101 protein-coding genes, 1 tRNA gene and 2 pseudogenes (2 of these 104 running past the window's edge) are annotated in these 112,852 nt (G+C 64.4%); 34 read left to right on the top strand and 70 right to left on the bottom strand.

Annotation, left to right across the window (positions count from 1 at the left end; all coding sequences use genetic code 11):
- From AB7008_RS22550 to AB7008_RS22525, 6 genes are all read right to left on the bottom strand, one after another.
- Positions 1-677, bottom strand: partial view of an ABC transporter ATP-binding protein gene (locus AB7008_RS22550; protein ID WP_014496007.1) — the 5' portion only. 43 nt of this gene lie to the left of the window's left edge; only the first 677 of its 720 coding nucleotides appear in the window; its start codon is at positions 675-677; its stop codon lies off the left edge, out of view.
- The gene (locus AB7008_RS22545) at positions 674-1,441 is read right to left on the bottom strand and encodes an ABC transporter ATP-binding protein (protein ID WP_441259558.1); all 768 of its coding nucleotides are present in this window, start codon (positions 1,439-1,441) and stop codon (positions 674-676) included. Before AB7008_RS22545 ends, AB7008_RS22550 begins: the two co-directional genes overlap by 4 nt.
- Positions 1,431-2,402: a branched-chain amino acid ABC transporter permease gene (locus tag AB7008_RS22540; protein ID WP_028157733.1), complete on the bottom strand. Its 972-nt coding sequence runs from the start codon at positions 2,400-2,402 to the stop codon at positions 1,431-1,433. Before AB7008_RS22540 ends, AB7008_RS22545 begins: the two co-directional genes overlap by 11 nt.
- A gap of 13 nt (positions 2,403-2,415) precedes the next feature.
- Positions 2,416-3,279 (bottom strand): branched-chain amino acid ABC transporter permease, encoded by an 864-nt coding sequence (locus AB7008_RS22535; protein WP_028157734.1) that lies wholly within the window; start codon positions 3,277-3,279, stop codon positions 2,416-2,418.
- Between the two features lie 63 nt (positions 3,280-3,342).
- Positions 3,343-4,596, bottom strand: coding sequence for an ABC transporter substrate-binding protein (locus AB7008_RS22530; protein ID WP_028157735.1), 1,254 nt, complete (start codon positions 4,594-4,596; stop codon positions 3,343-3,345).
- 364 nt (positions 4,597-4,960) lie between these two features.
- Positions 4,961-5,323 carry a DUF1428 domain-containing protein gene (locus AB7008_RS22525; protein ID WP_304493899.1) on the bottom strand — a complete coding sequence of 121 codons (363 nt, stop codon included), beginning with the start codon at positions 5,321-5,323 and terminating at the stop codon, positions 4,961-4,963.
- 205 nt (positions 5,324-5,528) lie between these two features.
- On the opposite strand from AB7008_RS22525, the gene AB7008_RS22520 reads away from it, so the two are divergent.
- On the top strand, positions 5,529-7,352 hold the full coding sequence (locus tag AB7008_RS22520) for a caspase family protein (protein WP_304493898.1): 1,824 nt from the start codon (positions 5,529-5,531) through the stop codon (positions 7,350-7,352).
- A gap of 162 nt (positions 7,353-7,514) precedes the next feature.
- Here AB7008_RS22520 and AB7008_RS22515 read toward each other — a convergent pair.
- The 4 genes from AB7008_RS22515 to AB7008_RS22500 all read right to left on the bottom strand — a co-directional run bounded on the left by AB7008_RS22515 (position 7,515) and on the right by AB7008_RS22500 (position 10,024).
- Positions 7,515-7,588, bottom strand: a tRNA-Gln gene (locus tag AB7008_RS22515).
- 306 nt (positions 7,589-7,894) lie between these two features.
- Positions 7,895-9,283, bottom strand: a complete 1,389-nt coding sequence (locus AB7008_RS22510; RefSeq protein WP_441259557.1) for a DUF6056 family protein — start codon at positions 9,281-9,283, stop codon at positions 7,895-7,897.
- A gap of 142 nt (positions 9,284-9,425) precedes the next feature.
- A complete protein-coding gene (locus AB7008_RS22505; RefSeq protein WP_028157737.1) occupies positions 9,426-9,746 on the bottom strand; it encodes a hypothetical protein in 321 nt (106 codons plus the stop codon).
- Between the two features lie 101 nt (positions 9,747-9,847).
- Complete coding sequence (locus tag AB7008_RS22500; protein ID WP_304493896.1) at positions 9,848-10,024, bottom strand: hypothetical protein; 177 nt, start codon at positions 10,022-10,024, stop codon at positions 9,848-9,850.
- 414 nt (positions 10,025-10,438) lie between these two features.
- Here AB7008_RS22500 and AB7008_RS22495 point away from each other — a divergent pair, with 414 nt between their 5' ends.
- Entirely contained in the window at positions 10,439-10,831 is a 393-nt protein-coding gene (locus AB7008_RS22495) for a hypothetical protein (RefSeq protein ID WP_028157738.1), read from the top strand.
- Between the two features lie 12 nt (positions 10,832-10,843).
- On the opposite strand, the gene AB7008_RS22490 is transcribed toward AB7008_RS22495, so the two are convergent.
- Positions 10,844-12,745: a BTAD domain-containing putative transcriptional regulator gene (locus tag AB7008_RS22490; protein ID WP_441259556.1), complete on the bottom strand. Its 1,902-nt coding sequence runs from the start codon at positions 12,743-12,745 to the stop codon at positions 10,844-10,846.
- A gap of 243 nt (positions 12,746-12,988) precedes the next feature.
- On the bottom strand, positions 12,989-14,332 hold the full coding sequence (locus AB7008_RS22485; RefSeq protein WP_441259555.1) for a YcaO-like family protein: 1,344 nt from the start codon (positions 14,330-14,332) through the stop codon (positions 12,989-12,991).
- A 171-nt stretch (positions 14,333-14,503) separates the two neighbouring features.
- On the opposite strand from AB7008_RS22485, the gene AB7008_RS22480 reads away from it, so the two are divergent.
- Positions 14,504-15,007, top strand: a complete 504-nt coding sequence (locus tag AB7008_RS22480) for a hypothetical protein (RefSeq protein WP_304493893.1) — start codon at positions 14,504-14,506, stop codon at positions 15,005-15,007.
- An 85-nt stretch (positions 15,008-15,092) separates the two neighbouring features.
- Here AB7008_RS22480 and AB7008_RS22475 read toward each other — a convergent pair whose 3' ends face one another.
- Genes AB7008_RS22475 through AB7008_RS22450 form a run of 6 tightly spaced genes read right to left on the bottom strand, consistent with a single transcriptional unit; the run spans position 15,093 to position 21,797 of the window.
- Complete coding sequence (locus tag AB7008_RS22475) at positions 15,093-16,064, bottom strand: Bug family tripartite tricarboxylate transporter substrate binding protein (protein WP_441259554.1); 972 nt, start codon at positions 16,062-16,064, stop codon at positions 15,093-15,095.
- 58 nt (positions 16,065-16,122) lie between these two features.
- Entirely contained in the window at positions 16,123-17,253 is a 1,131-nt protein-coding gene (locus AB7008_RS22470) for an iron-containing alcohol dehydrogenase (protein ID WP_014496019.1), read from the bottom strand.
- Positions 17,254-17,266: 13 nt separating this feature from the next.
- Positions 17,267-18,304 (bottom strand): 4-hydroxythreonine-4-phosphate dehydrogenase PdxA, encoded by a 1,038-nt coding sequence (gene pdxA / locus AB7008_RS22465; protein WP_304493891.1) that lies wholly within the window; start codon positions 18,302-18,304, stop codon positions 17,267-17,269.
- Complete coding sequence (locus AB7008_RS22460; protein ID WP_441261231.1) at positions 18,301-19,407, bottom strand: four-carbon acid sugar kinase family protein; 1,107 nt, start codon at positions 19,405-19,407, stop codon at positions 18,301-18,303. The genes pdxA and AB7008_RS22460 overlap by 4 nt, the downstream gene beginning before the upstream one ends.
- A 2-nt stretch (positions 19,408-19,409) precedes the next feature.
- Positions 19,410-20,849, bottom strand: a complete 1,440-nt coding sequence (locus AB7008_RS22455; protein WP_441259553.1) for an FAD-binding oxidoreductase — start codon at positions 20,847-20,849, stop codon at positions 19,410-19,412.
- Positions 20,850-20,876: 27 nt separating this feature from the next.
- Entirely contained in the window at positions 20,877-21,797 is a 921-nt protein-coding gene (locus AB7008_RS22450) for a dihydrodipicolinate synthase family protein (RefSeq protein WP_028157746.1), read from the bottom strand.
- Positions 21,798-21,956: 159 nt separating this feature from the next.
- On the opposite strand from AB7008_RS22450, the gene AB7008_RS22445 reads away from it, so the two are divergent.
- Positions 21,957-22,742 carry an IclR family transcriptional regulator gene (locus tag AB7008_RS22445; protein ID WP_441259552.1) on the top strand — a complete coding sequence of 262 codons (786 nt, stop codon included), beginning with the start codon at positions 21,957-21,959 and terminating at the stop codon, positions 22,740-22,742.
- Between the two features lie 15 nt (positions 22,743-22,757).
- On the opposite strand, the gene rnz is transcribed toward AB7008_RS22445, so the two are convergent.
- The 5 genes from rnz to AB7008_RS22420 all read right to left on the bottom strand — a co-directional run bounded on the left by rnz (position 22,758) and on the right by AB7008_RS22420 (position 28,521).
- Positions 22,758-23,660 (bottom strand): ribonuclease Z, encoded by a 903-nt coding sequence (rnz, locus tag AB7008_RS22440; RefSeq protein ID WP_304493888.1) that lies wholly within the window; start codon positions 23,658-23,660, stop codon positions 22,758-22,760.
- Positions 23,661-23,726: 66 nt separating this feature from the next.
- Entirely contained in the window at positions 23,727-24,710 is a 984-nt protein-coding gene (locus tag AB7008_RS22435; RefSeq protein ID WP_014496026.1) for an antibiotic biosynthesis monooxygenase, read from the bottom strand.
- Positions 24,711-24,724: 14 nt separating this feature from the next.
- Positions 24,725-26,122 carry a guanine deaminase gene (gene guaD, locus AB7008_RS22430; RefSeq protein WP_304493887.1) on the bottom strand — a complete coding sequence of 466 codons (1,398 nt, stop codon included), beginning with the start codon at positions 26,120-26,122 and terminating at the stop codon, positions 24,725-24,727.
- 15 nt (positions 26,123-26,137) lie between these two features.
- Positions 26,138-27,355, bottom strand: a complete 1,218-nt coding sequence (locus AB7008_RS22425; RefSeq protein WP_248882796.1) for a multidrug effflux MFS transporter — start codon at positions 27,353-27,355, stop codon at positions 26,138-26,140.
- A gap of 392 nt (positions 27,356-27,747) precedes the next feature.
- On the bottom strand, positions 27,748-28,521 hold the full coding sequence (locus AB7008_RS22420) for an alpha/beta fold hydrolase (protein WP_441259551.1): 774 nt from the start codon (positions 28,519-28,521) through the stop codon (positions 27,748-27,750).
- Positions 28,522-28,677: 156 nt separating this feature from the next.
- Here AB7008_RS22420 and AB7008_RS22415 point away from each other — a divergent pair, with 156 nt between their 5' ends.
- The 4 genes from AB7008_RS22415 to AB7008_RS22400 all read left to right on the top strand — a co-directional run bounded on the left by AB7008_RS22415 (position 28,678) and on the right by AB7008_RS22400 (position 34,022).
- Entirely contained in the window at positions 28,678-29,328 is a 651-nt protein-coding gene (locus AB7008_RS22415; RefSeq protein WP_014496031.1) for a GntR family transcriptional regulator, read from the top strand.
- Positions 29,325-30,854 (top strand): aldehyde dehydrogenase, encoded by a 1,530-nt coding sequence (locus AB7008_RS22410; protein ID WP_304493884.1) that lies wholly within the window; start codon positions 29,325-29,327, stop codon positions 30,852-30,854. The genes AB7008_RS22415 and AB7008_RS22410 overlap by 4 nt, the downstream gene beginning before the upstream one ends.
- 77 nt (positions 30,855-30,931) lie before the next feature.
- A complete protein-coding gene (locus AB7008_RS22405) occupies positions 30,932-32,299 on the top strand; it encodes an MFS transporter (RefSeq protein ID WP_028157753.1) in 1,368 nt (455 codons plus the stop codon).
- 235 nt (positions 32,300-32,534) lie between these two features.
- Positions 32,535-34,022 carry an amidase gene (locus tag AB7008_RS22400; protein ID WP_304493883.1) on the top strand — a complete coding sequence of 496 codons (1,488 nt, stop codon included), beginning with the start codon at positions 32,535-32,537 and terminating at the stop codon, positions 34,020-34,022.
- A gap of 16 nt (positions 34,023-34,038) precedes the next feature.
- Here the strand turns inward: AB7008_RS22400 and AB7008_RS22395 are convergent, their stop codons facing one another.
- Positions 34,039-34,644: a TetR/AcrR family transcriptional regulator gene (locus tag AB7008_RS22395; protein ID WP_038955139.1), complete on the bottom strand. Its 606-nt coding sequence runs from the start codon at positions 34,642-34,644 to the stop codon at positions 34,039-34,041.
- 201 nt (positions 34,645-34,845) lie between these two features.
- Here AB7008_RS22395 and AB7008_RS22390 point away from each other — a divergent pair, with 201 nt between their 5' ends.
- Both AB7008_RS22390 and AB7008_RS22385 read left to right on the top strand, forming a co-directional pair.
- Complete coding sequence (locus AB7008_RS22390; RefSeq protein ID WP_248882786.1) at positions 34,846-36,090, top strand: efflux RND transporter periplasmic adaptor subunit; 1,245 nt, start codon at positions 34,846-34,848, stop codon at positions 36,088-36,090.
- A gap of 163 nt (positions 36,091-36,253) precedes the next feature.
- The gene (locus tag AB7008_RS22385; protein ID WP_441259550.1) at positions 36,254-39,457 is read left to right on the top strand and encodes an efflux RND transporter permease subunit; all 3,204 of its coding nucleotides are present in this window, start codon (positions 36,254-36,256) and stop codon (positions 39,455-39,457) included.
- On the opposite strand, the gene AB7008_RS22380 is transcribed toward AB7008_RS22385, so the two are convergent.
- The 15 genes and pseudogenes from AB7008_RS22380 to AB7008_RS22310 form a co-directional block, all read right to left on the bottom strand.
- Positions 39,454-40,182 carry a sulfite exporter TauE/SafE family protein gene (locus AB7008_RS22380; RefSeq protein WP_248882782.1) on the bottom strand — a complete coding sequence of 243 codons (729 nt, stop codon included), beginning with the start codon at positions 40,180-40,182 and terminating at the stop codon, positions 39,454-39,456. The two genes, AB7008_RS22385 and AB7008_RS22380, sit on opposite strands and share 4 nt — an antisense overlap.
- 193 nt (positions 40,183-40,375) lie before the next feature.
- Positions 40,376-40,633: a hypothetical protein gene (locus tag AB7008_RS22375; RefSeq protein WP_441259549.1), complete on the bottom strand. Its 258-nt coding sequence runs from the start codon at positions 40,631-40,633 to the stop codon at positions 40,376-40,378.
- Between the two features lie 231 nt (positions 40,634-40,864).
- Entirely contained in the window at positions 40,865-41,983 is a 1,119-nt protein-coding gene (locus AB7008_RS22370; RefSeq protein ID WP_441259548.1) for a helix-turn-helix transcriptional regulator, read from the bottom strand.
- Positions 41,984-42,091: 108 nt separating this feature from the next.
- A pseudogene (locus AB7008_RS22365) lies at positions 42,092-43,203 on the bottom strand (helix-turn-helix transcriptional regulator).
- Between the two features lie 144 nt (positions 43,204-43,347).
- A complete protein-coding gene (locus AB7008_RS22360; RefSeq protein WP_441259547.1) occupies positions 43,348-43,569 on the bottom strand; it encodes a hypothetical protein in 222 nt (73 codons plus the stop codon).
- Positions 43,550-43,798, bottom strand: coding sequence for a DUF6894 family protein (locus AB7008_RS22355; RefSeq protein ID WP_014496043.1), 249 nt, complete (start codon positions 43,796-43,798; stop codon positions 43,550-43,552). The genes AB7008_RS22360 and AB7008_RS22355 overlap by 20 nt, the downstream gene beginning before the upstream one ends.
- A gap of 135 nt (positions 43,799-43,933) precedes the next feature.
- On the bottom strand, positions 43,934-44,908 hold the full coding sequence (locus tag AB7008_RS22350; protein WP_248882773.1) for a helix-turn-helix transcriptional regulator: 975 nt from the start codon (positions 44,906-44,908) through the stop codon (positions 43,934-43,936).
- Positions 44,909-45,130: 222 nt separating this feature from the next.
- Positions 45,131-46,288 carry a helix-turn-helix transcriptional regulator gene (locus AB7008_RS22345; RefSeq protein WP_441261230.1) on the bottom strand — a complete coding sequence of 386 codons (1,158 nt, stop codon included), beginning with the start codon at positions 46,286-46,288 and terminating at the stop codon, positions 45,131-45,133.
- A gap of 289 nt (positions 46,289-46,577) precedes the next feature.
- The gene (locus AB7008_RS22340) at positions 46,578-47,090 is read right to left on the bottom strand and encodes a hypothetical protein (RefSeq protein ID WP_248882771.1); all 513 of its coding nucleotides are present in this window, start codon (positions 47,088-47,090) and stop codon (positions 46,578-46,580) included.
- 102 nt (positions 47,091-47,192) lie between these two features.
- Positions 47,193-47,639: a MaoC family dehydratase gene (locus AB7008_RS22335; protein ID WP_014496047.1), complete on the bottom strand. Its 447-nt coding sequence runs from the start codon at positions 47,637-47,639 to the stop codon at positions 47,193-47,195.
- Between the two features lie 388 nt (positions 47,640-48,027).
- Positions 48,028-48,450 carry a hypothetical protein gene (locus AB7008_RS22330; protein WP_039149899.1) on the bottom strand — a complete coding sequence of 141 codons (423 nt, stop codon included), beginning with the start codon at positions 48,448-48,450 and terminating at the stop codon, positions 48,028-48,030.
- Positions 48,451-48,462: 12 nt separating this feature from the next.
- Positions 48,463-48,684, bottom strand: a complete 222-nt coding sequence (locus AB7008_RS22325) for a hypothetical protein (RefSeq protein ID WP_014496049.1) — start codon at positions 48,682-48,684, stop codon at positions 48,463-48,465.
- A gap of 104 nt (positions 48,685-48,788) precedes the next feature.
- Positions 48,789-49,622, bottom strand: coding sequence for a lytic murein transglycosylase (locus AB7008_RS22320; protein ID WP_028159276.1), 834 nt, complete (start codon positions 49,620-49,622; stop codon positions 48,789-48,791).
- A gap of 109 nt (positions 49,623-49,731) precedes the next feature.
- Positions 49,732-50,538, bottom strand: a complete 807-nt coding sequence (locus AB7008_RS22315) for a shikimate dehydrogenase family protein (protein ID WP_248882769.1) — start codon at positions 50,536-50,538, stop codon at positions 49,732-49,734.
- Positions 50,535-52,397, bottom strand: coding sequence for a flavin-containing monooxygenase (locus tag AB7008_RS22310; RefSeq protein ID WP_441259546.1), 1,863 nt, complete (start codon positions 52,395-52,397; stop codon positions 50,535-50,537). The genes AB7008_RS22315 and AB7008_RS22310 overlap by 4 nt, the downstream gene beginning before the upstream one ends.
- Before the next feature lie 163 nt (positions 52,398-52,560).
- Between AB7008_RS22310 and AB7008_RS22305 the strand changes: the two genes are divergently transcribed.
- From AB7008_RS22305 to AB7008_RS22295, 3 genes are all read left to right on the top strand, one after another.
- Positions 52,561-54,186 (top strand): long-chain fatty acid--CoA ligase, encoded by a 1,626-nt coding sequence (locus AB7008_RS22305; protein WP_304493875.1) that lies wholly within the window; start codon positions 52,561-52,563, stop codon positions 54,184-54,186.
- A 91-nt stretch (positions 54,187-54,277) separates the two neighbouring features.
- The gene (locus AB7008_RS22300; protein ID WP_304493874.1) at positions 54,278-55,387 is read left to right on the top strand and encodes a glycoside hydrolase family 172 protein; all 1,110 of its coding nucleotides are present in this window, start codon (positions 54,278-54,280) and stop codon (positions 55,385-55,387) included.
- 19 nt (positions 55,388-55,406) lie between these two features.
- Complete coding sequence (locus AB7008_RS22295; protein ID WP_304493873.1) at positions 55,407-56,618, top strand: acyl-CoA dehydrogenase family protein; 1,212 nt, start codon at positions 55,407-55,409, stop codon at positions 56,616-56,618.
- A 717-nt stretch (positions 56,619-57,335) separates the two neighbouring features.
- Here AB7008_RS22295 and AB7008_RS22290 read toward each other — a convergent pair.
- Genes AB7008_RS22290 through AB7008_RS22275 form a run of 4 tightly spaced genes read right to left on the bottom strand, consistent with a single transcriptional unit; the run spans position 57,336 to position 60,928 of the window.
- Positions 57,336-58,202 (bottom strand): efflux RND transporter periplasmic adaptor subunit, encoded by an 867-nt coding sequence (locus tag AB7008_RS22290; protein WP_212482260.1) that lies wholly within the window; start codon positions 58,200-58,202, stop codon positions 57,336-57,338.
- Positions 58,199-58,405 carry a DUF1656 domain-containing protein gene (locus AB7008_RS22285; RefSeq protein ID WP_014496057.1) on the bottom strand — a complete coding sequence of 69 codons (207 nt, stop codon included), beginning with the start codon at positions 58,403-58,405 and terminating at the stop codon, positions 58,199-58,201. Before AB7008_RS22285 ends, AB7008_RS22290 begins: the two co-directional genes overlap by 4 nt.
- Positions 58,402-60,453: an FUSC family protein gene (locus tag AB7008_RS22280; protein ID WP_441259545.1), complete on the bottom strand. Its 2,052-nt coding sequence runs from the start codon at positions 60,451-60,453 to the stop codon at positions 58,402-58,404. Before AB7008_RS22280 ends, AB7008_RS22285 begins: the two co-directional genes overlap by 4 nt.
- Before the next feature lies 1 nt (position 60,454).
- On the bottom strand, positions 60,455-60,928 hold the full coding sequence (locus AB7008_RS22275) for a MarR family winged helix-turn-helix transcriptional regulator (protein ID WP_014496059.1): 474 nt from the start codon (positions 60,926-60,928) through the stop codon (positions 60,455-60,457).
- Positions 60,929-61,019: 91 nt separating this feature from the next.
- Between AB7008_RS22275 and AB7008_RS22270 the strand changes: the two genes are divergently transcribed.
- Positions 61,020-62,276 (top strand): MFS transporter, encoded by a 1,257-nt coding sequence (locus tag AB7008_RS22270; RefSeq protein ID WP_441259544.1) that lies wholly within the window; start codon positions 61,020-61,022, stop codon positions 62,274-62,276.
- A 10-nt stretch (positions 62,277-62,286) separates the two neighbouring features.
- Here AB7008_RS22270 and AB7008_RS22265 read toward each other — a convergent pair whose 3' ends face one another.
- Positions 62,287-63,195: an amino acid ABC transporter substrate-binding protein gene (locus AB7008_RS22265; protein WP_441259543.1), complete on the bottom strand. Its 909-nt coding sequence runs from the start codon at positions 63,193-63,195 to the stop codon at positions 62,287-62,289.
- A gap of 354 nt (positions 63,196-63,549) precedes the next feature.
- Here AB7008_RS22265 and AB7008_RS22260 point away from each other — a divergent pair, with 354 nt between their 5' ends.
- From AB7008_RS22260 to AB7008_RS22240, 5 genes are read left to right on the top strand one after another with little or no spacing between them, the layout of a single operon-like run.
- Complete coding sequence (locus AB7008_RS22260; RefSeq protein WP_304493868.1) at positions 63,550-64,344, top strand: ABC transporter ATP-binding protein; 795 nt, start codon at positions 63,550-63,552, stop codon at positions 64,342-64,344.
- Positions 64,341-65,084: an ABC transporter ATP-binding protein gene (locus AB7008_RS22255; RefSeq protein WP_028159289.1), complete on the top strand. Its 744-nt coding sequence runs from the start codon at positions 64,341-64,343 to the stop codon at positions 65,082-65,084. Before AB7008_RS22260 ends, AB7008_RS22255 begins: the two co-directional genes overlap by 4 nt.
- The gene (locus AB7008_RS22250; protein ID WP_441259542.1) at positions 65,081-65,935 is read left to right on the top strand and encodes a branched-chain amino acid ABC transporter permease; all 855 of its coding nucleotides are present in this window, start codon (positions 65,081-65,083) and stop codon (positions 65,933-65,935) included. Before AB7008_RS22255 ends, AB7008_RS22250 begins: the two co-directional genes overlap by 4 nt.
- A complete protein-coding gene (locus AB7008_RS22245; RefSeq protein WP_441259541.1) occupies positions 65,932-66,909 on the top strand; it encodes a branched-chain amino acid ABC transporter permease in 978 nt (325 codons plus the stop codon). The genes AB7008_RS22250 and AB7008_RS22245 overlap by 4 nt, the downstream gene beginning before the upstream one ends.
- A gap of 20 nt (positions 66,910-66,929) precedes the next feature.
- On the top strand, positions 66,930-68,069 hold the full coding sequence (locus tag AB7008_RS22240; RefSeq protein ID WP_041957648.1) for an ABC transporter substrate-binding protein: 1,140 nt from the start codon (positions 66,930-66,932) through the stop codon (positions 68,067-68,069).
- Between the two features lie 65 nt (positions 68,070-68,134).
- Here AB7008_RS22240 and AB7008_RS22235 read toward each other — a convergent pair whose 3' ends face one another.
- The 4 genes and pseudogenes from AB7008_RS22235 to AB7008_RS22220 all read right to left on the bottom strand — a co-directional run bounded on the left by AB7008_RS22235 (position 68,135) and on the right by AB7008_RS22220 (position 72,308).
- Complete coding sequence (locus AB7008_RS22235; protein ID WP_441259540.1) at positions 68,135-69,574, bottom strand: amidohydrolase family protein; 1,440 nt, start codon at positions 69,572-69,574, stop codon at positions 68,135-68,137.
- Positions 69,575-69,601: 27 nt separating this feature from the next.
- Positions 69,602-70,627 carry an ABC transporter substrate-binding protein gene (locus tag AB7008_RS22230; RefSeq protein ID WP_014496069.1) on the bottom strand — a complete coding sequence of 342 codons (1,026 nt, stop codon included), beginning with the start codon at positions 70,625-70,627 and terminating at the stop codon, positions 69,602-69,604.
- 40 nt (positions 70,628-70,667) lie between these two features.
- The gene (locus AB7008_RS22225) at positions 70,668-71,444 is read right to left on the bottom strand and encodes an ABC transporter permease (protein ID WP_304493862.1); all 777 of its coding nucleotides are present in this window, start codon (positions 71,442-71,444) and stop codon (positions 70,668-70,670) included.
- Positions 71,444-72,308 (bottom strand): annotated as a pseudogene (locus AB7008_RS22220) (ABC transporter ATP-binding protein). Before AB7008_RS22220 ends, AB7008_RS22225 begins: the two are co-directional and overlap by 1 nt.
- A gap of 191 nt (positions 72,309-72,499) precedes the next feature.
- Here AB7008_RS22220 and AB7008_RS22215 point away from each other — a divergent pair.
- Positions 72,500-73,255, top strand: coding sequence for a GntR family transcriptional regulator (locus tag AB7008_RS22215; protein WP_441259539.1), 756 nt, complete (start codon positions 72,500-72,502; stop codon positions 73,253-73,255).
- Between the two features lie 85 nt (positions 73,256-73,340).
- Here AB7008_RS22215 and AB7008_RS22210 read toward each other — a convergent pair whose 3' ends face one another.
- Positions 73,341-73,757: a nuclear transport factor 2 family protein gene (locus AB7008_RS22210; protein WP_304493859.1), complete on the bottom strand. Its 417-nt coding sequence runs from the start codon at positions 73,755-73,757 to the stop codon at positions 73,341-73,343.
- 148 nt (positions 73,758-73,905) lie between these two features.
- Between AB7008_RS22210 and AB7008_RS22205 the strand changes: the two genes are divergently transcribed.
- From AB7008_RS22205 to AB7008_RS22195, 3 genes are all read left to right on the top strand, one after another.
- Positions 73,906-75,144, top strand: coding sequence for an amidohydrolase family protein (locus tag AB7008_RS22205; protein ID WP_441259538.1), 1,239 nt, complete (start codon positions 73,906-73,908; stop codon positions 75,142-75,144).
- A 73-nt stretch (positions 75,145-75,217) separates the two neighbouring features.
- On the top strand, positions 75,218-76,423 hold the full coding sequence (locus AB7008_RS22200; protein ID WP_304493857.1) for an amidohydrolase family protein: 1,206 nt from the start codon (positions 75,218-75,220) through the stop codon (positions 76,421-76,423).
- 152 nt (positions 76,424-76,575) lie between these two features.
- Entirely contained in the window at positions 76,576-76,887 is a 312-nt protein-coding gene (locus tag AB7008_RS22195) for a hypothetical protein (protein ID WP_028159300.1), read from the top strand.
- Positions 76,888-76,905: 18 nt separating this feature from the next.
- On the opposite strand, the gene AB7008_RS22190 is transcribed toward AB7008_RS22195, so the two are convergent.
- From AB7008_RS22190 to AB7008_RS22160, 7 genes are all read right to left on the bottom strand, one after another.
- A complete protein-coding gene (locus AB7008_RS22190; protein ID WP_304493856.1) occupies positions 76,906-77,823 on the bottom strand; it encodes an NAD(P)-dependent oxidoreductase in 918 nt (305 codons plus the stop codon).
- The gene (locus AB7008_RS22185) at positions 77,823-78,692 is read right to left on the bottom strand and encodes a hypothetical protein (protein WP_304493855.1); all 870 of its coding nucleotides are present in this window, start codon (positions 78,690-78,692) and stop codon (positions 77,823-77,825) included. Before AB7008_RS22185 ends, AB7008_RS22190 begins: the two co-directional genes overlap by 1 nt.
- 27 nt (positions 78,693-78,719) lie before the next feature.
- Entirely contained in the window at positions 78,720-79,403 is a 684-nt protein-coding gene (locus AB7008_RS22180; protein ID WP_304493854.1) for a 4-carboxy-4-hydroxy-2-oxoadipate aldolase/oxaloacetate decarboxylase, read from the bottom strand.
- Complete coding sequence (locus AB7008_RS22175; protein ID WP_027517331.1) at positions 79,400-80,113, bottom strand: PIG-L deacetylase family protein; 714 nt, start codon at positions 80,111-80,113, stop codon at positions 79,400-79,402. Before AB7008_RS22175 ends, AB7008_RS22180 begins: the two co-directional genes overlap by 4 nt.
- A 66-nt stretch (positions 80,114-80,179) precedes the next feature.
- Positions 80,180-81,481, bottom strand: a complete 1,302-nt coding sequence (gene dctA / locus AB7008_RS22170) for a C4-dicarboxylate transporter DctA (protein WP_441259537.1) — start codon at positions 81,479-81,481, stop codon at positions 80,180-80,182.
- Positions 81,478-82,362 (bottom strand): amidohydrolase family protein, encoded by an 885-nt coding sequence (locus tag AB7008_RS22165; protein WP_304493852.1) that lies wholly within the window; start codon positions 82,360-82,362, stop codon positions 81,478-81,480. The genes dctA and AB7008_RS22165 overlap by 4 nt, the downstream gene beginning before the upstream one ends.
- Positions 82,363-82,392: 30 nt before the next feature.
- Entirely contained in the window at positions 82,393-83,103 is a 711-nt protein-coding gene (locus AB7008_RS22160; protein WP_248882740.1) for a TetR/AcrR family transcriptional regulator, read from the bottom strand.
- Positions 83,104-83,217: 114 nt separating this feature from the next.
- Here AB7008_RS22160 and AB7008_RS22155 point away from each other — a divergent pair, with 114 nt between their 5' ends.
- From AB7008_RS22155 to AB7008_RS22145, 3 genes are all read left to right on the top strand, one after another.
- Positions 83,218-84,195 carry a tripartite tricarboxylate transporter substrate binding protein gene (locus tag AB7008_RS22155; protein ID WP_028159308.1) on the top strand — a complete coding sequence of 326 codons (978 nt, stop codon included), beginning with the start codon at positions 83,218-83,220 and terminating at the stop codon, positions 84,193-84,195.
- A 10-nt stretch (positions 84,196-84,205) separates the two neighbouring features.
- On the top strand, positions 84,206-85,006 hold the full coding sequence (locus tag AB7008_RS22150; RefSeq protein WP_441259536.1) for an ABC transporter substrate-binding protein: 801 nt from the start codon (positions 84,206-84,208) through the stop codon (positions 85,004-85,006).
- A 92-nt stretch (positions 85,007-85,098) separates the two neighbouring features.
- Entirely contained in the window at positions 85,099-86,349 is a 1,251-nt protein-coding gene (locus AB7008_RS22145; RefSeq protein WP_441259535.1) for a DUF763 domain-containing protein, read from the top strand.
- Here AB7008_RS22145 and AB7008_RS22140 read toward each other — a convergent pair.
- From AB7008_RS22140 to AB7008_RS22130, 3 genes are all read right to left on the bottom strand, one after another.
- The gene (locus AB7008_RS22140; RefSeq protein ID WP_304493850.1) at positions 86,250-87,557 is read right to left on the bottom strand and encodes a cytochrome P450 family protein; all 1,308 of its coding nucleotides are present in this window, start codon (positions 87,555-87,557) and stop codon (positions 86,250-86,252) included. The two genes, AB7008_RS22145 and AB7008_RS22140, sit on opposite strands and share 100 nt — an antisense overlap.
- An 89-nt stretch (positions 87,558-87,646) precedes the next feature.
- Entirely contained in the window at positions 87,647-87,973 is a 327-nt protein-coding gene (locus tag AB7008_RS22135; protein WP_014496088.1) for a hypothetical protein, read from the bottom strand.
- A gap of 106 nt (positions 87,974-88,079) precedes the next feature.
- Complete coding sequence (locus AB7008_RS22130) at positions 88,080-88,853, bottom strand: ferredoxin--NADP reductase (protein WP_304493849.1); 774 nt, start codon at positions 88,851-88,853, stop codon at positions 88,080-88,082.
- Positions 88,854-89,012: 159 nt separating this feature from the next.
- Between AB7008_RS22130 and AB7008_RS22125 the strand changes: the two genes are divergently transcribed.
- A complete protein-coding gene (locus tag AB7008_RS22125) occupies positions 89,013-90,209 on the top strand; it encodes an amidohydrolase family protein (RefSeq protein WP_038932039.1) in 1,197 nt (398 codons plus the stop codon).
- Between the two features lie 125 nt (positions 90,210-90,334).
- Positions 90,335-91,024: a hypothetical protein gene (locus AB7008_RS22120; RefSeq protein ID WP_304493848.1), complete on the top strand. Its 690-nt coding sequence runs from the start codon at positions 90,335-90,337 to the stop codon at positions 91,022-91,024.
- A 4-nt stretch (positions 91,025-91,028) separates the two neighbouring features.
- On the opposite strand, the gene AB7008_RS22115 is transcribed toward AB7008_RS22120, so the two are convergent.
- The 9 genes from AB7008_RS22115 to AB7008_RS22075 all read right to left on the bottom strand — a co-directional run bounded on the left by AB7008_RS22115 (position 91,029) and on the right by AB7008_RS22075 (position 99,698).
- The gene (locus AB7008_RS22115) at positions 91,029-91,400 is read right to left on the bottom strand and encodes a hypothetical protein (RefSeq protein WP_441259534.1); all 372 of its coding nucleotides are present in this window, start codon (positions 91,398-91,400) and stop codon (positions 91,029-91,031) included.
- A gap of 43 nt (positions 91,401-91,443) precedes the next feature.
- On the bottom strand, positions 91,444-91,899 hold the full coding sequence (locus tag AB7008_RS22110; RefSeq protein ID WP_014496093.1) for a MarR family winged helix-turn-helix transcriptional regulator: 456 nt from the start codon (positions 91,897-91,899) through the stop codon (positions 91,444-91,446).
- 14 nt (positions 91,900-91,913) lie between these two features.
- Positions 91,914-92,618 (bottom strand): ABC transporter ATP-binding protein, encoded by a 705-nt coding sequence (locus AB7008_RS22105; protein WP_014496094.1) that lies wholly within the window; start codon positions 92,616-92,618, stop codon positions 91,914-91,916.
- Complete coding sequence (locus AB7008_RS22100) at positions 92,615-93,406, bottom strand: ABC transporter ATP-binding protein (protein WP_248882728.1); 792 nt, start codon at positions 93,404-93,406, stop codon at positions 92,615-92,617. Before AB7008_RS22100 ends, AB7008_RS22105 begins: the two co-directional genes overlap by 4 nt.
- Positions 93,403-95,292, bottom strand: a complete 1,890-nt coding sequence (locus AB7008_RS22095) for an ABC transporter permease (protein WP_028159316.1) — start codon at positions 95,290-95,292, stop codon at positions 93,403-93,405. The genes AB7008_RS22100 and AB7008_RS22095 overlap by 4 nt, the downstream gene beginning before the upstream one ends.
- Before the next feature lie 172 nt (positions 95,293-95,464).
- A complete protein-coding gene (locus tag AB7008_RS22090; RefSeq protein WP_304493845.1) occupies positions 95,465-96,667 on the bottom strand; it encodes an ABC transporter substrate-binding protein in 1,203 nt (400 codons plus the stop codon).
- An 80-nt stretch (positions 96,668-96,747) separates the two neighbouring features.
- On the bottom strand, positions 96,748-97,332 hold the full coding sequence (locus AB7008_RS22085; RefSeq protein WP_304493844.1) for an amino acid synthesis family protein: 585 nt from the start codon (positions 97,330-97,332) through the stop codon (positions 96,748-96,750).
- Positions 97,333-97,347: 15 nt separating this feature from the next.
- Positions 97,348-98,244 (bottom strand): UPF0280 family protein, encoded by an 897-nt coding sequence (locus AB7008_RS22080; RefSeq protein ID WP_304493843.1) that lies wholly within the window; start codon positions 98,242-98,244, stop codon positions 97,348-97,350.
- Positions 98,241-99,698 carry a 6-hydroxynicotinate reductase gene (locus AB7008_RS22075; protein WP_304493842.1) on the bottom strand — a complete coding sequence of 486 codons (1,458 nt, stop codon included), beginning with the start codon at positions 99,696-99,698 and terminating at the stop codon, positions 98,241-98,243. The genes AB7008_RS22080 and AB7008_RS22075 overlap by 4 nt, the downstream gene beginning before the upstream one ends.
- A gap of 249 nt (positions 99,699-99,947) precedes the next feature.
- Here AB7008_RS22075 and AB7008_RS22070 point away from each other — a divergent pair, with 249 nt between their 5' ends.
- Positions 99,948-100,430 (top strand): (2Fe-2S)-binding protein, encoded by a 483-nt coding sequence (locus AB7008_RS22070; RefSeq protein ID WP_304493840.1) that lies wholly within the window; start codon positions 99,948-99,950, stop codon positions 100,428-100,430.
- Positions 100,430-103,957 (top strand): molybdopterin cofactor-binding domain-containing protein, encoded by a 3,528-nt coding sequence (locus AB7008_RS22065; protein ID WP_441259533.1) that lies wholly within the window; start codon positions 100,430-100,432, stop codon positions 103,955-103,957. Before AB7008_RS22070 ends, AB7008_RS22065 begins: the two co-directional genes overlap by 1 nt.
- A 54-nt stretch (positions 103,958-104,011) precedes the next feature.
- On the opposite strand, the gene AB7008_RS22060 is transcribed toward AB7008_RS22065, so the two are convergent.
- Positions 104,012-104,980, bottom strand: a complete 969-nt coding sequence (locus AB7008_RS22060) for a catechol 2,3-dioxygenase (protein WP_028159322.1) — start codon at positions 104,978-104,980, stop codon at positions 104,012-104,014.
- Between the two features lie 364 nt (positions 104,981-105,344).
- A complete protein-coding gene (locus AB7008_RS22055; RefSeq protein WP_244464117.1) occupies positions 105,345-105,563 on the bottom strand; it encodes a hypothetical protein in 219 nt (72 codons plus the stop codon).
- On the opposite strand from AB7008_RS22055, the gene AB7008_RS22050 reads away from it, so the two are divergent.
- The 4 genes from AB7008_RS22050 to AB7008_RS22035 all read left to right on the top strand — a co-directional run.
- Complete coding sequence (locus AB7008_RS22050; RefSeq protein ID WP_441259532.1) at positions 105,562-107,151, top strand: ATP-binding protein; 1,590 nt, start codon at positions 105,562-105,564, stop codon at positions 107,149-107,151. The genes AB7008_RS22055 and AB7008_RS22050 overlap by 2 nt on opposite strands.
- 242 nt (positions 107,152-107,393) lie before the next feature.
- Positions 107,394-110,294 carry an ATP-binding protein gene (locus AB7008_RS22045; RefSeq protein ID WP_441259531.1) on the top strand — a complete coding sequence of 967 codons (2,901 nt, stop codon included), beginning with the start codon at positions 107,394-107,396 and terminating at the stop codon, positions 110,292-110,294.
- 274 nt (positions 110,295-110,568) lie between these two features.
- Entirely contained in the window at positions 110,569-112,347 is a 1,779-nt protein-coding gene (locus AB7008_RS22040; RefSeq protein WP_441259530.1) for a di-heme-cytochrome C peroxidase, read from the top strand.
- A 114-nt stretch (positions 112,348-112,461) separates the two neighbouring features.
- Positions 112,462-112,852, top strand: partial view of a peroxidase-related enzyme gene (locus tag AB7008_RS22035; RefSeq protein WP_038932049.1) — the 5' portion only. It continues 191 nt past the right edge of the window; the window shows 391 of its 582 coding nt (coding positions 1-391); it begins with the start codon at positions 112,462-112,464; the stop codon falls past the right edge of the window.

The raw sequence follows: 112,852 nt of genomic DNA, 5'->3' as shown, positions 1-112,852 counted from the left end.
GCGAGCGCCGCGGCCGTGCCGGACAGCACGCTCTTGCCGACCTGGAGCACGGTCGCGAAGTCCGAGACTTCCAGCGCCAGCTCGATCGACTGCTCGGCAAGCAGGATGGTCAGACCCTCGCGATGCAGGCGGCCGAAGGTCTCGTACATGGATTCGACCACTGCCGGCGCGAGGCCGAGCGACGGTTCGTCCAGCATCAACAGCTTCGGATCGCTCATCAGCGCGCGGCCGACCGCGAGCATCTGCCGCTCGCCGCCGGACATGGTGCCGGCGCGCTGGTTGCGGCGCTCCTTCAGGCGCGGGAAGATCTCGTAGACGCGCTCCAGCAAATTGGCCTGGCGCGACTTGTCGTGCAGCGGCGTCGCGCCGAGCATGAGGTTGTTCTCGACGCTCTGCTGCACGAACAGGCGCCAGCCTTCCGGCGACAGCGCCAGCCCCTTGCGCACGATCGCAAAGGCCTTTTGGCCGGCGATGTCCTCGCCGCGAAAGCTGATCGATCCGGAATGCACGGGAATGAGACCCGCGATTGCGTTCAGCGTCGTGGTCTTGCCGCCGCCATTGGAGCCGAGCAGCGCGACGACGCTGCCTTCCGGCACCTCCAGCGAGACGTCGGAGACGCCGATGAGGTCGCCATAGCGCACCTCGAGGTGCTCGATCCGAAGGAGCGCGCCGCTCATAGGTCCGGCCCGCCCATCAGCTCGACCGGCGTATGGCCGGCCGCGGCCTTCGCCGCGCGTTTGCCGAGATAGGCTTCGATCACCGCCGGGTTGGAGGTGACCTCGCGCGGCGAGCCGCGGGCGATCTCCTTGCCCTGGTGAAACACCATCACGCGGCTCGCCAGCGACATGATCACTTCCATGATGTGCTCGACGATGACGAGCGTGATGCCGGAGCGGTGGATGTCGCGGACGAGATCGATGGCGAGCCTCACCTCGTGGGCGTTGAGCCCGGCCATGGCCTCGTCGAGCAGCAGCACCTTCGGCTCGGTCGCCAGTGCGCGGGCGATCTCCAGCCGCTTGCGGCCGGGCGTGCCGAGCGAGCGCGCCGGTGCATCCGCAAGCCTGCTCATGCCGACGCGCTCCAGCACCGCGCGCGCCCTGGCCTCGGCCTCGTGGCGATGCGAGGTGCGCAGGAAGGCACCGATCATGACGTTCTCGAGCACCGTCATGCCTTCAAAGGTCTGCGGCACCTGGAAGGTGCGGGCAAGCCCGAGCCCGGCGCGCTGCTCCGGCGCGAAGTCGGTGATGTCGGTCCCCTCGAACAGCACGCGGCCCGAGGTGGTCTTGAGATCGCCGGTGAGGCAATTGAAGAAGGTGGATTTGCCGGCGCCGTTCGGGCCGATCAGGCCGAGAATATCGCCCTGCTCCAGCGTGACGGACGCGTCGTCCACCGCCTTGAAGCTGCCGAACGCCTTCGTGATCCCGCGCGCCTCAAGGAGCATGGCCGGCTCCCTTATCCGCGCCGGGCTTGCGTCGCCCCGTGAACAGGCTTAGCAGGCCGCCGGGCTGGAAGCGCGCGATCAGCACGATGATCGCGCCATAGACCACGAAGGTGAGGCCCGCACCCTTACCGCCAAGCCAGCTGTTGGAGATCTCCTCCAGCGGTACGAGGATCGCGGCTCCCACCAGCGGGCCGAACAGCAGCCCCGCCCCGCCCAGCGCCGCCATGATCAGGATCTTGACCGAGATCAGGATGCCGAGCCCGGACTCGGGATCGACGAAGCCGAACATCATCGCATAGAGCGCGCCGGCAACGCTCGTCAGCGCCGCGCTCAGCATGTAGGCGTAGAGCTTGGTCCGGCTCGCAGGCGCGCCGAGCGAGCGCGCAGCGCGCTCGGAATCCTTGATCGCGCGCAGATAGAATCCCATGCGGCTGTTGGTCATCCACCAGGTGACGAGCAGCGTGATCACGAGGACGACCAGGAAGAGGTAGTAGTACGGCAGCGACGACAGGAACGAGAGATCGAAGACGTTGCGCGGGACCGTTGGACCCGAAAGACCCACGGCCGCACCCAGCCATTCGGTGTTGGTCACGATCAGCCGCATGGTCTCGGCGACCGCGATGGTCGCCATGCTGAAATAGTGGCCCGACAGCCGCAGCGTCGGCACGCCGATCACCGCGGCAAGCCCCACCGCCAGCACGATGCCGCCGGGGATGCCGAACAGCGGCGACAACCCGAACTTGGCGTAAGACCCCATCGCGGCATAGGCGCCGCAGCCGAAGAACACGACATGGCCGACCGAGACCTGGCCGGCATAGCCACCGACGATGTTCCACGCCGACGCGGCGATGGCATAGAGCAGCACCAGAGCGCCCAAGCGCTGCTGGAACGGCGAGGACAGCAGCAACGGATAGGCAATTGCCAGTGCTGCGACGATCGAGAGCCAGATCAAGCGCCGCATTGCAGCTTTCTCATCAGAGCTTGCCCATCAGGCCTTGCGGCCGGAACCAAAGGAAGAACAGGAACAGGACATAGACGACGATGTCCTTGTAGACCGCACCGATCAGATAGCCGGAGAGCGACTCGATCACGCCGATCAACAGGCCCGCGACGAGCGCGCCGGGCACGCTGCCGAAACCGCCGAGGGACACCGTGACGAAGGCGACGATGCCGAGCGTCTCGCCGACCGTCGGCACGATGTAGAAGAAGTTCGCGATCAGCGCGCCGGCAAGGCCGGTGGCACCGGCCGCGATGGCCCAGGCGATCGCCTGCATGGTATCGGGCCTGATGCCCATGAGCTGGGCCGCAGTCTGATCCTCCGCCACCGCCAGCATTTTTGAACCAAGCGATGTGCGCGTCAGGAGCAGGTGGAGACCGAATGTCACCAGCAGCGCGACAACACCGGCAAGCAGCCGCGAGGCTTCGATGCGCAGGCCCGCAAACGCATAGGTGCCGCCGACGATATTCGACGGCATCGACAGGAAGTTGGCGCCGAACCACCAGAACACGGAATAGCGCAGCAGCAGCGCGAGCCCGAACGTGCCGAGGATCTGCGCCAGCATCGGCCCCTTCATGATGTCGCGGATCAGGGCGAAATAGACCACGACCCCGACGGTCGCGAGCACCAGTGTCGCCAGCGGCGCGCCGAGGATGGGCCCTCCCCCCATCAGCGTGTAGACGACATAGGCGACGTACATGCCGAGCATGACGAAGTCGCCATGCGCGAAATTGACGATGTTCATCATGCCCCACACCAGCGTGAGGCCGGAGGAAAACAGGGCGTAGACGGCACCGAGCAGAAGCCCGCCGGCAATCACCTGCACGAGAACAAAGGACATGAGCTGCGTTGCTCTGATCAGATCATTTTGGGAAAGGCGGGACGCGCGGTCCCGCCGTCAATCTCACCAGCCCTTGTAGGGCAGCACCGGCGCCTTCTCGGCATTGGCTTTCGGCCACACCGAGACATAGTTCTCGCCATCCTGAAGCTGGATGATGGCGCCGGACGCGAGGACATTCTGGCCCTTGTCGTCGAACTTCACGCCCTTGTAGCCGATCATGAGCTGCTCGGGCTTCAGGTCCGTCGCCTTCAGCGCGGCCTGGATCTTGGCCGGGTCAGTCGAGCCGGCGCGGTCGATGGCATCGGCCAGCACGAAGAAGCCCTGCATCTGCCGGGCGACCGTGTCGTCCATCTCCTCGCCGCTCTTCTTCTTGTACATGTCGGCGATGATGGCGGACGCGGAGCCCGGCGGTCCCACGACCCAGGACGAGCGGTTGAAGACGCCTTGCGAGATCTTGCCGACCGCCTTGGTGAAGGATGGATCGGAGTAGCCGGCATCGTCAGCCAGCAGCACGGCCGGCTTGTAGTCGAGCGACTGCATGGTCTTGGCGAACAGGATCGCATCCGACGTGTAGCTGATCATGATGACGACGTCGGGCTTCTTGTCCTTGAGCTGGAGCACCTGGCCCTGCAGGTCGGTCGCATTGACGGGATAGGCGACGTCGAGCGCGATCGGCTGGCCCTTTTCCTTGAAGGCGCCGGCGATCGTGTTGGCGACCGAGGTGCCGTATTCGGTGTTGTCATGGACTATCGCGACGCTGTCGGTCTTGGCACCCTGCGCCTTGATGTCGGCGAGGAAGTCGACATAGATCTTGGCGAAATCGGTCGCGATCGGCGTGGTGCGGAAGAACCATTTGAAGCCGCGCTCGGTCAGATTGGCGGCGACCGATTCCGAGTTCAGGAAGGGAACGCCGTATTTCTCGGCGATCGCGCTCGAAGTCAGCGTGACACCGGACTGGTAGGAGCCGAACACGGCCGCCACCTTGTCTTCCGTGATCAGGCGCAGCGCCTGGTTCTGGCCCGTCGCCGGGTTGCCCTGGTTGTCGGCGAACACAGCCTCGATCTTGGCGCCGCCGAGGCCGGCAAGGCCGGCGTTCTTCGCCAGCGGCAGATTGCCAAGCTCAGGATGGGCGTTGTTGATGATGTCCATGGCGACTTCAAGCGCCGCCTTGGCGTGCGCACCGATCGAGGCGGTGCCGCCGGACATCGGCATGATGACGCCGATCTTGATGACCTTGTCCTGGGCCTGCGCGCCGGAGCCCAGCGCAAGGAACATCGCGGCTGCGCAAAACAGCCCGGTGACGTACTTGAAATTCATCAAATCAGACCTCCCAAAGGGTTTCCCCGTCCAAGCTATTTTGGAAGCTGCAGGCTAAGCGCCCGCTTCCGTTTGTTTATGCCTGGTGGATCTAGGATGGCATGCCAGCCGGACACCGGCAAGGTGAAACGGACTTGCGCGATGCTGCATGGGAGGTAGCGAACGCGCCGGCGCGGGCGGCGTTCAAATCCGGCGTCGCCCGGCGCGAACGCGGTAACCCGAACGGCGGACGTCATTGCGATCTGCGGGGGTGGGTTAACGCTGCGACTTCGCCAAGCGCGGTCAGTTGGCGTAACCCACCCCCGTGAGTCTCCGCGAACGCAGAGGCGGTGGGGTGAGGCCCAACCCACCCCGCGAAACGCCGTCAGCCGACGACGTCACTCGCCCGCAGCAACGTCGTGAAGCCGCCATAGATCATGCGCTTGCCGTCGAAGGGCATGTCGGCGCCCTTGAGCCGTTCATCGGCCATCACCTTCTTGTTGACGGCGTCGCGGGTCTCCCGGTCACGGTAGACAATCCAGGAGAACACCACGACCTCGTCCTCCTTCGCGATCACCGCGCGCGGAAACGAGGTCAACTCGCCATAGGGCACGTCGTCGCCCATGCACTCGACGTAATCGAGCGCGCCGTGTTCCATCCACACCGCGCAGGCCCTTCGCGCCAGCGCCTTGTAGGCCTCGATCTTGTCCTTCGGCACGGCCAGCACGAAACCATCGACGTAGGGCATCACGGGATCTCCTTTGGGTTGCCTGCTCCAAGGACGAAGCGGCGCACGGCGATCCGACACGTCATCGCACCCGCAAGGTGAGGCAAACTGTCGCGAGGATTTCGTGCGTTACTTCACATTTGAAGCTCGCCGCGCCGTGACATCATCCCGGACGCTTGCGCTCGAACATTGGCTACTTCAGATTGCAGCCGAGAAGGCAGCTTTCATGAGCACCCGCCTGTCATTGCTTTGTGTCCACGGCGTTGGTCACGCGGAGATCGACGCCGAGTTTCGAAAGTCATGGTCCGAGGCGATCATACGCGCCGTCCAGTCTGTCGATCAGAGCCTCAACCCGGCCATCGACTTCCTTTCGTATGACGACCTGTTCGACAAGAGCCCGCCCAACCTCGTCACCTACGGCATCGCGCTGGCGAAACTGCTGGCGAGCGCGACCGTCCACGGGATCGGTGATCTGCTCGCGGGCACACGCGGCCTCGATGACGTACCAACCCTGATCAGATGGACCGCGGGTATGATCGCCCAGTGGTCGGTAGATGAGCAGCTGCAGGCCGCGCTGCGCGGCGCAGTCCTCGACAAGCTGAAGAGCGGCAACTACGACGTTGTCCTGGCCCACAGCCTCGGCTCGCTGATCTGCTACGACACGTTCGTGCGCAACCCCGCTGCGATCAGGGACAAGGTCTTCGTCACGTTCGGCTCGCAGATCGGCAACCCCGCGGTGCGCGACATCTTCGCAGGCCGCATTCAGGACCTTCCCTGCCGGAAATGGTACCATCTGTTCAACAGGGAAGATCGCGTTCTCACCTATCCGCTCGAGATCGCCGCAGACAATTTTCAGCAGGTACTGACACCGTTCGATGTCCCCAACGATCTCCTGAATCACAACGCGACCTGGTACCTGTCGCGCCCCGAGACCGTCGCCACCGTCTGGCACGACGTGGTCCCGGTGCCGGCGTCACGCTCCATCGTCAGCGCCGCGCGGGGGATTGCCCGCATTGACACCCGGCCGACCCGCCGCGCCCTGCTGATCGGCATCAACGACTATCCCAAGCCCGCGGACAGGCTCGAAGGATGCGTCAACGACGTATTCCTCATGAGCTCGGTGCTGCAGGAAAGCGGCTTCAAGCCGGACGAAATACGCGTCGTGCTCAATGAGCGGGCGACGGCGCAGGGCATCATGGAAAGGCTTCACTGGCTGCTCGAGGGCGTCCGCGACGGCGACCAGCGTATGCTGTTCTACTCGGGCCATGGCGCCCAGATTCCCAGGTACAACCCGAGTGGCGCACCGGATAGCGTCGACGAGTGCCTGGTCCCCTATGATTTCGACTGGACGCCCGAGCACGCGATTCTCGACCGCCAGTTCTGCCAGCTCTACTCGCAACTTCCATACGACTGCTATTTCGTCGCCATGCTCGACTGCTGCCATTCCGGCGGCATGACACGTGACGGCGGTCCGCGCATCCGCGGCCTGACGCCGCCCGACGATATCCGCCACCGGGCGCTGCGGTGGGTGGCAAGCGAAGGCATGTGGGTGCCGCGTGAGTTCCCTCCCCTGAACGAGAGCCTGAGCAAGAGCAAGAACGGCGCCGACTATCTCGGCGACAACGGCGCCACGGAGCGGCTCGGGCGCAGCATGGCGCTCCGCACCCAGCCCGACAAGGAATACAACAAGACGCGGGCCGAGCTCGGGCATCACGGTCCTTATCTGCCGATTCTCCTCGAGGCCTGCCAGGAGCAGGAGCTATCCTATGAATATCGTGACGGCGTCACGTCGTATGGCGCCTACACGTTCTGCATGGCGAAGGTGCTGCGCGAACAACGAGACCGTGGCGCCAATCCGTCGTTCCAGGAGCTGAGCGAACTCGTCACGGCCAAACTCCGTCGCCTCAAATACAACCAGACGCCCAATCTCGTCGGCGCCAAGAAGCGCGTCAGCACGAAAATTCCATGGGGCGCGGCAGATGCAGGTCGCGGCCAGCGGCGGACACCGAAAAAGCGTGCCGCCAAAACGGGCCGGAAGAAGCGCCGCTAATCGTTTCGCCTTGCATCGCCGCGCTGCGCATCGCGGGCGCCATGAGTCCGGCCAACGCGCCGGGGCCGCACCGACGAAAGGGGAGGCCTGCCGACAGCACGTCAGGATCGCGACGCGGGCCCGATTCAGAGCAGGTTATGATCTGGGTAAATCGCCCGGAACTGGCTGGGGAACCTGGATTCGAACCAAGACAAACAGAGTCAGAGTCTGTTGTGCTACCGTTACACCATTCCCCACCGAAGTGCTTGATATCACAAGACTTTCTTCGGAAGCTTTGCAAGCTGCGGCAAAAGTTTTGCAAATCAGCCGCGCGCTGGCGCTCATATAGCCGCGCCGGCGTTCGGGGTCTAGCCCCTCTGTGAGCATCGTAGCTTGTTCTCGCTGCGTTCGTACCGTGGAAACGCGGTCACGTCCGCCCGCACACGGCGCCGCTCCGGCAATCTGCACCGGGAGACCCATGATGCGCGCGCTCAACGCCGGCACGCCGCAGCCGGCGATCGCCCGAACGAAGCGCGGGAGGGTTTACGGGCTGATCCGCGGACTTAATCGCCCAAGACCACGGATCGCTTGCCATAGAATTCGCCGACGCAATCATTCGGCAGCCTGCCCGGATTTTTGGTTAGCTCAGCATCCATCAGCAAGGACGGCTTGACTGATCTCCTGGGGACGACAACGTCCAGGTCCTTGGTCGAGCGAAGAAGTTGATGCCTCTGGACACTCTCGCTCCAGAAGGTCGCGAATTGCGACTCCTCGGCGCGGACGTATCCCAGCGCGACACTATCGAAGAGCAAGAAAGAAAGAAGCCCGCAGGCCACCAGGGCCGTCATGCGAACATGGGCGTTATGGCTCAGGGAGGGAAGGAAGCGGGCAGCTAGGGCGACGACGCACCCCGCTCCGGCAAGAAGAAAAACCACCACCTCGTTCCGCGCTCGCATCGCGAGATCCTCGGCCGTCGCAAAATAGGCAATGACATAAGCAGCGTAGACGCCAGCGAGCACCGCTGCCACGAGCCCGACGATCAAGACCAGCAGCCGCGCTGCGGGCCTCGGTTGCGAAGGCACCACGAACACCGAAAACAACGCCACGAAACCGAGCCAGGCCCACGTCGCAGATTCGGTGTAGTGCCGAACCAGCTCGAGCCACAGATAGTACAACCCCATAGAGAAGGAAGCGGCGATCTTTCCCCCCTCCGGATATTCCGCCATCCGGACCGCATTCCCCGGTGACAAAAGCAGGATCGCAAGTCCGATGAAGGTCGCCGCCAGCATCGCTGCATGGCCCGCCAGTTGCGGGCAAGGATGGTAGAACGCGCGATATAGGGCCGAACCGGCGACGAGGGCCACGATCCAAAATGGCGTGAACTCGTTGGCCAGAGCACCCAGGAAGCCAATTGCGGAGAGAACGACGATTTGGCCGGTCGAGAGCACGGTTTCGTTCGCTGCGGACCGCACCAGCTCGACGAGGATGATGATCACGAAGAGCGCGGGAACCATGTAGGACGCGCTGCCCGAGATCCAGTAAAGCATCTCCCGCAGACTGATCGCCAGAACGAAGCTCGCCGCGCAGAGCATTGCCCCCGCCAAAAATCTCTCTGGCCACGACAGGCCGGTCCACATTCGACCGGCCCAATAAACGCTGACTGCCAAGAAGACGGCCATGCCGCAAATGAGTACGACCGGATAGACGACCACGTAATCGACGCCCGTCACCTTGCTGGCAACGGCGGGGGCGGCGATCGCCACAAGCGAGGTCAGCCGGCCGATCTGGTGCAAATAATAGGATTTGACCATTCCGACGAGCCCCATGCTGTTGACGCGGTTCATCACGCAATAATCGTCGGATTCGGGCATCGCATAGAGCGCGATGGATGCGAGCCAGAGCAGAATGAAGAGAGCGACAGAAGCGGCCACGACAGGCATCACGTCCGGCATGCGGCTTCCGAGGCGCACAGGAAATCCCCCAAATCAACAGAGCAAAGCGGCAGCAACGTGAGAGCGAACAGCCCCGAGCGCAACCCTCGTTATGCAACGTGGCCCAGAAGATCACAGGTTCCGCAGGCAAACAATTGAAAGGCTAGTTCGAGCCGCAGACTCGAACCACGATCTCAGCCTTGCCGTTCGCGATCATCACCTGGCCGTATTCGTCCTGCGGCGGGCTCTCTTCGTAGCGGAGCGGGATCGTGGTGATCGCTTCCTGCACTTCGCCGCCCGGCCGCTGCGTGTTCACGTCGAGAATCAGGATCTTCGGATTGATCCCCTGCGGCGAGCGCCTGGTCAGCCGGGCCTGCCAGCCATCGGTCGGGACCCTCACGTCGCCGACCATCACCAGCTTGGGCGGCGCGCCCGGCGCCCGGTCGATCCAGGCCTTGAAGGTGTTTCTCAGCAGGACAGTCATGACACGTCTCTCCTTTGCCAAGCTGCGAATTGTCCGCCCTCGTCGCGACCTGCGGCGCCGACCTTTCGCCTATCAAATCGGCGCAACGTGACGGACAGATATCAGGCCCCGCCAAACCACCCGTTCACCGCCTCCCCCTCCGACCGGGCTTTCAAGTCCCGGCTGCCACCTTGCACCTTCTTCACCCCGCCGATGGCGCGAACGCATTGGCCGGCCATGCCCAGCAAGCCACAGAGCAGCAAATAGTAGATCCATTCGGCGCTCGTCGTGTGCGTCATGCTGCTCTCCCGCAGTTGTCTCTTGCGACGGAGAACGGGTCGATCGGTTTCCGGCCGACCCTGCCTTGGCGGCGGAGGAAGCATAGGCTTGCAAGGCGAAGCTGATCGTGAATGGCGCGTGAATTCGGCTGTCGAGAGGCGTCTCAACGGGTCAAGCGGATCTGTGTTTCTCCCTCGCGCGCCGATGCAACCGGTTTCCCCGCCCGCGAACGACGATTCACGTTCAAATCACGTTGCCAAACTAGGATCACCGTCGACGTTGGGAAGTCTGCGATCGGCCGGCACGGTCCACCGCTACAGGGCCGGCCGAGACCGCTCCGTTCGCCGCCAATTTCGATGACCTGAAGGAAGCCGATCTGACCTTTTTTCGAACGGCCGGCAGTGCCGCCGGCGGAAAGCCAAGGGAGACCGCAAATGAAATTCGAGATGTTCGACGTCGAAAACTATGACAAATGGGGCGACCTCGTGAAAAAATGGGCGCGCGACCGGTCGTCGCGCCCGACCACCATCGCCGAATTCCAGGACCAGCTCCTGAAGGCCGACGTCATGGCGAAATATCCCCGGAAATTCACCGACCTTGTCTTCATCGAGACGTCATACGATGACGGCAAGCTGCTGATCAAACTGCCGCCGGCCGAGCTGCTCAATGAGGCCGAAAAGGAGGTGCAAGGCACCTCCCCTTACCCAATGCCGCCGTTCTACGCGAGCGACATGAAGGACAGCAGCCTGAAGAACGATACCCCCAGCAGCAGGCTGCTGTTCCATTCGAAGCGTGTCGGCGAGTACACGATCAAGTTCTGCGGGTGAGCAGGCACCCGCTCACCATGCGTGATGCCTGAAGCCGACGACCGGGACGCCTGCGCCGCCGATGCCATCGCGCAGGCGCTCCCAATCCTCGCGACGGCCAATTGGATGCGCATGGAGGAGCCAGAGCGCGATGTCCTGGTCGGCGGGCGACTTGCCGAACCATATCGCGCGGATTCCATCGAGGAATTTCCTGGCCTCGAGGCGTGCCTCTTCCGTCCTGCCGAGATGATACAGTGCGGCCGCCTTCCAGCCCGGGAGCGTCTTCGCCACGTTGTTGGCGCGATCGATCCCCTCGATCGCCTCCAGGTAATTGCCTCGCATGAACTGAAGCACGGCGCGATAGGGCCAGTGCAGTGGCGGCGGTGACCAGAACACCTTGAGAGCTTCTGCCACGAGTTCGTTGCCGCGCTCGAAATTGCCGCAAAACCCCTGGCAGGACGCTGCCGACAGCAAGGTCCAGGGATCGTTGCCGTTGAGCTCGCATGCGAGATCGACGTGGGCGCTGGCTTCCGAATATTGCATCAGCATCGCCTGCGACCAGCCGAGGCAGAGCTGGGCCCTGGAATCGACGGGGTCGAGCTGCACCGCCGTTCTCGCAAGCTCGAGCGTGGACCTCGCCTTCGTCAGATCGCGGAACAGGCCCGGAAAGACGAGATGCTCGGTATTGTTCATTTGAACCAGCGCGCTGTAGCTCGGCGAAAAGTTCGGAGCGACGGCGATCGCTTCGGTCAGGAGCGCGGTCGAAGCGCGCCAATGTTCGGCGCTGAAGCTTCCGAAGCTTGCCTGTGCACGAAGCCAGCGGTCATAGATGTCCAGGGACACGTCCGGCGCGACGGCCACGCGCGTCAGCCGCTCGGTCGACAGATAGACGTTCACCGAGAGCGCCGTGCGTTGCACGATCCTTTGTTGCACCTGGAACCAGTTCTCGAGCTTCAGCTCGAACGTGTCGCTCCAGATATAGACGCCGGTGTTCGTCTCTCGCAGCGTCAGCACCATGCTGATCGTGTCACCCGCCTGATAGGCGGTCGCCGCCACGCTGTAGCGGGACGCTGCCGCACGCTCTCCCGGCGCCGCGGGTTGTTGCGCCGTGCCGTCTCCGACATACCACTCGCGAAATTTGGTCAGGCAGGCGATGAGATGATGTCGAAAGCCCGTCACGAGGTGGACGCGGTCCGCGCTTACGCCATTCATGCTGAACGGATCGACCAGGATCGCGATCTTGGCCGCCGCCCGGGATGAGGCCGGCGATTGTCTCGGCGCCTCATCGGCCGCCGAACCCCGTGCGCCGTCACGCGGCATCTGATCGCCCGCAACGGATGCGGCCTCGCCCTCGAATTGGCCGTTCTTGATGTCGGCGATCAATTGCTGGGTCTTGGCCGACGGCTCCATCCCGTATTCATCGTCGAGGATGTTCCACAAGGTCTTGTAAACACGGAGCGCACCGGACAGGTCGCCTTCTTCCGCGCGCGTCTGCATCGCGTAGCGGCACGCCTCCTCGTGGGTCGGGTCGAGATTCAGGATGGCCTCGGCCAGCGCGCGCCTGCTCGCCACGGCAAGCCCGAGGTTCCTGAGGCCGGCCTCGAGTGCACGCGAGATGCGATCGTGGAAGGTCTGCCGCTTGGCGAGAAGCCAGACACGGAACGACGGGTCGATATCGTCGAGCCCCGCGAGAAGAGTTTCCATGACACCTGGCGCGCTCATCAGCAGCGGATGCGCCTGTTGCGCTTCGGCCTCTCGCAAGGTGTCGAGGAGATCGACATGCAGCCGATCGCGGTCCATTTCGACAAGCATTTTCTCGATCTGCAGCCCGTCATATCCGGCCTCCAGGAACGCTTCCCGCAGCTCATGGAGGACCTGACGAAGCGACGCACGCGCCTTGTATTCGTCGGACTCGCTCCACAGCAGCCCGACCAAACGCTCACGTGTTTCCTGGTGGCGATCCGTCAATGCCAGGTAGCCGAGAACCGCCCGCGACTTTCGGCTCTTGATCCGAATTTCCCGCCCCGCGAATGCGACGGACAGACCGCCCAAAACGGAAATCGACAGGTTTTCGCTCGGCTTGGGAATTCCACCATCCCTTGCAGGGGACTTCGACAGAGGTGCTCGAGCGCTCACTTTCGATCCGCTCCGATAAACCGCTTTTGGGAATAACAGCAACTATAACAAACTAATTCCACGTGTATAGGCATCGCCGCCTCCGGTCCTGCGCCGAGCGGACACCAGACGTTCGGTCGCGACATCGGACGGCTCCATCTGGAGCGCGGGCGCGACGATCCGAACGACGGCAATACCGAACATGGGACGGGTCAGATCGATGGCAAACGTCTCGACGCCTCTGGCTGACAGTCTCTCGACCAATGCAGCAAGCTGCCGCGCGGGCGTGTCCGGGCTGAACTCGACGGCTGCGTGGCGGGGCGCGATCGGATGCAGCAGCTCACAACGCGCAGCATCGATCAGTGTGCTGCGAGCGATGTGGCGATGATCATGTTCGTTCAGCCGCTCGTCGCCGCCTTCCCGGCGCTTCTGCTCGACGACGGCATAGGCCAATTCCATCTGGCACATCTCCGTCAGCGCCGAGTGGACCGCATTCTCGACACTCAAACGTGCAGCCAGTCCGCAGGCGAAGCCGCTGCCATCGGCGCAGCAGGAGATCGCGACGATGCAAGGCACCTCCATGTCGGTGGTGATCTCGAGCAGCCAGGTTCGCCTGGTCGTGACGCTGCCGCGCGCCCGCGCAACCCAGGCTGCGGCCGTCGCAGCGGCGTGCTCCTCCAGCGCAACCTGCCGCCCGCGAAGGCCGCCGCGCCACCACAGGCTCGCCGCATCCCTCTCGACCAGCTCCAGCATCCCGTGCAACGCAGCCGTCTCGAACGAGGTGCCGGCCGCGCAGCCCGAGCTCAGGCTGAATGGCGGCGTGAGCGCGCTTCGATCGGGCGTGCGGCGCAGGCACAGGTCCGCCGGAAACGGCACCCGCCGGCCGCTCGATAGCTGCGTTGCTTCGATCCAATCGACGTTGTCGCGCGCCGACAGCCGCATGAACTCGGTTAGGACCGACCGGGATGCGGGATCGAAGGCGGCAAGTCCATCTGCGATCGGACCCTGGTGAAGACGATCCAGCACGGTCTCGAACTGGGAGAGGTATTCGACCCCTTCCCCGATGCATGATTCGAAAGCCTGACGAAGCGAGAGACCGGCGCCGGATGCACTCGAGCGCGCCTGATGCGAGAAAGTCGAATCGACACCGGTCGCACTGATCTCCGCGCCGAAGAACGTGACTCCCGGAGCATCACTGGAGACCAGCTGGAAAACGTCGGAAAATCTGGCCGCCGCTTCGAGCAGCGCGATGCGATTGCGCGTCTCCGACGGCTCCGTCTCACCCGACGGGAGGTAGTCGAGCCTCTCGAGGATGGATTCCAGCTCGCGATCGCGGCCGTGCGCTGGCGAGCCCGCCAGGTATGCGGCCAACCGCTCGAACAGATTGGTTGCCTTCGATGCTTCCATCGGTCGGTTCCGCTACCCGGCAGGGTACAGCTTCGATCGACAGCATGCCATCAAGGCCCCCGCAGAAGGTCAAGACATTCGTGCGATGACGCCGCGACCGTGCGAATTCACGCTGGCTTCACGCCCCCACATGATGATCGGCCCTCGACCATAACGGGTTAGATGGCCGGCATGTGGAAAAATGGCTTTGTCGTTGCAATGGCGGCGGAATTTTCGTTCGCGGCCTATCATCGACCGATTTCGATCCGACGCAAGATCCGGCGATGGATCATCGTATCCCGCTGCGGTCCGAACTCGGAGTTCATCACCATCGCGAGCGCAGCGGGCAAGGTTGAACCGGAGACCGAAGCTCCGATCGGCCTCGCGCCGGTCAACACGGCCGTTGGCATTCTCCTGTCGGAAACCGCGGAGGACATCACGTTCCTGATGCTTCGGCAGCAGCCGACCCATTTTCCGATCGCAGGAACATTCTTCCCGACCGACGGCTACAGCCGGATTTTCGAGTCACAAGGCAGGTTTCGCCTGCGCAGCGAAGGACGCCACGCGCACCGTGCGCGAGGCCTCGACAGCTACGTCCGCAGCGACGTGCCGGATCCCCAGCCGAACGCGCAGCGCGCAATGGGCTGGCACGTCGACGCTATCAGGCACAACTGGGTTGGCGAATTCTTCGAATGAGAGGCGAGCCCCGCGTTCAGCGGGGCTCGTGAGAAAGCCGACCCGATAGCGACCCGTCCGTCATTTCCGGACGAGCGACCGTCGCCTACTCCAGCCTGATATTCGCGGCCTCGATCACCTTCTTCCAACGCTCCGTTTCGGAGGCGATGTAGGCCTTGAAAGGTTCGGAATCGACCGCAACCGCGGCCGCGCCGAGCTCGGCCATCTTCTGTATCGTCTCCGGCTGCTGCATGAAGGCGCGGATCTCGCCCGACAGCTTTTCGACGATGGGCTTCGGCGTGGCCGCGGGAACGAAGAAGCCGTGCCAGGCCACCGCTTCGAAGCCCGGCAGGAATTCGGCGACGGCCGGGACTTCCGGATCGAAGGCGGCGCGCTTGGGCGTTGCCGTGGCGAGCATCGCGAGCTGGCCGGTCTTCACCTGCGGCAGCAGCAGTGGCACGTTGTCGAAGGCGAGGTCGATCTGCCCGCTCAACAGATCCGTCAGCATCTGGCTGGAGCCCTTGTAGGGCACATGCACCATCTTGGTGCCGGTCATCTGTTGAAACAGTTCGGCGGCAAGATGCTGCGAGGTGCCGACGCCAGCCGAGCCGAACGAGACCTTGTCCGGGTTCGCCTTCAGATAGGCGATCAGCTCCGGCACGCTGCGCGCCTTGATCTTGTTGGGATTCACCACGAGCACGTTCGGCACGACGCTGATCTGGGCGACCGCCACCAGGTCCCTGTCCGGCTGGTAGCTGAGCTTCGGCCCGTAGAGCGTGGGGTTGATCGCGAGCGCGGAGGTGCTGGCAAGGCCGAGCGTGATACCGTCAGGCGCCGCTTTCGCCAGCCGCGTCACACCGAGGATCGAGCCGGCGCCGCCGACATTCTCGACCACGAACGGCTTGCCGAGCTTCACTTGCAGATGGTTCGACACCATGCGCGCGAAGATGTCGGCGGTGCCGCCGGCGGCGAAGGGCACGATCACCGTCACCTGCTTGGACGGATAGCCGTCCTGCGCCTTTACCGGCGACGTCGCCAGCAACACGGCTGACACAAGACCAAGCCACATCGATCTCATCGAAGTTTCCTCTACTGTTACTGTTTTGTTGATTGGCTGCCGCGCGCTGCGGAGGTGACTAGAACGCGACCTCGTACATGTTCAGGATCGCATCCCGGCCGAGGTCTCGCGGATTATTGTCGAGCAGGCGGCGAATGGCGTGCGCCTCGTCGGCCATGACGCCGAGATCGCCCTTGGGCACGCCGAGCGCGGACAGACGCATCTCGATGCCGAGGTTCTTGCAGAAATCGTAAGTAGCGTCGAATGCGAGCTTCGCATCGTTCTGCGCCGGCAGGCCGAGCGCCGCCAGCACCGCGACCGTCTTCGCCTCGACTGCCGGCATGTTGAAGGCCAGCGTATGCGGGAAGATCAGGGCACAGGCGAGCCCATGCGCGACATGATGGCGCGTGCCCAGCGGATAAGCGACGGCATGCCCGGCAGTGGTGTTCACCGGCCCGAGGCAATAGCCGCCATAGAGCGAGGCCAGGGAGAGACCCGCGCGTGCCTCGCGATCGCCGCCGTCGGCGACCGCCCGCTTGAGGTATTGCCCGACCAGCCGCGCGCCCTCGAGCGCATAAAGGTCGATCATCGGATGCGCCTTGCGGCTGGTGTAGGCCTCGACGCAATGCGCCAGCGCATCGACGCCGGTGGCCGCAGTGACCTCCTTCGGCACCGTCATGGTGAGATCGGGGTCGACGATGGCGATATCGGCCAGCATGAAGCGGCTCTGCACCGCCTGCTTGTTCTGGCTGACGGGATCGGTGACCAGCGCGCGGGTGCCGGCCTCGCTGCCGGTGCCCGACGTGGTCGGGATCTGCATCAGCGGCACGCTGCGGCCGGCGACTTTTTCCGGCCCAACGATATCGGCAAAGGCCACGTCGCTGGTGCAGAGCACCGCAACCAGCTTGGCAAGATCCATCGCGCTGCCGCCGCCGAAGCCGACCACGAGATCAGGCTTGACGTCGCGTGCCATCGCGACGGCCTTCTCGAGATTGGGCAGGTCCGGCTCGGGCTTCACGTCGCCGAACACTTTCACTGCGCCTGGCAGCGCCAGCGCGTCGACGCGGCGCGCATTGAACGGATCGGAAATCACCAGCGGCCGCCTGGCGCCGATCCGCTCGGCGAAGCGCGCAGCCGCCGTGATGGTGCCGTTGCCGAATTCCAGGATGGTGGGACGTTGGATTTCGATGGGCGTGAAGGCGTTGGTCATCGTGCGTTCGATCTCATGACTTGGAGGCGGAAGCGCCAGCGGAGAGCCGCTCGGCATAGTCGATGGCCTCGATCAGGCTGTGCTCGTTGGCAATGCCCTTGCCGGCAATGTCGAAGGCGGTGCCGTGATCGACGGAGGTGCGGATGATCGGCAGGCCCAGCGTGATGTTGACGCCGGAGAGCTCCTGCCAGCGGCCGGTCGCGGGATCGACCTGGAAGCCCAGCAGTTTGACCGGGATGTGCCCCTGGTCGTGATACATCGCGACCGCAGCATCGTACTGGCCGGCGCGCAGCTTGACGAAGATGGTGTCGCCGGGCACCGGGCCGACGACGTCGAGACCATCGGCGACGGCCTTGGCAATCGTCGGTGCCGAAACGTCGATATCCTGCCGGCCGAACAGACCGCCCTCGCCCGCATGCGGATTGAGCGCGGCGATCGCAATCTTGGGCTTGGCGATACCGAGCCGCAGCAAGGCCTCGTTGGTGAGATCGATCACCATGCGCAGACGCTCCGGCGTCAGACGCTTCGGCACGTCTTCCAGCGCCACGTGGGTCGAGACATGGCTGACGCGCATGTTGCCGTGGGCGAGCAGCATCACCGATCCGCGCACGCCGGTGAGGTGCGCCAGCATCTCGGTATGGCCAGGGAAGTGATAGCCGGCCTTGTTGAGTGCTTCCTTGTTGAGCGGCGCGGTGACGATGGCCGCAGTTCGGCCGGCCTGGGTCAGACGCACGCCCTGCTCGATCGCCTTGTAGGCAAAGCGGCCGCCATCGGCGCTGAGCACGCCCGGCTTGATCGGGGTGCCCTCGACATCCGCCTGGAGGAAGCAGAGGTTCGGCCAGTCAGTATCGTCGGCACTTACCTCCGGAATCGCAACGGCAGCACCGAGCGCGGCCTTGGCACCATCGAGCGCGGCGCCGCTGCCGATGATCAGGATGCGCAGATCGCCTTTCGCGATCCGGTCCTTCAGCCCGACGCAGGCCTTGACGATGATCTCCGGGCCGATCCCGGCCGGATCGCCCATGGTGATGGCAAGATGACGAGAGGTCATGTCGGGCTCCCCAAATTCAGCAAATGATTGTCCCGGAGCAGATCGCGCCACAGCTCGCTGGTGCCGAACGCGCCGGATTTCGAGATGACGTCGACGCCGGCCCAGCGGCCGCCTTGCGGAATCGAGCGCGGTAGCCCCGGCACGATACGCCCCGTCACCTGGAGCGCATGCGCACCGAGCGCAACGCATACGGCCTTCAAGGTCTCGCCGCCAGCAACGATCAAGGTTCCGGGCGGATTGAGCACTGCAATCAGCGTTGTCAGCTCGCGCGCGATCCGCTGGGCGGCCTCGGCGCGCGAAAGGCCATCCGCGAGCGCGAATTTCACCAGCGCCACGCCGTCGTCAGCCAGCTTGCGTTGAACGCCTGCGCCCCCCTCACCTTCGGTCAACGCGATGGTGGCTTCGCCACATGCTGCGAGCTGGGAGGCAGTGGCGGCCTGGTCGGAACCGAACAGCCCCAGCACCGGCCGCTTCAGCCGGCTCGGCGCATCGGCGCGATGGCCGCGGGCGAGCGCGCCGGCCAGCCCGCCGCTTCCGCACCACAGCACCGGCCCGGGCATCTGCCGCGCCATCTCGACCACGCGATCGAGGTCGATGTCGCTCTCGGCATCGAACACCTGAACGCCACCTTGCCCGAGCGTGTCAGGGCCGCCCTGCCGCGCCTCGATACCTTCCAGTTTCAATTGGTCGAGCAGGTTGTCGCCGACGCGATGCCAGTCACCCTGTACGGTGCGCGCAAATTGCTGGCCGCCGACGGTGCGGCGTCCCTGATAGTCGAAGGCAGGCGCGACCACACACGAGGCCCAATCGCCGCCGCGCAGGCAGGCGCCGAGCTCGGCCGCCCAGGCACCGCGGAGCAGGCTGTCGACCTTCTTGTAGGCGATCGTCCCGCCCTGAAGCTGCGACGCCAGCCGTCCGACGATCTCGACGCTGTCGGCTTTCGACCGCTCGCGGGTGCCGCTGTCGATCGCGAGGCTTTGCGCGCCTGGAGTCGCGGGCGAATCCGCCCAGGTGACGTCGAACGGTCCGCACAGACCGACGAACTCCGCCGCGGTGTCGAGTGCGCCGGTGAGATCGTCGGCAAGCAGGCGCACGTCCGTCATCGTCATGCTGCTCCCGCGCCAAAGATCTTGCCGGGATTCATCAGGCCGCTCGGATCGAGCAAACGCTTGATGCCGCGCATCAGCTCGATATCGAGCGGATCGGCGACACGGGCCAGCCGCACGCGATTGGTGATCCCGATACCGTGCTCGGCACTGATCGCCCCGCCCTGCGCTGCGGTCTCGTCGTCGACGATCTCATTGATTTGCGCCACCAGGGCGGCGGTCGTCGCCGGCTCCTGGCAATGCGCACGGTCGATCAGGGCGATCACGTGGATGTTGCCGTCGCCGATATGGCCATGCATCACCACGCGGGCATGCGGTACCGTGGCCATGATCCGCGCCTCGACATTGGTGACGAAGTCCGCCTGGCGCTCCAGCGGCACAACGCTGTCGTGCGAGACGACATAGCCGCTGCGCTTGTTGCCTTCGGACACGCTGTGCCTGACGGCCCAGATCGCTTTCGCCTGCGCGAGGTTGGAGGCCAGGATGACGTCTTCGGCGATGCCGGCCTCCATCGCATCCGCCAGCGCCGTGGCGAGCGGCTCGTCGAGATCGACGCCCGCGAGCGTGTCGGTCAGCTCAACGATCAGATACCACGGCGTCGTCAGCTCGAACGGGATCGTGACGTGCGGCACGGTCTCCGCGATCACCTCGATCTGCGAGCGCGACATGATTTCGAGGCTGCCGAGCCGGTCGCCGACCACACCGCGCAGGCGCTGCATGATCTCGAGTGCCTGCGCGACACCCTGCAATTTCACTAGTGCCAGCGCCGAGCTGCGCGGCGGCGAGAACAGTTTCAGCACCGCCGCGGTGACGATGCCGAGCGTGCCTTCCGCCCCGATGAAGAGCTGCTTGAGCGCGTAACCCGTGTTGTCCTTGCGCAGCGCGCGCAGGCCATTGAAGATACGCCCGTCGGGCAGCACGGCTTCGAGCCCGAGCACAAGGTCGCGCGTCGGGCCGTAGCGCAGCACAGCCGTGCCGCCGGCATTGGTCGAGATGTTGCCGCCGATCTGGCAGGAGCCCTCGGCACCAAGGCTCAAGGGAAAATAGCGGTCGACGTCGCGGGCCGCATTCTGGACCTCGGCGAGAATGCAGCCGGCCTCCACCGTGATCGTGTTGGCGAGCGGACTGACGTCGCGGACGGCGCGCATGCGGTCGAGCCGGATCACGACATTGCCCGCGTGATCGTCCGGCGTCGCGGCTCCGCACATGCCGGTGTTGCCGCCTTGCGGCACGATCGCAAGGCGCCTGTCGGCGCAGTATCTGACGACGGAGGCGACCTCGGCGGTCGAGCCGGGCTTCACCACTGCGACCGCGCGGCCGCGATAGCGCCCGCGCCAGTCCACCACATAAGGCTCCTGGTCGGCTCCGGACGCGATGACGTGCTTGTCGCCGACGATCGCGGCGAGCCCGGCCAATGCATCCCGGAAAGAGTCGGACATCAGACCGCCTCGTCGTCCATACCGAGCCTAGGCGGAGGCTGCGAATGCCGCAGCATTCGCAAGCAGCTCTTTCAGCTGGTCCGGCTGCAAGGACTCCAATGGCGGCCGCAGGCGCTGCCAACCGGCATGCTTGGTGCGATCAGCCGCGAGCGCCTTCAGCGAGGCCATCTGCGGAAATTGCGAGACCAGCTCGCGCGCCTTCACGATGCGCGCCTGCGCCGCCTTGAGCGCCGGATCATCGTCGCTGTCGCCAAAGTGCTTGAAGACATAGGCAAGACTGCGCGCGACGACATTGGAGGTCGCGGTGATGCAGCCCGCACCGCCCTTGCGCAGCAGCGGCAGCATCAATGGATCGGCGCCGCCCAGGACAGCGAAGCCCGGAAACCGTTCGACCATCGCCGTCATGTTGGCGAAGTCGCCGGACGAATCCTTGATGCCGGTGAACGTGGCCGGATAGGCCTTGCGCAGCCGCTCGATCAGCGCATGCGAGATCGGCTGCGCCGACATCTGCGGGTAGTGATAGAGGACGACTTTCAGACGCGCATCACCGATGCGCTGCACCACTTCGCTGTAGGAGGCAAAGATGCCGTCATCGGTGACGTTCTTGTAGTAGAACGGCGGTAGCATCACCACGGTGTCGACGCCGACCGAGAGGGCGTGGCGCGTCAGCGCGATGGTGTCGCTGAGCGCGGCAACGCCGGTACCGGGCAAAAGCCGCCGCGGCGCGATGCCGGCGGCCACCACCGCCTCGAGCAGCGCCGTGCGTTCGGCCACCGAAAAGGAGTTCGCCTCACCCGTCGTGCCCAGCATCGCGATGCCGTCGCAGCCTTCGTCGAGCAGATAGCGACAATGGTCCACGAAACGCGCATGATCGGGAGCAAGCTCGGCGTCGAGCGGCGTCAACGCGGCGGAGAACACGCCATGAGGGTGCAGCGATGATGTCGACAAAACTTCCTCCGATCGTCCGAACGCTGTTGTTCGGAATGCGAACATTTGTTATTTACTGGTGCAGTCGTAAAATCAGCATGGCCTGACGTCAAGGGCATGGCTGTCATGGCGGGGCATTCGAGCATGGCCAAGGCTGCAAAGCGCATAGCGGAATCATCGGTGAAAAACCCAAAAAACCACGTCGCTTCCGTTGGGAAGGCCTTCGCGGTGCTCAAGAGTTTCAGCAGCGAGGCTTTCGAGCTGACCCTGAGTGAGATTGCCGCACGGGCCGATCTCGATCGCGGGACGTCGTTCCGCCTGATCCAGACCCTGACCGAACTCGGGTATCTCCAGGCCGTTCCGCAAAGCCGCCGGTTCCGTCTCGGCGTCGCCTGTCTCGACCTCGGCTACACCGTGCTGTCGCGCGGCTCGTTGCGGCCGATCGTCGAGCCGCTGCTGCGCGACCTCGTCCCGGCGGTCGGCGATGCGGCATCGCTCGGCATTCTCGATGGCGGCGACGTGGTCTATCTCGCGCGCGTCGGTGCCGGCCTCGACCGTCACAAGATGGACCGCCGACCGGGCACGCGCATCCCCGCCTACAGCGCCGCGCTCGGCCATGTCATGCTGGCGCATCTGCCACGCGACCAGCAGATCGAGCGGCTCGAGTTGCGTCCTCGCGTCAAACTGTCGGAGCGAACGCTGACCGATCTCGATGCGCTGCTCGCTCGGCTCGATCAGGTGAAGAAGAAAGGCCATGCGGTCTCCGACGGCGAGAATGCCTATGGCCTGCGCACGCTGGCAACGCCGATCTTCGACGCTCAGGGTTTTGTGATCGGCGGCTTGAGCGTCACGGTCGATGCGATGCGCATGGACATGGCGGCCTTCCGCGACCAGGCGCTGCCAAGGCTGATGCAGGCGACGGCCCAAGTCCAGGACCTCGCGATCAAGTCGGGATTGACGAGCTGAGTACGGTCATGGCGATTAGATCACGATGTGATCGAAGTCGGCGGCGATCCGCGTATTCGGAAACACCCTTGTCGCTTCCGCCAATATCTCTTCATCCTCGTACCGTCCCGACATGTGGACCAGCACGAGCTGCTTGACGTTGCTGGCGGCGGCAAACGAAGCGGCTTCGGTGGCCGTGAGATGGCCGTAGTCCCGCGCGGTCGCGGCGTCACGATCGAGGAACGTCGCCTCAATCACCAGCATGTCGGCGTCGGCGACATGTCGGTATAGACCATCCGTGGTTTCAGTGTCGCCGACCACGACGAGCTTCCTGCCGCCGCCCGGCGGGCCCAGGACGTCCTCCGGATCGATGGTTCGACCGGCGATCACGACCGGTCGTCCGGCGGCCAGCTCTCCGCGCATCGGCCCGTCCGGGACACTGAGCGCCGCAAGGCGCTCGGGCAGAAGGTGGCGGCGCGCGGGACTTTGGAAAGAGAAGCCAAAGCTGTCGGTGTCGCGGTGGCGAACCTGAAAGCAGTCGAGGGTGAAGTCGCCGGCATCGATGACTTGCCCCTCGGTCAGCGGTGCGAACGCCACAGGGATCGGCGCCCTGCCCGCGCCCCACAAGCCGGCGAGCATGCGAACGACGACGTCGAGCGTGCCCGGGCCCGCATGAACGGTCATCACGTCCGAGGTCTGCCGCAACCCCAGCGTCGAGAAGAGACCGGGGATGCCGAGCACGTGATCGAGATGCCCGTGCGTCAGCAGGATGCGGTCGAGCCGGCGAAAGCCGGCGCCACTGCGCAGCAATTGGCGCTGCGTGCCCTCGCCGCAATCAACCAGGATGCGCTTGCCCGCGGCCTCCACCAGGAGGGCCGGATGGTTGCGCTCCACCGAGGGAACGCTTGCCGAGGTGCCGAGAAATGTCAGGGCGAACATGGTCGTCAACGTCCAGAGACCGACCTCTCCCCGACAGCACCGCAACGGTCCGCACGGTGGATGGCCTCACCGTCCCCAATGCCATGCGAGCAGCAGCGCGTACAGGCCCATCGAGCCCGCATAGAGCGCGGCAAGCAGTGCATATCCCGCGATCTGGCGGCCGAGCGCTGCCTTCGGCTTGATCCACCAGTCGAGCGCCCTGAAGGCGGCCGGCACGAGAAACCAGCCGAGCAGCTGGGTACTCACCAGATTGCCGACGAACAGCGACAGCCAGACCGGCACGCCGTGGCTGTCGATCAGCGGCGCGCTGACGAAATAACCCCAGAGATAGACCACGGGATAGAGCACCAGCAGGACGATGAGGTTGCTCTTCCAGATCAAGCCAGGCCCTTGCTCCGGCGCCTGCGTCTTGCCGGCCGGGAACCAGAAATTGAAGCCGTAGCTTGCCCGCTTCACGTTCATGCCGGCGTTGAAGCGCGCGCCTTCCTCAAGCAGCGTCTGCCGCAAGGGCGAGTCGAGCCAAGCATTGAGGTTGGCATCGCTGTCGAACGACAGGATGACGATCCACTCGTCGTGCAAGCCCGGAATCGGCCGCTCGATCTTGTGACGCAGGAACCCCCTGAACTCGGCCTCCGCGGCCTGGATGCGCTGCTGCCATTTGAGGAACGCATCCTCGAGTCCATCCGGCACCTTGAAGGAGATCACGGCGGAGACCGCGCTGTCGCGCTGAACGCCGGTGTCGGGAAGGATATGGACGTCCTCCGACCCGACGAAGAAGCGCTGCACGTCCGCGATCAGCTTCGCCCGCACCTCGCTCTGAAGCCAGGCGCGGGCCGCGGCCGGATTCGCGAAGCGCAGGATGGTCACCCAGTCCACATGCGCCGGCGGCTGCGGCGGCACGACCTCCTGGCTGAGGAAGCCGGGCCACGCCTTCAGCGCCTCGCCGACCTCGCCGTTCCAGCGCGCGAACGCGGCAAAGCCGTCGTCGGCAATGCGGCGCTGGATGACGAGGGCGACCGCCTGGGCCGCTGGATCCGGAGATGCGCTCATCGCGACCGTCCGCTTCAGCTCTGCTTGTAGAGACGCTTGCCCATCACCCAGGTCTCGTCGACGCACCGGTCGTCGCCGACCATCATGACGGCGAACAGCATGTTCGCGGCGTCGTCGACCGTGCGCGGACCAGCACCGTCGGCGATCAGCGACTGGTGCCAGGGTTGCGCCAGCTGGCCGCCATTCGGATCGAGTGCGACGAAATCGGCTTCCTTGCCGGGTTCGAAATTGCCGAGCTTGTCGTCGATATAGAGGCCCTCGGCGCCGCCGAGCGTGACCGACCAGAAGCCGCGATAGGGCGAGAGCTTGTTGCGCTCAGCTTCCGCAAGATCCTTGCGCGCCGGATCGATGCTGCCGTCGAGCATCGTGTTGTTGCACATGCCGACCTTGTAGGCGTCGTCGAGCACGGAGATCATCGAGAAGCGGTTGCCGCCGCCGACGTCGGTGCCGAACGACATCTTCACGCGATGCTCGGGATCGGTGGCGCGGCCGAGACGGAACAGGCCGCTGCCGAGGAACAGGTTCGAGCACGGGCAGAACACCACCGCGGCGCCCTTCTTGGACATGCGGCGGAACTCGTTGTTCGAGAGATAGACACCGTGGCCGCCGGAGAACTTTGGCCCGACCAGGTCGAACTTCTCGTAGACGCCGAGATAATCCTGGCAGTCCGGATGCTCAACCAGCACGCCGCTGCACTCGGCCGGGTTCTCGGAGATGTGGGTGTTGACCCAGCAATCCGGATGCTCGTGCTTGAGGCGCTGACATGCCTTGAGCAGGTCCGGCGAAGCGCCGAAGGCGAAGCGCGGCGTGATGGCGTAGAGGTTGCGGCCCTTGTTGTGGTACTGCGCGATCAGCCGCTTGCTGTCGCGATAGAAGTTTTCGGGCGTGTCGATGAACTCGGCCGGCGCGTTGCGGTCGATCCCGGTGAGGCCCGCGATCACGCGCATGTTGCGGCGGGCCGCTTCCTCGAACAGCTCTTCGGTCGCGACCGGTGAGGAGCTGGTGAAGGCCTGGCAGGTGGTGGTGCCGGCGGCAAGCAGTGCGTCGAGAAAACGCTTCACGCCCTCGCGCGCGTAGTTGCGATCCTTGTACTTGATCTCCTCGGGGTAGATCGACTTCTGGAGCCACGGCAGCAGCTGTTCGCCATAGGCACCGAGCACGCGGGTCTGTGGCAGATGGATGTGGCCGTCGATGAAGCCCGGGACGATGATGCGGTCCTTGATATGGGTGATCTCGACGCCCGGATGCGCGGCGGCAATCTTGTCATGGGGACCGAACGCCTTGATGACGCCGTCCGTGACGACCATGAGGCCGTCCTGGTGAAAGCGCGCGGCAGCCTGCTCGTTGCCGATGTGCTTCCAGGGATCATCGACGAAGTCGAAGAATGTGCCGCGAATACCGACGGTGGTCATGAATGGGTTCCTTCCTTAAGTCTGCGTGGCGTGACGCGCCGCAGGCAGCGAGATCGCAAGCAGCGCGCCCGCAATTGCGCAGAGGCCGAGATAGAGCCAGCCGATCGGCGCCTGGGTCGCTTCGGGCAACACCGCCGCGATCGCCATGGCGCCGCTGACCGCGAGATAGCAGAGCGCGCTGATGAGGCCGCCGATCAGGCCGTGGTCGCGCTCGAACAGGCCGAGCGCCATGCCGTACATCATCGGGCACAGCACGCCGCACCCGCCGAGCACCAGCGCGCCGCCGATCGTGATCGACGCAAAATCGAGACCGACGGCCATGCCGGTCGCGGTCAAGACCACGGCGCCGGCGAGAAACAGCGCGAAGGCGCCAAAGCCCATCACGCGGGCCGGCATGAAGCGCGCGAAATGCGCGCAACCGAGCTCGCCCGCGAGATTCACGCCGCCAAGGCCGAGCGCGACGAGGCCGTAGATGGCCGCAGAATAACCGAGGCCGGTCTGGTAGAAGAACGGCGCGACGACGCCGAACGCCAGTTGCGCGCTGGCCGCGGCGGCGAACACCAGCACGAAGGCCAGGAAACCCGGACGGACGAGCGCTTCGCGGAGAATGCTCGCCGTGCGGCGCGGATCGAACGGCGCGCGCCGCTCGGCCGGCAGCGTCTCGGGCAGAAGCAGCACGACGATCGCAGCGACGATGGCCGCGGCGATGGCGATGATGACGAAGACCCCGCGCCAGGACGTCAGCTCGACGATGAAGCCGCCGGCCGCCGGTGCGAGCACGGGCGCAAGCCCCCAGGCGGCGCCAAGCAGTCCCGAGATCGCCGTGAGCTCGCGGCCGCGAAAGCAGTCGGCCGCAACCGCATAGGAAACCACGAGGCAGGTGCAGCCACCGATGCCCTGCAGGAAACGCAGCGCGAGCAGCAGCGATGCGCTGGTGGCGAGCGCACAGGCGATGCTCATCGCAATGAGAACCGATAGCCCCGCAAGCAGAACGTTACGGCGGCCGAGCGTGTCGGAGGCGATGCCGACCGGCACCAGCGCCAGACTCATGCCGAGCATGTAGGCGGTGACGGTGTTCTGCATCGACGCGGAATCGGTTGCGAGGTCCACCACCATCTGCGGCAGGCCCGGCGTATAGGCATCGAGCGGAATCTGGCTGAACGGCACCACGCATAGCAGGATCGGCACGATCCCGCCCTTCGCGCGACCAGCGTCCGAAGCAACTGCAGTCATGGCTCACGCCCCCTCGATGCCCGCGGGTCCCGTCTTTTCGTGCGCACAATGAGAGGCGACGATGCAGGTTGCGGATATTGACGCGCGGAGCGTGCCAGAACTGTGTGTAAAAACTCTTAGGGAGCCCGCCTCAATGCCGGCGGCGGACGCTCTGGTCCTCGCCGCCTGGGGATGCTCCAATTAAAAATGCGAAAACAACCCCATGCACAGTACAAATCATTGAAGAATTTCGCTCCGGCATGGCGCGTGCCTGGCCCAGGGGACGTTTGACACGTCGGGCAACACAGGCGCAGGACTGCACCATCCCCGCCTGTGAATTCGCGGTCGCACAGAAGCCATTAACCGTTCCTACGGCATCGCCGTTTCGAGCGCAGGCATCGATCAGGCGCAGATCAAAGCAGGAAGCCCTTGAGAGCTCCGAGAAACTGCCGCGGCGACTGAAGCTGCGGCACGTGCGCGCAGCCGGGAATGACCTTGAGTTCGGCGCGCGGCAAACCGGCAGCCAGCTCGTGCGACATGGGCGGAGGCGTCGCTTCGTCGTGCTCGCCGACCAGAACGAGGGCAGGAACTTTCACCGTGGCAAGTTCGGGGCGGAGATCGAGGCCTGCCAACGCGTCGCATGCACTGCGAAACACATCGGGATCGGTCCGCAGAAAAGCTTCTCGACGATCCCGCATCAGTTCGGGATGCCGCTCCTGAAACTCGGGCGCAAACAAGCGTCGCATCGCAACGTCGGTGATCGCCTCGAGGCCCTTCTCCCGCGAGACCATCGCCATGTTGCGAAACGCCTCGCGGCCGGGCTCAGAGAACGCCGCGCCGCAATCGGCGAGAACAAGCTTGCTGGCGATCTCCGGGTGCCGGATCGCCATCTGCAAGGCGACGAAGCCGCCATAGCCATTGCCGAGCACGATCGCGGCCGCACCGCCCGCAGCCACCTTCACGGCCTCCGCCATCCTGTCCGCGACAACGACGAGCCCGCCCCCGACCGCGCGTGAGCGGCCGAACCCCGGCAACTCCGGCACGATGGTGCGAAACGATCCCTCAAGCTCGGGCACGATCGCATCGAAGCTCGCGCGGTCCGACAACAGCGAGTGGAAGAGAAACAGCGGCGGCCCCTCGCCCGATTGCGCGGCGTTGACGGTCCCGTTGGCAAGAAGCCTGTCCATGTCCGGTCTTTCCTTAACTTCGTCGGCGGGATCACACCCGTTCGCGTGCCGTGGAGGCCCCCGATTGATAAATCAACTGTCAGGGAATTCAAGCATTTGGCTCTTGACGTGAAATATCAGGATTGTCAGATTGAAGCCAACGAGGTTCCTAGAATCATGCTTTTGCGCGAAAACATCTACGATCTTCTCAGGTCTGATATTTTAGCTTGCCGCTTTGCTCCGGGCGATGAAATGCGGGAACAGGATCTGGCCGAACGCTATTCGGTGAGCCGCCAACCTGTTCGGGATGCGCTTTTGAGGCTGCAGCGCGAGCACCTGGTGACGGTGCAGCCGCGCCAGGGCTACCGGGTCACGCCGATCTCGCTGTCGGACGCCCGCGACCTTCTCCGCTTCCGTCTTGCGCTGGAGCCGGCCTGCGTCGCAGAGGCGATCGAGAGCGCTCCCGACAGCGTCCTGAAATCGCTCGATGAATTTCGCCGCTTCTCCGGCGACCACGAAGACTTCATCGCCTACAACCGCGGCTTCCACTCCGCGCTGGCTCATGCGTCCGGCAATCGCCGCATGGCGACGGCGCTGTGCGACCTGATCGGCCAGGCCGACCGACTGGTCCGCGTCAGCGTGTCCAATCTGAAGGGTCACGATCCGGCAAAGCTCGTCGCCGAGCACGTCGCCCTGATCGACGCCATGCAGAGCCGCGAAACGCGAACCGCGGCGCGCATCATCAAGGCCCATATCGGGGCCACCGAAAAACGCGTTCTGCCGGCGCTCAAGCGCAACGCCGTCATCGTCGAGGAGAGATCATCATGAACATTCCGTCGAAATCCGCGTCGATCGACGTCGAAACCCATGGCAATTTCATCGACGGACGTGAAGTCGAAGCCGGCAACGGCGCGATGCTCGACGTCCGCAATCCCGCGACCGGCGACGTCATCGCCCGCATCCCCAATTCGACCGCCGAGGATATCGACCGCGCGATGAAGAGCGCGCGCGCGGCGTTCGAAGGCAAAGCCTGGGGCGGCATGGACACGCGCGCGCGTGCCAGACTGGTCAACAAGCTCGCCGATGCCTTCGAGGCCAATCTCGACAGCCTGTACCGGCTGGAAACCCTCAACAACGGCCGGCCGGTCAACGAGACCCGCGCCCAGCTCTCTCGCCTGCCCGATTTCTTCCGCTACTTTGCCGGCGTTGCGCTGGCGCGCCGCGACTCCGTCATCCCCGTCGAAGGCGCCTATCTGAACTACACGCTTCGCACGCCGATAGGCATCGTCGCCAATTGCACGCCGTTCAATCATCCCCTGATGATCCTGTGCAAGTCGCTGGCCGTGGTGCTGGCGACCGGATGCGTCACCGTGGTCAAGCCGTCCGAATACACACCGCTGACGACATTGAAGCTCGCGCAGATCTTCACCGAAGCCGGCCTTCCGCCCGGCGTCTTCAACATCGTTCTCGGCCTCGGCCAGAGCGCCGGCAAGATGTTGGCCGAGCATGGCGACATCAACAAGCTGGTCCTGACCGGCGGCACCGAGGCCGGCCGCATCGCCGGCAGCGCGGCCGCAAAAGTGTTCGCGCACCAGACCATGGAGCTCGGCGGCAAGACGCCGGTGATGGTGTTCGACGATTTCGACGTCGACCGCGCCGTCAATTACGCCGCGTTCGGCGCTTTCATCGGCGCCGGCCAGACTTGCGTCTGCGCCTCGCGCCACATCGTCCAGGCTTCGATCTATGACGAATTCGTCGAGAAACTGCAGGCCAAGACCCGCACGATCCGCGTCGGCGATCCCTTCGATGCGAGCACCCAGATGGGCCCCGTGATCTCCGCGCGGCAGCGCGACCGCGTTCTCAGCTACGCAGGCTACGGCCACGAGGATGGCGCGCGTCTCGTCACCGGCGGTGTTGCCGCGAAGGTGCCGGGCCACGACAACGGCTATTTCGTCGAGCCGACCGTGTTCGCCGACGTCACATCCGACATGCGCATCTTCCAGGAGGAAGTGTTCGGCCCCTTCACCTCGGTGACGCCGTTCAAGGACGAGGCCGATGCGCTTCGGCTTGCGAACAACTCGCCGTTCGGCCTCGCCGCAGCCATCCGCACCCGAGACGTCGCGCGCGCGCATCGTGTCGCCGCCTCCGTCAAGGCCGGCATCGTCTGGATCAATGATCACCACCGTCTCGACCCGGCCTCGCCCTGGGGTGGCGTCGATGATTCCGGCATCGGCCGCGAATGTGGCACCGAAAGCTTCAACGACCACTTCAACACCAAGAGCGTGATGGTCGCCACCCACGAGCAGCCGTTCGACTGGTATCGCGACACGGCCAACCAACAGCGCCTGAACTAGCAAGAAAACGACAAGCGGCCGACCGCCCATAGAAGGCGGGCCGCATCAACCAGAACAGCAGTCAAGGGAGAGCGTATATGTCGACATCGGTGAACGCCGGCAGCCGTCTGGATCGGCTGCCGATCGGGCCATTCCACCGCCGCATCATGCTGCTGATCGGCATCGGAATGTTTTTCGACGGTTTCGATATCTATATCGCCGGGACCGTGCTCAGCGTCACGCTGAAGACAGGCTTTTCAACCCTCGCCCAGAACGCGGTTTTCATCTCCGCGACCTTCGTCGGCATGATGCTGGGATCATTCGGCACCGGCTTCCTCGGCGACCGCTACGGACGCCGCTTCACCTATCAATTCAATTTGCTCCTTTTCGGCGTTGCCTCCCTTGCCGCGGCTTTCTCGCCGAACATGGCTTTCCTGATCGCCTGCCGCTTCGTGATGGGCGTTGGGCTCGGGGCGGAGAACGTCGTCGGCTATTCGACGATGACGGAATTCGTGCCTGCGCGCACCCGCGGCAAATGGCTCGGCTTCACCACCGTGTGCGTCGTCACCGGCCTGCCCGTGGCGCTATTGGTCGCGTCCGTGGTGGTGCCGCAATTCGGCTGGCGCTCCATGTTCGTGCTCGGCGGCGTCGGCGCGCTCGTGGTGTGGTACATGCGCAAGTCGCTGCCCGAATCGCCGCGCTGGCTGGAAGCGGTGGGACGCACCGCCGAGGCGGAAGCACTGATGCAAGCCATCGAGAAGGAAGCGGCACAGGGCCAGCCCCTGCCGCCTCCCGCGGCCACGACACCGGTCCCGGTATCTGCCGATCTCGGTACGCTGTTCACCGCGCCCTTGCTGTCGCGGATGATCGTCGGCGCCGTCTGCCTGATCACGATCAACACCCTGCTCTATGGCTTCGTGACCTGGCTGCCCGTGTTCTTCGTCAAGCAGGGCCTCTCGATCGCGACCTCGTTCGGCTATTCGCTGCTGATGGCGCTCGGCGCGCCGATCGGCTCGGCCATCGGTGCGTTGACCGCCGACCGCTGGGGCCGCAAGCCGACCATCATCGGCGCATCCCTGATCACGGTGGCGCTCGGAATCCTCTACCCCATGATCTCCGATCCGATCCTGCTGCCGGCCGTGGGCTTCGCGCTGACGGTGCCGATCTACGTGCTGGTCGCCCTCCTGTTCGGCATCTACATCCCCGAGCTGTTTCCGACCGAGGTCCGCCTGCGCGCCTCCGGCATCGTCAACACGCTGGGGCGCGGCGCCACCATCGTCACGCCGTTCCTCGTTGTCTCGCTGTTCGAGTCGCGGGGCGTGGCCGGCGTGATGGCGCTGATGATCGGGCTGCTGGTGGTGCAGATCATCACGGTCTGGGCGCTGGGAATCGAGCCGCGGCATCGCAGCCTCGAGGAGCTCAAGGCGGAGGAATCCGCTTCGCCGGTTTTGAAGGAAGCCTCCTGAGGCTCTCCACCGCGTTATGACCGGGCTTGCCCCGGCCATCCACGCCTTGCGACGCCGCACTGAGAACGTGGATACCCGGGACAAGCCCGGGCATGACGACCAGATGCGATAGGGTCGTAGCCCGGATGAAGCGATAGCGTACTCCGGGTTCTGGATCCGCGTCGGGAGATGTCCCGGATTGCGCTGCGCTCCATCCGGGCTACAAGGTCTCAGCCGGGATACAATGGAGCTCGTGATGACCGCAGATGCCGCTGACCTGGACTACGGCTCGATCAGCACACTTCTGAGCGCGCTGCACGCGCGCAAAGTGTCGGCGACCGAGTTGCTCGCGCATACGATCGCGCGCATCGAGGCGCTGGACGGGCGCATCAACGCGATCGTCGTCCGCGATTTCGATCGCGCGAGAGAGGCCGCACGCGCCGCCGATGCCGCGCTTGGCCGCGGTGAGCGGCAGCCGCTGCTCGGCATTCCCGTGACCTTGAAAGAGCCGTTCAACGTGGCCGGCCTGCCCACGACATGGGGCTTTCCGCATTTCAGGGATTTCCAACCGGCGGAGGACGCCCTCGTCGTCTCGCGGTTGAAGGCCGCGGGCGCCGTCATCATCGGCAAGACCAATATCCCGATCGGCTTGCGGGATTTCCAGAGCTACAACGACATCCACGGAACGACGAACAATCCGTGGGACCTCGGCCGGTCACCCGGCGGCTCCTCGGGCGGATCGGGCGCGGCGCTGGCCGCGGGTTTCGGTCCACTCTCGATCGGCTCGGACATCGGCGGCTCGATCCGGGTGCCTGCGCATTTCTGCGGTGTGTTCGGACACAAGCCAAGCCTCGGCCTGGTGCCGCTGCGCGGCTACAGCCTGCCGCCGGCACTGCCCGTCCCCGGCCAGGGCGATCTGGCTGTCGTCGGGCCGATGGCGCGCACCGCCTCCGACCTTGCGCTGTCGCTCGACGTGATTGCCGGCCCCGACGAGACGCGCGACGGGATCGGCTATCGCCTTGCGCTGCCCGCCCCGCGGCATGACCATCTCAAGGATTTCAGGATCCTCGTGATCGATACCCATCCGCTGATGCCGACGGGAGACGCGGTGCGTTCGGCCATTGGACGATTGGCGGAGCGGCTCGAACGATCAGGCGCAAAAGTCGCGCGCGCGAGCACGTTGCTGCCCGATCTTGCCGAGTCCGCGCGGCTCTACATGAAGCTGTTGAATGCAGCGAGGAGTCCGCGCCTGACACCGGCCGCACTCGCGGAAGCACAAGGAGTTGCCGCCGCACTCGCGCCCGACGACCGCAGCCTGCAGGCCGAGCGCGCCCGTGGCTGGGGCATGATCCATCGCGAGTGGCTCGCGATCGACGCGGCCCGCTTGCAGTTGCAACAGAAGTGGCACCAGTTCTTCCGCGACTTCGACGCCGTGATCTATCCGGCCGCCGCCGTGCCGGCCTTTCCGCATGACCATTCCGAACCGTTCGACGCGCGGCAATTGGACATCGACGGAAAGCTGCACCATTACGCCGACGCCTGCTTCATCTGGGCGGATCCGGCTTCGACATGCGGACTGCCGGCGACCGCCGTACCGATCGAGCGCACGCCGTCGGGCCTGCCGGTCGGGGTTCAGATCATCGGGCCTTATCTCGAGGACCGCACGACGATTGCGCTGGCCGAACTGATTGAGCGCGAGTTCGGTGGCTTCGTGCCGCCGCCGTCGCTGCAATCCTCAAAATGACAATGGCCGGCGGCCGTCACGTTCTGTCGGACGACTGCGCCTCGACCGCCTGCACGGCCACGATCGCCACCTGCCGTAACGCCTCGCGGTCGGAGCCAGAGGACGCCATCACGCCCATGCCAACCGAGACGGCCGAGACGTAACGCGCGAGCGCCGCGGGATCGGAGCTCGGCTTGAGATCGCCTTCGGCCTTGGCGCGAACAAAACGGTCGCGGAGCTGGTCTTCGTTCTGGGCGCGGCGGGCAGCGAGCTCGAAGGGGACGTTCTCGGAGCCGGTGCCGCAAGCGATGCCGCCCTGCACAAGCAGGCAGCCGGGCGGATTGGCGGGATCGGTCTGCTTGTCGGCGATGCCCATCAGCATCCGCTCGGCAACGTCGCGGGCGGTGGGTGCGGCGACCACCTCGTCCATCCAGACACCCCGCAATTTGGTGTAACGGTCGAGTGCGGCCTTGAGCAGGCCTTCCTTGTTGCCGAAGCAGGCGTAAAGGCTCGGGGGATTGATGCCCATGGCCTCGGTGAGCTGGGCAATGGTGGCGCCCTCATAGCCATGGCGCCAAAACACTTCCATCGCCTGGTCCAACGCCGTTTCGGCGTCGAATTCGCGGGGGCGTCCCATGCCCATGTGCGTGTCTCCTCGGAATTCACGTTCTGCCTGAAGCTTAACGCCGAATCCTATCTATTTGTTCTAGCTTTATTTTCTCTGCCGTCTTCCAATTCTTGCGGTATGCCGCTACAATTTTCTTAGTGAATGGTACATAAGTATCTTGCACTGCGACATCCAGCTCCACATCTGTAGTGAACACTACATATCTGGAGCGCGCAAATGCATCCCTCGCAAAACTCCCCCCGCACCGGCCGTTTCCGCCGCCTTCTCGGCGGCGCCGCCATCGTGGGCGCCCTCGCCGTGGCCGGCTCGATCGCGACCGGCCACTACTTTCGTGCCGCGCAGGCGACCGCAACGGCAGCTAGCGCCGAGCAGGCCGTCCCTGTCACGGTCGCGCTGATCGAACCGAAGCAGACCGTGCTCTGGGACGATTTCTCCGGCCGGCTCGAGGCCATCAACCGTGTCGAGCTTCGTCCCCGCGTCGCGGGTGCGATCCTAGCGACCAACTTCACCGAAGGCGCGCTGGTGAAGGCCGGCGACGTGCTGTTCAAGATCGATCCGGCGCCTTACGCGGCGGAGGTCGACAAGGCCAACGCCCAGCTCGAGGCTGCCAAAGCGCGCGTCGTGTTCACCCAGAGCGAACTCGAGCGCGGCGCGCAGCTGGTCGGCAACGCCGTGGTCACGCGGCGTGACTACGACCAGCGCGACAATGCCAATCGCGAAGCCATCGCCAACGTGAAGGCGGCCGAAGCGACGCTCCAGACCGCAAAGCTCAATCTCGACTACACCGAGGTGCGTGCACCCGTGGACGGCCGCGTCGGCAAGTTCGAGATCACTGTCGGCAATCTCGTCGCCGCCGGCACCGCCTCCCCGGTGCTGACCTCGCTGGTGTCGGTCAATCCGATCTACGCCTCGTTCGATGCGGATGAAGAGGTCGTGCTGCGCGCGCTGAACTCGATCGCGGATGCCTCCGGCCAACGCGGCAAGCTCGACCAGATCCCGGTGGAAATGACGACATCCGGCGGTCTCTCGGCGAAGGGTCACATCCAGCTGATCGACAACCAGGTCAACGGCCAGAGCGGCACCATCCGGGTTCGCGCGGTGTTTCGGAACGAGGACGGGCGTCTCATCCCCGGCCAGTTCGCTCGCGTGCGCATGGGCCAGCCGAAGCAGCAGACGCTGGTCATGATCGACGAGCGCGCGATCGGCACGGACCAGGACAAGAAGTTCGTGATGGGGGTCGGCGACGACAGCCGCGCGGTCTATCGGCCGATCACGCTCGGCGGCACGGTCGACGGCCTGCGTATCGTGACCGCGGGGCTGAAGCCCGGCGATCGCATCATCGTCAACGGCCTGCAGCGCGTGCGTCCGGGTGCGCTCCTCAAGACGGAGGTCGCGGCGATGGGTGCGCGTGGACCGCAGCAGGCCTCCAACCACAGCAACCACGACGTGGTGCAACGCTAAGTAACGTCATTCCGGGGCGCGACGAAGTCGCGAGCCCGGAATCTCGAAGTTTGGAAACTCCTACCACTTCACCTCTGGATTCCGGGTTCGCAGGCTTCGCCCACGCCCCGGAATGGCGGTGGAGTTGTCGGAGAACCGCAGGATATTGCCCAGGGGCAAAGCCATGAATCTCTCAAAGTTCTTCATCGACCGTCCGATCTTCGCCGGCGTGCTGTCCGTCCTGATCTTCCTCGCGGGCCTGATCTCGCTGTTCGCGATGCCGATCTCCGAATATCCGGACGTGGTGCCGCCCTCGGTGCTGGTGCGCGCGACCTATCCCGGCGCCAATCCCAAGGTGATCGCCGAGACGGTGGCAACCCCGATCGAGGAGCAGATCAACGGCGTCGAAGGCATGCTATACATGTCGAGCCAGGCGACCACCGACGGCGCCATGACGCTGACGGTGACGTTCCGGCTCGGCACCGACCCCGACAAGGCGACGCAGCTGGTGCAGAACCGCGTGCAGCAGGCCGAGCCGCGCCTGCCGGCCGTGGTGCGCCAGCTCGGCATCATCACCAAGAAATCGTCCCCCGACCTCACCATGGTCGTGCATCTGCTGTCGCCGAACAACCGCTACGACATGACGTATTTGCGCAACTACGCCGTGCTCAACGTCAAGGACCGGCTGGCGCGCATCGACGGTGTCGGCGACGTCCAGCTCTACGGCGCCGGCGATTATTCGATGCGGGTCTGGGTCGATCCGCAAAAGGCCGCCGAGCACGGCCTGACCGCAAGTGACATCGTCAAGTCGATCCAGGCGCAGAACGTCGAAGCCGCCGCCGGCGTCGTCGGCTCCTCCCCCAACGTCAAGGGCATCGACCTGCAACTCTCCGTCAATGCGGAGGGACGGCTTGCGAACGAGGAGCAGTTCGGCGACATCGTGGTCAAGACCGGCACCCGCGGCGAAGTGGTGCGGCTGCGGGACGTCGCCCGCATCGAGCTTGGCGCCTCCGAATACGGCCTGCGTTCGCTGCTCGACAACAAGCAGGCGGTGGCGATCCCGATCTTCCAGGCGCCCGGCTCCAACGCGCTCGAGATCTCCGACCACGTCCGCGCGACCATGGCTGAGATCAAGAAGAACATGCCGGAGGGCGTGTCCTACCAGATCGTCTACGATCCCACCCAGTTCGTGCGCTCCTCGATCGAGGCCGTCATCCACACGCTGCTGGAGGCGATCGCGCTGGTGGTGCTGGTCGTGATCCTGTTCCTCCAGACCTGGCGCGCCTCGATCATTCCGCTGCTCGCGGTGCCCGTGTCGATCGTCGGCACCTTCGCGGTGATGCACGTGTTCGGCTTCTCCATCAACGCGCTCAGCCTGTTCGGCCTCGTGCTCGCCATCGGCATCGTCGTCGACGACGCCATCGTCGTGGTCGAGAACGTCGAACGCAACATCGAGGGTGGCCTCTCGCCGCGCGACGCGACCTACCAGGCGATGCGCGAGGTCTCCGGCCCGATCATCGCGATCGCGATGGTGCTGATCGCCGTGTTCGTGCCGCTCGCCTTCATCTCCGGCCTGACCGGGCAGTTCTACAAGCAGTTCGCGCTGACCATCGCGATCTCGACCGTGATCTCCGCCGTCAACTCGCTGACGCTCTCGCCGGCCCTGTCGGCGCTGCTGCTTAGGGGTCACAACGAGCCGAAGGACCGGCTGACGATCATCATGGAAAAGAGCCTCGGCTGGTTCTTCCGCGGCTTCAACAAGGCCTTCACGCGCTCCTCAGAGAACTACAGCGGCACCGTCACCAAGGTGATCTCGGGCAAGGCCGCGGTGATGGGCCTCTATATCGTGCTGGTCGGCGTCACCGCCTTCCTGTTCCAGCTGGTGCCGAGCGGCTTCGTACCGGGCCAGGACAAGCAATATCTGGTCGGCTTCGCTCGCCTGCCCGACGGTGCGGCGCTCGATCGCACCGAAGACGTGATCCGCAAGATGAGCGACGTCGCGCTGACCCAGCCCGGCGTCGAAAGCTCTGTCGCGTTCCCCGGCCTGTCCATCTCCGGCTTCACCAACTCGTCCAATGCCGGCATCGTGTTCTCGACGCTGAAACCATTCGACGAGCGCAAGGGTCCGGCCCTGAGCGGGAACGCGATCGCGGCCGACCTCAACAAGAAATATTCCGGCATCCAGGAAGCCTTCATCGCCATGTTCCCGCCGCCGCCGGTCAACGGCCTCGGCACCATCGGGGGCTTCAAGCTCCAGATCGAGGACCGTGCCGGTCTCGGCTATGAAGCGCTGAACGAGGCGACCAAAGCGTTCATGGCGGCGATGCAGAAGGCGCCGGAGATCGCCGGCGTGTTCTCGAGCTTCCAGGTCAACGTGCCCCAGCTGTTCGCCGACATCGACCGCACCAAGGCGCTCCAGCTCGGCGTGCCCGTGACCGAGGTGTTCAACACGCTGCAGATCTACCTCGGTTCCTACTACGTCAACGACTTCAACAAGTTTGGTCGCACCTATTCCGTCTACGTCCAGGCCGACGCGCCGTTCCGCGCCCGTGCCGACGACATCCGGCAGTTGAAGGTGCGCTCGTCCTCCGGCGACATGGTGCCGCTGTCGGCGCTGCTGACGATCCGCCAGAGCGCAGGTCCCGAGCGTGCGATCCGCTACAACGGCTTCTTGTCGTCCGACATCAACGCGGCCGCAGCGCCCGGCTTTTCGTCGGGCCAGGCGCAGGAGGTCGCGACGCGGATCGCGGCGGAGACATTGCCGCCCGGCTTTGCCTTCGAATGGACCGACCTGACCTATCAGGAGTTCATCGCCGGCAATTCCGGCCTCTGGGTGTTTCCGCTGGCGATCCTGCTGGTGTTCCTGGTGCTGGCCGCGCTCTATGAGAGCCTGACCTTGCCGCTCTCGATCATCATGATCGTGCCGATGGGCCTGTTGGCGGCGATGTTCGGGGTCTGGATCTCGAAGGGCGACAACAACGTCTTCACCCAGATCGGCTTGATCGTGCTGGTCGGCCTCTCGGCCAAGAACGCGATCCTGATCGTCGAATTCGCGCGCGAGCTCGAATTCGCAGGGCGTACGCCGATCCGGGCCGCGATCGAGGCGAGCCGGCTGCGGCTTCGCCCGATCCTGATGACGTCGATGGCGTTCATCATGGGCGTCTTGCCGCTGGTGCTCTCGACCGGCGCCGGCTCGGAAATGCGGCGCGCGATGGGCGTCGCGGTGTTCTCCGGCATGATCGGCGTCACGGTGTTCGGCCTGTTCCTGACGCCTGTGTTCTATGTGCTGCTCCGGACCGTCACCGGCAACAAGCCGCTGGTGCATCATGGCAGCGACGTCAGCGCGGCGCCCGTGCAAGGGCTCCATCACGAGAGCGCCGGGCACTAGATCAGGGAAATCCCCGAGAGCAACAACAGAACGAGCACGGTCTTGCGAAAGACCGTCTCGTTGACCCGGTGAAAGGCGATCACACCGAGCACGGAGCCGGCGAACAGTGCCGGCAGGCTGATCGCGAGGTCGACGAACACCTTGGACGACAGGTCCTGGTGTCCGACCAGCAGCGCGATCGCGAAGACCTGCATCGCGGCGATGAAGGGTTGCACCAGGCCGCGCTGCTCGCTCTTGGGCATGCCGCGCATGTCGCACCAGATCGTGGGGATCGCACCGGGCATCGCGGTGAGGCCACCGACCAGCCCTCCCCCGAACCCGATCAGCGCGACCCAGGGCCGGCCGACGGCTTCGCCCGCGGTGACCAGCGTCGGCCGCAGCAGCATGTAGGCCGCATAGAGCGCGACGATGATTCCGAAGCCGCGGCGGAGCAGATGCGTGTCCGTGGATTGCAACAGCGACACCGCGATGGGAACGCCGATCAATCCGCCGACGATCAGCAGCAGACTGCCCTCCCAGCGGATGCTGCGCCGAAGCGCCCACAGATTGGTGGCCTGCACGCCGATGCTGCACGCCATCATCAGCGGCACGGCCTCCAGCGGCTGAAACACGCGAAGCAGAATCGCGCCCGCCACGGCCGAGAACGCGAAGCCCGAGAGCCCGGAGACGAAGGCGCCGGCGAACACGGCGACGCTCACCAGAAGGCTGGTCGTGATATCAGGCACGATGCGTTCTCCGGGTCAGTCGTAAGGTGTCTGCGTCGCCGGGACATCGGCCGTCCCGGTGCAGAGCTCCGCATCGTGCGAATTTAGCAGAGGTCGAGAGACCGGCTGCGCGTGCGAACGCTCCAGCATCGCCAGCCCGACCAGTTGAATCGTGACGAGCGCCGCCGTCAGCGCGGCTGCTACAATGTTGACGTTATGCGCGTTCGAACGTGGTGCGGCCGGCCGCGCGCTCGCGCGGATCAACTCTGTTGGCATTTTCAAAAATATCCTCTTCATTGCAGACGGGAATAATTTCATTCAAACGCGACGTTTCATGCGCCTGCTCCAGCAAATGGCCGTAGCGCCGCAACGCGCGCTTCGCGTCGATCTCGCGCTGCGCACGGAATGCCGCGCCGATGCGTGCGACGATGTCGCGAAACCTGCCGGCCGGAGCTGGTGAGGCCTTTCGCATGACAATCTCCTCTCAACTTGTGCGAGAGATTGATGAGGTTCACTTCCGCTTGCCGTGAGGTGCTTCACACGAAGATCGAACGCGTCGAACGGGAAAACGTGTGAGCTCTCGTAGAAGAGAGCGCGGAGAATCGCGTCATTCGATCGAACGACCCGCGATAACTTTCTAATGATGCTGCTGTTTGAACCTATCGCGAGCCGGAGCGACTCGCCTGCGCCTTCGGCATGCGCGTCAGTGCAGAACCGGATTGGAGAATCCAGCCGCGAGCTTGACGAGATCGGCCTGACGCGAGACGCCGGTCTTCGCGAACACTCGATGCAGATGCGTCTTCACCGTCGTCTCCGCGATACCGAGCGCCACGGCCGTCTCCGGCACACCGCCGACCTCGACGATCGATTGCATGACCCTCAGCTCCGCAGGGGTCAACTCGAACGCGCGGTCGATGAGCCCGGCGCATGAGCGACCGTCTAGTTCCGCCTTCCAGATCAACAAGGCGCCGACCGCCGACGTGCGCTCCACGGCGCCTTCACGCAACAACGACGGCAGCGCGATGACGTGCGCGACGTAGTAGGAGCCGTCATGCGACATCAGCGGAATCTTTCGCCCAGCAGCCGCCGCGACGGCAACCTCGCCCGCGTCACGGAAGATATCGCGCAACACCGAATTTGCCGCGGAAGATCGTGCCGCCAGCCGGCCCGCGACAGACCGCAGGACATCATCGGCGGCGAGCAAGTTGTCCGCGGCAGGATTGCTGTGGACGATGTTGCAGGCCGTATCCAGCAGGATGACGCCGGCATTCAGCCGATCCACGACATCGGCGAGCGCAATCGCCCGCTGCTGCTTCCGCTCGATCGCGCGGTTGATCAGCAGCGCCCGGCTGGCATGCGGAACCAGGAATTGCATCCGCGCCCGCTGCTCCGCATCGAGCATCCCCTTGCCGGGGATCACGGTGATCAGCATCGGACACGGCGACTTCGACTGTTCCAGAACCACGCTGGCGACATCGACGCAGCCCTGGGGCCGCAGCCATTCCTGATAGAACCGCCCGCGGCGATATTCGTCGAAATTCACGAGATCGGGAATGTTACGAACTTCGCCATAGCGAGGCAGCCGCGCCAGCGGATCGTACTGGGCATAGGTCTCGGCATAGAGCTGGATGTAGTGCGGATCGACACCGCAGTAGTAATGCGTCGCGCCGGACTTGCTGACCGGATCCTTCGAAATCAGCCCGCAAGCCTGGCTGCCGATGAACGCATTGAGCTTGACGACAACATCGCTCCACAACTCAGGGTCGAGACCTGCGTCATATATATTCTCGATCAACTCGGACTGTTTGGGAGGTCGGGACATCAGAACAGCCAATCGTGACTTGGAAATAGCGGAATGTTCGTCATGCCCGGCGGCACAATTGAGTCTATCGCGGGAGCAAAAGGTTCAACTCCGGCCGCAATTGACCGATCAGTTGACGAGCGGATTGGGAATCCGGCCGCGAGCTTGACGAGATCGGCCTGACGCGAAACGCCGGTCTTGGCGAATACCCGATGCAAATGCGTCTTCGCCGTGGTTTCCGCGATACCGAGCGCTGCCGCCGTTTCCGGGACGCCACCGATCTCGACGATCGACAGGAACACGCGCAGCTCGGCCGGCGTGAGGTCGAAGGTCCGTGCGATCAGCTCGCCATAGGACTGTCCGCCAAGCGATACCTTGCGCAGGAGCAGCGCACCAGCGGCATCCACCACCCGCTCGCTGCCATTGCGCAGCACGGACGACAGCGGCAGGATGTGCGCGACATAACGCTCGCCGCTGGGTGACAACAGTGGAATCGCACGGCCCCTCGCGGCAAGCGGGACAACGTCATTGCAGGTCGCAAACGCCTCGCGCAGCGTCTGATTGGCTTCGGCGCTGCTGGTTACGAGCTGTCCGGCAACGGACCGGACCACATCGTCGGCGGCAAGCAAGGCGTGGCCGGCCGAATTCGCGTGCACTACCCGGCAAAAGGTATCGAGCAGGAAGATGCCGGACGCCAGATTGTCCAGAACATCCGCCAGCGCCGTCGCCAGCGTCAGATGCGAGGTGATGGCGCGGTTGATCAGCAGCGCGCGGCTGGCGTGCGGCACAATCAGCGAGAGCCGATGCTTCATCGCCGGATCCACCATCCGCCGGCCCGACAGCACCGTCATCATCACGGGGCAACTCGATTTCTCGAGCACGACATTGGCCGCATCGCTGCAACCCTGCGGCTGCATCCATTCCTGGTAAAAGCGCCCTTTCCGGTATTCATCGAAATTGACGAGATCGGGGATGCTGACGATCTCGCCATGCGGCGGCAGCACCGTCAGCGGATCAAACTTCGAATAGGTCTCTGAATAGAGTTGGATGTAGCGCGGGTCGGCCCCGCAATAATAATGGGTGACGCCGAATTTGCTGATCGAGTCCTTGGAAAACAGCCCGCAGGCCTGCCCGCCGACGAAATCGCGGATGCCGGCGACGGCGTTGTTCCACAGCGAGGGATCGAGCCCCGCGTCATAGATGGACTCGACCAGTTCGGGCAGCTTCCGTAGTCCGTGCATGGCTTGAAATGGCCTGAGTGATCAATATCACCAAGCATACTACAACCGCAGCATGCGACGTCCTCCGATCGGAGGAGGCGCCGGCCGGGCGGATGGAGCCCGGCCGGCGGGCATCGCGCTCAAGCCGCCGGGGCTGATGGCGGCTCAGAACGCGACGCGAACGCCACCCTTCGCCGTACCGGTGCGGCTCTGGTCGGACATCATCATGCCCTCGACCGCGCCGAACACGGACACGTCTTGGGTGGTGCGGTAGTCGAAGCCAAAGCCTGCCAGCCCAGCATTGTTGAGCACCTGGCGCCGCGACCGGTTGCCGGCGTTGCCGCCCTGGAAGGTGAAGCCGGAACGGTCATGCCTGGTCCCAGCCAACCTTCTCGGAATTCTCCGACCAGACCGCGGCGCGATAGACCTCTCGCCCGCCGGCATCCCTGACGCGGATCCAGGCGTCGCGATCACGCAGGTCGTCACGCCAGACAAACAGATGTCTCGCCATCTCGTCGGCGACGACGAACGTCGCCTTGGCCTGCTCGAAAACCATGCCGCCCGGATCGATCTTCACGACATTGTCGACCAGGAGATCAAAGAAGAAGCGGCGCATTCACAACTCCAACTGCCGGCGCCGTCCGAAACACAGCGTCATCGTTCTACTCCGCGCATCGGAAGACGTAGTCGGCCGATTACGCGCACTGCGATAGGCACCCGCCTGGTCGCACCAACCGCGCACCGCGCGCGATCACAGCGCCTCGCCGCTCCTGACGCCGCTGGGCGTCGCGCCATAGGCCCGCCGAAAACAACGATTGAAATAAGAGAGATCGCCGAAGCCGACGTCATAGGCGATCGAGCTCACCGGCCGCCCGGCAAAGTCGGGCTCGCGCAGCATGCGATGCGCGCGTTTGAGGCGCTGCTCGGTCAGGAAGGACGAGAACGTCTTGCCGTCGGCTTCGAACAGCCGCTGGAGATAGCGTGTGGTCACGCCGAATTCCTGCGCCACGGTCGCGACCGAGAGGTCCTGCTGCCAGCAATTGTTGACGATGAAGGACTTCACCTTGCGCAGCCGCGCGGCCCTGACGCCTCGGCGCCCGGCCAGCTCGTGAACCTCATCCGTCGCGCCGAGCACACGCGCCATCAGATCATGGAGATGTGCAACAGCAAGCTGGCGCAATGCGGGCACCGCGAGGGCGCGCTCGCGCACCAGAGACGTCGCGTAGTCGACCAGCAGGCGCAGTCCAGCGGCGCGCTCCGGAATGATTCGCATCACGGCGTCGTCGATGTCCACGATCATGGGCGCCAGCACCCGCCGCGGCACGCGCAGCGACAGACAATTTCCAAGCGAGAGGCGTTCGTAGATCGTCGCGTCCTCCGCGCTCGTCAGAACCGCGTCACCGGGATGAAGCCGCAGATCTCGTCCTCGCGCAGATACCTCGACGATGCCGGATCGGTTGATCATCAGGCCGAGGCTGTCGTTGCCGTCAACGACCAGTTGCTTGGTACGGATGACCCGCGCTCCGACCAGCCCGCCGATCACCAGCTGGACGTCCGGCAAGCCATGGGATGTGAGGCTCGCGGCGAACGGCTTTTCGTCCGTCGGCTCGACCTCCGCCTTGAGCACGCCGCGGCAGTAGAATTCGCGCAGCAGCGGCACACGCGCGTCTTCGGGAATGTGGTCCGTCGAAACATTGAGAATGGAAAATTCATCCTTGCCGCTCACTGCGATTTCTCCAACCGACAGGCAGGCCCGGCCACGCGCTGTCGGCTCCCGCGTCCGGTGCCGGCGCGCATTGTTCCGTGGCGCACGCTGCCCTTCTCATTCAAGTGGCGCCATATACGAAAGTATCAAATGACACGCGTCATACGTTCGGAGGACCTGACGATCCCGCTCATCACGATGGATTGAAATTGCATCGCCGCACGGCTCGCGCTGTGAAATGAATCACACGGTGTCGTCGTCGCGGCTCGTTCGCTGTGCAAACGGCGCGGCGAAGCCGGCGGCGATCTTCACGAGGTCGGCCTGCCTGCCGGCACCGGTCTTCTCGAACAGGCGGCCGAGATGCGTCTTCACCGTCGTCTCGGCAATGCCGAGCTTTGCCGCGATATCGGGAACGCCGCCGACCTCGACGATGGCCATCAGCACGCGTAATTCGGACCGCGTCAGTCCGAAGGCCGCGGCAATGGCGTCGGGCACGAGCGATGGCACCATCGCGGCCTTTTGTACGAGAAGCACCGTGGCCGCGACGTCTCGCGGCAGGCTGCGCTCCCGCTTCAATGGAAGGGCATGGACGAGATAGTGCTGACCGTCCGCCGACGTCGCGAGCTCGATGCGGCGACGACCAGCCGGATGAGCTTCACCATCCGCAACGACTTCGAACAGGCCGCGGAATAATTTATCGGCCTGGGTGTTGCGGACCACGATCCGGTCGCCGACCATCGTGAGCAGGTTTGCGTCGACGAACAACTGCCGGCACACCGCGTTGGCGTGGACGACCCGGCCATCCGCATCGAGCAGGCAGATCGCCGTGCTCAGGCCATCGAGAACATCGGCAAGGTCGTCCACGGTGTGCGAGCGCGCCCTGATCTGCCGGCCCATGATCCTGGAACGCTGGATGTGGGGTGCGAGCAGCCGCATGCGTTCGCGCATCGCCTCGTCGACGGTTCCGCGGGATCGGTGGCGCAACACCTGCAAGACCGTGGTACGCGCGTCCGATCTCTCGAGCGCAACGGTCGCGAGGTCGATCGCGCCCTGCGGCTCGACCCACTCGCGATAGAAGCTCGTGGTCACGAAGTCCGCGTGCGGCATGATATCGGTCACGCCGATGGCCTGCCCGGCCGCAAAGGCGACATGACGATCGAGCAGAGGATCCTGCTCGACATATCTGTCGCGGTAGAGCTGGCGGAAGCGGGATTCAGTGCCAAAATGCTGGTGAATCTCGATCGAGAGCCTTGCCGCGTCGCGGGACAGGATGGTCGCGGCACACCCGCCGACGAAATGTGAAACCTGCTCCAGCGCGCCGCTGCGCAGCGTAGGATCGACCGCCGCATCGTAGATCTCGCCGACGAGAGACGAGAACCGGTTTGCCTGGAGGATCGTCATCGGAACGACGATGCGATCGGCGTGCGGCCCCGGTGACGAGGGGAGCTTGCGCATGGGAGATTGGCAGAGGCGACGGAGCGGTCAATCGTCGCCTTCGGCGTGGAAAAAGCAGTGCAGCGAGATGCCAAAGTATCGAACATCGTCCTTGGGTAACGTCAACCGCAGGGTGCGGCTTGGACGTTTTCGCCAAAGACTAGGATAAAAGCGAACAGCGCGCGGGCTGTGTGCTGTGGGTCACGCGCCCTCGCACGGCTTGCTCGATCGCGCGCACAGTGCGCGGCGCAGCACTTTACTTCCGGTTCTCCTCGCAGAACTTCAGCGCGGCCAGCGCCTCGCCGGCGCGCGGGATCTGCATCTCGATGCTGTCCTCGTCATCGTCCTCGAAATCGAGCGAGAGACGCCTGGCCTTCGACAGCCGGTCCATGATCGACTGGTCGTATTCGAAGATGCCGCGCACGGTGGTCTTGTCCATGACCTCCCACTTCGCCTTCTTCATGATGTCGGCGTCATCGGTGCCGAGGTCGGCCCGGAGGATCTCGCCGACCTTGTCCCACTCCCAGCCGTCATAGATCATCACGATCACGATGGCCTTCTCGGAATAGGTGATCACGATGACGTAGTCGCGGTTCTCGTCTTCCTTGTCCTTGTAGCCGCGGCTCGCATTGCAATGCGTGTCCTGCGCGCGCTTCTCGATGGTCCAGTCACCGACCCGGGATTGCTGCGCGAGCGCCGACCCTGTGCTTGAGATGGCTACGCCCAAGGCGCCCGCGCTCAGCAAAGCGGCAAGAAGGAATCGTCTCATGTCAGCCTCCAGCGTATTCCCCACGCGGAGATGACCACCTCGGCCTGCGGCCCGCAAGGGCTCGAGGAGTCCGATCCGGGCCGATGCTGGACGTCGCCGGCCTTACACCCGCCTGGGGATGATGGCGATCGGGGTGAAGGTGTAAACCTCCTCGCCGTTCTGGTTGAACATGGTCCATTTCACCAGCGCGATGCCCTGCGGCTTCGACTTCGACGGCGTCAGGCTCATGACCTCGCCGACCAGATGCAGGCGGTCATTGGGCCGTACCGGGATGGTCCAGCGCAGGCCGTCGACGCCCGCGCCGATCAGCGGATGCGGGCCGAACGGGCGGGCCTGGATCGCGAGGTTCATGGCGATCGCGGCGGTGTGCCATCCTGATGCAGCTAGGCCGTTGAACAAGGTCTGCTTGGCGGCCTCGTGGTCGAGGTGCATCGGCTGCGGATCGAACTCGGCTGCAAAGCGCTTGATGTCGGCTTCGGTGACTTGCACCTCGGGGGATTTGAACCGCATTCCGATGGTGAGATCGTCGAACCACTCGACCTGCGCCATGATTTTGCCTCGCAATATGACTTGCTGCCCGGCCGGAAAGGCCCGGCTGCAGGACTAAGCCGCGCGGGATGTAGCGGATCTGCGGTGCACAAACCAGTCCCGGGTTCCCCGCGAAACCCGTTTCCCAAAACGACGAAACACGCCTGAAACAGATTGCCGGTTATCTGGTTGTCAAAATCATACAGGGACGGCCACCATGCAATTCTTCCTCGACGTGATCCTGGATTATGCCTGCTGCCAAAATCTCGTCTCCCAGCCGCTGCGGGAGGACGAGCTATGATCGAGCTGATCTCAGCCGTGCTCGCCCTTTGCAGCGTCGGTGTCTTCGCGGCGCATGCGCTGGATGCCTACCGCACCACGCATTCCTGATCTGTACGCCCTCCGGCCGCTAGAACGGGCGCCGGTAGAAGTGCTCCGAATGCGTGGCCGGCGGAAACCGGTTAGCGAGCGCGATTGCCGCGTTCTCGTCGGTCTCGAGCGCGACCTTCTGCGCCAGCATCACGTCGCCGGGCACGAGAAAGCCTGACGGGACGAAGCACCACCCCATCGCCGCACGCCCCTCGTCGTCGATCTCATGGACATTGGCGGCCGTGCCGTAGTGGATGCGATACCTCTTGCCGGTATCGCAGCCGATGACATCGAAATACCGATGCTGCTCGAATTGCGCGCGCTGCGCCGGCGACAGCCATTCGGCCAATAGCCGGCGGCCGCGGGCATCCGGCGTGTTCTCGCCGAAGAAGCGCCGATAGAGCTCGCGCAGCGCATGCAGACGCGCACGCGCCGGCGCACGGAGCCAAACTGCCGCGATCATGAGCAGCTCAGATCAACCGCCGACCAGGCGGGGATAGAACAGCGTTTCCTGCGCGGTCGGATCGAATGACTTGATGCGGGTAACTTCACCGGGTCCGGTTCGATAGGCGGCGGTGAAGCCCGCTCCGGTCAGCTCACGAAAGCGCCGTTCGGCTCGCGCCAGCGCTTCGGCATTGTCAGGATCAAACTCGTGGCGCGTGTCACCAGTCTGGTCCATCACGATCTGGGTAGCCATATTGAGTCTCCTCATGCCAGCCCTGCCCCCGATCAAAGCAAACCTCGTGCCGTCAGTTCCTCAACGCAAGAACTTTCTCCTGCGCTGCCTCATCTCACCCGGTCTCAACGCGACGCGGCCGCCCCTCCTCCCTCGTCGATCTGCCGTCCCATCAGGGCGATGGCCTTCTGATAGACGCCGGCAGCATTCCAGGCCTCGATCGCGGCAAAATTCGGTTCGCCCGGCTGGTAACCGGCTCCTGCGCGCCAGCCGTGAGCTTTCAGGAAATTCGCCGTCGAGTTCAGCGCATTGGCGGCAACCTCGAGATTGCCGGTGCCATAGGCCAGGATGTTCTTGGGCATGAACTGGGTCTGGCCAACCTCGCCGTGCATGGAGCCGCGGGTCGCCCCCGACAGCGTGCCGCGGTCAATCAGCTTGAGGGCGGCATAGAGCTGGTCGGTGAAGAATTCGGGACGGCGGCAGTCATAGGCAAGGGTCGCGATCGACGACAGCATGTTCTGGTTGCCACGCTGGCTGCCGAAACCGGTCTCCATGCCCCAGATCGCGATCAGCGGCCCCGGCGGGACGCCGTAGCGCTGCTGGATCGAGGCGAACAAGGCAGCCTGCGACTGCTTAAGCTGCCGCCCCTTGGCCACGATGGTGGTGGCGCCGCGCTTGGCGAGGAACTGGTCGAGCGTCAGCGAGAAGCTGCGCTGGCCGCGGTCGGCCGCAATCGTGGCACCGGCGTAATTGGTCTGCATCAGCGCCGCAAGCGCGGTCTGGCCGACGCCCTTGCCCTGCGCCTCCGCGCTGAACTCGCGCTTCCAGGCCTCAAAGCCCGCCGGGGAGCTGCCGCATTGCGCGGCCTCGGCCATGGATATCAGGGACATGGGCGCCAGCGAGAGAAGCAGCGCTGCAGCGCCGATCATGGCCGTCGCAACGGTCCTGCCCTTGGTCATTCCCTGGTCCTCTCACGTAAACGTGCGCGACCGGCTCGCGCGGGCCCATGATCCTACGTCGGCCCTGATCGCTCAAGCCCCATCCGGCGCATGAAACCGGGGCGACCGCCTAGCCTTCCCCGTCACGGCCGAGCAGGAAATCCACCATGATGCCCTGGTGCTGCTCGTACATGTCCGTACCGGTCCCGGTCACGCAGCCGATCCTGCGGGCGGCAGCGATGAAGGGCGAGACTTCGGGCTTTGTGATGACGCAGCCGCAATAGGCCGACGGCGCAAGCCGCGCGACATCGACCGGCAGCGGGTCGCCCTCCTTCATCCCGGCGGGCGTCGCATTGGCGACGAAATCGAAGCCGGCGGGATCCCCGGTGCCGACCCGCACGGGCGTCCTGCCGAGCCCGTTGAGCCGGCCGATCAGTGCGTCGCGGCGCTCGGGTGCGCCGTCGTGAATCGCGAGAGCGCTCACGCCGGCCTCGACCAGCGCAAGTGCGATCGCCGATCCCGCGCCGCCGGCGCCGACCAGCAGTGCCCGCATGCCCCGAGGATCGATGCCCTTCGCCCGCGCCGCACCGACGAAGCCGAGGCCGTCCACCATGTCGCCATGCCATGAGCCGTCGGCGCGCCGGCGCATCAGGTTCGCGATGCGCAGGAAATGTGCGCGCTCGGTCGCACTGGCGCAGGCCTGATAGCAGGCGAATTTGTGCGGGATGGTCACGACGATGCCGTCGAGGTTCTTCAGCCGCGTTGCCACCGATAGGAAATCCGGCAAATCCGCTGGCGCGACCTGGACCGGCACGAGAATGCCGTCATGGCCGCGCGCGGCGAAGGCGGCTGTTACGCCCGCCGGCGAGCGCACCTGCGCGATGGGATCGCCGACGATGACGTAGAGCCGCGTCGCGCCTGATGGGGCCGGGATCATGCCGTTGAAGCCGGAACCTGAGCGCCGCCCGCGTCGGTCTCCTCAGTCAATTCCAGGCCATCCAAATTGCCTTCCTTGCGCCATTTGTCGAGCAGCCGCAGGAACGCCACCGGCCCGCGCCAGTACTGGCTGTTTCTTGCCGCGATCGGATCGAACACGCCCTCGTTGTTGTAATAGCCCGGCGTGCATTCGGCCAGATAGGTCTGGCGGCCGAGCGCGGCCTTGACGACTTCCTCCACCCAGGCGTTCTCGGCAGCGAGCGTCGGCTCCAGCGTCCGCGCTTTGCGCTTGCGCGCCTCCGCGATCACATAGGCGATGTGCTGCGACTGCTCGTCGATGATGTGCGGAAAATTGGCGCTCTGGCCGGCCTGCACCGTGACGATCAGGAAGCAATTCGGGAAGCCGCGGCTGTAGAAGCCATGCAGCGTCTTGACGCCATCGCGCCATCGCTCGGACAAGCTCACGCCGTCGCGGCCATAAACCTCGAAGCCCATGCGGCGGGCGTAATCGGTGCCGACCTCGAAGCCGCTGGCATAGATCAGGCAGTCGAGTTCATAGGCCTTGCCGTCAACCACGACGGCGTTCCCGGTGATACGCTCGACGCCCTGCCCTTTGGTGTCGACCAGACGCACGTTGGGACGATTGAAGGCGTCGAGATACTCGTCGTGGAAGCATGGCCGCTTGCAGAACGCCTTGTACCAGGGCTTGAGCGCCGCCGCGGCGGCTTCGTCCTTCACAACGGTATCGACGCGCGCGCGGATCTCTTCCATCTTGCGGTAGTCGGCCTGCTCGATGACCTTCAGCGCCTCTTCGAGCGAGGTCACCGGCTGCGGCTGGCGGCGCGGCGCCAGCAGGATCTCGCCAAGCAGGCCGGTCCAGCCGTCCTGCACCAGATCCCGTTCGAACGGCTCGCCGGAGATGACCGCGGTGAAATTGTCCATGCGCTCGCGCTGCCAGCCGGGCTTCAGGCTCTGCGCCCAGCCTGCGTCCGTCGGACGGTCGTCGCGCACGCCGATTGCCGATGGCGTGCGCTGGAAGACGTAGAGCTCTTTCGCCGAGCGGCCGAGATGCGGCACGCATTGCACGGCGGTCGCGCCGGTCCCGATAATGCCGACGCGCTTGTCAGCGAGACCGGTGAGACCGCCTTCGGCCGTGCCACCGGTGTAGCCATAGTCCCAGCGGCTGGTGTGGAAGCTATGTCCCCTAAAGGTCTCGATGCCGGGAATGCCCGGCAGCTTCGGACGGCTCAGCGGGCCACCGGCGAGAATGACGAAGCGCGCGCGGATGCGATCGCCACGATCGGTCTCGACCAGCCAGCGTCCCTCCTGCTCCTGCCATTCCATCCGCGAGATGATCGTCTGAAACAACGCGCGCTCGTAGAGGCCGAAGTGACGGCCGATGCGGCGGGAGTGTTCGTAGATCTCGGGCGCGCGCGCATATTTGCGCACCGGCATGTAGCCGGTCTCTTCCAGCAGCGGCAGATAGATGTAGCTCTCGGTATCGCAGGCCGCACCGGGATAGCGATTCCAGTACCAGGTGCCGCCGAAATCGGCGGCCTTTTCCACGATACGAAAATCCTCGATGCCGGCCTCGCGCAGGCGCGCGCCACAGAGCAGGCCGCCGAAGCCGCCGCCGACGATGAGAACTTCGGTCTGTTCGCTGACAGAAGCGCGCGCAAATCCGGGATCGGCCCAGGGATCGTCGAGATAGCGGCCGAAATCGCCTGCGACCTCGACATATTGCGCCTTGCCCTCGGCGCGCAGGCGACGATCGCGCTCGTCGCGATAGCGCGCGCGGAGTGCGGAAATATCGACCGTAGATTCGCCGGCTGCACCGGTCTTGTGTCTTTCCGCTGACATTGATTTCCTCCACGGCGGACGCTGCTTCGGATCAGTTAGCCCCGAAAAAGTGACGCATGCAATCGCGTCCCTCGCTTTTTGCGTGAACGCCGCATGACGTTCCGCTAACCTCACGCGCAAATCACAACATATGCCGCGCAACGACGTGGCTGCGGAGGAGACCATGCAGGGATTGATGATGGACATGCCGCTCCTGATCAGCGGCCTGATCCAGTATGCCGCGGACTATCACGGCGAAGCCGAGATCGTCGCGCGCGAGATCGAGGGCGACATCCATCGCTACACCTACGCCGACGCCCATCCACGCATCAAGCGCATGGCGCTGGCGCTGAAGCGGCTCGGCATGAAGCAAGGCGACCGCGTAGGCACCCTCGCCTGGAATACGCACCGCCATTTCGAGATGTTCTATGCCGCGCCCGGCATGGGCTACGTGCTGCACACCATCAATCCGCGGCTGTTCCCCGAGCAGCTCGTCTACATCATCAACCACGCCGAAGACCGGCTGCTGTTCATCGACCGCGCCACGCTGCCGCTGGTCGAGGCGATCGCGCCGCAGTTGAAGACGATCGAGGCCTTCGTCGTGATGTCCTCGCGCGAGCGGATGCCGGAGACCAGGCTTGCGAACGTGCATTGCTACGAGGATCTCCTCGCCAGCGAGAACGACGCCGGTTTCGCCTGGCCGGAGTTCGACGAAAAATCCGCATCCACCATCTGCTACACGTCAGGCACGACGGGCAACCCCAAGGGCGTGATCTACTCGCACCGCGCCGCCATCCTGCAGACGATGACTTGCTGCAATTTCGACTTCCTGCCGGGACATCTCGAAGGCGTACGCGAAGTCATGATGCCGATGGCGCCGCTCTTCCACGGCAACGGCTGGAACATGCCGTTCACCGCGCCTTACACGGGATCAAAGCTGGTGCTGCCCGGCCGCAACTATGAGCCCGACAAGCTCTATGAGCTGCTCGAAGGCGAGAAGGTGACGCTTTCCGCCGGCGTGCCGAGCTTCTGGCTGATCCTGCTCGACTGGCTGGGTCGCACCGGCAATAAATTCTCGACCCTGCGCGCGACGCTGTCGTCCGGCTCGGCGCCGCCGCGCGCGATGGTCGAGAAGCTGAAGCGCGACTATGACATCGACTACGTCCAGGCCTGGGGCATGACCGAGGCCTTGGGCTGCTCGATGCCGGGCTTGCGGCCCGGCTCCGAGCATCTCGGCGACAAGGAGAAATTCGACCGGCGCCAGGTGTCGGGCCGCGCCTGCTTCGGCACATCCTTGCGCATCGTCGACGACGGCGGCAACGAGCTGCCGCGCGACGGCAAGACCGTCGGACATCTGCGAGCACGCGGGCCGTGGGTCGCCTCCGGCTACATGAAGCTCGACGAAGGCCTCGACCGTGACGGCTGGCTGATCACCGGCGACATGGCCGTAATCGATCCACAGGGCCACGTCACGCTGACCGATCGCTCCAAGGACGTGATCAAGTCCGGCGGCGAATGGATTTCCTCGATCCAGCTCGAGGACGTCGCCTTGTCCCACCCTGACGTGCTTCAGGCCGCGGTGGTCGCGATCAGCCATGAAAAATGGCAGGAGCGTCCGCTGCTCCTCGTCGTCCGCAAGAAGGGCGCGACCATTGACGGCAAGACCTTGCTCGACCACATGCGCCCGAAGATCGCGAGCTGGTGGATGCCCGACGCCGTCGAATTCCTGGACGAATTTCCGATGACCGGCACCGGCAAGGTGCTCAAATCCGCGTTGCGCGAGAGGTTCAGGGAGTACCGTGTCGCCTGAAGTACGCGCGCCGCCGCGCGCGGTCTTCATCTTTTGGTAGATTCGACGGCGATATATCGGGGTGTCGCTAACTCCAGGGATCGAGGACGGCATGGCGTTTTCCGGATTGGGCCTGCATCTCGGCAATCTGTCGCGCCTTTCGAATGCGCAGACGCGCTCGATCAGCCCCGAGAATTTCACCGGCGAGAAGGGCCAGGGTGGCATGTCCGTCGATGGCCCCGCCGCACGCCAGGCTCGCGATCTCGGCCAGGGCTGGAAGATCTCGCCCTATGTCGTCGTCGAGCCCGGCGCGACCTTTACGCTCGCCGACATTCAGGGCCAGGGCGCGATCCAGCAGGTCTGGATGACGCTGGCGCGCGGGCGGCTGCGCCATTCGATCCTGCGCATCTACTGGGACGACCAAACGCAGCCAAGCGTGGAATGCCCGGCCGGCGATTTCTTCGCCTGCGGATGGGAGGAGTTCGCACAGGTGTCCTCGCTCGCGGTCTGCGTCAATCCCGGCCGCGCCTTCAACTGTTACTGGGAGATGCCGTTCCGCACGCGCGCGCGCTTCACGCTGGAGAACCGCAGCGAGGAGCAGCTCACGGTCTACTACCAGATCAACTACACGCTCACCGAGGTGCCCGAGGACTGCGCCTATTTCCATGCACAGTTCCGGCGCACCAATCCGCTACCGTACAAGGAGGTCTACACCATCCTCGATGGCGTCAACGGTGCGGGCCACTACGTCGGCACCTATATGGCCTGGGGCGTCAACAACAACGGCTGGTGGGGCGAAGGCGAGATCAAGTTCTTCATCGACGGCGACGGCGCATTCCCGACCATCTGCGGCACCGGCACTGAGGATTATTTCTGCGGTGCCTATAATTTCGATCCCTATGTCGCGCATGCCGGCCAGGGGCAATCCCGCTACCAGGAATTCACCACGCCCTATGCCGGCCTGCCGCAGGTGATCCGTCCCGATGGTGTCTACCAGTCGCAGCAACGCTTCGGCCTGTACCGCTGGCACATCCCGGATCCCGTGCGCTTCCGCTCCGATCTGCGCGTGACGATCCAGGCGCTGGGCTGGCTGCCGGGCGTCAAGGAGGCGAAGTATCTTCCATTGCAGGACGACATCGCCTCGGTCGCGTTCTGGTACCAGGCGCTGCCGACCCCGCCCTTCCCGAAGCTGGCCGATCCCGACTATCTCGAAATCGGCTAGTCGATCAAGGAGACCAAAGATGCTCTATCCAATGTCGACCAAAGTCGTCGAGCTCAAGCGCAAGCTCGAGAGTTTCATGGACCGGCACATCTATCCGAACGAGGAGCGATTCTATCGCGAAGCGGAGGAGCTCGGGCCCTGGAAGGTCTATCCCGTCGTCGAGGAGCTGAAGCCGCTGGCGCGCGCCGAAGGGCTCTGGAATCTGTTCCTGCCGGAGTCCGGCCACGGCGCGGGTCTCACCAATCTCGAATATGCCCCGCTCTGCGAGGTGATGGGGCGCACGCATCTGGCGCCCGAAGTGTTCAACTGCTCGGCGCCCGACACCGGCAACATGGAGGTGCTGGAGCGCTACGGCACGGAGAAGGACAAGGAGCGCTGGCTGAAGCCGCTGCTCGCCGGCGAAATCCGCTCCTGCTTCGCCATGACCGAGCCCGCGGTCGCGTCATCCGATGCGACGAACATCGAAAGCTCGATCGTGCGCGACGGCGACCATTACGTCATCAACGGGCGGAAATGGTACACGACCAACGCCACCGATCCGCGCTGCAAGATCTGCATCTTCATGGGCAAGACCGATCCGGACAATCCCGACCGCCACAAGCAGCAATCCATGATCCTCGTGCCGATGGACACGCCAGGCATCGAGGTCAAGCGTCCCCTCCCCGTGTTCGGCTTCTACGGCGTGCCCGACCGCGCTTCCGAGGTCGTCTTCACCAATGTGCGCGTGCCCAAGGAGAACATGCTGCTGGGCGAAGGCCGCGGCTTCGAGATCGCACAGGGCCGCCTCGGTCCCGGCCGCATCCATCACTGCATGCGGCTGATCGGCCTGGCCGAGCGCACGCTGGAAAAGATGTGCCGCCGCGTGCGCAGCCGCGTCGCCTTCGGCAAGCCGGTCTCGGAGCAGACCGTGACGCAGGAGCGCATCGCGGAAGCCCGCATCATGATCGAGCAAGCCCGGCTGCTGACGCTCAACGCCGCCTATGCGATGGACACGGTCGGCAACAAGGTCGCCAAAGCCGAGATCGCGATGATCAAGGTCGCCGTTCCCAACATGGCCTGCCAGATCATCGACTGGGCCATCCAGGCGCACGGCGGTGGCGGCACATCGAACGATTTTGGCTTGACACAGGCCTACGCGACCGCGCGCCTGCTACGGCTTGCCGATGGGCCGGATGAGGTGCACCGAAACCAGATCGCGCGGTTCGAGCTGAAGAAATACTCGAATGCGTGAGCAGTCGTTGGTTCGTCAGTCCCGATTCGACGCCTGAGCATCGGGGTCTAATCGACGCTTGGCGGCTCCTGGACGGATGCAGATACATTTTGCTTCGAAATTGCTTCGAGCATCGCTCCGAAAATGATGATCGGCAGATAGAACGCAAGCATGATCGTATTCCTCCTGCTGTGACAACCTTGGCCCGCAGGACCAGGTTCCTCAAATTGACGCTCGCCCGCCTCGGAACAATTTCGTCGCTTACCAAGCTACCGACGAAACCGATTCCGACGCTTGCCCGCCTCGGAACAATTTCGTCGCTTACCAAGCTACCGACGAAACCGTTCGCAGGCCGTATCAGGAACGCATCGCGTCAATCGCGTGGGCGATCAGAACGACTGCGCTCGCGGCAATGAGAAACACAAACAACCAGCTCATGTCCGCCTCCGATCCCGGAAGTGAACGCGGTCATCCATGCACAGTCAAAAACCATCGGTCTGGAACCGCTATTCAACGGCTGGCTGATGCTTCGCAGCAACATTTGCGTCCGCTGTCGGCTCTATCGGCAGAATGCCAAAAGGAGCAACGCGCCCACGACGCAGGCTGCTAGGACTAAAAACCAAACGCCCATAAGTCCCCCGACTCACACAAGCGCGTCAGGATTAGCCCTGCGATTTGGCATTGAAACGCCTGTTGGCGGTTTTCCCCAAGCCAGGCGCGATCCATGGGCTCGTTGCGTTAGTCCAATACCTCTACCGTCGCAGAGCGGCCGGCGACGAGCGACATGGTGTCGGGGACATTGTCCAGCGCGATGCGCACGGGGACACGCTGGGCGAGCCGCACCCAGCTGAAGGTCGGGTTGACATTGGCAAGCAGGTTCGCTCCCTCGGCGCGGTCGCGGTCCTCGATGCCGGCGGCGATGCTCTCGACATGGCCCGACAGCGTGACCGTCTCGCCCATCAGGCGGACCCGCACCTTGTCGCCGGTGCGGATGCGCGCGAGCTTTGTCTCTTCGAAATAACCCTCCACATGCAACGTGTCGGTGTCGACCAGCGCCATCACGCCCTTGCCGGCCGTGACGTAGGCGCCGGGACGCAGATCCATGTTGGTGATGACACCGTTCACGGAGGCGTGGACCTCGCTGCGATCGAGGTTGAGCTGGGCGACCGCGCGGTCGGCGACGGCCTGATCGAACGCCGCCTTGGCCTGGAGCTGGGTGGCCAACACCTGCTCCTGCTTCTGCTGCGACACCGCGTCGGTCGTCAGCGTGCTGTAGCGCTTCAAATCGGAATTGGCCTGGTCGAGCGTGGCCTGATGACCCGCCACCGATGCATCGGCTTGCCGCAGGGCCAGCGCGAAACGTTCGCGATCAATCCGGAACAGCACATCGCCGCGATGGACTTTCTGGTTGTCCTTGACCAGCACCTCCGTGACGAATCCGGAGACGTCAGGCGCGACCTGCACCACATCGGCGCGGACGCGGCCGTCGCGGGTCCAGGGCTGCTCCATGTAATAGACCCAAAGCTCACGGCCGACCGCGAGCGCGGCGACGACGGCGAGAACGGTCAGCGCAAGGCGGCCCAACCAGGCGAAATTCCCCTTCATGGCAAAAACTCCGAGAGATAGACGACGCCGCCGAGAAGACAGACGAAAATCGCGAAATCGAACAGCGCACGGTGCCAGACCAGCCGGTACAGGTCGAAGCGCTGCATCAGCCGGCGCAGCACCGCGCTCAGCGCATAAGCGACGATGATCCACAGCAGCAGAGCCGGCACCAGCACGCCATAGATGTCGATCACGTATCTCATGCGGCAACACTCTCGCCTGTACGCGGACGGTAGGCCGGTGCGTCCGGGAACAGGCCGCGGCGGATGCCGACGAGGCCGATCAGAGCGTCTTCGCGCGCGCTGTCATTGGAATCCGTCACCGCCTTGGCCAGGGCCCGATCGACGCTGGTCAACAGCTCGGTCGGCATCCCTCCACCGGCATGGCTGCGGCAAGCGATGGCGAGCTGATCAAGCATGTCGTCGATGACGGCAATGGTGGTCGCCGCAAGCCCATAGCGGGCGCGGCGCAGGTCGATGATATTGATCCCGATTCGAAGCTGCACGAGGCTGTCGGCATCGCGGCGATCGCTTTCGGAGAGGAAGGCGATCCGCTGCACCAGAAGGCCCAGACGGTGCAGCATGAGGCCGGCAAACTCTGCCCGATCATGCTTGCCACGGCGCTCGGCAGCGACCGCGAGCGTCTTCCAGCTCGACAGCACCAGGCGATGGGCGACCCACTCCGCGCCCACGCCGCGCGCGATCCGCGTCACGAGCTCGGCGATCACGACGCCGACGAAGAAGGCGACCGCCGAATTGGCATAGGATGCGAAATCCGCGCTGTAGGTCGATTGCAGCGCCAACAGCGTTGCGGTGTTGGCCGCGAGCGCCATGCCTGTTCCCGCCGTTGCCGGCCGTCCGATCAGGAAGCCGTAGAGCAGAAAGGTCGGCGCCAGCGCGACGATCAGAACCTCGATATGGGAGATCGCCGGCACCAGCGCGAACAGATAGATCGCGACGACCACGATGGCGACCAGCGACCACAGGCCGAAACTGCGGATGAAACGTGCGGGCTCGTCCTGCGCGGCAAAGAAAGAGCACGCGACCGCCGCCATCATCGGCGCCGAGGCGCCGTCGGGCCAGCCGGTCCCGATCCAGAACGCGCAGCAGATCAGGATGGCGGTGGCCGCGCCGGCCGCCGACCACAAGGCAAGGCCGCGGTCGCGATGGCGTACCGGCGCGGCGCCGGCCTCGGAACGGAAGGCCAGATCGAGCGTCGAAACATTGCGGCTCTCGGCGATGGCCTCGCTGAGCACGCGGCAGTCGCGCGAGAGGTCGACAAGCTCGCGCAGCCGCAACAGCAGGCTCGTAGTGATGATCCGCTCCCATGAGGCGCTGTCATCGAGCACCGCCTGTCGCTCTGCAATCATGGCGCGGATCAGCGCGGCCGGTTGCCGCGCGCCGACGTCGCTCGCAATCCATTGCGCAAGAGCCTCCAGCAGCCGCTTCAGCTCGGGCTGCCGGCGCAACGCCTCCTCCCCCAGCGCTGCCAGCCGATCCTCCAGCGAGGCGATCACCGGCAACAGCATCAGCATGCGCAGCCGGATCTCGCCGAGGCCGATCACCGCATTGCGATCGGCCAGCCGGTCATACGCAAGATGGGTGGAAAGCGTGTCGATCTCGACGATGTCGGTCGCAAGCTTGAGGCGGCTGCCGCGGCGCGTTTCACTCGTTCCCTGACGAAGCAGCACCGCCTGGCTCAGGCGCTGCGCATCCGACAGCCAGGCATCGACGCGATTGGCAACGGCCGGCGCGACGCTGCGAGGAAAGACGATGGTGGAGACGAGGCTCGCGCAGATGATGCCAAGGGAAATCTCCTCCACCCGCGCAATGGCGGTATCGAAGATGGCACCGGGCTCGGAGACCGAGGGAAACCCGATCAACGCGACCGTGTATCCCGCCAGCATGAAGACGTAGCTGCGCGGCGTGCCGTCAAGCAGCGACAGATAGAGGCAGAGCCCGACCCAGAGCGCGATCGCGAGGCAAAGCAATTCCGGCGCATCGATCAGGTTCGGCACCAGCGCCACCGTCATGGTGGCGCCGACCAGCGTACCCATGACGCGGAAGAACGCTTTTGAGCTGGTCGCGCCCGCCAGCGGCTGCGAGGTGATGTAGACCGTCGCCATCGCCCAATAGGGCCGCGGCAGGTCCATGGCGAAGGCGATGACGAGCGCCAGCATCGACGCGGCAAACGTCTTCAACGCAAAAATGACGTCCGCGTGGCGGACCAGGAACGGCTCGTCTGCGCGCATGCTATTTCGTCTCTGGACCGGTCTTGGTGTCCTGCAGGCGACTGGCCCGCTGCTCGATGCGCTGAAGAGTTTCGAAGGTTATCGCAAGTTCCTCGGGGCGGATATCCTTGAGCAGGCTCGCCCGGACCCGGCGAAGCACCCGGTTGGTCTCTTCGACCTTGACCTCGCCCGCTTTGGTCAGATGTAGCGTTTTGGCACGGCGGTCGCTCGGATCCTCGCGACGTTCAACCAGCCCCTCGGCCTCGAGCAGATCGATCAACCGGACCAGCGACGGCCCCTCGATGCCGAGCTCGTCGGCGAGCACGCCCTGGCGCACGTTCTCGCCCTGCCGCGACAGCACCAGCAGCGGAATCGCGGTCGCATAGGACAGGCCGTGATCGGACAGCGCCTGATCCGACTCGCGGCGCCAGATGCGGGCCAGTCGCGCGATGAGACGGCCGATCTCGCCGTGGATATGAGCCTGCGAGGGAGCCATGCAAATTAGATAGGACGCGAACTATTAGCCTGCAACTATATAATCCACGTGTCGCAATCGATCACGCAAATGCGAACGAGGACAGCGCTGGATGGGACCGGGTTCCGCGACCGAGGCAAGGGAGACGATGGCGGGCGAGAGCACGCTGACGCTGATCCCGACCTTCGTGGTCGTCGCTGTGGACGCCACGGGCATGGGAATCATCCTGCCGTTGCTGCCGTTCTACTCGCAGCGGCTCGGCGCGACGCCGTTCCTGCTCGGCGCGCTGATCTCGGCCTATGCCGTCTGTCAGCTCGTTGCCGGCCCTGCGGTGGGTATGCTCTCGGATCGCTACGGCCGGCGGAAGGTTCTGGTCGTCAGCCAGATCGGGACTTTCATCGGTTTCATCCTGCTCGCATTGGCGGGCAACCTGACGCTGGTGTTCCTGGCGCGCATCATCGACGGCCTGACCTCAGGCAACATCTCGGTCGCTCACGCCTATGCCGCCGAGCACAGCGCGCCGGCAACACGCAAGCAGGCACTCGGCATGACCAGCGGTGCGATCGGAACCGGGCTGCTGCTCGGCCCAGCTCTCTCGAGCTTCCTCGTGCATTACGGCCAGACCGCGCCGGTGTGGGCCGCGGCCGCGCTCTCGCTGATCAGCATCGTTGCGACGATCGCCCTGCTGCCGCCGGATCACCCGGCGTCCGAGCCGCTCTACCAGCACCGCGTGCCCGAGCCGACGCTGGCCCGCAGCCTGCTCGGCATGCGCTATGCTTGGCGGCTGCTCGGCCTGCTGATCGTGTTCTTCTTCGTCAACTCGATGTTCCTGTCGCAGATCGGCCTGTTCCTGTCGGCGCGGTACTCCTGGGACGGACATCCCTTCGGTGCGCGCGAGCTCGGCTGGATGTTCGCCTATGCCGGTTTCATCAACATGGTGGTTCAGGGTCTTTTGATCAGCCGCGCGAACCTGGTCGCCTCCGACCGGGTCATCGTGATGGCGGCGTTCGCCTGCATGGGTCTTGGATTCGCAGGGCTTGGATTTGCAGGGCTTGGATCCGCGGGACTGGCGGCCGGCAACGACATCGGCCTGCTCGCGGTCGACCTGACGCTGATCATCGTCGGCACCATGTTCGCCCGCAGCACGCTGACGGCGGAGCTGTCGCGCTCGACCGCGATCAACCGCCAGGGCATGATCATGGGCCTCAACCAATCCCTGATGTCGGGCGCGAATATCAGCGCACCGCTCCTGAGCGGCGCGCTGATCGGTCATCGGCTGTTCGCGACCTGGGCGCTCGCCATGGCCGCGATCGCGGCGATCGGCGCGGCGCTGGCGGGCCAGCTGCTGGACACGCCGCGGGCGCGCTAGCGCCCTCGCCTCAGTTCACCACGTAGACGTCGGGATCGAAGCTCGAGCTCGGCTTCTTGAAGGCGTTGCGCAAGGCCGCCGACATCGGGACATTGTAGTTGAGGCCGTTCGGCGGCGTCGGCGATTCCAGCCACTTCCTGTAGAGGACCTCGATCTCCGGGCTCGCATAGAGTTCGGCCGTAGCGCGATCGGCCAGCGCCTTGAACGGCGCATCCTCCCGCCGCAGCATGATCCCGAAGGGCTCGGCCTTTGAGAACGTCTCTTCGCTGATCATGAACAGCGCCGGCTCCTTCGAGCGCGCAATCGCGACCGCAAGCTGGACGTCGTCGAGCGCGTAAGCCTGAGCGCGGTCGGTTTCCAGTAGCAGGAACGCTTCGGCTTGATCGACGGCCGGCATAATTCTGATGCCGAGATTTCGCTCGGTGTTGACCTTGGCAAGCTGATTCAGATTGACCGAGCCTGCCACCGCCGTGACGGCCTTGCCCTTGAGGTCGTCGATCGTGTTGATCTTCGCGGCTTTCTTGGCCGCAAACCGGGTCGCGCTGAGGAAATGCGTGTTGGTGAAGGCGACCTGCTTCTGGCGGTCGGCGTTGTTTGTTGTCGCCGAGCAGTGCAGATCGAGGGTGCCGTTGACCATCAGCGGAATCCGGTTCGACGACGTCACGGCAAGCGTGTCGACGGCAATGTCGGGCATGCCGAGCTGCTTCTTCACGGCATCCACGATTTTGAAGCAGATATCCATCGCGAAGCCGATCGGCTTCTGGTTGCCGTCGAGATAGCTGAAGGGGACCGAGGCCTCCTGATAACCCAGCGTGATCTTCTTGGTCTCCTTGATCTTCTGGAGCGTGCCCGACAGGTCTTCGGCTGAAGCTGCGCCCGCAAGACATGTGACGGCCAGGATAATTGTGGGAAGACGCATCGCAGGGCTCCTCAAGGGGGTCATGGGCTGCGCCGCGGCGCAACTCCAGGGTTCATAGCCCACAGCCCGGATGATCGCCAGACGAGGTTCCGTCTATCAGCTATCGCGGTTTTGTATGTACCACTGCGGGAGAAAATACCGTGCCGCGCCGTCAGGGTTGAGCGCGCTGCAGCGCAGGCGTCTCTGGTCTGACAACCAGTCAGCACAAGTTTTCAGAGTTGGCGCGCAATACCTTGCCTCTCGCGAGGCTGCCTCTCTCCTGCGATTTGATCCCGCATCGATGCCGTGCGCTGCCTCGCCAAAAAGGACCGGTTGCCGTCAGCGCGGCCGGGACAACAAGGGATGGACGGCCGGGTGGCAAGTTCCGGGGAAACGCGTCGCGGCGCGAGCGAGGTGCTGCGCGTCGAAGGGCTGACCGTGCAGTATGGCGCGCTCGTCGCCCTGCGCGACGTGAGCTGGTCAGTCCATAACGACGAGATCCTCGGCATCATTGGCCCGAACGGCGCGGGAAAAAGCAGCTGCTTTGCCGCCGTCACCAATTCCGTCACCCATCGCGGCCGCACATTCCTCGACAAGGCCGACGTCTCGGCGATCCGGACGTTCGACCTCGCCGGCCGCGGCCTGCGCCGCACCTTTCAGCAGAACTCGTTCTTCGGCGAGCTGACTGTCCTGCAGAACGCGGTCTCGGCCATCTTCCGCGATTTCTCGACCGATCTCGCCACATCCCTGTTCGCGCCCTGGCGCGAGGCCACGACGCGCCGCGCAGCCGAACTTGCGGCCGCACAACTGCTCGACTTCTTCGGCATCGCCCGGCAGTACCACGACCAGCTTCCCGGCGACATTCCCTACGGCGTGCAGCGCCTGCTCTCGGTCGCACTCGCCTATGGCACCGGCGCAAAGGTGCTCCTGCTCGATGAACCCGCGGCCGGCCTTAGCGGCGGCGACATGAAGAAGCTCGCCGACGTCCTGATTGGCCTGCGCAAGCGTAACCTCGCCCTCGTCGTCATCGAGCACCACATGGACCTCATCATGTCGATTGCCGATCGCATCGTCATGATCGACCAGGGTGCGATGCTGGCGACGGGAACGCCTGTTGACATCCAGCGCGATCCCCGCGTGCGCGAAGCCTATCTGGGACGCGACGAATGAGCGGCGTACTCCAGAGCGACGGTCTCTCGGTCCGCTACGCAGGCAATGTCGCGGTGTCAGGCGTCAATATCGGCGTGGCCGCGGGGCGAATGGTCGGCCTCGTCGGCGCCAACGGCGCCGGCAAGACCACGCTGGTCAATGCGCTCGCCGGCTGGTCCCGTGGCCGCGCCGTGGTCACCGGCAGCGTCCAGCTCGAAGGACGCAGTATCGAGAAACTCGCCGCGCACGAGCGGGTGGCGCGCGGCCTTACGCTGGTGCCGGAAGGCAAGAACATCTTTGCGGAGCTGACCGTCGACGAGAACCTGGCACTGGTGCGGCCGCCCGCGGACACGACCGGCCGGCATCTCTTCACCATCCCCGAGGTTTTCGAGTTCTTCCCGCGCCTCGCCGAGCGGCGCTCGCACAAGGGCGCGGCGCTCTCCGGCGGCGAGCGGCAGATGCTCGCGGTCGGGCGCGCCTTGCTCGCTGGCCCGCGCGTGCTGATGCTGGACGAGCCTTCCGCGGGCCTCGCGCCCCGGCTGATCACCGACCTGCTCTCCCGCATCCGCCTGCTGGTCGATCGCGGCCTTCCGGTGCTGCTGGTCGAGCAGAACGTCAAGGCGGCGCTGAAGGTGGTCGACCACCTCTACCTGCTCGAACGCGGCAAGATCGTCGGCGAAGGTCCTGCCGACGTCATGGCCGCGGACCATCGCATCATCGAGGCCTATCTCGGCACCATCGCCGATGGAACGCCGGCATGAATATCGCGCAGCAGATCATCAACGGCATCGTGCTTGGCTCCGGTTATGCCTGCATCGCGCTGGGCTGGACCATTCTGCTCGGCGTCGCACGACTGGTGAATTTCGCCCATGGCCAGCTCTACATGCTCGGCGCCTTCGTCACCTGGTACGCCATCACCAAACTGGGCCTGCCCTACCCGCTCGCCATTCTGGTGGCGATCATCGTGCTCGGCGTCATCGGCCTCCTGATGCAGAGCGCGATGATGCGTCTGGTCATGACGCAGAACCTGACCAGCCTGATGATCGTGACGCTCGGCCTCGGCTACGTCCTGCAGGGCGGCAGTGCGCTGATCTTCGGCGGCAATCCGCAGACGCTGCCCGGAACATTGGCGCGCGCCAAGATCGACATCGGTCCGCTCTGGTTCACCTGGCAGGACGTGCTGGTGCTGGTCGTCACCCTTTTTCTTTATGGCGCAGTCTGGCTGTTCACCCAGCGAACCCGCTTCGGCTCGGTCATCCGCGCCGTCGCCGAGGACCCGAAGCTCGCAGAGCTGTTCGGGATCAACGCAAAGTTCGTCTATCTCGGCGTCTTCGTGTTCGAATGTTCCGCGGTCGCACTGGGCGCCGCGCTAGTGGCGCCCCGCTCGCCGATCCTGACCAGCATGGGCTTCAGCGAGGTCATCATGACCTTCGTCGTCGTGGTCCTCGGCGGCATCGGCTCGATCGGTGGTGCGCTCACCGCCGGGCTCGGGCTCGGCCTGTTCACCGCCTTCTTCGGCGCATTTGTCGCGCCGGCTTACACGACGGCAGCGGCCTTTGCGCTGTTGCTGGCGCTGCTCGTGATCCGTCCCGCGGGGCTTGCAACCAAATGACCGCGATCGAATCCCCGCAACCCGCCTCGATCCCGTTCCTGCGCCTCGCCGCAGTCGCGGCATTCGTCGTGATCGGCTTCTTCCTGCCGCGCCTGCTCGGCGGTACCTCAGTCGCCTATTCCACGCTGACCACGATCGCGATCTTCGCGGTGATGTGCTACGGCGCCGACATCGTGCTGTCCTATCTCGGCGAGGTCAGCCTCGGCCACACCGTGTTCTGGGCGATCGGCGGCTATGCGGCCGCGAACCTCTCGGTCAAATACGGCCTGAACGGCTGGGCGACGGCGGCCGCGACGATCGCGCTGTGCCTCACGGCCGCGGCCTTCCTCGGCGCCGTCACCTTGCGGACCCGCGAGTTCGTGTTCTCCCTCGTGACCTATGCGGCCGCCGTGGTCGCCTACGAGATCGCGTTCAACTGGGACGCCGTCGGTGGGTCCGACGGCATCGTCGGCATTCCGCCGCTGAAGCTCCCATTGCTCGTGACCAACTTCTCCGGCGCGATGCAGGAAGATCTCTGGCCGATCGCCTTCGCGCTGCTGCTGCTCACCCTCGCCTTCATCGCGCGCTTCCGCCGCTCGCGGCTGGGCACCACCGCGCTGATGGTACAGATGAACCCCGCGCTGGCCGCAAGCCTCGGCGTCGATCCGCGCCGGATCAGGCTCGCCGTGTTCGTGATCTCAGCACCGATCACCGGGCTTGCCGGCTGGCTTTACGCCTATCAGCGCGCCTATGTCGGCCCGGACATGTTCGAGTCCTACTTCCTCGTCATGATGCTCACCGCGATCGTGCTGGTCGGGCGCCGTATCCTGCTCGGCCCCTTGATCGGCACCGCCCTCCTGATTGCCCAGCAGAACTTGCTGTCGCTCGGCGGCGACTGGAACAAGATCGTGCTGGGATCGGTGCTGGCGCTCGTCCTGATCTTCTGGCCCGCCGGGCTCGTGGGCCTCTACCGCCGTATCACCAAGAAGACGTAGAACGCATTGGGAGGAAGCGCATGCACAAGACGAAACTGGCTCTCGCGCTATTATTGGGTCTCGCATCCGTGCCTGCCGTGGCGCAGGACATCAAGGTCGGCACCATCTTTCCACTAAGCGGCGGCGCCGGCCCTGATGGCCAGACCGTGACCAACGCCGTCAAGCTGATGGTCCAACAGATCAACGACAAGGGCGGCCTGCTCGGCCGCAAGCTGACGGTGATCTCCAAGGATGACGAGAGCACGCCCGCGGTCGGCGTCAGCCGCGCCAACGAGATGGTTGCAGAGAAGGCGGACATCGTCATCGAAGGCTGGAACTCACCGGTCACGTTGGCGATGCAGCCGATTCTTGCCCGCGGCAACATTCTCGACTTCACCGCGGTCTCGAAGTCGGATCTGATCCTCAGCGGCGAGACGAACCCTTACGCGATGCGCATCAACAGCTCGAACGGCTTCGATGCGGAAGTCATCGCAAAATACGTCGCCCAGACGATGAAGGCGAAGAAAATCGCGTTCCTCACCCAGAACGACGTCTATGGCAACGGCTTTCAGACCGCCGTCGAGGCCGAATTCAAGAAGATGAACTTTTCGGGCGAAGTCATCATGACCGAAAAGTTTGCGTTCAAGGACACCGATTTCCGCGTCCAGCTGACCAATATCAAGGGTGCCAATCCAGACGCCGTCATCGTCACTAGTTCGTCGAATTCCTCAGGCCTTCCCGCGCTGGTCGACCAGTATCGCCAGGCCGGCATAAAATCCACCTTCGTCGGCGCCGTCGGCATCATGCTGAGCACCGTGTACAAGGTCGCCGGCGACGCCAACAACGGCGTGATATCGGCCGACATCTTTTTCCCCGATCTGCCGCCGTTCACGACGCAGCCGGAGAGCGTAGCGTTCGTCGCCGCCTACAAGAAGGCCTACGGCGTTGATCCGGACAAGAGCGCCGCGCTCGGCGCCGCCGCCGTGCAGGTGTGGGCGCAGGCGGTCGAACAAACCAAGTCGCTCGATCGCAAGACCGTGGCAGAGGCGATCCGCGGCAAGCCCGTCAAGGGCACCGTGTTCGGCGACGTCCAGTTCCTGCCGAACGGCCAGATGCAGCCGCGCTATGTCGTTTTCGAGGTGGTCGACGGCAAGAGCGCCAAGCTCAAGGCATTGCAGTAACGACGGCACTCGTGCCATTGGAAGCGCTCGCCCGATCGTCAGGCGGGCGTCTTCCTGGTCGCCCCCTACTCGCAGGTAAGCTGCTGCTCGAACCAACCGGAGACGCGCTCCGATAGGGACGGCCACATGCGCTGAAAACTTCCGAGCTTGCCGACATTGGCGCGGTAGATCGCCCGCAACTCCTGCTCGACGGCCGGCAGGTCAACGCCCATGCAGGCCCCGTCCTTCGAGATCGTCTTGCCGGCAACGACAACCTCCTTCACCAGCGACGCATTGCCCCGCGCGAACAGAAGCGCCATGGGGTCGATGGGCATGATCTGATCTCGATCCAGCCGGGCGAGGTCGATCACGACGAAATCGGCGGGATTGCCTGCGACGAGTTCGCCGCTCCCGGGCGCGCCGGTGGCACGACGCCCGTTGCGGACAGCAAGCGCGAACAGCTCGGCCGGCGTCCAGGTCGCCCTGAAGCCGAGGCCGCCATGGGCCATCTGCACCAGCCGCATCTCGCGCAGGATGTCGTCGTCCTCGTCCAGCGCCAACCCGTCGACGCCGACCGCGATGGCGCAGCCACATTCGTGTGCGGCAGCGATCGGGGCGAGCCCCGAGCGCAGATGCATGTTCGAGCTGAAATTGGTGACGATGCGCGCGCCGGAGGCCGCGATCATCTCCAGCTCATCGGGACGGGCGTGGATGCAGTGCGCCAGCGTCAGCCGCTCCGAGAGGAAGCCGATATCGCGCAGCCAGCGCACCATGTCCGGAAAGTTTTGATCGGCCCAGGCGCGCTGGTACACGGTTTCCAGCAGATGCATGTGGATGCGGCGGCCGGTCCGCGCCGAGTTGTCGGCGACCGCCTCCAGCAGCGGCTTCGAGCACCATTGCACACCGGCGGGTCCAAGCTGCACGTCGACCATCGGGCCGGAGATGGCGGCGGCAATCGCATCGGTCAGCTCGATATAGGCTTTCGGAGACATCGGCGCGCGGACAAAGAGGTCTTCGATGGTCTTGCGGTCGTCACTGGGGAGGCCGGAGAGAATCGGCTCGGCATCGCCATAAACGATCGGATTCCGGTCCCGCACCGCGAGGGCAAATGCCACGCGGATGCCGACATCGGATGCCGCCCTCGCAATCGCCTTGGCTTCATCGAGCAACGGCATCGTCCCGCTCGGGCGGGTGTAATGCACCATCATCGCCGCGCAGCCGGCCTTGGCGGAACGGGCCAGCGCAGAGGCCGCGGTCAGATATGGATCGACCGGTGTGCCGAGCGCGGTGCGCAGGATCCAGCTTTCGAGGGGCATGCCGACCGCGCCGAAGGACGACGCTGTCGCGCGGGCGTGGTCATGGGCGTTGACGAAGGCGGGAATGACGAAGGAGCGAGGCCCGCCGGCAGGCATCGCGCCTTCAAGAATGTCGGTGATGATACCGCTATCGTGCCGCAGCACGACATTGTCGGTCACACCGAGATCAGGGCCACGGAACAGGCCGGTTGCCGCAATCTCCGTGGCCATGACGGTCTCTCCAAAGATCTGTGAAGATCAGTTGGCAGTATACACCAGCTCGCGCTCCGCACGCGGCGGCAGGAACTCTCGCGAGAACACCTCTGCCGGGGTCGGCGCGCGGGCGAGCTGATAACCCTCGACCACGATGCCGATGGCGCGCGTCATGCGGTCGTCCTTGATGTCGCCGATGCCGATCTCCTTCATCTCCGGCGAGACGATCAGCTTGTCGAAGGAATATTGCAGCCGGCGCTTCTCGACGGCGACGTCGATCAGATTGTCATAGTTCAGCGCCGCCTTCATGCCGGCGTTCTGGTCCTTGGCCACCGCAATCGCGCCCTTGTTGATGGCGCGGACCAGGCCGGCCACCGCCTTCGGATTGGACGCGATCAGCTTCTTCGAGACCATCACGCCGTTGGAATAGAGATCGAGGCCGTACTCACCGAACGAGAACCATTTGAAATCCTTGTCCGGGTCCTGGCGGTTCAGCACCAGGTTGAAATAGCTGGTGATGTTGAACACGAGCGCGGCGTCGATGTCGCCCTTGATCAGCATCGGCTCCTGCAGGTTCGGGGCCATGTTGGAGATCTTGATCTTCTCGCCGTCGAGCCCGTTCTTGCGGGTGAACACCGGCAACAGGCGCGTCGTCGGCGTGCCCTGCGCGCCGCCCAGCGTGTGGCCCTCAAAATCCTTGATGGTGTTGATGCCGCTGGTCTTCTTGGCGACGATCGCGAACGGCGGCTGGTTCCACATCATGTAGACCATGACGGGCGCCTCCTGCGGCTTGGTCGAGGCGTTCTGGATGATGGCGTTGACGTCGCCGAAGCCGGCGTCATAGGCCCCCGACATCACGCGCGTGACGGTGGCGCCGGAGCCCTCGCCCTGATCGATGACGACGTTGAGGCCTTCCTCTTTGAAATAGCCGTTGTCCTTGGCGTAGAAGAATGCGGCATCGCTGCCTTGCGTCTTCCAGCCCAGCGTGAACTTGATCGTGGTATCCTCGGCCACGGCGGCGCCCGCGGACAGGGCCAATCCCAGCAGCGCGACAGTTACTTTTCTCAACATCGAGACCTCCTCAAGCTTCGTTGCGTGACGGTTCAGAAATTCAGGTGGCGATCGCGTCGTTCTTGCGCGTGGCCCAGCCGGTGACGCGGCCTTCGATCAGCGAGAACACCGCGTAGAGCGCGACACCGAGGCCGGCGAGCACGAACAGGCCAGCGAACACCAGCGGTACGTTGAAATTCGAGGACGCGGTCATCATGACGTTGCCGATGCCTCGGTTGGAGGCGACCGTCTCCGACAGCACCGCGCCGACGAAAGCATAGGAGATCGCGACCTTCAGCGAGGCGAAGAAGAACGGCATGGTCCTGGGCAGACCGACATTCCAGAGGATGTCGAACTTGCTCGCGCCGAGCGCCTTCAACACGTCCTCGAGCTCGGGCTCGGTGGTCGCGAGGCCCGTGGCGATATTGACGACGATCGGGAAGAAGCAGATCGACAGCGCCGTCAGCACCGCCGGCACCGTGCCGGAGCCGAACCACAGCACGAAGATCGGCACCACCGCGACCTTGGGGATCGAGGAGAAGCCGATCAGCAGCGGATAGCAGGTGTCATAGGCCGTCCTGGAGACGCCGATGATGGCGCCGAGGGCGACACCCAACGCAACGCCGAGGACAAAGCCGAACATGGTGGTCGCGAGCGTCTGCACGATGTGCGGCCACAGCACCGGAAAGCGCTGGACCAGCGTGACAAAGACCTGCGACGGCCGCGGCAGCACCAGGTCGGACATGCCGGTCATCAGGCAGAACAGCTCCCAGGCGACGAAGAACAGCACGATCAGTCCCGCCGACCATGCCTTCTGCCTGATATCGATCCCGAACATCAGCCTGTCCCCTGTTGGGCTGCACTGCGCGCATCCTCGATGAAGGCGCGCAGCTTCTGGTTCAGCGCGACAAAATCCGGCTCGAAAGTCATGGTGACGGTGCGCGGCCGCGCGAACTCCACCCGGCTGTCGTCGAGGATGCGGCCCGGACGCGCGCTCATCACGCAGATGCGGCTGGCGAGGAAACCGGCCTCGCGCAGATCGTGCGTCACCAGCAGCACCGTCGGCTTGTGCGTCATCCAGAGGTTCTGGAGGATCGCCCACAGCTCCTCGCGGGTGAACTGGTCGAGCGCGCCGAACGGCTCGTCCAGCAGCAGCATGCGCGGCTCATGGATCAGCGCGCGGCAGAGATTGGCGCGCTGGAGCATGCCGCCCGAAAGCTGCCAGGGATAGCGACTGCCAAATCCCCTAAGACCGACCTGCTCCAGCAGCGCATTGGCCTTGTCGCGAAACTCGGTCTTGCGCAGCTTGCGGAAGTTCGAGCGGAACGGCTCGACGATCTTCAGCGGTAGCATGATGTTCCGCTCGATCGTCATCCACGGCAGCATGGTCGGGTTCTGAAAGGCCATGCCGACGCGCAGCGCCCGTGCCGCGACCTCGCGGCCGCCGACGATGACGACGCCGCTGGTCGGCTGCACCAGGCCGGAGACGAGGCGCAAAATGGTCGATTTGCCGCATCCGGATGGGCCGACCAGTGCGACAAACTCACCGTCGGCGATCCGCAACGTCGTCTTCGACAGAGCGGGCACGGCGCGGTCGCCGCGCCCGAAGGTCACGCTAGGCCTCGGACAGCTCGATGGCGACAGGGCCGGAGCCTTCGGGAACAGGCTGGCCATCAAATTGGGCGTTGGGTTGCATGCGCATCACAGCCAAAGTGTATGCAAGCTGAGTGCCAATCGATCAGTCCCACAGAATCAACGATTTGGCCAACTCCCCGCGGAATGGCCGGATTCGATTTAGGCAATCTGGCCACAGAACTGCATGCAATTGGAGCGCTGGATCGGAGCAACCTTGTGCTAAAGAGAGGTTTCGACCCTCCCCTCAAGGATTCGCCGATGGCGGCGCGCACCACCAGCAAGACCTCTGAATCATCGGACAAGGTCAGCGTGATCTGCCGCGCACTCAGGCGCGCGATCATCGAGCAGGCGCTGGAGCCCGGTGCAAAGCTGCCCGAGGATGCGCTGGGCGAACGTTTCGGCGTCAGCCGCACCATTGCGCGCCATGCGCTGGGACAGCTTGCTGCCGAAGGCCTCGTCGAGCTCCGCCGCAACCGGATCGCGGTGGTGGCGACGCCGAGCTGGCAGGAGGCGCGCGATGCCTTCGACATCCGCATCCAGCTCGAGGGCCTCGTCGTCCGCCAGCTCGCGGGTAAGCTGAGCAAGAGCCAGATCGCCGAGCTGAATGCCCATATTGACGCCGAGGATCGCGCGCGCGGCGGCACAGACGCGGTTTCGATCCGGCTCGCCACCGAATTCCACATCCTGCTCGCGCACATGACGAACAGCCCGATCCTGGTGCGCTATGTCAGCGAGGTCGCCTATCGCTGCTGCCTGACGCTGTCGCTCTACAGCCGACCGCACTCAACCGAATGCGCAATCAACGAGCACCGCGCCATCATCGCATCGCTCGCCAAGGGCGACGAGGCCAAGGTGATGGAATTGATGCATCATCATCTGGATTCCGTGGCCAATCGCGCGTTGGTGGCCCCCACCCCGCAACGTGGCCGCGACCTGCTCGATATTCTCGCGCCCTATGCGGATGAAGTGACGGGCGACCGCGTCGTCAAGCTGCCGAAAGTGGCTCGTCGCTAAAGCGCAGTGAATTGCGCTTTAGCTTTTCGTTTTGCGCATGATCTTGTCGGAAAACCGCTACACACTTTTCCGGATCATGCGCTTGTTAAGCCTCGATCCCGCGCTGGACCAGGATACGCTCGGCGCTGTCGTTCCAGACGTCCATCTTCACGATCTGCCCGCCCCGCACGACGAAGCGATCGACATAGCGGTTGCCCTCGAACGGCGTGCCGTCCATCCACTCGCCATGGAGCGTGCCGACGCTGTAGACGACCGTCTCGTCCGCGCCGGGGCAGACGTCGAACCGGTCCATCTTCTTCTTGACCCAGCGATAGCGCTTCGCATTGAAGCCTGTCGGGCCGCGCGGATGATCGAACTCGCGCCCGCCGGTAAACGTGATCACCGTGCCCGGCTTCATATAGGCCGCGGCGGCATCGGGATCGGGTATCATCGACGCCGTGAGATAGGCCTCCACGATCTCTGCGTCGGTCATCGGGCGTTCGGCTTTTGCGGGGACAGACATGGCGGGCTCTCCGAGGTGCCGGCATTCTACAATTCACGCCGCAAAGTGCATGCACATTTTTTGAACAATTTGGTGGCATAACTGCACACAATCTGGAGCTGCCAGCTTCCAAAGCTTCCGCTAGGCTACCACAGCTGAATCCGACGCCATGACCGCCCAACCCGCCTTCGACCTGATCTTCCGCAACACACTGTTGCGATCATCCGCCGCACCCGTCGATATCGGCGTGAAGGGCGGCCGCATCGCCGCGATCGAGCCACGGCTTGCCTGCGAGACCGTCGAGGTCGATGTCGGCGGGCGCCTCGCCCTGCCCGGGTTCGTCGACACCCACATTCATCTCGACAAGGCCTGCCTGCTCGGCCGCTGCGGGCACGATCACGGCAGCGTCTCGGACGCGATCCGCGCCGTGGCCGGGATGAAGAAGGACTTTACGGTCGAGGACGTCTACGCGCGCGGCGCAAAAGTGCTCGAACGCGCGATCGTGCACGGCACGACCCGCATGCGGACCCATGTCGAGATCGACCCGCGGATCGGCCTGCGCGGCTTCGAGGCCGTCAAGGCGCTGAAGCGCGACTATGGCTGGGCCATCGACCTGTCGCTCTGTGTCTTCCCGCAGGAAGGCCTGACCAACGATCCCGCCAGCGAAGAGCTACTGGTGCAGGCGCTGCGCGACGGCGGCGATGCAATCGGCGGCTGTCCCTACATGGACACCGACCCGAACGCGCACCTCGAGCGCATCTTCGATCTCGCACAGGAATTCGACGTCGACGTCGACCTCCATCTCGATTTCGACCTCGACCCCTCCTGGTGGCACCTCGACGAGGTCTGCCGGCAGACCGAGCGGCGCAGCTACGGGGGACGCGTGGCGATCGGTCATGCCACAAAGCTCTCGGCGCTGCCGCCTGAGCGGATGAAGGCGGCCAGCGCGCAACTGGCGAGATCAGGCGTTGCCGTCACCGTGCTGCCCGCAACCGATCTCTATCTGATGGGCCGCGAAGCCACCCACAACGTGCCGCGCGGACTGACGCTTGCGCACAAGCTGGCCGGCGACGGCGTGCTGTGCTCGGTCGCCACCAACAACGTGCTCAACCCGTTCACGCCGTTCGGCGACGCATCGCTGCTGCGGATGGCAAATTTCTACGCCAACGTCGCGCACGCCTCGGTCAGCGAGTTCGATACCTGTCTCGATCTCGTGACCGAGCTGCCGGCGCGGCTGATGAACCTTGGCGATTACGGCATCAAGGTCGGCAACCCCGCAGACCTCGTCGTGCTCGATACCCAGGACAGCCGCTTCGCGATCGCCGAGCTGCCGGACATCGTGATGGGCTTCAAGGCTGGCCGGCAGACGTTCGAGCGGCAGCGGCCCACCTTGTTCGGGCCGGGCTGACCGACTTTCCGCGCCTTGCGCCCTGCCCGCAGCTTGCGCGATGATCATCACAATCGACCAACGGAGCAGCCGGATGGCCTTCGACACGATCTTCCTGAACGCGCGCCTCGACGGCGGAGCCCGGCATCACATCGCCGTCGCCGACGGCCGCATCGCCGCGATCACGTCCGTCGATGAGCGTCCCGCCGCGAACGAGACCATCGACCTCGGCAACGCCCTCGTCGTTCCCGGCTTCGTCGAAGGCCACATCCATCTCGACACCAGCTTCTATGGCGACGCCTGGCGTCCGCACAAGCCATGCACCAACGGGTTCGACGTGCATGAGCGCGTCGCCTTCCAGGCCCAGAACATGGCCGTATCAGCGCCGATGGATGTGCGCGCGCGCAACCAGCTCGATCTCTGCATCGGCCACGGCACCACGCAGATGCGCAGCCACGTCATGGTCGACGGCTCGGTCGGCCTCAAATCGCTCGAGACGATCTTGCGCGTGCGCGAGGAATATCGCGGCCTGATCGACATCCAGCTCGTCGCCTTCCCCCAGAGCGGCATCCTGATGAGCCCGGGTACGCCGCAATTGCTGGACGAGGCCATCGGGCTCGGCGCCGATCTCGTCGGCGGGCTCGATCCCGCAAGCTTCGATCGCGACATCGAGAAGCATCTCGACGTCGTATTCGGCGTGGCCGGCAAGCACGGCGTGGACGTCGACATCCATCTGCATGACATGGGCACGCTTGGCGCGTTCGAAATCGAGCAGATCGCAGCGCGCACCCGCGCGCTCGGCATGGAGGGACGCGTTGCCGTCAGCCATGCTTACGGGCTCGGCGACATCTCCATGGATCAGCTCAAGAGGATCGCCGACACCCTCGCCCGCTCGGGCGTCGCGATCATGACCAATGCGCCGGGCGCCCGGCCCTTCCCGCCGATCCTGGCCCTGCGCAATGCCGGCGTCACCGTCTTCAGCGGCAACGACAACATCCGCGATTCCTGGTGGCCCTATGGCGACGGCGACATGCTGCGCCGGGCCACGACGCTCGGCTATCGCTCGGGCTTCAACATCGATGAAGAGCTGCGTATCGCGTTCGATGTCGTCAGCGTATCAGGCGCAAGAGCGCTGCGGCTCGAAGGCTATGGCCTGCGCGTCGGCGCCAAAGCCGATTTCGTGACACTGAATGCCGAGCATATTCCTGAAGCCGTTGTCGGAGTGCCGCAAGGGCGCTCCGTGTACAAGGAAGGCAAGCTCGTCGCATGCGACGGTAAGATTGTCGGGAAGCGCGGCTGATGATCGGATCTTTTCCGTTCGATTATACCGCTAGCCTTCGTTACCCCCGAATCCGGTAGAATCCCTGACCGTAAATGCGCGCATTGCACGACGGGCCAAGGAGATCATACTAGGACTCGCACTGACATCTGCGTTCTCCGGGGAAGTATCGAATGTTCAGCGCATTCAGCAGCATCGATTACCATTCCATCCGGGCCAATACACCCGCCGAGATGGCCATCAAGCGACTGACCGGCATCGGCGAAGTCCTGTCGGGCATCGACATATCGGCAATCCACACGCAGGACGACATGGCCCGCGCGCTGTTGACGCTCGATACCGCCGACAAATGCATTCGCACGATTCTCACCGAGTTCCGCACCGAGCGTACCGCGGAAGTCGTCCGCGAAGCCACGAGCCTGATCAGCCTGATCGAGCTCGCGCGCGACGAACTCTCGGACTACGCGACGGCAGCAGAGGCTTGAGCTGAAGCGCGCCGGATCTCAGCGCTTGATCTTCGCCAGAATGCGATCCGCCTCGGTGCGCCAATCGGCGCTGCGGGCAAATTCCTTCGTCCCCTTGATGCCGAACAGGCCTTCATCAGCGAGATCGGCGACCCACGCCTGGCGCTCGGCGGTGCCCTGCGCCGACCATGGCGTCAGCCCGGCCTCGCGCACGGTCTCGGCGACCTCCCGCACCTCCTCGGCACGGCGGCGGCCGTGCTCGATCACGCGCTGGAAGCAATAGGCGCCCTGCTTCTCCCAGTCGATCGCCGGAAACGTCTCCGCGAGCGAGGCCAGCACCGCATCCTCGACACCATAAGCGCGCGCGGTGGTGAAGCTCTCGATGACCATGGCCTCCAGGCCCTTGATCATGATGCTGCGGCACATCTTCACCGCGGAGGACACACCGAGCTTGTCGCTCGCAACCTTGGCCGCGAACCCGATTGCATTCAGCAGCGGCTCCAGCTCCCTCGCGCCGGGCCCGCCGAGCAGCAGCGGCACCTTGATGCGATAAGGCGGCACCGAGGTCATCACGGCGCCCTCGACATAGCGTCCGTCAGCGCCGTCGATCAGCGCGGCGGCGCGCTGCTTGGCGCCGGGAGACGCCGAGTTGAAATCGAGGAACCAGGTGCCCTGGTTGATTGCACCAGCGCAGGCTTTTGCAACAGGCACGGCCTGGCTCGCCGTGACCGCGGAAATGATGAAATCGGATTTCGCGGTCAGCTCAGCGTGCGACGTAGCAAGCGTCACGCCGAATTTCGCCGCATGCTCATTCAGGGGAGCGCCCTGGTCCCCACCGAGCTTGATATCATACGCCGCGACCTTGATGTCCTGCTGGCGCAAATCTTCCGCCAATATCCTGCCGACCTCGCCGTACCCGACGAGCCCGATCTGCCAGCGCCTGGGATCACCTGCCATCAATTCAATCCTCGCGTCGTCTCGTCGAACAGCTCTTCGACCGCATAGCGGCGCGGGATCAGCGCTTGCTGGAATGCGTAGTCGACGATCAGCTCCAATGGTTTTCTGTTCGCCTCGATCCCGAACGGAACGAGGTCGGGCGTCGCCGCGGGTCCCACCTGCGCCTTGCTCCGCCTCAGGAGATCATAGATGCCCGCAACCACATCGGGGCGCGATCTTGCGAGCTTTTCGGTCACGACCACGAGATGATTGACCGGGACGACGCCACGATGGGTGTACCATTTGGCCGCTTCCGCAGCCGGATCGAGGAATAGCGACCTCAATGTGGGATGGTCAGAGGTCTCGCCGAGAACGGCATCGAGCTCGCTGTCGAGCAGCATCTGCAGGATCTTCTTGTCCTTCGGCGCGCGCTCGGTGGTGTCGACATATTCGGCGACGTGCGGATCCTCGAAGGTGACCCAGCGGATCTTGTCGAGATTGACGCCGTAGTCGTTGGCGAGAATGCCCCTGATCCATGCGCCCGTCGTGGTCGTGAACGAGCGGATGCCGACGCGCTTGCCTTCGAGGTCGGACGGCCCGAGCACTCCCCTTGCAGGGTTGTAGAGCGCGTAGGAATGCTGGAAGCGGCCGAGCATGGTGGCCGGCAGCAGCACCAGCGGCTTGCCGTGCGCCTTCGCCATCAGATAGGTGACGATGGCCATTTCGCAGACGTCGAAAGCCTGCTCGCGCACCATCGGCTTGAACGCCGTGTTGGTCGGCGTGTACGCGATGAAATCGAGGTCGAAGAGGTCGGAGCGGAGCTCGCCGCTCTTCACCGCCTGGACATGGGGGTGACTTCCGAGCACGGCCTTCAACTTGAGACGATCCATCCGCCCGCTCCGCTTCTCTGGTCTCGCTCAGACGTCCTCGGGATTGTGGACATAGACGAGGCCGGCCTTCGCCAGCGCCTCGCGCATGCTGTACATGTCGAGGCCGAGCTCGCCCGAGGCCAGCCGCCTGCGCTTGCCGCCCTCGTCCGCGTTGCGCTTCTTCGCCTTTTCGGCGACCTCAGCGGCGTAGCGCCTGGGCACCACGACGACGCCGTCGTCATCGGCCACGATGATGTCGCCGGGATCGACGTTGACCCCGGCACAGACCACGGGAATGTTGACCGAGCCGAGCGTCGCCTTGACCGTGCCCTTGGCCGAGACCGCGCGCGACCACACCGGAAACTTCATCTCGTGCAGCGCTTTCACGTCGCGGCAGCCGGCGTCGATGATCAGCCCCTGCACGCCGCGCGCCTGCAGCGACGTCGCGAGCAGCTCGCCGAACATGCCGTCGGTGTTGTCGGTGGTGCAGCCCACGACGAGGATGTCGCCCTTCCTGCACTGCTCGACCGCGACATGGATCATCCAGTTGTCGCCGGGCTGCGCCAGCACGGTGACGGCCGGGCCAGCAATCGACGCCCCCGCCCAGACGGGCCGCAGGTAAGGCTTCATCAGCCCAATGCGACCGTAAGCCTCGTGCACGGTCGAGACGCCGTATTCCGCCATTCCGGCGGGATCGGCGCGCTCAATGTTGCGAACGACGACGGGCTTCATGCCAGCTCCTCCGCAACCGTCGGGAACAGGCGCTGATAGGCCTCGCCATACGTCATGGGCACGCCAGTGTTGCGGCTGCCCTGGATGCCGCGGTTGAGCGCGACGCGCTCGTAATAGCCCCAGAGATGTTTTTGCGCGGCGAGGATCTGGAACGCCTCGTACTTCTCCTTCCAGACCTCGTCAATCTTGAGGAGCAGGTCCGGCTTGTAATTGCATTGCTCGGGCTGGTGCGGCTCGAACAGGAACACCGGGGGCGCCGAATATTTGTACTGCGCGCCGGGCTTGTGGCCCATCGCCTGCGCGACCACGCGCGTCTCCTGCGCAAAATGCGCCGCGTTCGGATGGTCGAAATTGTAGGGGTCTTCCAGCGCATGCGTCAGCACGAAGCTCGGATTGAGCTCGCGGTAGATATCGACCATGCGATCGAAATGCGCCTCCGTGAGCTTCAACGGATAGTCGCCGCAATCGAAGAACTCGATCTCGGCGCCGAGCAGCTTCGCCGCCCGCTCCGCCTCGTCCTTGCGGCCGGCCTTGACCGACTCCAGCGTCGCGCCTTTTTCCTTCCAGGCGAACTGGCTCTCGCCGCGCTCGCCGAAGGACATGCAGACGATCTTCATGCGATAGCCCTTCTTCGCATGCAGTGCGATGGCGCCGCCGGCGCGCCAGACGAAATCGCCGGGATGGGCGGTGATCACGAGACCTGTTTTCATGGGACTACTCCCCTTTTTCATTCGTAAGCATCATAGGCCACCTGCCTCATGCAGAATGCCAATTCGTCAGGCGGCAGCAGCCGCGGGTTCCTCGCCGTCGAGCACGCGCCTCAGACGCTCGCCGTCAAGCGCCCCCTCCCATTTGGCAATCGCAATGGTCGCAACTGCGTTCCCGATCAGATTGGTCGGCGTCAGCCCTTGCGACATCAGGCGATGGATGCCGAGCACCAGCGCGACGCTCGTCACCGGAATGGAGCCCGTGGCCGACAGCGTCGCCGCCAGCACGACAAAGGCGGCGCCCGCGATTCCCGCCGCGCCCTTGGAGGTCACGAGCAGGATCAAGAGCAACTCGATCTGCTCGGCGAGCCCGAACGGCGTGATGGTCGCCTGCGCCAGGAACACCGAGGCCGCGGCAAGGTAGAGGCAGGTGCCGTCGAGATTAAAGGAATAGCCAGTCGGGATCACCAGTCCGACCACGCTGCGCTCGCAGCCGGCCTTCTCCAGCTTGGTCAGCATCCGCGGCAACACCGTCTCCGACGACGTGGTGGCGATGCAGATCAACAGCTCTTCCCAGATGTAGCGGATCAGCTTGAGCAGCGAGAAGCCGCAGAGACGCGCGACGGGGCCGAACGCCACGATGACGAAGATCACGCAAGTGAGATAAAACCCGCCCAGCAGCTTGCCGAGCGAGGCCAGCGAGCCGACGCCGAACTTGCCGACCGTAAAGGCGATGGCGCCGAACGCGCCGATCGGCGCCGCCCACATCACGAAGCCGACGACGGCGAACACCATCTTGGCGGCGATGTCGATCAGCTGGACCAGCGGCGCGGCGCGCTCGCCGAGCTGGACCAGGGCAAAGCCGCACAGCACGGAGATAAACAGCACCTGGAGGATGTTGCCCTCGGCAAAGGCGCCGAAGAAGGTAGCCGGCACGATGTTCAGGAGAAATGGAACGAAGCCGATCGCGCCGGTCTGCTTGACATAGGGCTCGATCGCGCCGGCATTGATGCTGGCGGGATCGATGTTCATGCCGACGCCGGGGCTGAGCAGATTGACGGCGATGAGCCCGATGATCAGCGCGACCGTCGTCATGATCTCGAAATAGACGATCGCCTTGACGGCGACGCGCCCGACCCGCGCCATGTCGGCCATGTGCGCGATACCGTGCAAGACCGTGCAGAAGATGATCGGCGCGATCAGCATCCGGATCGCCTTGATGAAGGCGTCGCCCAGCGGCTGCATCTTGGCGCCCGCCTCGGGACTGGCGATGCCAAGCACGATGCCGGCCGCCATGGCGATGAGCACCTGGATCCAGAGCTCCCTCCACCAGGCGCGTCCCCGCGGCTTGTCGATCGCCATCGCAGTCATTCGTCGAACCCGAACAGGCGCGCGGGATTGTCGACCAGGATCTTCCGCTGGAATTCCCGCTCCGGCGCGAACAGCGGGATCAGGTCGACGAGATCGCCGTCATTCGGCATCACCTTGACGTTGGGATGCGGCCAGTCGGTACCCCAGATGACACGGTCGGGCGCGGTCTCGACGATCTTTCGCGCGAACGGCACCGCGTCCGTGAATGGCGGTCCGGCCGAGGACACCCGCTCCGAGCCGCAGATCTTGACCCAGCACTTCTCGTCGCGCTGCATCAGCTCGATCAGGATCTTGAACGGAAGCTGGTCGAGCCCCTCGGACGCCTTCACCCGTCCCATATGGTCGATGGTGTAGCTCAGCGGCAGTCTTGTCAGCATGTCAGCATATTCGGGCAGGTCGATCGCATCGAAATGCAGATCGATGTGCCAGCCCAACGGCGCGACCATCGCGATGATGCGATCGAATACGCGCTTGTCGGGAACGCCGCCGAGATGGCGCACGAAATTGAAGCGGCAGCCCCGGAAGCCGCCCTCGTGCAACACCTGGAGGCCACGCTCGGTGATGGTGTCGTCGATATTGGCAACCGCGCGATAGGCGCCATTGCTCTGTGCGATCGCCTCGAGCGCGACCGTGTTGTCGGTCCCATGCACGCTGGCATTGACGATGACGGCCCGCTCGACGCCGAGCTTGGCATGCAGCGCACGAAAGTCCTCGAGCGGTGCATCCGGCGGCGTGTAGGAACGGTCAGGCGCGTACGGATATGTCGCGCCGGGCCCGAAGATATGGCAATGCGCATCGCAGGACAGCTTTGGCAGCTTGAATTTTGGCGTGCGCGTGTTCGGATCAGGCGGCGGAATAGTGGGCGTGTACATCATCGTCATCAGGTGAACTGCCGAGCGAAATCGCTTCTTTCAAATCTTGCTGCCGACGACCGGCCGCCGCCGCGCCGGCGCGGCCTGATCCAGCGCCGGCGCCTGGAACGCGGCCACGGTGGCCTGCACCAACTGCTCGATGGCGCTGGCGGCATCGCTGCCGTCGGCCTCGCCGCGCGACAGGCGCGAGACACGATCCGGCGTCACCAGCGAATAATAGAGTGCGCCGAGCAGGAAGTGGCTGCGCCAGACGATATCGGTGCGCGGAATATGCGGCAGGCTCTCGTGGACCGCATCGATGAAGGCGTGACTGGTGTCGTCAAAGGTCTGCGCGATGATCTTTCGCGCGACCTCGTTGCCTTCGGCGGACATCACGGCGCGCAGCCGGGTGAAGCGCGCCCCGCCCCCGGCGAGATCGCTGCCCGAAGTGAAAGCCGGCACCACATAGGCGCGCACGATCGCCTCCAGCCGGTCCTGGAGGTCGCGCACGCGTTTGGCGGCGGCGAGCAGCTCGGAACGGCGCAAATTCATCGGCCCGCAATGGCGCTGGTAGATCTCCAGCAGCAGGCCGTCCTTGGTCTTGAAATGATAGGTGACACTGCCGGGATTGGCGCCGGCGGCCTGCGCGATGTCGCGCACCGAGACGGCATTGAAGCCGTTGGTGGCGAACAGCTCCTCGGCCGCGGCGAGGATCGCCTCGCGCATGTTCGGCTTGCGGGCCGTTTCCTTGCTGGTGGGCTTGCGTACCATGTGATTTGTACTATCGTACAAAAGATCAGGTCTCGTCAACAAGAACCATGGGCGGCGTCCGGACAGCTCGGAACACCGAGGCAGGATGCGAAAGCCCGCAAGGAGTGCTGGAAAATGCTGGGTTTGAACAAGAGGATCGGCGGTTTGATGCTGGGTGCCGGTCTGCTGCTGGGCGGCGTCGCACAGGCCGCCGACAATTACCCGAGCAAGCCGGTCCATATCCTTGTGCCCTATGCGGCGGGCGGCGCCGTCGACGTGCTCGCGCGTACGCTCGGCCAGGCGCTGGCGAAGACCTGGGGCCAGCAGCCGGTGATCGACAACCGCCCGGGCGCCGGAGGCATCGTCGCCTCGCAGGCGCTGACGCAGGCAGCGCCGGACGGCTACACGCTGATCCTGGTCGCGAGCGGCCATCCGCTCAACCAGTTCATCTATCCGAGCGTGCCCTACGACACGTTCAAGGATTTCACCGCGATCACCGAGGTCGCCTCCTCGCCGCTTGCGATCGTGGTCGCGAAGGACAGCCCCTACAAGACGCTCGGCGACCTCCTCGCCGCCGCAAAGAAGGAGCCCGACAAGCTCTCCTACGGCATGTCCGGCAACGGTACCTCGGCGCATCTCGCCGGCGAGCTGCTCAAATACATGTCCGGCAGCAAGATCGTCGCGATCCCCTACAAAGGCGGCGCACCGGCGCTGACCGCCGTGATCGCTGGCGAGATTCCGCTCAGCATCAATCCGCTCGCGGAAGCGATCGGCCAGCTCGAAGGCGGCCCGGTGCGCGCGCTCGCGGTGACCTCGGCCGAACGCTCCAAGGCGCTGCCGAATGTGCCGACTATCGCGGAATCAGGTGTCCCCGGCTACGACGTCTCGGTCTGGTGGGGCGTTCTTGGACCTGCCAAGATGCCGCCGGAGATCGTGGCGAAGCTCGAGACCGATCTGAAGGCGGCGCTGCAGGACGCGAACGTGCTGTCGACGCTGGGCAAGATCGGCGCCTCGCCGGTCGGGTCTTCCGCCAAGGACTTCGACGCCTACATGCACGCCGAGGCGACCAAGTGGGAGCCGGTGCTGAAGGCGGCCGACATCCGCGCGCAGTGAGGCTCGTCACATGAGGACCTCTTCCCACCGATTTGCGCGCACCGCCCTGCTCGCATTTGCAATGATCGGCCTGCTCGGCGCGCCCGCGCGCGCCGATGGCGAAGCCAGGCTGCTGGCGCCGAGCGGAAGCTTGCGTGTCGGCATCTATCCGGGCAGCCCGACCTCGATGGTGACGGATGCGGCCGGCAAGCCGCACGGCCTCGCCTACGATCTCGGCGGCGAACTGGCCAAGCGGCTCGGCGTGAACGTCGACTATGTCAGGTTTCAGCGCGTCGCCGACATCGTCAGCGCGATCCATGAAGGCAAGGTCGATTTCACCGTGACCAACGCCACGCCGGCCCGCGCCAACGAGGTCAGCTTCAGCCAGCCCGTGCTGGCGATTGAGCTCGGCTATCTCGTCCCGGCGAACTCGCCGATCAGAGAGATCGAGGACATCGACAGACCGGGCGTGAAGATCGGCGTCACCAAGGGGTCGACCTCAGAACGGACACTGCCGGCGAAGTTCAGGAGCGCGACCATCGTTCCCGCGGAAAGCGTCAAGGCCGCGATCGCCATGTTCGGCCGCGGCGAGATCGACCTCTACGCGACCAACAAGCCGACGCTGTTCGAGATGTCCGACCAGATGCCGGGCGCAAAGATCCTCGACGGCAATTGGGGCGCCGAGCATATGGCCATCGCGATCCCCAAGGGACGGGAGGACGCCCTTCCCCTGCTCAACCGCTTCGTGACGGACGAGCAGTCGTCCGGCGCACTGGACACGATCCAGCAGCAGGCGGGCCTGCGCGGCGCAACCAAGGCGACGCGCGAGTAGCTCGCGGACCTGCGTGACGTGTCCTCCCGCCCTGCCCAATACAGTATTCCCTCAATGCAACCGTCGCCGAACTGCGCTAATTTGCGTCGATCATGACTCGACGTACCGGCAGCGCCGATCTCCCTCTCCATACCGGACGGGTTCCGCCCTGGCTGGCAAGCCGCATGGCCTCGCTGGGGGCGATCGTCACGCAGGCGATCGTGCATCATTATGGACGCGACGCCTTCCTCCAGCGGCTGTCACATCCGTTCTGGTTCCAGTCATTCGGTGCCGTGATGGGGATGGACTGGCATTCCTCGGGCATCACGACCTCCGTGATCGGCGCCCTGAAGCGCGGGCTCGGCCCGCTCCAGGACGAGCTCGGCATCTATGTCTGCGGCGGCCGCGGCCAGCATTCGCGCAAGACGCCTGACGAGCTGTTGCAACTCGGCGATCGCGTCGGCTTCGACGGCGCGAGCCTCACGCGGGCCAGTCGCCTGGTGGCAAAGGTCGACAGTGCCGCGGTCCAGGACGGTTTCGATCTCTATCTGCACGGCTTCTTCGTCACTGCCGACGGCAAGTGGACCGTGGTGCAGCAGGGCATGAACGGCGACAAGCGCCAGGCCCGCCGCTATCACTGGCATTCGGAAGCATTGAAGAGTTTTGTCGACACGCCGCACAGCGCGATCGACGGCCCGCAGCAGGGCGAGATCGTCAATCTCACCGATCACCGCGCCGACGTCTCGCGCGCCGCGCAGCTCGAACTGTTGAGCGGTCTCGGCCCCGATCGCATCCTCACAGAATTCGAACGCCTCGTTGGGACTGCGCCCGAGCCGGCGCAGGCGATGCTGCCGCACCTGATCATGCCCGCGCATCATGATGTCCGGCCCAAGGACGTGTTCGCACGCCGCCTGCACGGCACGCTGGCCGCCGCGGCCGAACGCGGCCCTGTCGATTTTCCGGAATTGCTGCTGACGCCCGGCGTCGGCGCGCGCACCGTGCTCTCGCTGGCGATGGTCGCCGAGGTCGTGCATGGCGCGCCCTATCGCTTCAACGATCCCGCGCGCTTCTCGCTCGCCCATGGCGGCAAGGACCGGCATCCCTACCCCGTCCCGATCAAGGTCTATGACGAGACCATCCGCGTGCTGAAGGGCGCGATCCAGAACGCCAAGCTCGGACGCGAAGAGGAGATGCAGGCGATCAGGCGCCTCGACGACCAGGCGCGGCGGCTGGAGCGGACTGCCAGCGGTCCGTCGGTCGAGGCCTACATCGCGGGAGAGCGTGAAGCTTCGCCCGATCTCGACGGCCGCTCCGTGTTCGGCTGGGAGCGCGATGTCGTGGCGTCGCGGAAGTCGACGGGCTGACTGTCCGCCGCGACGACCGGCAACTCCGCGATCGCGCGCATGCCCGGCCGCTTGCGCCAGTGGATTTGCGCGGGATCGACGGCGAGACCGAGCTTCGGCCATCGCGCAAACAGCGCCTCGAGCGCACAGGCCGCCTCGATCCGTGCGAGCTGATGGCCGAGACAGAAGTGAATTCCCGTTCCGAACGAGATGTGGCGGTTCGGCTTGCGCGTGAGGTCGGGTTGCTCGGGTCGGTCATGCACCGCCGGATCCATGTTCGCCGCGGCGAGCATGACCATGACACGATCGCCCTTTTTCAGCGGCACGCCAGCAAGCTCGATATCCCGCCGCACATAGCGCGGCTTGGAAAACTGCACCGGTGACACGAAGCGCAAAAACTCCTCGACCGCGAGCCCGATGCGGCTCCGGTCTTGCTCCAGCCAATCGCGCAAGCCCGGATTTCTGAGGAGCTCGTAGACCGAGCCGCTGATCAGATGCGTCGTGGTCTCCGATCCCGCCGCGAGCAGCAGGAACACCATCGACACCATTTCGTCCGGCGTGATTTGGCCGCCCTCACGCTCGACCTGAACCAGCTCCGCAATCAGGCCCTCGCCGCCCTGCACGCGCGCGATCTGCAACTGCCGTTCGAGATAGGCGCGCATCTTGCGAAACGCGAGCAGCAGGCGGAAGAAGCTGACCACATTCGTCAGCGACGACATCTTGTTGGCCCAGGCGATGAATCGCGGGCGATCGGCCGCAGGCAGGCCGAGCAATTCGCAGATCACCGACACCGGCAGAATGCGGGCGTAACGCCGAACGAGGTCGGCGGGGCTGCCATCGGCAAACAGGTCGTTCGCCAACCCGTCGGCGATGGCGCGAATGCGTGGCTCCATCGCCACGATGGCGCGGCGGCGAAAAGCCTCGTCCACGATGCTGCGCAGCCTCGTGTGATCAGGCTCGTCCATCGTCAGCATGTTGTTGGCGATGGTGGTGACCAGTTTTGGCATCCACCAGCGCAGGCCGGCGACTTTGCCGTCGCCCTTGCGCAGCGTGAAGGTGGTGCCGTCCTTCAGGACCTGCGCCGTGGCGTCATGGGTCGTGGTGATCCAGACATCGCCGACCAGAGGAAAGCGCGTCGCGACCACGGGGCCGGACGCGCGCAGCGCCGCGATCGCCTTGGGCGGATCGCGGAAGAAGGCCTCGCTGGTGAAATCGAGGCGCGGTGTCATGGGATCACCGTACTGGTTGGTGGCGCCTCAACCAGATGGTGTGTACGAGGCGACGCGCAAGGGCCGGAACCGCGCGAGAAGAAGCGAGCCTAGCCGCGGCCCGGCGAGCGTTGGCCGGTCTTGCGCTGCTGCCGGCCGGTGTAGGCGTCCCAATGGCTCCAGCTACCGTTGCTGAGGCTTTGCAGATCGGTGCCGAGGGGACGGCGCGTGCGCTTGTCGTGATCGGCGACCAAGCGCTCGGATAGCGAGATCTTGCGCTTGAGTTCCGCAATCGCCTTCTGGGTCTGCCCGTCCCGCTTCGAAGACGCGATCTCGCCCATCGTGAAGCGCGCGGTCTCCAGCGCCTTCAACTCGGCGCGGTTCTTCTTCAACTGAACCCGGTGCCAGGCGATGTTGCTGTCGCTGTCCGCAACCATGTGGGAACTCCGCTGATTCGTTCCCACAGTGTATCGCGCACGGAATCGGCGCCGCAACGCCCGCCGAACGGCGAAAATACGGTCTTATTGCGCGAAGAATCCGCGATCAGCGCTCGGCAAAGGCCTTTTCGACCACGAATTGGGCCGGCTCGCCATGATTGCCCTCAATGAGGCCACGCTCGCCCAGGAGCACGCGGGTGTCAGCGACCAATGCCGGGCTGCCACAGATCATGACCCGGTCGTGGGCGGCTTCCAGCGGCGGCAGGCCGATATCGGCGAACAGCTTGCCCGAGGTGATGAGGTCGGTGATGCGACCGCGGTTGCGGAAGGGATCGCGGGTCACGGTCGGATAGTAGATCAGCTGATTGCGGATGTACTCGCCGATCAATTCGTCCTTCGGCAGCGTCTCGGTGATCATCTCGCCATAGGCGAGCTCCTTCACATGCCGGCAGCCGTGCAGCAGCACGACTTTCTCGAACCGCTCATAGGTCTCGGGGTCCTTGATCACGCTCAGGAACGGCGCGAGGCCCGTGCCGGTGCCGATGAGGTAGAGGTTGCGGCCCTCTTCGAGATTGTCGATCACCAGCGTGCCGGTGGCCTTGCGGCTGACGATGATCTCGTCGCCTTCCTTCAGATGCTGGAGGCGCGAGGTCAGCGGACCGTCCGGCACCTTGATCGAGAAGAACTCCAGCGTCTCCTCGTAATTGGCGCTGGCGACGCTGTAGGCCCGCAGCAGCGGCTTCTCGCCGACCTTGAGCCCGATCATGGTGAATTCGCCGTTGCGGAAACGGAAGGTCGGGCTGCGGGTGGTCTTGAAAGAGAACAGCGTGTCGGTCCAGTGGTGGACGCTCAAAACGCTTTCCTGATTGAAATTGCTCATCTCACCTTCCCTGTCGCTTCCAATGCGGTTTCCGAGGCGGGGCAGCTATGCGTCGTTTGTACACGATCATTCGTGTACTAATGAATAATCCTGCTTGCTCCCGGGGTCAAGGCTGCCCAAGATCGCGAGCGTTGCAGTTAGGAACAAGGAGCCCCTTCCATGGCGCATGACGCCCCCCAGGCCACCGGACCCTCGAAGCTCGTGATCCGGAACATCGGCCTGATCCTGTCCGGCGCCCTGGAAAAGCCGATCCTGGACGGCGACACCATCGTCGCCGAGAACGGCAAGATCACCGCCATCGGCCGCTTCAAGGACCTCAACACCGAAGGCGCGACCACCATCGTCGAGGCCAACGGCACCACGGTCGCGCCCGGCCTGATCGACAGCCATGTCCACCCTGTGGCGGGCGACTGGACGCCGCGCCAGAACCAGATCGGCTGGATCGACAGCAATCTGCACGGCGGCGTCACCACGATGATCTCCGCCGGCGAGGTGCACATGCCCGGCCGCCCGCGCGACGTCGTCGGGCTGAAGGCGATGGCGATCTTCGCACAGCGCGCATTCTGGAATCTGCGCCCGGGCGGCGTGAAGGTTCACGCCGGCGCGCCGGTGATCGAATGCGAGATGGTCGAGGAGGATTTCAAGGAGTTGGCCGCCGCCGGCGTCAAGCTGCTCGGTGAGGTCGGCCTCGGCGGCGTCAAGGACGGCCCGACGGCGCGCAAGATGGTCGGCTGGGCCCGCAAATACGGCATCCAGAGCACGATCCACACCGGCGGCCCCTCGATCCCCGGCTCCGGCCTGATCGACAAGGACGTGGTGCTGGAGGCAGACACCGACGTGGTCGGCCACATCAATGGCGGCCACACGGCGCTGCCCGACGACCAGATCCGCTGCATCTGCGAGGGCTGCAAGCGCGGCCTCGAGATCGTTCACAACGGCAATGAGCGCTCGGCCCTGTTCACGCTGCGCATCGCGCGCGAGATGGGCGACCTGCACCGCGTCATCCTCGGCACCGACGCGCCCGCCGGCTCAGGCGTGCAGCCGCTCGGCATTCTGCGCATGGTCTCGATGCTGTCTTCGCTCGGCGACCTGCCGGCCGAGATCGCGTTCTGCCTTGCGACCGGCAACACCGCGCGGATGCGTCAGCTCGATTGCGGCCTGATCGAGGTCGGCCGCTCCGCCGATTTCGTCATCATGGACAAGGCCCAGCACTCGCCCGGCAAGACCATCCTGGAGAGCGTCCAGCTCGGCGACCTCCCCGGCATCGGCATGACCATCATCGACGGCATCGTGCGCACCCAGCGCAGCCGCAACACGCCGCCCGCCGGCCGGGTGCCGGAAGTGGTGGCGAAGTGACGCAGCCGGAGCGGCTCGCCGCTCCGCATCGCCCCTCGAAGGCATTGAACAAGTCCGCTGCCTGCAGCGTCTAACGCAGGCAGCCCTCGGCGGCGGCAGTTCATTGCTGGACCATCGAGGGAGACATGAAAAACTCATCGCGAATAGCCGCTGGCGTTGCTGGCGCGGTAGCGGGCTATGTCGCGACCTTTGTGTTGTTCTCCCTGCTCGATTTCGGCAACCGCGCAGACCCGATCACGTCGGGTCTGTTGGGGCTGTTCTTCTACTCCCCCGTCGGCGCGATCGCCGGCGCGATGCTCGCCAGTTGGCTGGTGACGCGTTCAGGCAGGGACGCGGGCAATGGCAGCGTCGCGCGCAACAGCCTGAAGTCACTTGGCATCGTCGTCCTGCTCTGCGCCGCCGGTATCGGCATCTACATTGCCTACGCCTATGCGACCGCAACACCCTGGCTCAATCCGAACGCCAACAATCCCCTGCTCGTGTTCGAGGTTCGCTTCCCCGCCGGCGTAACGGTGCCGGCGTCACCGCAAGGCATCACCATCGAATTGCAGACCGACCTCAACACCATGCCGGGCGAAGTGACCCCCGCCGCCTTCTATCGCGATGGCGATCAATCTGTCATCGCGGGCGAGGTCGAACTGGCATTCCGCACCTCGCACCGGCAACTCGCCGTCACCATCCAGGACCAGCCGAGCCGGATCTATCCTATCGATCTGACAGCCCGGGCGCCGCATACGCCGGAGTTCGGCACGTGGCGGCGACTCGCGGATGGCAGCGAAATCCGCTATCGCGCCAAATGGCCGGGGAAGACGTAAGAGATCAGCGCTTTTTCGCGATCTCACAACGCACATAGGTCTGGCGCCTGGCCTGCCCGACCGGTCCGTTCTGCATCACCAGCCTGCCGTCCGCCGCGATGGACACACGCGGATTGGAGCGAAACTTCTCGCCCTCGCCCTCGCAGGCAAGCCGCATCTTCCAGCTTTGCTTGCCGTCCGCGGTGATCTCGCCGGCGCGGCAGCGCGTCTCGTACCAATAGAGGCGGTTGCCGCCCTCGATGCTCATCCGATTGGCACTGTCCTGATCGCGGCAATCTTTTTTGGTTGACGCCCAGAAGCCCTCGTAGGGTTGCGCCGCCCAGGCGGGAGCCGCAACGAGACTCAGAACCATCGCAAGCTGCGTCGCCGCTCTCATGCCGAAAAACCTCGATGACGTCCTCATCGAGGTTAGTCGCGCCTCACCGCAGCTTGTTCAACAGCGCCATCAGCATCTCGCGCTCCCTGGCGTCGAGCGGCGCCAGCGTTTCCCGGGTAATCGCGAGCGCATTCGGCGCGACCTTCTCCGCGAGCTGCTGACCGGCACGCGTCAGGCTGACCAGCAACCGACGTCCGTCTTCAGGGTCCTGGCTGGTCTCCGTGAGACCGCGCGCCGTGAGGCGATCGATCACGCCCTTGATGGTCGCGACATCCATCGCCGTCAGCCGCCCGAGCTGGTTCTGCGAGCATGGCCCGGTCTCGGCCAGCTTCGACAATGCCGCCCACTGCGTCGGGGTCAGATTTGTGCCGATGTCGCGCGAGAAGATCGAGCTGTGGCGCTGCCAGACCTGACGCAGGATGAAGCCGACTTGCTCGTCGAGCACGTAAGACGATTTTGCCGGTTTGACGCTTTTCTTCGCCGCGACGCTTCTCGCCATTCGCTCCCCGCCCCTCACAACGACAGATGCGCGTCGCGGATATCCGGACGCGCGTCGAGCTCGGCCATGGTGCCGCCGAAGCAGATGCGGCCGCGCTCGATGATATAGGCGCGGTCGGAAATCAGCCGCGCAAAATGCAAATTCTGCTCGGACACGACGATGCTGACGCCTTCCTTCTTCATGGTCAGAATGGCATCGACCATCTGCTCCACGATCTTCGGCGACAGGCCTTCCGAGGGCTCGTCGAGCAACACCAGCGACGGATTGCCCATCAGCGTGCGCGCGATGGTGAGCATCTGCTGCTCGCCGCCGCTCATGCGGCCGCCCGGGCGATTTTTCATCTCACCCAGGTTCGGAAACAGCGCGAACAGCTTGTCGCGCGTCCAGTATGGTGCGTTCGGACGCTTCGGCTGACGACCGACTTCGAGATTCTCTTCCACCGTCAGATCGGTGAAGATGCGCCGCTCCTCCGGCACATAGCCGAGCCCGTCGCGCACGATTTCATGCGTCGGGCGCACCGAGACATCCTTGCCCTCGAACATGATGCGGCCGGTTCGTTGCGCGACGAGGCCGACGATGGAACGGAAGGTCGTCGACTTGCCGGCGCCGTTGCGGCCCAGAAGCGCCACCACTTCGCCCTCACCGACCTCGAAGCCGATGTCGAACAGGATATGGGCCGGGCCGTAATGACTGTTGAGGTCCTGCACCGTGAGCTTCATGTTGATGCTCCCTCGCGATGCTCGGCATCGTAAAGCAGGCCCTCGCCGAGATAGACCGCCTGCACTTGCGGATTGGCGCGCACCTCCGCCGGCGAGCCCTCGGCGATCAGCGTGCCGCGGTTGAGTACGATGATGCGGTCGGCATGCTCGAACACGACGTCCATGTCGTGCTCGGTGAAGAGCACGCCGATCGACTTCTCCCGCGCGATCTGCGCTGTCAGCCGCATCAGCTCGACGCGTTCGCGCGGCGCCATGCCGGCGGTCGGCTCGTCCATCAACAGCAGCTTCGGCTCGTTGGCGAGCGCCACCGCGAGCTCGAGCCGCTTGAGGTCGCCATAGGCGAGCTCGCCGCAGGGTCGATCCGCGTAGCCGCCCATGCCGACGAGTTCGAGCAGCCGCCCGGCCTCGCCACGGTCGAAGTTCGGCGCCGAGCCGAAGAGATTGAACAGCTGCCTGCCATGCGAGATCAGCGCGACCTGCACGTTCTCGCGCACGGTCATCGTCGCGAAGGTCGCGGTGATCTGGAAGGTGCGTCCGACGCCGAGCCGCCAGATCTCGCGCGGCTTCTTGCCGGTGGTCTCCTCGCCCAGCAGGCGGACATGGCCGGTATCAGGCTTGTTCTGGCCGTTGAGCATGTCGAAGCAGGTGCTCTTGCCGGCGCCGTTCGGACCGATCAGCGCCAGAATTTCGCCTGACCGCAGCGAGAACGAGACGCCGCGCACGGCATGGATGCCGCCGTAGGATTTGGACAGGCCTTCAACCGCGAGAAGTGGGGGTGCGACACTCATTCGACGGACTCGATCGGCTTGGCAAGCAAGGGAGATCCCGGCGGCGATGTCTTCCTGCGCCGCTGCGCCAGCATCTCCAGCATGCCGACGATGCCCTTGGGGAAGACGACGACGATCAGCACGATGAAGCCGCCGAGCACGAGCTTTGACAGATCGGTCTGGCTGACCAGCCAGATGTTGAGCGCTTTGTAGACGATGGCACCGATCACCGGGCCCGACACCGTCTCGACGCCGCCGAGCAGCACCATGACGAGTGCATCGACCGACAGCGAGATGCCGAGATTGTCGGGGAAGACGCTGCCCTTGAGGTAGGCGAAAAGCGCGCCACCGATGCCGGCGGTCGTGCCTGCGATCACGAACGCCGTCCACTGGATGCGCTTGGCATTGATGCCGACCGCCTCGCTGCGCAGAGGCGAGTCGCGCGTGGCCCGGAGTGCGTAGCCGAACGGCGAGAAGACCATGGCCCGTAGCGCGACCGTCACGAGTGCCGCAACGCCGAGCGCCAACCAATAGAAATGCGACGGGCTCGCCGCCCAGCTCGACGGCCAGACGCCGAGTATGCCGTTGTCGCCGCCCGTTACACTCACCCACTGGAACGCGATCGACCAGACGATCTGCGCAAACGCAAGCGTCAGCATCGCGAAATAGACACCGGACAGCTGCACCGCGAAGAAGCCGAACACGGCCGCGCCCATGCAGCCCAGCAGCGGCCCGAGCAGCAGGCACACGATCATCGGCAACCCTGCCATCTTGGCGAGGAAGGCGACGCCGTAGGCGCCGAGACCGAAATAAGCGGCATGCCCGAACGACGCGAGCCCGCCGACCGACATCAGGAAATGCAGGCTGACGGCGAAGATCACGAAGATCGCGATCTCCGAACCGACCGTGAGAACATAATTGCCGGCGAACAGCGGCAGCGCCGCCGCGATGACGAGCGCGGCAAGTGCCGCGAACCGCTCGTTCGACGTCAGCGGCCGCCAGGGATTGACGGTGAGGCCCGGTGTCTTGCGCGCGGCCGCCTCCGGCTTGCCGAACAGACCCCAGGGCCTGACGATCAGCACCACCGCCATCACCAGGAAAACCAGGATGATGGAGATCTTCGGGAAGATCAGGATGCCGAAGGCGTTGAGCTCGGAGACCAGCACCGCCGCGACGAAGGCGCCGACGATGCTGCCGAGGCCGCCGATCACGACCACGACGAAGACCTCGACGATGATGCGCAGATCCATGGCGTGATGCACGGCATCGCGCGGGATCTGGAGCGCGCCGCCGAGCGCGGCAAGGAAGACGCCGACCGCAAACACGGATGTGAACAACCATTTCTGGTTGACGCCGAGCGCTGCGACCATGTCTCGGTCCTGCGTCGCCGCGCGCACCAGCACGCCCCAGCGCGTGCGCTGGAACAGCAGCCAGAGAATGCCGAGCACGACCGGTCCGAGCACGATCAGGAACAAATCGTAGCTCGGGATGTTCTGGCCGAAGAAATCGATAGCGCCCTTGAAGCCCGGCGCGCGGCGGCCGACGAGATCGTCGGGGCCCCAGATCAGCACGACGAGATCCTCGACCATCAAGGTCAGGCCGAAGGTCGCAAGCAGCTGGAACAGCTCGGGCGCATGATAGATACGGCGCAGCAGCACCATCTCGACGATGACGCCGATCAAGGCCACGGCAAACGCGGCGATGACGATCCCGCCCCAGAAGCCGAACGCGCCCGAAAGCCGCTCGGTGAGCGTGAAGGCGATGTAGGCGCCGATCATGTAGAAGGCGCCATGCGCGAAATTCACGATCCGCGTCACGCCAAAGATGATCGACAGGCCCGAGGCCACCAGAAACAGCGACGCTGCGCTGGCGAGACCGGTCAGAAACTGTACGACATAAAAGGCCATCGGCGGTCCGGGTTGGGTGTTTGGGTCACCTCGCCCCGCTTGCGGGGAGAGGTCGAATTGCGAAGCAATTCGGGTGAGGCGGAGTCTCCGCGAGTCGTCTGTCACCTCCCTCGGGGAGGCTCCCCCTCACCCGGCCCTCTCCCCGCAAGCGGGGCGAGGGAGAAGGAAGAGATCAATCCTTCGGACGCAGCTTGTCGACTTCGGCATCGCTGGGCAGATAGTCCGAGCCCTTCTTGTAGACGGAGTCCACCATCACGCCCTTGCCGTCCTTCAGCGCGGTCTTGCCGACATAGGCACCGAGTGTCGACTGGTGGTCGATCTTGCGGAAGGTGATCTCGCCGAACGGCGACGGCATCGACAGCCCCTCCGCCGCGGCGATCAGTTTCTCCGGATCGGTCGAGCCGGCCTTCGCAAGGATCGCGGCGGCCGCCTTGATGGTCTGGTAACCGACGATCGAGCCCAGGCGCGGATAGTCGTTGTACTTGGCCTGGTAGGCCTTCAGGAACGCGTCATGCTCGGGCGTCTTGATCGAGTACCAGGGATAGCCGGTGACGATCCAACCCTCTGGCGTCTCGTCCTTGAGCGGATCGAGATATTCGGGCTCGCCGGTCAGGAACGAGACGACCTCGCGCCCCTTGAACAGGCCGCGGGTGTTGCCTTCACGCACGAGCTTCACGAGGTCGGCGCCGAAGGTGACGTTGAGGATCGCTTCGGGATTGGCTGCGGCAACCGCCTGCACCACCGGACCCGCGTCGATCTTGCCCTGCGGCGGCCACTGCTCGTCGACCCATTGGATGTCAGGGCGCTTCTCCGACATCAGCTTCTTGAACACCGCGACCGCGGACTGGCCGTATTCATAATTCGGCGCGATGGTCGCCCAGCGCTTGGCCGGCAGCTTGCTTGCTGCTTCCACCAGCATCGCGGCCTGCATGTAGTTGGAGGGACGCAGACGGAAGGTGTACTTGTTGCCCTTGGACCAGGTGATGGCATCCGTCAGCGGCTCGGCCGCGAGGAAGAACACCTTCTTCTGGTTGGCGAAGTCGCTGACGGCAAGGCCGATGTTCGACAGGAACGTCCCCGTCAGCATCACAACGCCCTCGCTCGACACCAGCTCGTTGGCCGCGGTCTGCGCATCCGCCGGCTTGCCGCCGTCGTCCTTGGAGACGACGACGAGCTTCTTGCCGTTGATGCCGCCGGCCGCGTTGACCTGTTCGACTGCGAGCTGCCAGCCCTTGCGATAGGGCTCGGTGAACGCCGGCAACAGCGAGTAGCTGTTGATCTCGCCGATCTTGATCTCCTGCGCCACAGCCGAATGAGCCATGCCGCCGGCCAGCAGCGCGAAGGCCGCGCCCACAAAAGTGTTTCTCGCTCGCATCCCAACCTCCAGTTTTGAACTCTCTACGTCTTCAGCGTGATCTTGTCGGGGAAGCTGTGCCCGCCTCCCCGGTTCAAACTCTATCTCAAACCGTCTTCGCCCTTCACTTCCGCAACCGTCAGGCCGCCGACGCGCGGCAAGGGGCGACCGCTGTCGGTGACGGCGACCGCGACCATGATCTCGTTGGCGCGCGGCGCGTCGTTGATCTGCACCTCCATGCCGTCGAAATGGCTGCGCACGAAGGCGGCGTCCTTGTGGCCGAGCGGAATGTCCAGCGTCGTGCCCGGACCGCTGCGCTTCTTCGACGACGGGATCAGCGCCGCGCCCTTGCTCAGAACCTTGCGCACCGGAGCGCCCATCTTCGGATGCAGGATAGCCGCCGCATGCTCCAGCTCGCCGTTCTCGCCGACCGCCGCGGCCTTGCCGTAGCTCTGCGCCTTCGCGCCCTCGATGCCCAGCGCCGCCACCGCGCGCTTTGACAGAAGCTCGCCGAGCTCCTCGCCGATGGCGATCAGGGGCGAGAGATCCTCGACATATTTGCCGGCAAAGGGATTCTCGATCACGGCGATCGCCGCGGCACGCCGCGTCGGCGGCGAGACCTGGCGGCCCATTTCCATCTGCGTCTCTTCGACGACGGTGACGATCTTGCGGATGATCGCGCTCATGTTTCGCTTCCCTGTTCAGGCATAGACCGCGTTCTCCAGCATGAGCGGGCGCGTTCGTTGCTCTTCTATATCCTTGGTTCCGATGACAAGCATATCACCACAAAGCTGCAACACGGCACCCTCGATCAATCCGCGATCGAACAATTGCCGTGCACATTCCGCGCCAGATTCCAGCGCGGCCGCGACCTCGTTCTGCGACAATTCACCGACATCGCGGGTAACGAGACGCGCGCCGAGATCGCTGTCGGGCTGAAGCTCGTTCGCGGGCTTTCTGATGATGGCGGGATGCCCGGGCAGATCGACGGCATTGGCGATGACCGTCGCGGCCGCATCGGCCTGCGATGCGGTGGCAGCCAGCACCGTGACCGCGTCGGCAATGCCGAGCGAAAAGCTGCGACCGTGACGCCCGCTGGTCGCGATGCCGCGCGCGGGATCACCTGAGGAGACCCTCATCTTGCGCAGCACGCCGGCACGATCAGGCCGATCCATCAGGCCGACCGAGAAATGCTCGCCCTCGCCGAGATGCAGCGCGATATCGCCGCCATTGTTGACATAGGCCTGATCGAGCGCTGCAGCGCCCAGCATGGCGCCAAGAATCTCCTCTGCAACGCTACCGGCAACCGCGGCCATCGGCGTAATGAAGCAATCGGCGGCATAGGGTGCGACAGCAGCGTGCATCCGACGCGCTACCACGCCCTTTAGCGAAGTCTGCTTCTCAGCAACCGTCCGCAGTTCCGGCAATTCCGCGCAGAGTTCGTCGAGCAGTCCGGTGAAACGCCGCGCCGCCGCCTCATAGGCCGCACGCACTGCGTCCGCGCGCCCCCTCGCCTCCACGATCAAATCAATCGGTCCATCCTGCAAATGCAGCCGCCGGCCACCAGACAGCAATGCGATTTGCGGGAGCCTGGTCATGCCCGGCGTCCCGGAATCGGGTTCTGCCAGGGCAATTGGCGGACATCTTCGCCGCTCTGCACTTCGGAGAGCGGTTTGACGTAATCCATGTGCCCGCCGAGCGCAGCGTAGTCGGACAGTTTCATCGTGAACTCGATCGGCGCGACCAGCGCCGGCGTCGGAACATAACCGAACGCGCCCGAAGGCATCTGCGTCACATCGACCATGTAGGTGATGCCGCCGCCCGGCCAGACATAAACAGGCGCGCCGCCGCTGGTGACGCGCGTCAGCGCATCCTTCACCGAACGCGTCAGCCGGACCGGATTGTCGGTGACGCCCGCGCGCAAGGAGCCGCCGGCCCCCGCCATGAACAACACCGTGCACAGCGCCGGCTCGCAATTCTCCTGGATGCGCTCGACCGAGAACTTCAGGTCATCAGGCATCTCGGTCTCGACCGGCTTCAGGGCTTCGTCGAGCAGATAGTAAGACGAGTGCTCGCCGGTCGTGGAGACCATCAGCATGGAAAGACCAGGCTTGGCTTCCTTGGCATCGAACGGGCCGAGAATCGCCAGCGGATCGGAGATGTTGGTGCCGCCCCAGCCCGTGCCGGGATCGGCGACCTGAAAATAGCGGCCTGGCGTCGAACGACGGCCCTTCATCTTGATGCCGGTGTCGGCGATGTCGAGCAGCTTGCCGGCCTGGTGCTCCGAGAGCACGCCGGTGATGTGGTCGTCGACGACGACAACCTCGTCGACCTTGCCGTGCCATTGCTTGGCGAACATGCCGATCGTCGCCGAGCCGCAGCCGACGCGCATGCGCTCTTCTTTCATGCCGTTGACGATCGGCGGCTGGCCGGCCTGCACCACCACGCTGGCGCCGCCGTCGATGGTCAGCTCGACCGCCTTGCAATTGGCGAGATCCATCAGGGTGTCACAGGTGACGCGGCCCTCTTTCTTGGAGCCGCCGGTAAGATGATGCACGCCGCCGAGCGACAGCATCTGCGAGCCATATTCGCTGGTGGTGACGTGGCCGACCGCCTCGCCTTGCGCGCGGACGGTCGCGGTTTCCGGGCCGAGATAGCGGTCGGTATCGATCTTCACCTTGATGCCGCAATAGGAGAAGATGCCCTCGGTGACCACGGTCACCATGTCGACGCCATCGATCTCGGAGGAGACGATGAACGGCGCCGGCTTGTAGTCGGGATAGGTCGTGCCCGCGCCGATCGCGGTAACAAAGGTTGAGGGCTCGTGGACGATCTTGCCGTCCCAGTCTTCGGTGCGGCTGAACGGAACGAGCTTGCCGCCATGCGAGACGGTGCGTTCCAGGATCACATGCGGGTCGACGCGGACCAGCTTGCCGTCGTGATTGGCATAGCGGTCGCAGGCGCCTGCCGCGCCCGGCTTGATGTAGCACATCACCGGACAGGCATCGCAACGGATCTTGTCGATGGCGGCGCTCGTCGTTTCAGTCACCATGTCAAAGCCAGTCGACTGTGGTTATCATTCGTATACGAACGATGTTGCGCGCCCTCCCGAAGGCTGTCAAGCGGCGGTGCGGCGCAAAAGGTGCGGCTGCCGCATAAAACCCCATTTGCCTATCCGCTCTGTCCACAAAGAAGGCAGTCGCGCTGCAGTGCGGCATGCGCGGCTTGCACGTTTGTGTACAAACGGTATCGTCGCGACGTAGGTTTTGACGAGCACTTGGCCACGGGCTTGGGAACGAGGATGACGCAGACACCGATCCGGCTCACCGTGAACGGCAGGATCCACGAGATCACGGCAGGGCCGCAGACGCCGCTCCTCTATGTGCTGCGCAACGATCTCGCGCTCAACGGTCCGAAATATGGCTGCGGCTTGGGCGAATGCGGCACCTGCACTGTCCTGATCGATGGGCAGGCCGCGCGCTCCTGCGTGATTCCCGTCAGCGGCTGTGCGGGCCGCGACATCCTGACGCTCGAAGGGCTCGGCACGCGCGACAAGCCAGATGTGGTGCAGCAGGCCTTCATCGACGAGCAGGCCGCGCAGTGCGGCTACTGCCTCAACGGCATGATCATGACCACCAAGGCGCTGCTCGCGATCAACCCGCAGCCGACCGAGCAGGAGGCGCTGGCGGCGCTGCGCTACAATCTCTGCCGCTGCGGCACGCATGTCGAGATCCTGCGCGCGGTGATGCGCGCATCCGGCCAGATCACTGAGGCCGTTGATTGATGGCCTCCCCTCTTTCGAACGGAGCTGAGCGGCAATCCGGCTCGCTCGTCGTCGTCCGCACCGTGGACGAGATCACGTCCGAGACCTTCGTCCGCATCGCCGCGGATGGATCGGTCACGGCCTATAACGGCCACGTCGATCTCGGCACCGGGATCCGCACCGCACTCGGCCAGATCGTCGCCGAGGAGCTGGATGTGTCCTTTGCGCGCGTCGTCGTGGTGCTCGGCGACACGGCCGTGGTGCCGAACCAGGGCGCGACGATCGCCAGCGAGACCATCCAAATCACCGCCGTTCCCCTGCGCAAGGCCGCAGCCCAGGCGCGGCACTTCCTGATCGCGCGCGCAGCCGAGCGGCTGGAGCTGCCGGCCAGCGACCTCAAGATCGAAGACGGCCTCGTGCGCGGGCACAATCGCAGCGTCAGCTATGGCGAACTGATCGGCGGCGAGACCATTCGCCTCGAACTTGCCGATGACGTCGCGCTCAAGCCCGTTGGCGACTACGCCATCGTCGGCCAGTCGACGCCGCGCGTCGACCTGCCCGCCAAGGCGACGGGCGAGCTGACCTTCGTGCACGACATCCGCCTGCCCGGCATGCTGCACGGCCGGGTGGTGCGCCCGCCCTACGCCGGCGTCGACGCCGGCCCCTTCGTCGGCACCAGCCTGATCGCGGTGGATGAGGCCTCGGTACGCGACATTCCCGGCATCATTGCCGTCGTGCGCATCGGCGATTTCGTCGGCGTGGTCGCCGAGCGCGAGGAGAACGCGATCCGCGCGGCGGAGCAGCTCGCGGTGAGCTGGAAGCCGACGCCTCATCTGACCGATCTCGCCGATGTCGAGACCGCGCTGCGCGCCAATCCGTCGACGCCGCGCACGCTGATCGACAAGGGCGATGTCGATGCGGCGATATCAGGCGCGGCCAAGCCGATGCAGCGCACTTATGTGTGGCCGTACCAGATGCACGCCTCGATCGGGCCGTCCTGCGCGGTCGCCGATGTCCAGGACGGCAACATCCGCGTCTGGTCGGGCACGCAGAACCCGCATGTCCTGCGCAGCGATCTGGCGCTCCTGATCGAACGCCCCGAAAGCGAGATCGAGGTGATCCGCCTGGAGGCCGCCGGCTGCTACGGTCGCAACTGCGCCGATGACGTCACCGCGGACGCGCTGCTGCTGTCGCGCGCCGTCGGCCGGCCCGTGCGCGTGCAGCTGACGCGCGAGCAGGAGCATGCCTGGGAGCCCAAGGGCACCGCGCAGCTCATCGACGTCAATGGCGGGCTCGACGCCGACGGCGGCATCGCCGGATACGATCTCGCCACACGCTATCCCTCAAACGCGGCGCCGACGCTGGCACTGCTGCTGACGGGTCGGATTTCGCCGGAGCCCGCGGTACTCCAGATGGGCGACCGCACGGCAATCCCGCCCTATGACTACGACCACATGCGCGTCGTCGCCCACGACATGGCGCCGATCGTGCGCGCGTCCTGGTTTCGCGGTGTCTCGGCCCTGCCGAACACCTTCGCACATGAATCCTATATCGACGAGGCCGCGACCGAGGCCGGTGTCGATCCGATCGAATACCGCCTGCGCTACCTGAAGGACCAGCGCGCCGTCGATCTCGTCAATGCGGTGGCCGAGCGCGCCGGCTGGACGCCCCGACCGGTCCGCGAAGAGAAAGACGGCGAGGTCGTGCACGGGCGCGGCTTTGCCTATGCGCTCTATGTCCACAGCAAGTTTCCGGGCTATGGCGCTGCGTGGTCGGCCTGGGTTGCCGACGTTGCCGTGAACAAAGCGACGGGCGATGTTAGCGTCACGCGCGTCGTAGCCGGGCAGGATTCCGGCCTGATGATCAATCCGGACGGCGTGCGCCACCAGATCCACGGCAACGTCATCCAGTCCACCAGCCGCGCGCTGATGGAAGAGGTTTCATTCGAGCGTGGCGCGGTGACGGCGCGCGAATGGGGCGCCTATCCGATCATCCCCTTCCCCGACGTGCCCAAGATCGACGTGCTGATGCTGCCGCGTCAGGACCAGCCGCCGCTCGGCGTCGGCGAGTCCGCCTCGGTACCGAGCGCAGCCGCGATTGCCAACGCCATCTTCGATGCCACCGGCGTGCGCTTTCGCGAGCCGCCGTTTACGCCGGATCGCATCCTGAAGGGATTGCACGGCGAGGCATCGCCCGTGCCGCAAGCTCTGCCGGCGCCCGCAGCGCCGAAACCGTCCCGCATCTGGGAAAATCCGTTCGCCAAGCGCGCCGGCACCTTCGCGACGATCGCGGCCGTCTGCACTGCCGCGATCGGCGTCGGCGCAGCTCTCCTGCCCGGGCGCGCGATCGCGCCGATCGCACGTCCCGATCCATCGGTCTATTCCGCGGCGACGATCGCCCGTGGAGAGCAGCTCGCAGCACTCGGCAATTGCGCGGAGTGCCACACCAGCCTCAATGGCGTGCTCAACGCCGGCGGCCGCGCACTTCAGACGCCGTTCGGCACGATCTATTCAACCAACATCACGCCCGACGTCGAGACCGGCACCGGCGCCTGGTCCTATCCCGCCTTCGAGCGCGCGATGCGCGACGGGCTGCACCGCGACGGACGGCAGCTCTACCCCGCTTTCCCCTACACTCATTTCGCCAAGACCAGCGACGCCGACATGCAGGCGCTCTACGCCTACCTGATGACTCAGCCTTCGGTTCGCGCCACGGCGCCGGCGAACGCGCTCGCCTTCCCGTTCAACCTCCGTCCTCTGCTTGCGGGCTGGAATGCGCTGTTTCACCACACGCAAGAATTCAAGCCCGATCCCGCCAAATCCGAGCAGTGGAATCGCGGCGCCTATCTCGTCGAGAGCCTCGGCCATTGCAGCGGCTGCCATTCGCCGCGCAACGCGCTCGGCGCCGAGCGGCGCAATGCCTATCTCGCCGGCGGCTTTGCGGAAGGTTGGGAGGCGCCGTCGCTGACCTCGCTCTCACGCGCGCCGATCCCATGGAGCGAGGACGAGCTGTTCGCCTATTTGCGCACCGGCCATTCGCGCTATCACGGCGTCGCGGCTGGCCCGATGGCGCCGATCGTCAGGGACCTCAAAGCCCTGCCCGACCCCGACATCCGCGCGATGGCGGTCTATCTCAACTCGTTCAATGACACCGCGATCGATCCGCGGGGCCAGGATGCACTTGCCGCAAAGCTTGAGAACGCAACGCAAGTCACGGTGGCGCCCTCCACCGGCGCGCGGCTCTATCAGGGCGCCTGCGCCGTCTGCCACGAGGTCGGCGGCCTGCCGCTGTTCGGAACTCGGCCCTCGCTCGCACTCAACAGCAATCTGCACAGCGCGACATCGGACAATCTCGTGCAGGTCGTCCTTCACGGCATCAATGAGCCCGTCTCCAGCGACCTCGGCTACATGCCGGCCTTCAAGAACAGCATGAGCGACGCGCAGGTCGAAGAGCTCGTCAGCTTCCTGCGCAAGCAGTTCGCGCCGGACAAGCCGGCCTGGACCGGCGTCCGCGAGACGATCGCGCGGGTGCGCACCTCAACGCATTGATTTTTGGAGCATGACCTCATCGGAAAACCGCTTCGCGCTTTTCCGGATCATGCTCTAGCCGTGCTTCTTCGTCTCCACCGGCGGGGTGCCGTGGGTGTGGAACGACTCGATGGTCTTCAATCCCCACGCCTGGCCCTTCTTGCGCTCCTCCTCGGTCCACACGATCGGCTTCCAGTCGGGGGCGAGGATGAGGCGCGCACCGGCGTTGGCGACCTCGACGCGGTTGCCGCCGGGCTCGTAGACATAGAGGAAAAAGGTCTGCTGGATCGCGTGCTTGTGCGGGCCGGTCTCGATGTGCACGCCGTTCTCCAGGAAGATATCGGCCGCGCGCAAAATCTCCTCGCGGCTGTCGAGGGCATAGGTGACGTGGTGGAAGCGGCCGGGCGTGCCGGAATGGTCGAGCGAATAGGCAAAATCGTAGCTCTTGTTCGACATCGTCAGCCACATTGCCGCTTCCCGCCCGTCGTTGAGCACGATCTGCTCGGTGAGACGGCAGCCGAGATAGTTTTCGAAGAACTCGCGGTTGGCCTTGATGTCGACGGCGAGGCAGTTGAGATGGTCGAGGCGGCGAACGTTGACGCCGCGCGCGGGAAAGCGTTGCGCCTGGTTCTTCAGCGCAGGTCTAAGCTCCGGCGGCGCCTGGTACCATTCGGTCTCGTAATAGAGCTCGACGATATGGCCGTCGGGGTCGCGGCAGCGGAAGGTCGGCCCCTGCCCCATGTCGCCGTCGATCCAGCCGATGTCGAAGCCGGAGCCTTTGAGCGCGGCGACGCGGCGCTCAAGCGCCTGCTGGCTGCGCGCGCGCAGCGCCATATGCTCCATGCCTGATGTCTTCGACGCCGTGAGCTTGAGCGAATAGCGCTCGTAATCGTCCCAGCCGCGCAGGTAAACCGACTCGCCCTTCTGCCCGCTGACGGTCATGCCCATGACGTCGACGAAGAATTTCAGGCTCTCGTCGGGCTTCGGCGTCAGCAGTTCCATGTGGCCGAGATGAGCAAGATCGAGGATCGGTTCGGGCTGCATGGTTTCCTCCAGACGTGGCTGCGATCCGCCGGACCGAATCGCGCAATCGGACGCAAGGCTGCAAACGCGCTCAAGTGTCCGGGGGGCGGCATTCAGGCCGCAGGTTCATTTGTACTAATGTACAAATGATTAGGTCCCGTCAACAAATCAAACCCCGAACCTATCTCGACGCCACCAGCACCGCCGCCATGCGACGTGGGCTCATCGGCCGAATGCCCGAATGGTAAAATCTTCCTTAAACGATTTCGGGCCTATCGGCCCAGAAATGCAGCATTCCCGTACCGATTCCGCCCGCAACCATGCATTAGGAGCAAATCTCTCAACCGAATTGTCGCAGATTTAACAAAGCCCCCGCGCCTGCCGTTTAACCGTTTGTCCAGCCGCGGCACGCATAGTCAGGGTTAAACCCCTTGTTCTTGCCAGGTTCATCCATCGTGACATCCTTTGGACGCGTGATTTCGGTACGCGGGTCGCTCGCCCGGGTCGGGCTACTGGCGGCAAGCCAGATGCCGGTCTCGGAAATTCGGGCCACCGTCGGCCGTTTCGTCAGCATCCGCTGCGCCAGCTCGGTGATCGTCGCCATGATCACCGAGGTGTCCTGCGAGAACCTCTCGAGCCCCGACTACATCGCCATCGCGTCGGTCGACCTGCTCGGCGAAATCCACAATGCCGCCGACAAGGCCAAGTTTCAGCGCGGCGTCACCAACTATCCGACCATCGGCGATTCCGTCGACCTGATCACGAGCCAGGAGCTGCGCACGATCTACGCGCCGACCGGATCGGACCAGATCAATGTCGGCTTCCTCCAGCAGGACCGCTCCGTCGTCGCCTATGTCGACGTCGAGGAAATGCTCTCCAAGCATTTCGCGGTGCTGGGATCGACCGGCGTCGGCAAATCCACCGGCGTGTCGCTGCTGCTCAACGAGATCCTGAAATCACGCCCGAACCTGCGCATCTTCCTGCTCGACGTGCACAACGAATATGGCCGCTGCTTCGGCGACCGCGCGCTGGTGCTCAACCCGCGGAATCTGAAGCTGCCGTTCTGGCTGTTCAACTTCGAGGAGATCGTCGACGTGCTGTTCGGCGGCCGCGCCGGCGTACCCGAGGAGCTCGACGTCCTTGCCGAGGTGATCCCGATGGCCAAGGGCATCTACACCCAGTATCAGAACACCGATCGGCTCGGCTTGAAGCGCATCGATCCCAAGCAGGTCGGCTTCACCGTCGACACGCCGGTGCCATACCGCCTGGTCGATCTGATCTCGCTGATCGACGAGCGCATGGGCAAGCTGGAAAACCGCTCCTCGCGCATCATCTATCACAAGCTCATCTCGCGCATCGAGGCCGTCCGCAACGACCCGCGCTACGCCTTCATGTTCGACAACGCCAATGTCGGCGGCGACACCATGGCCGAGGTGATCAGCCATCTGTTCCGCCTGCCCGCCAACGGCAAGCCGATGACGGTGATGCAGCTCGCCGGCTTCCCGGCCGAGGTCATCGACTCCGTCGTCTCGGTGCTGTGCCGCATGGCCTTCGACTTCGGCCTGTGGAGCGACGGCGTGTCGCCAATGCTATTCGTCTGCGAGGAAGCGCACCGCTACGCCTCGGCCGACCGCAATGTCGGCTTCGGGCCGACCCGCAAGGCGGTGTCGCGCATCGCCAAGGAAGGCCGCAAATACGGCGTCTATCTCGGCCTCATCACCCAGCGTCCGGCCGAGCTCGACGCCACCATCATCTCCCAGTGCAACACGCTGTTCACGATGCGTCTGGCCAACGAGCGCGACCAGGCGCTGTTGCGCGCCGCGGTGTCGGACGCGGCCGCGAACCTGCTGTCCTTCGTGCCATCGCTCGGCACCCGCGAGGTGCTGGCGTTCGGCGAAGGCGTCGCGCTGCCGACCCGCCTGCGCTTCAAGGAGGTGCCGCCGCACCAATTGCCGCGCGGCGAAGCCACCATCTCAAGCGTGCCGTCGGTCACCTCCGGTCACGACATGCATTTCGTCGGCGCCGTGCTCGAGCGCTGGCGCGGCGCCACCTCGCAACGTGACGTGCCGAACGACCCGGTGTTTTCGCAGCCGCCCGCAAAGACGCTCGCGACCGCCGAAGCGCCGATGCTGCAGCCCTCGATGGGGCTCGATCCGGATCGCTTCTCGCTGCTGAAGAAGCCACTGCGGTAAGGAACGGACACCGCTTCGGCAAATTCCGCTGTCGTGCCCCGGCTTGACCGGGGCATCCAGTACGCCGCGGCCCCTCGATTCAATCACGATCGCCTCTGGAATTTCCCGCACAGCGGACAGTCGTGAGAGACGGGGAATGCCCGGATATCGCGGCTCAAGGCCGCGTCTCGCGGATAGCCCAAGGGTTGTCCTTCGTGCTACCCTTGCCTTTTGAAGCCGGTTTGAGCACGCGGGGCGCGAGGATGTCCGTGGGCGGTGCTAATATTGCGGATCGCAACATCATAACGGTGCTCGCCGTCGACATGGTGGGTTCAACTCGCCACATCGCGGCTTGCGACCCCGATGAAGCTCAAGCGTTTCTGGACCAGTGGCTGGATCACATCCGCAGCTCCGTGGAGCGCCTCGGGGGACAGATTGTCCACTATGCGGGAGACGGTGGCATTGCCATATTCGGCTGGCCAACCGCATATGAGGATCATGCGGATCGTGCGTGCATCGCAGCCTGGGACATTCAGAGTCATAGCCAGTCGACCGGCCCCAGGGGAGATCCGGTCAATTTTCGCGTCGGACTTCACTCCGGCCTGGTCGGCTTACGCATAGGCGGCAAAAATGCCATCGCCCGCTTCGACGTTGCCGGAGCGACCGTGCACGTTGCTGCCAAGCTGCAGCAGGAAGCTGCGGCAGGCGAGATCAGGGTTAGCGCGGAAACCGCAAAGCTGTGCCGATCGCCACTCGGCCTTACGGCGCATAAGACGACTTCGGGAATCGCCGATCGGGTCATCGAGGCCTACACGCTGAATGCCCGGCCGGACGATGTCGATCACAACGAAATCGCCAGCCGCTATCAAAATCCGATCGTGAATCGGGTCGACGAACTTGCGGCGCTTCGGGAGCTCCTCCCGCGCCCGGGCGCCAAAAGCTGCTCCGTCACCCTGCTGGGCGAACCAGGTATCGGCAAGAGCCGCCTTGCGACAGCCGTAATGACCGAGGCACTGACATCCGACGTGAGATGCTGCGTCTTTTATGGCGGCGTACAGAAACGTGCCACCGCATTCGCCGCCGCCCGCACCTTGGTGGGCGACATGCTCGCTGCAAACAGCTCATCTTCGGATGAACATATTCGCGAGGCTCTCGCGGAACTGCACGTCGAGGCAGGCGATCGCAGAAAGCTCGAAGCCCTGTTCATCGCTGGAAAAGCGTCCTCTCGCCAACGATTGACTGACAATACGCAAACGCAAATTGCACGTGCACTTGTCAATGCCTTCCTCGCATTGGCGCTTGATAGACCAACTCTCTTGCTGATCGAAGACCTCCAGTGGATCGATCCGGAAAGCCGCCATTTCCTGAAATTACTCGCGCGCGCAAGTACCCTACAGCCGCTTTGCATATTGCTGACCGGACGTCCGGAATCATCAGACCAGTCCATGGAGATTGCGGACTCGCTCATTCATCTGCAACCGCTATCGCGGGCCTGTATGGAGGCTTTGGGACGCCAATTGTGGCCGAAAACGCGATCCTCGACCGTGTTTGCGAGAGCAATCGATCGCGCCGACGGCGTCCCCTTCGTATTGGAGGAATTCTTGCGTTCGGCGGACGCGACGAACGCAACGAGCGAACATTCGCTGCCTCAGAGCGTCGAGTCCGTGATTCATGCGCGGCTGCAACGGCTCTCTCCGAAGATGAAAGTATTCGTGCAGACGCTCAGCCTGCTGGGAGCGGAGGTAGAAATCCAATTGGCTACGACGGTGCTCGGCGTGGACGTAGGCGAGCTGCTGACCGCGTTGTTCGAGCTCGCCCGATTTGCTTTTGTCCATCCGCTCGCGGGTAACTCCGTGCGTTTCCGGCATCAGATCATCGCCGAGGCCTGTGCAAACACGATACCGCGTGGCCGGCGTCTGGAAATCCACCAGGCCGCTGTCCAGGCGATCATTCGGCGTTACCCGAATCTGAATGGTCGTTACGAACAGTTGGCCTTTCATGCAGAGGAAGCCGGAGATGCTGATGCTGCACTTGGCTATCTCTGGGAGGCTGCCGTCGAAGCGCGCCGCAACGCCGCAGCCTCATCGCTCAGTTTGATATACGACCGGGCGCTCAAGCTCATCGAGCGTCTTGGGGAAGCCGCCGAAGAAAAATATGTCGACTTCGGTCGAATGAGCTTCGCTTCGATGCTGCAACTCGGCGAATTCAAAAAAGTAAATATGCATTTGCCACGAACGTTGGAGCTGGCGCGGCGCCAAGGCAGGATTGCTCACGTGTGCAGCATCCAGTCGCAACTCGGGATGGTCTACTGGTTTGAGGGCCGGTATGAAGAAGCGCTGCAAATAACGAGCGAGGGATTGAGAACGGCCCGAGCGCTGGAATCGACCGCACTCGTATTTTCAAATCAGACCATCATGGCAAATGTGTTGTACAGCATGGGCCACGTCGAGCGCGCGATTGCGGCGATGGACGAACTGAATGAAATGCTCACAGGAGAACTCGAGACTGCCCGTCTCGGGACACCGGCCGGTCCAAAATGCACGGTTTTGGCATTCAGGAGCTGGTTCATGAATGCAACAGGTCAATATGCGGAGGCGCTCGGATTCGCATTGCGTGCATTGGAGATCGCAGTTCGTGAACAGGATTCATATGGGCAAGTGCTCGCCCGCATTACGATGGGGCGAAATCTCCTCATGCTCCATCGAAATGACCAGGCTGTGGAATGCTTGTCGATTGCAAGGGAGATCGTCGAACGTAACGGCTACGATGCCAGCAAGGCCAACCTGACCGGAGCAATGGCGACCGCTCTGGCACGAACAGGTCAGGCACATCAGGCCGTCGACCTGATAGACACTTGTATAGAGAGCGGCACGCATCTGCGGACAGGCCAGATCGAGCTCTGCTTGCTCTATGCGGGTTACGCTGAGGCTCTCGTTCGGGACGGGAAATCCGAACGTGGCCTGAGCGCCTTGGATTCTGCTCTTTCCATCGCCAGGACCATCGGGAATCCATGGATGATCGTCGAATGTCTTGGCTTGAGGGCGCGACTGCTCGCCGAGGCGAAGCCTGGCGCCCCCCGCGTCGTTGAGGATCTCGCCGAGATGCGCGCGACTTGCGATCAGTTTGGCATTGTTGCATGGGACGGATCCCGGCTCGCGGTTTAGCAAGGCCGCTCGTGTCGAGACACACCGGTTCACAGGGCCCCGTATCGCGGGCTCGCCGCGCTCAACAGGCGTGGCATGCAATCCGGAGCTTCGCTTCGGAGCAACGACCTTGACGGGACTTTGCCAAGAAGTACAATCTCGAGCATCCGACGGCTATTTCTGACGGCTCTCGTCGCTACCGGGCGAGCTGCGTCTCGCCCAGCTCCGCATAACTCCAAAGATTCTGATTTCGAGAAAACAGGTGGTTCAATTGTAGCTCATGGAGGGTCATGCGATGCGTCGTATCGCTTTCCTCATTCGCTTTGCGCTGGTCGTCGCCGCAAGTTCGCGAATTGAGACCGCTCTCGGCGATCCCATTTATGTCGACCAAGGCCCGAAATGGACAGCGGAAGACAGGGCCGACTACTACACGCGCGACCAAGGCTCTCGCCTAATCAAGCTCACCTGGTTACGGGCATTGAAAGCGAAGGACGGACAACCGTTCCTCTCGGATGGTCTGACCCGATACGGCTTTCTCCCAAATCCGGGCAACAATGCCAACCTCCCCGTCGGCCTCCACACCACAGGTCCCGCAGAGTCCCAGATGGTCGGGATAACATGCTCCGCGTGCCACACGCGGCAGGTTGAAGTGGAGGGCAAGACGTACCGCATTGATGGCGGTCCGGCCTTTATGGATTTCCAGGAGTTCCTGAGCGATTTGGACAAGGCGGTAGGAGACGCAACCGCCAGCGACACGGCATTCGCTGCATTTGCTGCGGCCGTCTTCCAACCTGCGACACCTTCTGCTGCCGATGTAGCCACACTACGTCGGAGCGTTGATGCATGGCACCGGCGCGTTCATGCATTCGTGACCGGTACATTGCCGCCAGTTGGTTGGGGCCCCGGACGTCTGGACGCGATCGGGATCATCTTCAATCGCATATCCGGCACCGACGTTGGGCCGCCGCCCGATTTTTTGATCCCGGAGAACATGAAGATTGGCGATGCTCCGGTGCGCTATCCTTTCCTGTGGAATTCACCGATGCAGAACCAGACCGACTGGGCCGGTTTTGTGTTGAATGGAAACCGCGTTTTTGCACTTGCCCGGAACACCGGGCAGGCTCTGGCGTTCGCCAACTTCGAACCAAAGCGTTCGTCCGGCTTATTCTTCGACTACGACTACGCCAACTCCATCAACTTCGATGGGCTGGAAAGACTCGAGAAACTGGTCTTGAAGATGGGTCCGCCAAAATGGCCATCAGATTGGCGTATCGACTCGAAGCTGGCTAAAGACGGTCAGAAAATCTTCGAGAGGCAGTGCAGCAAGGGGTGTCACGAGAAGAAGGAAGTCCGTGCTCTGCGCGACCTGTTCGTTACGACGTGGGTGACGCCGATTCAGAACGTCGGCACCGACACACGTCAATTCGACGAGCTTGGTTGGAGGGTGAAGACCGGCGCACTGAAGGGAGCAGGTATCCCGTTGATCGCCAGGCACCTCGAGGAGGAGGATTATGCCGTCCACATGATGTTCAGTGCAGTCGCCGGAGCGATCCTCGACAATAAGCTGCATCGGGGGAGCGACGTCGGCTCCGGTGACGGCTTTGGCTCCTCGTTGCCTCCCAACGCCCAAAAGGCGCCCTCCACATCCCTCTCTCTGTCACCGGCTCCGGCCAAGGCGTCCATCGCGCCGCCCAGCAGCGCGCAACCTCCGAACCAGCCAGAAAGCCTGACGATCGAACCTGGGACGCTTCTTGAGCGGACCCTCAACAGAGGCGAGTATGAAGCTCGCGTGCTGGAGGGAATTTGGGCCGCGGCACCTTACTTGCACAACGGCTCGGTGCCGACATTGGCGGAATTGCTCGTGCCGCCTGCGAAGCGTATGTCACAATTCAAAGTTGGCGCGAAATACGACATCAAGAATGTTGGTCTTGACGTCACACAAGAGGGGCCAACTCGCCCAGTCACCGATTGCAATGACCTCAATTCAGGAAACAGCCGATGCGGGCATGACTATGGCACGCGCTTGAGCGACGACGAAAAGAAGGCACTCCTCGAATATTTGAAGACTCTTTGAGAGCCTCTGCTCTGTCTGCGTTAGCCAGGATCTAGTCCGCGCAAGCGCTTTGCGCGAAGGACTGCGATCGACTATGTTCCGCGTTTCCCCGAGAGCCCCATCCGGAACATCGTCATGTCCCCTCCTCCTTCAAATCGCTTCCCCGCACCCGCCCTCGACACGCTCCCCGACGACATCCGCACGCGCCTGCTCGCCGTGCAGGAGAAGAGCGGCTTCGTGCCGAACGTGTTCCTGACGCTGGCCTACCGCCCCGACGAGTTCCGCGCATTCTTCGCCTATCACGACGCGCTGATGGAGAAGGACGGCGGCCTCACCAAGGCCGAGCGCGAGATGATCGTGGTCGCGACCTCGGCGGCCAACCAGTGCCAGTATTGCGTGATCGCGCATGGCGCGATCCTGCGCATTCGCGCCAAGAACCCTGTGATCGCCGACCAGGTCGCTGTGAACTACCGCAAGGCCGACATCACGCCGCGGCAAAAGGCGATGCTCGATTTCGCGATGAAGG

It is taken from the genome of Bradyrhizobium sp. 521_C7_N1_3 (assembly GCF_052075975.1).
Classification (GTDB): domain Bacteria; phylum Pseudomonadota; class Alphaproteobacteria; order Rhizobiales; family Xanthobacteraceae; genus Bradyrhizobium; species Bradyrhizobium japonicum.
The sequence above is the reverse complement of the archived record's forward strand: the minus strand, read 5'-3'. Positions and strand labels throughout refer to the sequence as shown.

Excerpts from the sequence above, each read along its gene's own strand:
- AB7008_RS22055 (WP_244464117.1), bottom strand. The coding sequence starts at position 105,563 with ATGGCGACGATCACCGAGCTGGCGCAGCGGATGCTGACGAAACGGCCG.
- AB7008_RS22085 (WP_304493844.1), bottom strand. The coding sequence starts at position 97,332 with ATGAGCGCGATCATCCGCAAGATCGTCACCGTCGTCGAAGAGACGCAG.
- AB7008_RS22510 (WP_441259557.1), bottom strand. The coding sequence starts at position 9,283 with ATGCCGGACGTGATGCCTGTCGTGGCCGCTTCTGTCGCTCTCTTCATT.
- AB7008_RS22100 (WP_248882728.1), bottom strand. The coding sequence starts at position 93,406 with ATGAGTGTCGCACCCCCACTTCTCGCGGTTGAAGGCCTGTCCAAATCC.
- AB7008_RS22110 (WP_014496093.1), bottom strand. The coding sequence starts at position 91,899 with ATGGCGAGAAGCGTCGCGGCGAAGAAAAGCGTCAAACCGGCAAAATCG.
- AB7008_RS22040 (WP_441259530.1), top strand. The coding sequence starts at position 110,569 with ATGCGTCGTATCGCTTTCCTCATTCGCTTTGCGCTGGTCGTCGCCGCA.
- AB7008_RS22355 (WP_014496043.1), bottom strand. The coding sequence starts at position 43,798 with ATGCGCCGCTTCTTCTTTGATCTCCTGGTCGACAATGTCGTGAAGATC.
- AB7008_RS22545 (WP_441259558.1), bottom strand. The coding sequence starts at position 1,441 with ATGCTCCTTGAGGCGCGCGGGATCACGAAGGCGTTCGGCAGCTTCAAG.
- AB7008_RS22460 (WP_441261231.1), bottom strand. The coding sequence starts at position 19,407 with ATGACGGACGTGCGCCTGCTTGCCGACGATCTCACCGGCGCACTCGAC.
- AB7008_RS22275 (WP_014496059.1), bottom strand. The coding sequence starts at position 60,928 with ATGGCTCCCTCGCAGGCTCATATCCACGGCGAGATCGGCCGTCTCATC.
- AB7008_RS22395 (WP_038955139.1), bottom strand. The coding sequence starts at position 34,644 with ATGGGCATGGGACGCCCCCGCGAATTCGACGCCGAAACGGCGTTGGAC.
- AB7008_RS22330 (WP_039149899.1), bottom strand. The coding sequence starts at position 48,450 with ATGATCGCGGCAGTTTGGCTCCGTGCGCCGGCGCGTGCGCGTCTGCAT.
- AB7008_RS22280 (WP_441259545.1), bottom strand. The coding sequence starts at position 60,453 with ATGCGCGCAGACGAGCCGTTCCTGGTCCGCCACGCGGACGTCATTTTT.
- AB7008_RS22140 (WP_304493850.1), bottom strand. The coding sequence starts at position 87,557 with ATGACACCGCGCCTCGATTTCACCAGCGAGGCCTTCTTCCGCGATCCG.
- AB7008_RS22300 (WP_304493874.1), top strand. The coding sequence starts at position 54,278 with ATGGCGTTTTCCGGATTGGGCCTGCATCTCGGCAATCTGTCGCGCCTT.
- AB7008_RS22535 (WP_028157734.1), bottom strand. The coding sequence starts at position 3,279 with ATGTCCTTTGTTCTCGTGCAGGTGATTGCCGGCGGGCTTCTGCTCGGT.
- AB7008_RS22305 (WP_304493875.1), top strand. The coding sequence starts at position 52,561 with ATGCAGGGATTGATGATGGACATGCCGCTCCTGATCAGCGGCCTGATC.
- AB7008_RS22155 (WP_028159308.1), top strand. The coding sequence starts at position 83,218 with ATGCTGGGTTTGAACAAGAGGATCGGCGGTTTGATGCTGGGTGCCGGT.
- AB7008_RS22145 (WP_441259535.1), top strand. The coding sequence starts at position 85,099 with ATGACTCGACGTACCGGCAGCGCCGATCTCCCTCTCCATACCGGACGG.
- AB7008_RS22315 (WP_248882769.1), bottom strand. The coding sequence starts at position 50,538 with ATGATCCCGGCCCCATCAGGCGCGACGCGGCTCTACGTCATCGTCGGC.
- AB7008_RS22505 (WP_028157737.1), bottom strand. The coding sequence starts at position 9,746 with ATGACTGTCCTGCTGAGAAACACCTTCAAGGCCTGGATCGACCGGGCG.
- AB7008_RS22270 (WP_441259544.1), top strand. The coding sequence starts at position 61,020 with ATGGGACCGGGTTCCGCGACCGAGGCAAGGGAGACGATGGCGGGCGAG.
- AB7008_RS22195 (WP_028159300.1), top strand. The coding sequence starts at position 76,576 with ATGTTCAGCGCATTCAGCAGCATCGATTACCATTCCATCCGGGCCAAT.
- AB7008_RS22290 (WP_212482260.1), bottom strand. The coding sequence starts at position 58,202 with ATGAAGGGGAATTTCGCCTGGTTGGGCCGCCTTGCGCTGACCGTTCTC.
- AB7008_RS22075 (WP_304493842.1), bottom strand. The coding sequence starts at position 99,698 with ATGGTGACTGAAACGACGAGCGCCGCCATCGACAAGATCCGTTGCGAT.
- AB7008_RS22455 (WP_441259553.1), bottom strand. The coding sequence starts at position 20,849 with ATGTCCGACTCTTTCCGGGATGCATTGGCCGGGCTCGCCGCGATCGTC.
- AB7008_RS22230 (WP_014496069.1), bottom strand. The coding sequence starts at position 70,627 with ATGTTGAGAAAAGTAACTGTCGCGCTGCTGGGATTGGCCCTGTCCGCG.
- AB7008_RS22115 (WP_441259534.1), bottom strand. The coding sequence starts at position 91,400 with ATGAGAGCGGCGACGCAGCTTGCGATGGTTCTGAGTCTCGTTGCGGCT.
- AB7008_RS22245 (WP_441259541.1), top strand. The coding sequence starts at position 65,932 with ATGACCGCGATCGAATCCCCGCAACCCGCCTCGATCCCGTTCCTGCGC.
- AB7008_RS22480 (WP_304493893.1), top strand. The coding sequence starts at position 14,504 with ATGTGGAAAAATGGCTTTGTCGTTGCAATGGCGGCGGAATTTTCGTTC.
- guaD (WP_304493887.1), bottom strand. The coding sequence starts at position 26,122 with ATGACCACCGTCGGTATTCGCGGCACATTCTTCGACTTCGTCGATGAT.
- AB7008_RS22265 (WP_441259543.1), bottom strand. The coding sequence starts at position 63,195 with ATGCGTCTTCCCACAATTATCCTGGCCGTCACATGTCTTGCGGGCGCA.
- AB7008_RS22205 (WP_441259538.1), top strand. The coding sequence starts at position 73,906 with ATGACCGCCCAACCCGCCTTCGACCTGATCTTCCGCAACACACTGTTG.
- AB7008_RS22520 (WP_304493898.1), top strand. The coding sequence starts at position 5,529 with ATGAGCACCCGCCTGTCATTGCTTTGTGTCCACGGCGTTGGTCACGCG.
- AB7008_RS22235 (WP_441259540.1), bottom strand. The coding sequence starts at position 69,574 with ATGGCCACGGAGATTGCGGCAACCGGCCTGTTCCGTGGCCCTGATCTC.
- AB7008_RS22250 (WP_441259542.1), top strand. The coding sequence starts at position 65,081 with ATGAATATCGCGCAGCAGATCATCAACGGCATCGTGCTTGGCTCCGGT.
- AB7008_RS22325 (WP_014496049.1), bottom strand. The coding sequence starts at position 48,684 with ATGGCTACCCAGATCGTGATGGACCAGACTGGTGACACGCGCCACGAG.
- AB7008_RS22090 (WP_304493845.1), bottom strand. The coding sequence starts at position 96,667 with ATGCGAGCGAGAAACACTTTTGTGGGCGCGGCCTTCGCGCTGCTGGCC.
- dctA (WP_441259537.1), bottom strand. The coding sequence starts at position 81,481 with ATGACTGCGATGGCGATCGACAAGCCGCGGGGACGCGCCTGGTGGAGG.
- AB7008_RS22050 (WP_441259532.1), top strand. The coding sequence starts at position 105,562 with ATGATCACCGAGGTGTCCTGCGAGAACCTCTCGAGCCCCGACTACATC.
- AB7008_RS22375 (WP_441259549.1), bottom strand. The coding sequence starts at position 40,633 with ATGCGAAAGGCCTCACCAGCTCCGGCCGGCAGGTTTCGCGACATCGTC.
- AB7008_RS22320 (WP_028159276.1), bottom strand. The coding sequence starts at position 49,622 with ATGACCAAGGGCAGGACCGTTGCGACGGCCATGATCGGCGCTGCAGCG.
- AB7008_RS22215 (WP_441259539.1), top strand. The coding sequence starts at position 72,500 with ATGGCGGCGCGCACCACCAGCAAGACCTCTGAATCATCGGACAAGGTC.
- AB7008_RS22225 (WP_304493862.1), bottom strand. The coding sequence starts at position 71,444 with ATGTTCGGGATCGATATCAGGCAGAAGGCATGGTCGGCGGGACTGATC.
- AB7008_RS22080 (WP_304493843.1), bottom strand. The coding sequence starts at position 98,244 with ATGACCAGGCTCCCGCAAATCGCATTGCTGTCTGGTGGCCGGCGGCTG.
- AB7008_RS22060 (WP_028159322.1), bottom strand. The coding sequence starts at position 104,980 with ATGCAGCCCGAACCGATCCTCGATCTTGCTCATCTCGGCCACATGGAA.
- AB7008_RS22495 (WP_028157738.1), top strand. The coding sequence starts at position 10,439 with ATGAAATTCGAGATGTTCGACGTCGAAAACTATGACAAATGGGGCGAC.
- AB7008_RS22105 (WP_014496094.1), bottom strand. The coding sequence starts at position 92,618 with ATGAAGCTCACGGTGCAGGACCTCAACAGTCATTACGGCCCGGCCCAT.
- AB7008_RS22130 (WP_304493849.1), bottom strand. The coding sequence starts at position 88,853 with ATGAGCAATTTCAATCAGGAAAGCGTTTTGAGCGTCCACCACTGGACC.
- AB7008_RS22190 (WP_304493856.1), bottom strand. The coding sequence starts at position 77,823 with ATGGCAGGTGATCCCAGGCGCTGGCAGATCGGGCTCGTCGGGTACGGC.
- AB7008_RS22390 (WP_248882786.1), top strand. The coding sequence starts at position 34,846 with ATGCATCCCTCGCAAAACTCCCCCCGCACCGGCCGTTTCCGCCGCCTT.
- AB7008_RS22485 (WP_441259555.1), bottom strand. The coding sequence starts at position 14,332 with ATGGAAGCATCGAAGGCAACCAATCTGTTCGAGCGGTTGGCCGCATAC.
- AB7008_RS22540 (WP_028157733.1), bottom strand. The coding sequence starts at position 2,402 with ATGCGGCGCTTGATCTGGCTCTCGATCGTCGCAGCACTGGCAATTGCC.
- AB7008_RS22165 (WP_304493852.1), bottom strand. The coding sequence starts at position 82,362 with ATGACGATGATGTACACGCCCACTATTCCGCCGCCTGATCCGAACACG.
- AB7008_RS22135 (WP_014496088.1), bottom strand. The coding sequence starts at position 87,973 with ATGGTTGCGGACAGCGACAGCAACATCGCCTGGCACCGGGTTCAGTTG.
- AB7008_RS22125 (WP_038932039.1), top strand. The coding sequence starts at position 89,013 with ATGGCGCATGACGCCCCCCAGGCCACCGGACCCTCGAAGCTCGTGATC.
- AB7008_RS22255 (WP_028159289.1), top strand. The coding sequence starts at position 64,341 with ATGAGCGGCGTACTCCAGAGCGACGGTCTCTCGGTCCGCTACGCAGGC.
- AB7008_RS22175 (WP_027517331.1), bottom strand. The coding sequence starts at position 80,113 with ATGAAAACAGGTCTCGTGATCACCGCCCATCCCGGCGATTTCGTCTGG.
- AB7008_RS22065 (WP_441259533.1), top strand. The coding sequence starts at position 100,430 with ATGGCCTCCCCTCTTTCGAACGGAGCTGAGCGGCAATCCGGCTCGCTC.
- pdxA (WP_304493891.1), bottom strand. The coding sequence starts at position 18,304 with ATGACCTCTCGTCATCTTGCCATCACCATGGGCGATCCGGCCGGGATC.
- AB7008_RS22500 (WP_304493896.1), bottom strand. The coding sequence starts at position 10,024 with ATGACGCACACGACGAGCGCCGAATGGATCTACTATTTGCTGCTCTGT.
- AB7008_RS22240 (WP_041957648.1), top strand. The coding sequence starts at position 66,930 with ATGCACAAGACGAAACTGGCTCTCGCGCTATTATTGGGTCTCGCATCC.
- AB7008_RS22200 (WP_304493857.1), top strand. The coding sequence starts at position 75,218 with ATGGCCTTCGACACGATCTTCCTGAACGCGCGCCTCGACGGCGGAGCC.
- AB7008_RS22295 (WP_304493873.1), top strand. The coding sequence starts at position 55,407 with ATGCTCTATCCAATGTCGACCAAAGTCGTCGAGCTCAAGCGCAAGCTC.
- AB7008_RS22415 (WP_014496031.1), top strand. The coding sequence starts at position 28,678 with ATGCTTTTGCGCGAAAACATCTACGATCTTCTCAGGTCTGATATTTTA.
- AB7008_RS22070 (WP_304493840.1), top strand. The coding sequence starts at position 99,948 with ATGACGCAGACACCGATCCGGCTCACCGTGAACGGCAGGATCCACGAG.
- AB7008_RS22370 (WP_441259548.1), bottom strand. The coding sequence starts at position 41,983 with ATGTCCCGACCTCCCAAACAGTCCGAGTTGATCGAGAATATATATGAC.
- AB7008_RS22120 (WP_304493848.1), top strand. The coding sequence starts at position 90,335 with ATGAAAAACTCATCGCGAATAGCCGCTGGCGTTGCTGGCGCGGTAGCG.
- AB7008_RS22345 (WP_441261230.1), bottom strand. The coding sequence starts at position 46,288 with ATGACGATCCTCCAGGCAAACCGGTTCTCGTCTCTCGTCGGCGAGATC.
- rnz (WP_304493888.1), bottom strand. The coding sequence starts at position 23,660 with ATGTTCGCCCTGACATTTCTCGGCACCTCGGCAAGCGTTCCCTCGGTG.
- AB7008_RS22335 (WP_014496047.1), bottom strand. The coding sequence starts at position 47,639 with ATGGCGCAGGTCGAGTGGTTCGACGATCTCACCATCGGAATGCGGTTC.
- AB7008_RS22470 (WP_014496019.1), bottom strand. The coding sequence starts at position 17,253 with ATGACCAACGCCTTCACGCCCATCGAAATCCAACGTCCCACCATCCTG.
- AB7008_RS22180 (WP_304493854.1), bottom strand. The coding sequence starts at position 79,403 with ATGAAGCCCGTCGTCGTTCGCAACATTGAGCGCGCCGATCCCGCCGGA.
- AB7008_RS22340 (WP_248882771.1), bottom strand. The coding sequence starts at position 47,090 with ATGAGACGATTCCTTCTTGCCGCTTTGCTGAGCGCGGGCGCCTTGGGC.
- AB7008_RS22160 (WP_248882740.1), bottom strand. The coding sequence starts at position 83,103 with ATGGTACGCAAGCCCACCAGCAAGGAAACGGCCCGCAAGCCGAACATG.
- AB7008_RS22405 (WP_028157753.1), top strand. The coding sequence starts at position 30,932 with ATGTCGACATCGGTGAACGCCGGCAGCCGTCTGGATCGGCTGCCGATC.
- AB7008_RS22425 (WP_248882796.1), bottom strand. The coding sequence starts at position 27,355 with ATGACTGCAGTTGCTTCGGACGCTGGTCGCGCGAAGGGCGGGATCGTG.
- AB7008_RS22400 (WP_304493883.1), top strand. The coding sequence starts at position 32,535 with ATGACCGCAGATGCCGCTGACCTGGACTACGGCTCGATCAGCACACTT.
- AB7008_RS22150 (WP_441259536.1), top strand. The coding sequence starts at position 84,206 with ATGAGGACCTCTTCCCACCGATTTGCGCGCACCGCCCTGCTCGCATTT.
- AB7008_RS22045 (WP_441259531.1), top strand. The coding sequence starts at position 107,394 with ATGTCCGTGGGCGGTGCTAATATTGCGGATCGCAACATCATAACGGTG.
- AB7008_RS22410 (WP_304493884.1), top strand. The coding sequence starts at position 29,325 with ATGAACATTCCGTCGAAATCCGCGTCGATCGACGTCGAAACCCATGGC.
- AB7008_RS22385 (WP_441259550.1), top strand. The coding sequence starts at position 36,254 with ATGAATCTCTCAAAGTTCTTCATCGACCGTCCGATCTTCGCCGGCGTG.
- AB7008_RS22530 (WP_028157735.1), bottom strand. The coding sequence starts at position 4,596 with ATGAATTTCAAGTACGTCACCGGGCTGTTTTGCGCAGCCGCGATGTTC.
- AB7008_RS22185 (WP_304493855.1), bottom strand. The coding sequence starts at position 78,692 with ATGGATCGTCTCAAGTTGAAGGCCGTGCTCGGAAGTCACCCCCATGTC.
- AB7008_RS22285 (WP_014496057.1), bottom strand. The coding sequence starts at position 58,405 with ATGAGATACGTGATCGACATCTATGGCGTGCTGGTGCCGGCTCTGCTG.
- AB7008_RS22435 (WP_014496026.1), bottom strand. The coding sequence starts at position 24,710 with ATGAGCGCATCTCCGGATCCAGCGGCCCAGGCGGTCGCCCTCGTCATC.
- AB7008_RS22095 (WP_028159316.1), bottom strand. The coding sequence starts at position 95,292 with ATGGCCTTTTATGTCGTACAGTTTCTGACCGGTCTCGCCAGCGCAGCG.
- AB7008_RS22525 (WP_304493899.1), bottom strand. The coding sequence starts at position 5,323 with ATGCCCTACGTCGATGGTTTCGTGCTGGCCGTGCCGAAGGACAAGATC.
- AB7008_RS22310 (WP_441259546.1), bottom strand. The coding sequence starts at position 52,397 with ATGTCAGCGGAAAGACACAAGACCGGTGCAGCCGGCGAATCTACGGTC.
- AB7008_RS22210 (WP_304493859.1), bottom strand. The coding sequence starts at position 73,757 with ATGTCTGTCCCCGCAAAAGCCGAACGCCCGATGACCGACGCAGAGATC.
- AB7008_RS22475 (WP_441259554.1), bottom strand. The coding sequence starts at position 16,064 with ATGAGATCGATGTGGCTTGGTCTTGTGTCAGCCGTGTTGCTGGCGACG.
- AB7008_RS22420 (WP_441259551.1), bottom strand. The coding sequence starts at position 28,521 with ATGGACAGGCTTCTTGCCAACGGGACCGTCAACGCCGCGCAATCGGGC.